At 65.2% G+C, this 111,172-nt stretch carries 108 protein-coding genes, 2 tRNA genes and 2 pseudogenes (2 of these 112 cut by a window edge); 57 read left to right on the top strand and 55 right to left on the bottom strand.

Annotation, left to right across the window (positions count from 1 at the left end):
- From MU521_RS12515 to MU521_RS12505, 4 genes and pseudogenes are all read right to left on the bottom strand, one after another.
- Nucleotides 1-1,435 carry the 5' portion of a PAS domain S-box protein gene (locus tag MU521_RS12515; protein WP_175452871.1) on the bottom strand. Its footprint begins 764 nt before the window's first position, so the window shows 1,435 of its 2,199 coding nt (coding positions 1-1,435); it begins with the start codon at nt 1,433-1,435; the stop codon falls past the left edge of the window.
- 20 nt (nt 1,436-1,455) lie between these two features.
- Nucleotides 1,456-2,973, bottom strand: a complete 1,518-nt coding sequence (locus tag MU521_RS12510; RefSeq protein ID WP_217630159.1) for an ATPase domain-containing protein — start codon at nt 2,971-2,973, stop codon at nt 1,456-1,458.
- Nucleotides 2,974-3,064: 91 nt separating this feature from the next.
- Nucleotides 3,065-3,206 (bottom strand): annotated as a pseudogene (locus MU521_RS21645) (PAS domain-containing sensor histidine kinase); the annotation flags it as partial.
- Nucleotides 3,207-3,322: 116 nt separating this feature from the next.
- On the bottom strand, nt 3,323-5,545 hold the full coding sequence (locus MU521_RS12505) for a HAMP domain-containing methyl-accepting chemotaxis protein (protein ID WP_092692696.1): 2,223 nt from the start codon (nt 5,543-5,545) through the stop codon (nt 3,323-3,325).
- A 212-nt stretch (nt 5,546-5,757) separates the two neighbouring features.
- Here MU521_RS12505 and MU521_RS12500 point away from each other — a divergent pair, with 212 nt between their 5' ends.
- On the top strand, nt 5,758-7,518 hold the full coding sequence (locus MU521_RS12500) for a globin-coupled sensor protein (protein WP_092693163.1): 1,761 nt from the start codon (nt 5,758-5,760) through the stop codon (nt 7,516-7,518).
- Nucleotides 7,519-7,597: 79 nt separating this feature from the next.
- Complete coding sequence (locus tag MU521_RS12495) at nt 7,598-8,374, top strand: DICT sensory domain-containing protein (protein ID WP_245681183.1); 777 nt, start codon at nt 7,598-7,600, stop codon at nt 8,372-8,374.
- 106 nt (nt 8,375-8,480) lie between these two features.
- Here the strand turns inward: MU521_RS12495 and MU521_RS12490 are convergent, their stop codons facing one another.
- Nucleotides 8,481-8,879 (bottom strand): hypothetical protein, encoded by a 399-nt coding sequence (locus MU521_RS12490; RefSeq protein ID WP_175452872.1) that lies wholly within the window; start codon nt 8,877-8,879, stop codon nt 8,481-8,483.
- 57 nt (nt 8,880-8,936) lie between these two features.
- On the opposite strand from MU521_RS12490, the gene MU521_RS12485 reads away from it, so the two are divergent.
- Nucleotides 8,937-10,961, top strand: coding sequence for a PAS domain-containing protein (locus tag MU521_RS12485; protein WP_175452873.1), 2,025 nt, complete (start codon nt 8,937-8,939; stop codon nt 10,959-10,961).
- 310 nt (nt 10,962-11,271) lie between these two features.
- Here the strand turns inward: MU521_RS12485 and MU521_RS12480 are convergent, their stop codons facing one another.
- The 4 genes from MU521_RS12480 to sdhC are packed head-to-tail and all read right to left on the bottom strand — an operon-like array spanning nt 11,272 to nt 14,791.
- Complete coding sequence (locus MU521_RS12480) at nt 11,272-13,101, bottom strand: FAD-binding protein (RefSeq protein WP_092692704.1); 1,830 nt, start codon at nt 13,099-13,101, stop codon at nt 11,272-11,274.
- A 31-nt stretch (nt 13,102-13,132) separates the two neighbouring features.
- The gene (locus MU521_RS12475; RefSeq protein WP_092692707.1) at nt 13,133-14,032 is read right to left on the bottom strand and encodes a succinate dehydrogenase/fumarate reductase iron-sulfur subunit; all 900 of its coding nucleotides are present in this window, start codon (nt 14,030-14,032) and stop codon (nt 13,133-13,135) included.
- The gene (locus MU521_RS12470) at nt 14,029-14,397 is read right to left on the bottom strand and encodes a succinate dehydrogenase hydrophobic membrane anchor subunit (RefSeq protein WP_092692710.1); all 369 of its coding nucleotides are present in this window, start codon (nt 14,395-14,397) and stop codon (nt 14,029-14,031) included. Before MU521_RS12470 ends, MU521_RS12475 begins: the two co-directional genes overlap by 4 nt.
- A gap of 1 nt (nt 14,398) precedes the next feature.
- The gene (sdhC, locus tag MU521_RS12465) at nt 14,399-14,791 is read right to left on the bottom strand and encodes a succinate dehydrogenase, cytochrome b556 subunit (protein WP_092692713.1); all 393 of its coding nucleotides are present in this window, start codon (nt 14,789-14,791) and stop codon (nt 14,399-14,401) included.
- Nucleotides 14,792-15,072: 281 nt separating this feature from the next.
- On the opposite strand from sdhC, the gene MU521_RS12460 reads away from it, so the two are divergent.
- Entirely contained in the window at nt 15,073-15,675 is a 603-nt protein-coding gene (locus MU521_RS12460; protein ID WP_245681184.1) for a DUF6517 family protein, read from the top strand.
- A 24-nt stretch (nt 15,676-15,699) separates the two neighbouring features.
- On the opposite strand, the gene MU521_RS12455 is transcribed toward MU521_RS12460, so the two are convergent.
- The 6 genes from MU521_RS12455 to MU521_RS12430 form a co-directional block, all read right to left on the bottom strand.
- Nucleotides 15,700-16,710 (bottom strand): succinylglutamate desuccinylase/aspartoacylase family protein, encoded by a 1,011-nt coding sequence (locus MU521_RS12455; RefSeq protein ID WP_092692716.1) that lies wholly within the window; start codon nt 16,708-16,710, stop codon nt 15,700-15,702.
- A 369-nt stretch (nt 16,711-17,079) separates the two neighbouring features.
- Nucleotides 17,080-17,688, bottom strand: coding sequence for a DNA-3-methyladenine glycosylase family protein (locus tag MU521_RS12450; RefSeq protein ID WP_092692719.1), 609 nt, complete (start codon nt 17,686-17,688; stop codon nt 17,080-17,082).
- A 37-nt stretch (nt 17,689-17,725) separates the two neighbouring features.
- Nucleotides 17,726-18,340, bottom strand: coding sequence for a serine O-acetyltransferase (gene cysE / locus MU521_RS12445; RefSeq protein WP_092692722.1), 615 nt, complete (start codon nt 18,338-18,340; stop codon nt 17,726-17,728).
- Nucleotides 18,341-18,577: 237 nt separating this feature from the next.
- Nucleotides 18,578-19,732 carry an acyl-CoA dehydrogenase family protein gene (locus tag MU521_RS12440; protein WP_250864800.1) on the bottom strand — a complete coding sequence of 385 codons (1,155 nt, stop codon included), beginning with the start codon at nt 19,730-19,732 and terminating at the stop codon, nt 18,578-18,580.
- Nucleotides 19,733-19,827: 95 nt separating this feature from the next.
- Entirely contained in the window at nt 19,828-20,982 is a 1,155-nt protein-coding gene (locus tag MU521_RS12435; protein WP_250864799.1) for an acyl-CoA dehydrogenase family protein, read from the bottom strand.
- A gap of 153 nt (nt 20,983-21,135) precedes the next feature.
- Nucleotides 21,136-22,290 (bottom strand): acyl-CoA dehydrogenase family protein, encoded by a 1,155-nt coding sequence (locus MU521_RS12430; RefSeq protein WP_250864798.1) that lies wholly within the window; start codon nt 22,288-22,290, stop codon nt 21,136-21,138.
- 189 nt (nt 22,291-22,479) lie between these two features.
- On the opposite strand from MU521_RS12430, the gene MU521_RS12425 reads away from it, so the two are divergent.
- From MU521_RS12425 to MU521_RS12410, 4 genes are all read left to right on the top strand, one after another.
- Nucleotides 22,480-24,483 (top strand): 3-hydroxyacyl-CoA dehydrogenase/enoyl-CoA hydratase family protein, encoded by a 2,004-nt coding sequence (locus MU521_RS12425; RefSeq protein ID WP_092692727.1) that lies wholly within the window; start codon nt 22,480-22,482, stop codon nt 24,481-24,483.
- Between the two features lie 210 nt (nt 24,484-24,693).
- The gene (locus MU521_RS21825) at nt 24,694-25,353 is read left to right on the top strand and encodes an HNH endonuclease (RefSeq protein WP_092692729.1); all 660 of its coding nucleotides are present in this window, start codon (nt 24,694-24,696) and stop codon (nt 25,351-25,353) included.
- A gap of 61 nt (nt 25,354-25,414) precedes the next feature.
- Nucleotides 25,415-25,525 (top strand) — tRNA-Glu (locus MU521_RS12415).
- A gap of 343 nt (nt 25,526-25,868) precedes the next feature.
- Nucleotides 25,869-27,851 (top strand): AMP-dependent synthetase/ligase, encoded by a 1,983-nt coding sequence (locus MU521_RS12410; RefSeq protein WP_092692732.1) that lies wholly within the window; start codon nt 25,869-25,871, stop codon nt 27,849-27,851.
- Between the two features lie 85 nt (nt 27,852-27,936).
- On the opposite strand, the gene MU521_RS12405 is transcribed toward MU521_RS12410, so the two are convergent.
- From MU521_RS12405 to MU521_RS12375, 7 genes are all read right to left on the bottom strand, one after another.
- Nucleotides 27,937-28,590: a helix-turn-helix domain-containing protein gene (locus MU521_RS12405; RefSeq protein WP_092692734.1), complete on the bottom strand. Its 654-nt coding sequence runs from the start codon at nt 28,588-28,590 to the stop codon at nt 27,937-27,939.
- A 365-nt stretch (nt 28,591-28,955) separates the two neighbouring features.
- Nucleotides 28,956-29,363, bottom strand: coding sequence for a secondary thiamine-phosphate synthase enzyme YjbQ (locus MU521_RS12400; RefSeq protein ID WP_092692736.1), 408 nt, complete (start codon nt 29,361-29,363; stop codon nt 28,956-28,958).
- A gap of 38 nt (nt 29,364-29,401) precedes the next feature.
- Nucleotides 29,402-29,938 carry a DUF7344 domain-containing protein gene (locus MU521_RS12395; protein ID WP_092692738.1) on the bottom strand — a complete coding sequence of 179 codons (537 nt, stop codon included), beginning with the start codon at nt 29,936-29,938 and terminating at the stop codon, nt 29,402-29,404.
- 277 nt (nt 29,939-30,215) lie between these two features.
- Nucleotides 30,216-32,216, bottom strand: a complete 2,001-nt coding sequence (locus MU521_RS12390; protein ID WP_092692741.1) for a SpoVR family protein — start codon at nt 32,214-32,216, stop codon at nt 30,216-30,218.
- Nucleotides 32,213-33,529 carry a YeaH/YhbH family protein gene (locus MU521_RS12385; RefSeq protein WP_092692743.1) on the bottom strand — a complete coding sequence of 439 codons (1,317 nt, stop codon included), beginning with the start codon at nt 33,527-33,529 and terminating at the stop codon, nt 32,213-32,215. The genes MU521_RS12390 and MU521_RS12385 overlap by 4 nt, the downstream gene beginning before the upstream one ends.
- On the bottom strand, nt 33,520-35,808 hold the full coding sequence (locus MU521_RS12380; protein WP_092692746.1) for a PrkA family serine protein kinase: 2,289 nt from the start codon (nt 35,806-35,808) through the stop codon (nt 33,520-33,522). Before MU521_RS12380 ends, MU521_RS12385 begins: the two co-directional genes overlap by 10 nt.
- The gene (locus tag MU521_RS12375; RefSeq protein ID WP_092692748.1) at nt 35,808-37,880 is read right to left on the bottom strand and encodes a PrkA family serine protein kinase; all 2,073 of its coding nucleotides are present in this window, start codon (nt 37,878-37,880) and stop codon (nt 35,808-35,810) included. Before MU521_RS12375 ends, MU521_RS12380 begins: the two co-directional genes overlap by 1 nt.
- A gap of 572 nt (nt 37,881-38,452) precedes the next feature.
- On the opposite strand from MU521_RS12375, the gene MU521_RS12370 reads away from it, so the two are divergent.
- Nucleotides 38,453-38,833, top strand: coding sequence for a DUF5820 family protein (locus tag MU521_RS12370; protein WP_092692751.1), 381 nt, complete (start codon nt 38,453-38,455; stop codon nt 38,831-38,833).
- Here the strand turns inward: MU521_RS12370 and MU521_RS12365 are convergent.
- On the bottom strand, nt 38,797-39,231 hold the full coding sequence (locus MU521_RS12365) for a hypothetical protein (RefSeq protein ID WP_092692754.1): 435 nt from the start codon (nt 39,229-39,231) through the stop codon (nt 38,797-38,799). The two genes, MU521_RS12370 and MU521_RS12365, sit on opposite strands and share 37 nt — an antisense overlap.
- A 98-nt stretch (nt 39,232-39,329) precedes the next feature.
- On the opposite strand from MU521_RS12365, the gene MU521_RS12360 reads away from it, so the two are divergent.
- Entirely contained in the window at nt 39,330-39,785 is a 456-nt protein-coding gene (locus MU521_RS12360; protein WP_092692757.1) for a UPF0179 family protein, read from the top strand.
- A 29-nt stretch (nt 39,786-39,814) separates the two neighbouring features.
- On the top strand, nt 39,815-40,387 hold the full coding sequence (locus MU521_RS12355) for a cupin domain-containing protein (protein WP_092692760.1): 573 nt from the start codon (nt 39,815-39,817) through the stop codon (nt 40,385-40,387).
- Here MU521_RS12355 and MU521_RS12350 read toward each other — a convergent pair.
- The 3 genes from MU521_RS12350 to MU521_RS12335 all read right to left on the bottom strand — a co-directional run bounded on the left by MU521_RS12350 (nt 40,384) and on the right by MU521_RS12335 (nt 42,260).
- Entirely contained in the window at nt 40,384-41,175 is a 792-nt protein-coding gene (locus MU521_RS12350; protein WP_092692763.1) for a M14 family metallopeptidase, read from the bottom strand. The two genes, MU521_RS12355 and MU521_RS12350, sit on opposite strands and share 4 nt — an antisense overlap.
- 67 nt (nt 41,176-41,242) lie before the next feature.
- Nucleotides 41,243-41,731: a DUF309 domain-containing protein gene (locus tag MU521_RS12345; protein WP_092692766.1), complete on the bottom strand. Its 489-nt coding sequence runs from the start codon at nt 41,729-41,731 to the stop codon at nt 41,243-41,245.
- Between the two features lie 376 nt (nt 41,732-42,107).
- Nucleotides 42,108-42,260 carry a hypothetical protein gene (locus MU521_RS12335; RefSeq protein ID WP_175452876.1) on the bottom strand — a complete coding sequence of 51 codons (153 nt, stop codon included), beginning with the start codon at nt 42,258-42,260 and terminating at the stop codon, nt 42,108-42,110.
- A 213-nt stretch (nt 42,261-42,473) separates the two neighbouring features.
- Between MU521_RS12335 and MU521_RS12330 the strand changes: the two genes are divergently transcribed.
- The 5 genes and pseudogenes from MU521_RS12330 to MU521_RS12310 all read left to right on the top strand — a co-directional run bounded on the left by MU521_RS12330 (nt 42,474) and on the right by MU521_RS12310 (nt 46,890).
- Nucleotides 42,474-42,557, top strand: a tRNA-Leu gene (locus MU521_RS12330).
- Nucleotides 42,558-42,914: 357 nt separating this feature from the next.
- Nucleotides 42,915-43,606, top strand: a pseudogene (locus tag MU521_RS12325) (IS6 family transposase).
- Nucleotides 43,607-43,818: 212 nt separating this feature from the next.
- The gene (locus MU521_RS12320; protein WP_092692775.1) at nt 43,819-44,835 is read left to right on the top strand and encodes a hypothetical protein; all 1,017 of its coding nucleotides are present in this window, start codon (nt 43,819-43,821) and stop codon (nt 44,833-44,835) included.
- Between the two features lie 26 nt (nt 44,836-44,861).
- Nucleotides 44,862-45,653 carry an inositol monophosphatase family protein gene (locus MU521_RS12315; RefSeq protein WP_092692777.1) on the top strand — a complete coding sequence of 264 codons (792 nt, stop codon included), beginning with the start codon at nt 44,862-44,864 and terminating at the stop codon, nt 45,651-45,653.
- Between the two features lie 91 nt (nt 45,654-45,744).
- Complete coding sequence (locus MU521_RS12310; RefSeq protein ID WP_092692780.1) at nt 45,745-46,890, top strand: DUF63 family protein; 1,146 nt, start codon at nt 45,745-45,747, stop codon at nt 46,888-46,890.
- 237 nt (nt 46,891-47,127) lie between these two features.
- On the opposite strand, the gene MU521_RS12305 is transcribed toward MU521_RS12310, so the two are convergent.
- From MU521_RS12305 to MU521_RS12295, 3 genes are all read right to left on the bottom strand, one after another.
- The gene (locus MU521_RS12305) at nt 47,128-48,846 is read right to left on the bottom strand and encodes a YcaO-like family protein (RefSeq protein WP_092692782.1); all 1,719 of its coding nucleotides are present in this window, start codon (nt 48,844-48,846) and stop codon (nt 47,128-47,130) included.
- Between the two features lie 40 nt (nt 48,847-48,886).
- Complete coding sequence (tbsP, locus tag MU521_RS12300) at nt 48,887-49,705, bottom strand: transcriptional regulator TbsP (RefSeq protein ID WP_092692785.1); 819 nt, start codon at nt 49,703-49,705, stop codon at nt 48,887-48,889.
- Between the two features lie 230 nt (nt 49,706-49,935).
- On the bottom strand, nt 49,936-52,005 hold the full coding sequence (locus MU521_RS12295) for a hypothetical protein (protein WP_092692787.1): 2,070 nt from the start codon (nt 52,003-52,005) through the stop codon (nt 49,936-49,938).
- A 167-nt stretch (nt 52,006-52,172) separates the two neighbouring features.
- On the opposite strand from MU521_RS12295, the gene glyA reads away from it, so the two are divergent.
- The 7 genes from glyA (at nt 52,173) to MU521_RS12260 (ending at nt 58,319) form a co-directional block, all read left to right on the top strand.
- Nucleotides 52,173-53,420 carry a serine hydroxymethyltransferase gene (glyA, locus tag MU521_RS12290; protein WP_092692790.1) on the top strand — a complete coding sequence of 416 codons (1,248 nt, stop codon included), beginning with the start codon at nt 52,173-52,175 and terminating at the stop codon, nt 53,418-53,420.
- Nucleotides 53,421-53,481: 61 nt separating this feature from the next.
- Nucleotides 53,482-54,651: a hypothetical protein gene (locus tag MU521_RS12285; RefSeq protein ID WP_092692793.1), complete on the top strand. Its 1,170-nt coding sequence runs from the start codon at nt 53,482-53,484 to the stop codon at nt 54,649-54,651.
- 78 nt (nt 54,652-54,729) lie between these two features.
- Nucleotides 54,730-55,623, top strand: coding sequence for a bifunctional methylenetetrahydrofolate dehydrogenase/methenyltetrahydrofolate cyclohydrolase (locus tag MU521_RS12280; RefSeq protein ID WP_092692796.1), 894 nt, complete (start codon nt 54,730-54,732; stop codon nt 55,621-55,623).
- Between the two features lie 6 nt (nt 55,624-55,629).
- Nucleotides 55,630-56,136, top strand: a complete 507-nt coding sequence (locus tag MU521_RS12275; RefSeq protein WP_092692798.1) for an NUDIX hydrolase — start codon at nt 55,630-55,632, stop codon at nt 56,134-56,136.
- Nucleotides 56,137-56,250: 114 nt separating this feature from the next.
- Nucleotides 56,251-56,715 (top strand): pyridoxamine 5'-phosphate oxidase family protein, encoded by a 465-nt coding sequence (locus tag MU521_RS12270; RefSeq protein WP_092692801.1) that lies wholly within the window; start codon nt 56,251-56,253, stop codon nt 56,713-56,715.
- On the top strand, nt 56,715-56,984 hold the full coding sequence (locus MU521_RS12265) for a DUF7322 domain-containing protein (RefSeq protein WP_092692803.1): 270 nt from the start codon (nt 56,715-56,717) through the stop codon (nt 56,982-56,984). Before MU521_RS12270 ends, MU521_RS12265 begins: the two co-directional genes overlap by 1 nt.
- 129 nt (nt 56,985-57,113) lie before the next feature.
- Nucleotides 57,114-58,319, top strand: a complete 1,206-nt coding sequence (locus tag MU521_RS12260) for an inorganic phosphate transporter (protein WP_092692806.1) — start codon at nt 57,114-57,116, stop codon at nt 58,317-58,319.
- Here the strand turns inward: MU521_RS12260 and MU521_RS12255 are convergent.
- Nucleotides 58,316-58,744 carry a universal stress protein gene (locus MU521_RS12255; RefSeq protein WP_092692808.1) on the bottom strand — a complete coding sequence of 143 codons (429 nt, stop codon included), beginning with the start codon at nt 58,742-58,744 and terminating at the stop codon, nt 58,316-58,318. The two genes, MU521_RS12260 and MU521_RS12255, sit on opposite strands and share 4 nt — an antisense overlap.
- A 116-nt stretch (nt 58,745-58,860) precedes the next feature.
- Between MU521_RS12255 and MU521_RS12250 the strand changes: the two genes are divergently transcribed.
- A complete protein-coding gene (locus MU521_RS12250; RefSeq protein WP_139171121.1) occupies nt 58,861-59,853 on the top strand; it encodes a J domain-containing protein in 993 nt (330 codons plus the stop codon).
- Here MU521_RS12250 and MU521_RS12245 read toward each other — a convergent pair.
- On the bottom strand, nt 59,850-60,050 hold the full coding sequence (locus MU521_RS12245) for a hypothetical protein (RefSeq protein WP_092692811.1): 201 nt from the start codon (nt 60,048-60,050) through the stop codon (nt 59,850-59,852). The genes MU521_RS12250 and MU521_RS12245 overlap by 4 nt on opposite strands.
- Nucleotides 60,051-60,233: 183 nt before the next feature.
- Between MU521_RS12245 and MU521_RS12240 the strand changes: the two genes are divergently transcribed.
- Nucleotides 60,234-61,067: an alpha/beta hydrolase gene (locus MU521_RS12240; protein ID WP_092692814.1), complete on the top strand. Its 834-nt coding sequence runs from the start codon at nt 60,234-60,236 to the stop codon at nt 61,065-61,067.
- Nucleotides 61,068-61,124: 57 nt separating this feature from the next.
- Entirely contained in the window at nt 61,125-61,466 is a 342-nt protein-coding gene (locus tag MU521_RS12235; protein ID WP_092692817.1) for a hypothetical protein, read from the top strand.
- A gap of 3 nt (nt 61,467-61,469) precedes the next feature.
- On the opposite strand, the gene MU521_RS21640 is transcribed toward MU521_RS12235, so the two are convergent.
- Nucleotides 61,470-64,229, bottom strand: coding sequence for a lamin tail domain-containing protein (locus MU521_RS21640; RefSeq protein WP_092692820.1), 2,760 nt, complete (start codon nt 64,227-64,229; stop codon nt 61,470-61,472).
- 130 nt (nt 64,230-64,359) lie between these two features.
- Between MU521_RS21640 and hisD the strand changes: the two genes are divergently transcribed.
- Entirely contained in the window at nt 64,360-65,631 is a 1,272-nt protein-coding gene (gene hisD, locus MU521_RS12225; RefSeq protein ID WP_092692823.1) for a histidinol dehydrogenase, read from the top strand.
- 6 nt (nt 65,632-65,637) lie between these two features.
- On the opposite strand, the gene MU521_RS12220 is transcribed toward hisD, so the two are convergent.
- Entirely contained in the window at nt 65,638-65,931 is a 294-nt protein-coding gene (locus tag MU521_RS12220) for a hypothetical protein (RefSeq protein ID WP_092692826.1), read from the bottom strand.
- A 132-nt stretch (nt 65,932-66,063) separates the two neighbouring features.
- Between MU521_RS12220 and MU521_RS12215 the strand changes: the two genes are divergently transcribed.
- Nucleotides 66,064-66,423 (top strand): HesB/IscA family protein, encoded by a 360-nt coding sequence (locus MU521_RS12215; protein WP_092692828.1) that lies wholly within the window; start codon nt 66,064-66,066, stop codon nt 66,421-66,423.
- Here the strand turns inward: MU521_RS12215 and MU521_RS12210 are convergent.
- From MU521_RS12210 to MU521_RS12200, 3 genes are all read right to left on the bottom strand, one after another.
- Nucleotides 66,420-66,620 (bottom strand): dodecin, encoded by a 201-nt coding sequence (locus tag MU521_RS12210; protein WP_092692830.1) that lies wholly within the window; start codon nt 66,618-66,620, stop codon nt 66,420-66,422. The genes MU521_RS12215 and MU521_RS12210 overlap by 4 nt on opposite strands.
- Nucleotides 66,621-66,810: 190 nt before the next feature.
- Nucleotides 66,811-68,031: a CaiB/BaiF CoA transferase family protein gene (locus tag MU521_RS12205; protein WP_092692833.1), complete on the bottom strand. Its 1,221-nt coding sequence runs from the start codon at nt 68,029-68,031 to the stop codon at nt 66,811-66,813.
- 69 nt (nt 68,032-68,100) lie between these two features.
- Nucleotides 68,101-68,820, bottom strand: a complete 720-nt coding sequence (locus tag MU521_RS12200) for a DUF7117 family protein (RefSeq protein ID WP_092692836.1) — start codon at nt 68,818-68,820, stop codon at nt 68,101-68,103.
- A gap of 101 nt (nt 68,821-68,921) precedes the next feature.
- Between MU521_RS12200 and MU521_RS12195 the strand changes: the two genes are divergently transcribed.
- Complete coding sequence (locus MU521_RS12195; protein WP_169302358.1) at nt 68,922-69,068, top strand: DUF8555 family protein; 147 nt, start codon at nt 68,922-68,924, stop codon at nt 69,066-69,068.
- Between the two features lie 277 nt (nt 69,069-69,345).
- On the opposite strand, the gene MU521_RS12190 is transcribed toward MU521_RS12195, so the two are convergent.
- Nucleotides 69,346-69,624 (bottom strand): amphi-Trp domain-containing protein, encoded by a 279-nt coding sequence (locus MU521_RS12190; protein ID WP_092692839.1) that lies wholly within the window; start codon nt 69,622-69,624, stop codon nt 69,346-69,348.
- 222 nt (nt 69,625-69,846) lie between these two features.
- Between MU521_RS12190 and MU521_RS12185 the strand changes: the two genes are divergently transcribed.
- A complete protein-coding gene (locus MU521_RS12185) occupies nt 69,847-70,122 on the top strand; it encodes a PadR family transcriptional regulator (protein ID WP_092692841.1) in 276 nt (91 codons plus the stop codon).
- 75 nt (nt 70,123-70,197) lie between these two features.
- Here MU521_RS12185 and MU521_RS12180 read toward each other — a convergent pair whose 3' ends face one another.
- Nucleotides 70,198-71,424: an AI-2E family transporter gene (locus MU521_RS12180; RefSeq protein WP_092692844.1), complete on the bottom strand. Its 1,227-nt coding sequence runs from the start codon at nt 71,422-71,424 to the stop codon at nt 70,198-70,200.
- A gap of 94 nt (nt 71,425-71,518) precedes the next feature.
- Here MU521_RS12180 and MU521_RS12175 point away from each other — a divergent pair, with 94 nt between their 5' ends.
- The 3 genes from MU521_RS12175 (at nt 71,519) to MU521_RS12165 (ending at nt 74,503) form a co-directional block, all read left to right on the top strand.
- Nucleotides 71,519-72,787: an MgtC/SapB family protein gene (locus MU521_RS12175; protein WP_092692848.1), complete on the top strand. Its 1,269-nt coding sequence runs from the start codon at nt 71,519-71,521 to the stop codon at nt 72,785-72,787.
- Nucleotides 72,788-72,871: 84 nt separating this feature from the next.
- Nucleotides 72,872-74,200, top strand: a complete 1,329-nt coding sequence (locus tag MU521_RS12170) for an aminotransferase class III-fold pyridoxal phosphate-dependent enzyme (RefSeq protein WP_092692853.1) — start codon at nt 72,872-72,874, stop codon at nt 74,198-74,200.
- 72 nt (nt 74,201-74,272) lie between these two features.
- Nucleotides 74,273-74,503, top strand: coding sequence for a hypothetical protein (locus MU521_RS12165; RefSeq protein ID WP_092692856.1), 231 nt, complete (start codon nt 74,273-74,275; stop codon nt 74,501-74,503).
- A 26-nt stretch (nt 74,504-74,529) separates the two neighbouring features.
- Here MU521_RS12165 and MU521_RS12160 read toward each other — a convergent pair whose 3' ends face one another.
- Entirely contained in the window at nt 74,530-74,856 is a 327-nt protein-coding gene (locus MU521_RS12160; protein WP_092692858.1) for a ribbon-helix-helix protein, read from the bottom strand.
- Between the two features lie 116 nt (nt 74,857-74,972).
- On the opposite strand from MU521_RS12160, the gene MU521_RS12155 reads away from it, so the two are divergent.
- Both MU521_RS12155 and MU521_RS12150 read left to right on the top strand, forming a co-directional pair.
- Entirely contained in the window at nt 74,973-75,572 is a 600-nt protein-coding gene (locus MU521_RS12155; protein WP_139171123.1) for a hypothetical protein, read from the top strand.
- A 26-nt stretch (nt 75,573-75,598) separates the two neighbouring features.
- Nucleotides 75,599-76,522 (top strand): HhH-GPD family protein, encoded by a 924-nt coding sequence (locus MU521_RS12150; RefSeq protein WP_092692864.1) that lies wholly within the window; start codon nt 75,599-75,601, stop codon nt 76,520-76,522.
- A gap of 9 nt (nt 76,523-76,531) precedes the next feature.
- On the opposite strand, the gene MU521_RS12145 is transcribed toward MU521_RS12150, so the two are convergent.
- A complete protein-coding gene (locus MU521_RS12145; protein WP_092692869.1) occupies nt 76,532-77,254 on the bottom strand; it encodes a class I SAM-dependent methyltransferase in 723 nt (240 codons plus the stop codon).
- 243 nt (nt 77,255-77,497) lie between these two features.
- Between MU521_RS12145 and MU521_RS12140 the strand changes: the two genes are divergently transcribed.
- The 4 genes from MU521_RS12140 to MU521_RS12125 all read left to right on the top strand — a co-directional run bounded on the left by MU521_RS12140 (nt 77,498) and on the right by MU521_RS12125 (nt 81,304).
- Nucleotides 77,498-78,088: an NADPH-dependent FMN reductase gene (locus tag MU521_RS12140; protein ID WP_092692871.1), complete on the top strand. Its 591-nt coding sequence runs from the start codon at nt 77,498-77,500 to the stop codon at nt 78,086-78,088.
- A 64-nt stretch (nt 78,089-78,152) separates the two neighbouring features.
- Nucleotides 78,153-78,764: a YIP1 family protein gene (locus MU521_RS12135; RefSeq protein ID WP_092692874.1), complete on the top strand. Its 612-nt coding sequence runs from the start codon at nt 78,153-78,155 to the stop codon at nt 78,762-78,764.
- A 23-nt stretch (nt 78,765-78,787) separates the two neighbouring features.
- Nucleotides 78,788-79,051, top strand: coding sequence for a hypothetical protein (locus tag MU521_RS12130; protein ID WP_092692876.1), 264 nt, complete (start codon nt 78,788-78,790; stop codon nt 79,049-79,051).
- Nucleotides 79,052-79,168: 117 nt separating this feature from the next.
- Nucleotides 79,169-81,304 carry a DHH family phosphoesterase gene (locus tag MU521_RS12125; RefSeq protein ID WP_092692879.1) on the top strand — a complete coding sequence of 712 codons (2,136 nt, stop codon included), beginning with the start codon at nt 79,169-79,171 and terminating at the stop codon, nt 81,302-81,304.
- Nucleotides 81,305-81,334: 30 nt separating this feature from the next.
- On the opposite strand, the gene MU521_RS12120 is transcribed toward MU521_RS12125, so the two are convergent.
- Nucleotides 81,335-81,679 (bottom strand): hypothetical protein, encoded by a 345-nt coding sequence (locus tag MU521_RS12120; RefSeq protein WP_092692882.1) that lies wholly within the window; start codon nt 81,677-81,679, stop codon nt 81,335-81,337.
- A gap of 150 nt (nt 81,680-81,829) precedes the next feature.
- On the opposite strand from MU521_RS12120, the gene MU521_RS12115 reads away from it, so the two are divergent.
- Nucleotides 81,830-83,491 carry a tRNA uridine(34) 5-carboxymethylaminomethyl modification radical SAM/GNAT enzyme Elp3 gene (locus MU521_RS12115; RefSeq protein ID WP_092692885.1) on the top strand — a complete coding sequence of 554 codons (1,662 nt, stop codon included), beginning with the start codon at nt 81,830-81,832 and terminating at the stop codon, nt 83,489-83,491.
- Nucleotides 83,492-83,507: 16 nt separating this feature from the next.
- Here the strand turns inward: MU521_RS12115 and MU521_RS12110 are convergent, their stop codons facing one another.
- On the bottom strand, nt 83,508-83,909 hold the full coding sequence (locus MU521_RS12110) for a DUF7994 family protein (protein ID WP_092692888.1): 402 nt from the start codon (nt 83,907-83,909) through the stop codon (nt 83,508-83,510).
- A 111-nt stretch (nt 83,910-84,020) separates the two neighbouring features.
- Here MU521_RS12110 and MU521_RS12105 point away from each other — a divergent pair, with 111 nt between their 5' ends.
- The 6 genes from MU521_RS12105 to rqcH all read left to right on the top strand — a co-directional run bounded on the left by MU521_RS12105 (nt 84,021) and on the right by rqcH (nt 90,792).
- Nucleotides 84,021-85,052, top strand: a complete 1,032-nt coding sequence (locus MU521_RS12105) for an NAD(P)/FAD-dependent oxidoreductase (protein WP_092692890.1) — start codon at nt 84,021-84,023, stop codon at nt 85,050-85,052.
- Between the two features lie 193 nt (nt 85,053-85,245).
- Nucleotides 85,246-86,514, top strand: a complete 1,269-nt coding sequence (locus MU521_RS12100; protein ID WP_092692893.1) for an NAD(P) transhydrogenase subunit alpha — start codon at nt 85,246-85,248, stop codon at nt 86,512-86,514.
- Nucleotides 86,504-86,800 carry an NAD(P) transhydrogenase subunit alpha part 2 gene (locus MU521_RS12095; RefSeq protein WP_092692896.1) on the top strand — a complete coding sequence of 99 codons (297 nt, stop codon included), beginning with the start codon at nt 86,504-86,506 and terminating at the stop codon, nt 86,798-86,800. The genes MU521_RS12100 and MU521_RS12095 overlap by 11 nt, the downstream gene beginning before the upstream one ends.
- A complete protein-coding gene (locus tag MU521_RS12090) occupies nt 86,800-88,248 on the top strand; it encodes an NAD(P)(+) transhydrogenase (Re/Si-specific) subunit beta (RefSeq protein ID WP_092692899.1) in 1,449 nt (482 codons plus the stop codon). The genes MU521_RS12095 and MU521_RS12090 overlap by 1 nt, the downstream gene beginning before the upstream one ends.
- Before the next feature lie 98 nt (nt 88,249-88,346).
- Nucleotides 88,347-88,523, top strand: a complete 177-nt coding sequence (locus MU521_RS12085; protein WP_175452877.1) for a hypothetical protein — start codon at nt 88,347-88,349, stop codon at nt 88,521-88,523.
- Between the two features lie 76 nt (nt 88,524-88,599).
- Nucleotides 88,600-90,792 carry a ribosome rescue protein RqcH gene (gene rqcH, locus MU521_RS12080; protein WP_092692902.1) on the top strand — a complete coding sequence of 731 codons (2,193 nt, stop codon included), beginning with the start codon at nt 88,600-88,602 and terminating at the stop codon, nt 90,790-90,792.
- Nucleotides 90,793-90,806: 14 nt separating this feature from the next.
- Here rqcH and MU521_RS12075 read toward each other — a convergent pair whose 3' ends face one another.
- A complete protein-coding gene (locus MU521_RS12075) occupies nt 90,807-91,034 on the bottom strand; it encodes a DUF7385 family protein (protein WP_092692907.1) in 228 nt (75 codons plus the stop codon).
- 141 nt (nt 91,035-91,175) lie between these two features.
- Here MU521_RS12075 and MU521_RS12070 point away from each other — a divergent pair, with 141 nt between their 5' ends.
- The gene (locus MU521_RS12070; protein WP_092692909.1) at nt 91,176-92,117 is read left to right on the top strand and encodes a hypothetical protein; all 942 of its coding nucleotides are present in this window, start codon (nt 91,176-91,178) and stop codon (nt 92,115-92,117) included.
- A gap of 4 nt (nt 92,118-92,121) precedes the next feature.
- Here the strand turns inward: MU521_RS12070 and MU521_RS12065 are convergent, their stop codons facing one another.
- The 4 genes from MU521_RS12065 to MU521_RS12050 are packed head-to-tail and all read right to left on the bottom strand — an operon-like array spanning nt 92,122 to nt 94,155.
- The gene (locus MU521_RS12065) at nt 92,122-92,850 is read right to left on the bottom strand and encodes an RNase P subunit p30 family protein (protein WP_092692912.1); all 729 of its coding nucleotides are present in this window, start codon (nt 92,848-92,850) and stop codon (nt 92,122-92,124) included.
- Entirely contained in the window at nt 92,850-93,287 is a 438-nt protein-coding gene (locus MU521_RS12060) for an RNA-binding protein (protein WP_092692914.1), read from the bottom strand. The genes MU521_RS12065 and MU521_RS12060 overlap by 1 nt, the downstream gene beginning before the upstream one ends.
- A gap of 7 nt (nt 93,288-93,294) precedes the next feature.
- Nucleotides 93,295-93,492 carry a DUF1918 domain-containing protein gene (locus MU521_RS12055; RefSeq protein ID WP_092692917.1) on the bottom strand — a complete coding sequence of 66 codons (198 nt, stop codon included), beginning with the start codon at nt 93,490-93,492 and terminating at the stop codon, nt 93,295-93,297.
- 45 nt (nt 93,493-93,537) lie between these two features.
- The gene (locus MU521_RS12050; RefSeq protein ID WP_092692920.1) at nt 93,538-94,155 is read right to left on the bottom strand and encodes a DUF7504 family protein; all 618 of its coding nucleotides are present in this window, start codon (nt 94,153-94,155) and stop codon (nt 93,538-93,540) included.
- A gap of 403 nt (nt 94,156-94,558) precedes the next feature.
- Between MU521_RS12050 and MU521_RS12045 the strand changes: the two genes are divergently transcribed.
- Complete coding sequence (locus MU521_RS12045; RefSeq protein ID WP_092692922.1) at nt 94,559-95,116, top strand: NUDIX hydrolase; 558 nt, start codon at nt 94,559-94,561, stop codon at nt 95,114-95,116.
- A 91-nt stretch (nt 95,117-95,207) separates the two neighbouring features.
- On the top strand, nt 95,208-95,696 hold the full coding sequence (locus MU521_RS12040) for a hypothetical protein (protein WP_092692925.1): 489 nt from the start codon (nt 95,208-95,210) through the stop codon (nt 95,694-95,696).
- Here MU521_RS12040 and MU521_RS12035 read toward each other — a convergent pair.
- From MU521_RS12035 to pyrB, 3 genes are all read right to left on the bottom strand, one after another.
- Entirely contained in the window at nt 95,693-96,517 is an 825-nt protein-coding gene (locus MU521_RS12035) for a hypothetical protein (protein ID WP_092692927.1), read from the bottom strand. The two genes, MU521_RS12040 and MU521_RS12035, sit on opposite strands and share 4 nt — an antisense overlap.
- A gap of 226 nt (nt 96,518-96,743) precedes the next feature.
- Nucleotides 96,744-97,208, bottom strand: coding sequence for an aspartate carbamoyltransferase regulatory subunit (pyrI, locus tag MU521_RS12030; protein ID WP_092692930.1), 465 nt, complete (start codon nt 97,206-97,208; stop codon nt 96,744-96,746).
- Nucleotides 97,205-98,119 carry an aspartate carbamoyltransferase gene (gene pyrB, locus MU521_RS12025; protein ID WP_092692932.1) on the bottom strand — a complete coding sequence of 305 codons (915 nt, stop codon included), beginning with the start codon at nt 98,117-98,119 and terminating at the stop codon, nt 97,205-97,207. The genes pyrI and pyrB overlap by 4 nt, the downstream gene beginning before the upstream one ends.
- Before the next feature lie 102 nt (nt 98,120-98,221).
- On the opposite strand from pyrB, the gene MU521_RS12020 reads away from it, so the two are divergent.
- Both MU521_RS12020 and MU521_RS12015 read left to right on the top strand, forming a co-directional pair.
- Entirely contained in the window at nt 98,222-98,875 is a 654-nt protein-coding gene (locus MU521_RS12020; RefSeq protein ID WP_092692935.1) for a MinD/ParA family ATP-binding protein, read from the top strand.
- A 29-nt stretch (nt 98,876-98,904) separates the two neighbouring features.
- Nucleotides 98,905-99,534 (top strand): RAD55 family ATPase, encoded by a 630-nt coding sequence (locus MU521_RS12015; RefSeq protein ID WP_092692937.1) that lies wholly within the window; start codon nt 98,905-98,907, stop codon nt 99,532-99,534.
- 3 nt (nt 99,535-99,537) lie between these two features.
- Here MU521_RS12015 and MU521_RS12010 read toward each other — a convergent pair whose 3' ends face one another.
- On the bottom strand, nt 99,538-100,380 hold the full coding sequence (locus MU521_RS12010) for a bacteriorhodopsin (RefSeq protein ID WP_092692940.1): 843 nt from the start codon (nt 100,378-100,380) through the stop codon (nt 99,538-99,540).
- Between the two features lie 159 nt (nt 100,381-100,539).
- On the bottom strand, nt 100,540-101,523 hold the full coding sequence (locus MU521_RS12005; RefSeq protein WP_092692942.1) for an FKBP-type peptidyl-prolyl cis-trans isomerase: 984 nt from the start codon (nt 101,521-101,523) through the stop codon (nt 100,540-100,542).
- Between the two features lie 115 nt (nt 101,524-101,638).
- Here MU521_RS12005 and cyaB point away from each other — a divergent pair, with 115 nt between their 5' ends.
- The 3 genes from cyaB to MU521_RS11990 all read left to right on the top strand — a co-directional run bounded on the left by cyaB (nt 101,639) and on the right by MU521_RS11990 (nt 104,094).
- Nucleotides 101,639-102,187 (top strand): class IV adenylate cyclase, encoded by a 549-nt coding sequence (cyaB, locus tag MU521_RS12000; RefSeq protein ID WP_092692945.1) that lies wholly within the window; start codon nt 101,639-101,641, stop codon nt 102,185-102,187.
- 65 nt (nt 102,188-102,252) lie between these two features.
- Nucleotides 102,253-103,455 (top strand): methionine adenosyltransferase, encoded by a 1,203-nt coding sequence (locus MU521_RS11995; RefSeq protein WP_092692949.1) that lies wholly within the window; start codon nt 102,253-102,255, stop codon nt 103,453-103,455.
- A 60-nt stretch (nt 103,456-103,515) separates the two neighbouring features.
- Entirely contained in the window at nt 103,516-104,094 is a 579-nt protein-coding gene (locus MU521_RS11990) for a DUF5804 family protein (protein WP_092693167.1), read from the top strand.
- Nucleotides 104,095-104,253: 159 nt separating this feature from the next.
- On the opposite strand, the gene MU521_RS11985 is transcribed toward MU521_RS11990, so the two are convergent.
- On the bottom strand, nt 104,254-105,255 hold the full coding sequence (locus MU521_RS11985; RefSeq protein WP_092692952.1) for a PLP-dependent cysteine synthase family protein: 1,002 nt from the start codon (nt 105,253-105,255) through the stop codon (nt 104,254-104,256).
- Nucleotides 105,256-105,371: 116 nt separating this feature from the next.
- Between MU521_RS11985 and MU521_RS11980 the strand changes: the two genes are divergently transcribed.
- The 3 genes from MU521_RS11980 (at nt 105,372) to MU521_RS11970 (ending at nt 106,805) form a co-directional block, all read left to right on the top strand.
- Nucleotides 105,372-105,821, top strand: coding sequence for a DUF488 family protein, N3 subclade (locus tag MU521_RS11980; RefSeq protein ID WP_092692955.1), 450 nt, complete (start codon nt 105,372-105,374; stop codon nt 105,819-105,821).
- A 53-nt stretch (nt 105,822-105,874) separates the two neighbouring features.
- On the top strand, nt 105,875-106,279 hold the full coding sequence (locus MU521_RS11975) for a TlpA family protein disulfide reductase (RefSeq protein ID WP_092692959.1): 405 nt from the start codon (nt 105,875-105,877) through the stop codon (nt 106,277-106,279).
- A gap of 196 nt (nt 106,280-106,475) precedes the next feature.
- Nucleotides 106,476-106,805, top strand: a complete 330-nt coding sequence (locus MU521_RS11970) for a hypothetical protein (protein ID WP_139171124.1) — start codon at nt 106,476-106,478, stop codon at nt 106,803-106,805.
- Between the two features lie 36 nt (nt 106,806-106,841).
- Here MU521_RS11970 and MU521_RS11965 read toward each other — a convergent pair whose 3' ends face one another.
- Nucleotides 106,842-109,076 carry a DUF2298 domain-containing protein gene (locus tag MU521_RS11965; protein ID WP_092692966.1) on the bottom strand — a complete coding sequence of 745 codons (2,235 nt, stop codon included), beginning with the start codon at nt 109,074-109,076 and terminating at the stop codon, nt 106,842-106,844.
- A 53-nt stretch (nt 109,077-109,129) separates the two neighbouring features.
- Nucleotides 109,130-111,172 carry the 3' portion of a thioredoxin domain-containing protein gene (locus tag MU521_RS11960; protein WP_092692973.1) on the bottom strand. The gene runs 99 nt beyond the window's last position, so only the last 2,043 of its 2,142 coding nucleotides appear in the window; the start codon falls outside the window, past its right edge; the stop codon is at nt 109,130-109,132.

The raw sequence follows: 111,172 nt of genomic DNA, 5'->3' as shown, positions 1-111,172 counted from the left end.
CGTCGTTCTCGATGGGCGAGATCGTCTGGTCGACGTGGTACAACTCCCCGCTTTTGCGCTGATTGATGAGATTCGCATTCCACTGCTCGCCCGAGAGAATCGTCTGCCACATCCGATCGTAGAACTCCTCGTCCTGTTTCCCCGACTTGATAATGCGGGGCGTCCGACCGACGGCTTCCGCACGAGTATAGCCGGACCGGGCTTCGAATTTCGGATTCACGTACTCGATGGTTCCGTCCCTGCCAGTGATGAAGACTGCATGCCCTGCATTTTCGACAGCTTTTTTGAACAGTTGGAGGTCCATCTCGCGCTCTTTGCGCTCGGAGACGTCCTCCTGAAATCCGACGTAGTTCACGACGGTGCCAGTGTCGTCTCTCACCGGCGCGATACTGACGCGATTCCAGAACTGGCTGCCGTCCTTCCGGTAATTCCGGAGTTCCACAGACACCGGTTCGTCGTTTTCAACCGCCGTCCGCAGTTCAGCGACTGGTTCACTACGCGTCGCCTCTCCCTGGAGGAACCGACAGTTCCGCCCGAGCGCCTCTGCCTCAGAATACCCCGTCTGCGCCTCGAATCCCTCGTTCACGTAGATCATCGGGTTGTCCTCCCGGTCGGGATCGGTGATGGTGATCCCGACGGGTGCTTTGTCCATCGCCTGAGACTTCAGCTCGAGTTCTCGTTCGTACGCTTTCCGTTCAGTCACGTCGCGTGCAGAGAGGATTACCGGTGACTGTTCGGAATCCCCGAGCGTCGCAGCCGACATCTCCAACTGTCGCTTTTGTCCCCCTTTTGTTTGACACGTGAGGTCGTCGGTCGATCCCTGCCCGGTCTCCTGCACGTCTTCCAGAAAGGACCGAAACCGCTCGCGATTATCGGCGTGAATCGTCTCCGTCGGGGATACGGAGAGCAATTCGTCACGAGAATATCCCACGAGGTCACACGCTGCCGGATTACACTCGGTGATCTCGTCGCCAGAAGGGGCAACCACGAAGATCGCGTCGTTCGTCGAATCGAACAGCCGCTGAAGTCGAGTCTGCGCGTCTTCGTAGCGCTCGGACAACTCCACCGACTGCTCGCGTCTGGCCAGCAAATTCCCGACCCGACGAAACAGGGTCGTCCGGTCGACGGGTGCAGCCACCACTTCGTCGATGAGCGGGGGCCCGTCGCCGGTCTGCTCGGCCGGCAGCGGGACAGTTCCCCTCGACCCCTCCTGTTGGATCAGCAGTACGGGAGTGAACGTCGGATGGACCTCGTTTTTATGCTCCCGTAACGCGTCTCGATACGTCGGTACCATCCGTTCACCAACGAGGTAACAATCGACGGGCTGGAGGGTGTCGTCGGCGATGACGTCGTACCGCTCGTCGAGAAATGCTTCGAGGGCTTGCCGGTCGTTGTCCCCGTGTATGAGGAGCTGGACGGTGTGTTTCTCACTCATTTCGCGACTCGACTGACCGGTCATGATTGGTCGGTCGTCCGGTGGGATTCGTCCGGAACGGGATACGTCGAACTACGCTGCATGATTCCCCGAACGGCGTCGAACGGTCCTTCGATAACCAGTCCCTCGCCGGACTCGATAGCGAACCGGTGGAACCGGCTGTCGAAGTCCCCGAGCCGCTTTTTTATAACCCCGATCGCTCGGTCCAGTTCGCCGTCGACCTCCACGTAAGAGAGGAACACGATATTGTCCGCGATGTAGCTGGTGTTCGTACTCGTAGCTTCCGGGATGCCGGTGAGGCGGTCCGCCTCGTCCGTGACGATGACTGCGATACCGCGATTCTCGAGGATCCGGGTGAGACCGTGCAGCCGCCGAACGAGTCGCTGCTCGTTGCCCTGGAGCGAGATCTTGTAGCCCGAGAGCCCGTCGATGAACACCGCGTCCGGCGCGTGCTCGTCGACCTGGTCGAGGACGTGGTGATCGAACTCCTCGGCGGAACGCACGAGCGGTTCTGTCTCTGTCAGCCACAGTGATTCCTGCGCCCGCATCTCCGAAATCGGGAGTCCGAGGGTTTCCGAGCGATGGACGAACTGGTCGATAGACTCCTCGAACAGGTATCCGAGTGCTGTCCCACCGTCTTCGACGATGCCCGCCAGTATCTGTGCACCGGTGGTTGATTTTCCGATGCCGGTCGGACCGCTGATAAACGAGACGGTCCCGCGTTCGATTCCGCCACCGAGGAGCCCGTCGAGGGTTTCGTCTCCGGTGGATACGAGTTCCGGATCGAACGTTCGGTTGTCGTGTTTCGGGATGCTCTGTGGGTAGACTTCGATCCCGTGCTCGCGGATTTCGAGCCCGTGGGTGCCGTCGATCTGTCCGAGGCCACGGTGTTTCGGGACCGCGATCCGGCGCTCGTGCTCGTCGAGGTACAGGTTGACGACGCCGTCGCTGAGCGATTCGAAGTCGTCGTGGGTGGTCTCGCGAGTCCGCTCCCTGTCGAGTGTTCGCGTTGCGACTGTCGTCACCTGCCGGTTCCGAAGAAACCGGATGAGCGATTGCAATCGCTTGCGGTACTGGTGTTCGTCCCGCTCCACGTACTGGAGTTGTGTGATCGGGTCGATGAGAATTCGGTCCGGATCGACATCCTCGATTACGTGTTTGATGTCCTGTGTGAATTGCTCGGATTCGACTTCGGTCGCCTCGACCAGGTTGTACGACTTGTCCTCGGCGAAAAAGTCCGTCCCGGGCCCGATGTCCAAAAACTCGGCGTCCCGAATGTCGATATCGAGTCGTGCTGCGTTGACGAGAATATCCTGTCTCGACTCTTCACCGTGGATGTAGACCACTGTCTCGTCGGCATCGAGCCCTGCTCGCAGGAAGTGCTGGCCGAGCAGCGACTTCCCGGTTCCCGAGGCGCCCTGGACGAGGTACGTACGGCCCTGGATGTACCCTCCCTTGAGCAGTTCGTCCAGTTCGGGGACACCTGACGCTACCAGTTCGATCTCCTCCGACATCGAGTCGCTGGTGTCGTCAGGCATCGTATATCATGTCTCGTGACTGGGCCCTGAGGAAAATAAGCCGGCGGTCTAGATAACTGGAAAAATATAAGAAATCTAAAAATATTCTCGCTCAGTGTGTAGTTTCGACGCCGGTAATCTCGAAGCGTGCGCCGCCCATCTCGCTGTCGGTCACGCGGATTTTCCAGCCGTGTGCCGCCACAACTGAGACCGACTCCAGTGCCGACGTCAGCGGTTGAGTACCCCGCCTCGAAAGATCGAGGCCAGGTCGTCCCTCGAACGGTTGACGACCTGGGTGATGCATTCGATATCGATACAGTACTGTTCCTCTCCAAGTGTGAACGCGAGGACTTGGTGTGAGGGCATGGAGTCACACCTCTCCATCGCGATCTAGCATCCGTCCCTCAGTCTCGGATGTTTGGTGCCCGCCGTCGGGTGCGGCCGCCGACTCCGGCGTCGCCTCGATGCCAGGCCCGGAGCCTGACTCGGTGTCGAAATCCGACACCTGATCGTGCAGTTCTTCAGCGAGCGCAGACAGTTGCTGGATGTTCTCCGAGGCCTCGGACAGGGACGCGGTCTGCTCTTCGGTCGCAGCAGAGACGTTGCTCGCCTCGGCCGCAGTTTGCTGACTGACGCTGGAGACCTCGTCAACCATCGAGACCACTTCCTCCGAGGAGGCCGCCTGGTCGTCGGTCGCCTCGCTGATCTCCCGGATGCCGCTTTCGGCCTCCTGAACGGCGTTGGCGATCTCGTCGAACATCTCGATGGCGTCCTCGATCGTGTCAGACCCGCGTTGCACCTGCTCGCTCATCTGCTGCATCCCCTCGACGGTATCCGCCGTCGTGGCTTGGACTTCGTCGATGCGCTGCTCGATGTCGGCAGTTGCCTTGCCAGCTTCCTCTGCCAACGATTTGATTTCGTTTGCCACGACGCCAAATCCTTCGCCCGCTTCGCCGGCACGAGCGGCCTCGATCGACGCGTTCAGTGCCAGCATGTTCGTCTGCTCGGCGATCTCGTCGATCAGTTCGACGATTTCACCGATCTGATTCATTTTCTCGTCGAGCGTTTCGACCTGCGTGGCTGCCTCCTCGGCACGAGTTTCGATCGACTGGATCCCCTCGGTCGCCTCAGATGCGTACTGCCGGCCGGTCTCGCCGCGTTCGACGGCCGTGCTGGCAGTTGTAGCCACCTCCTCAGCCGAAGAAGCAATCTCCTCGACGGTCGCGGACATGTCGTTCATTTCGCTAGCCACCTCCTGGAGGCTCTCGCTTTGCGTGTCCGCACCGCGTGAGATCTCTTCGACTGATTCCGCAACCTGTTCGCTGGCCTGTTCGATCTCCTCCGAACTGCTCGTCACTTCTTCGCTCGAGGTTGCGACATCGTCCGCGATGGACTGGACGCGTTCAACGCTCGTGTTCAGTTGGTCGATTCCGTCTTCGAAGTCACTCAGTGTGGATCCAAACGTTCCCGGGTAGTCCGTGTCGATGTCCTGATCGAGGTGTCCGTCCTTCAGCTTCCGGCTCGCAGTTGAAATCTGTGTGAAACTCTCCGACAACTGGGTGGTCCCGGTCGCAAGATCTTCCAGCACGTCGCCGTACTGTCCGGGTCGGTCGGTGTCGATATTCTGATCGATGACACCCTGCTGGAGGTCGTCACTCACACCCCGGATCGCCTCGAAACTCCCGGCGAGTTCGTCGGCACCCGCTTCGAGATCGGCGACGGTTTCCCCGTACTGGCCCGGATAGTCCGCCTCGAACTCCCAGCCGAGATCGCCCTGTCGCAGGCCACGGCTTGCGGTTCCGATCTGGGAGAAAACGCCTCGGAGATTCGACTGCATCTCACTGAACGCCTCGATCATCCGGCCGAGTTCGTCGTCTTCGACGTGGTCCTCGAGATCGTTGTCGAGGTCGCCGTCACTGACGGCCTGTGCAGTCTCCTCCAGCGTGGTGATTGGGGGAATGATTCGTCCGGCCACGAACAGGCCGACGGCGATCGCGAGGACGAACGACACAACAGTCAGTCCGAGAAGTAACCACTGGACCGTCGCTGTGGTGCTGTCTGCCGACGCGACTGCTGCTTCTTTGTCCTCGACAGCGAGCTCTTCGAGCGTGTGTGCGTCCTCGCGCATGTCCGTCAGTATCGGGTCCAGTTCTGCCATTTGCTGTCTGGCACGCTCCGTCTCACCGGCCGCTTGTGCATCGAACACTTCCTGGGCGACGGCCGTGTACTCCTGGTGTCTGGACTGCAAGTCGGCGAAGGCCTGTTGTTCTTCCTCGCTCAGGTCGCTTTCATCCAGCTGCTGTGCCCACTCTTCGAAGTGGGAATTGGCCTCCTCGAAGTCGGCTCTGGCCCCGTCCTCACCGAGCAGCGCCGCTTGAACCGCTATCTGTTGTTCCTCGACGGCGACCAGCATCTCCATGGACGCGTCGATGTCATCAGCGTCCTCGGAGATGACGTGGGCTTCGCCATCGACGGCGCCCACGGCCTGGTACCCGACCAATCCTGTCACACCGACCAGCAACGCTACGAGCACGAACGCCAGGATGAGTTTCGGCCGCAAGTCGAACCGATCGATTTTCACCGTCTCCAGCATGCGACATCCTCTCACGACCAACCCAATAGTTAGTGACTCTAGATAACAGGATGAGTATCACGGCTGAGAACCACGCATCGTCTCGATCGGCAACTTCTCCGTTCGAAGCGTTCCTAGAAGTCCCAGCCGAGAACACCGACTGAGTCGTGCTCCTGGTAGTGTGCCGGTATCTAGAGGCGGGACTTATGCTCGCGTTCGATCCACACACGTCTATGTCCGATTCGCCGCAGTACGGCCGAGACGATTTTGGACGGGGCGGCCTCAACGATCAGCTGGACGCGGACTCGCTTGTTGGCGAGATCGGCCTGGATAGGTCCGAAATCCGGTGGCGGAAGGATTTCGTCGGTTTCACCGACGACGATGTCCGTCGTCTTCGGACGTATCGAGATGACTTCGCGGACAACGCCGACCAGGTGGCCGAGGACTTCTACGACAACCTGACCGACCACGAAGAGACAGTCGAGGTTATCGGGCGGTCGCCAAAAACCGTAGAGCAACTCAAGCGGACGCAATCGGCGTATCTCGTGACGCTTGCCGATGGCGAGTATGGCACGGACTACTTCCGGGACCGGGCCCGTATCGGCAAACTCCACGATATACTGGATATGCCGATGAAACACTACCTCGGCCAGTATGGCGTCTACTACGATCTCATTCTCCCGCTGGTGGGCGACCGCCTCGTCGAATCACTCACCGAGCGCCTGACCGACGCTGTCACAGACGGTGGAACCGAACCTGCCTCTGGCGGGGGAGAGGACGCGCTGAATCCCGGACCTGATCTCTCGCGTCGCGCGATCGAAACAGCGGTCGAAGAAGAGGTCGACGACGCCGTACAGGATATCCTTGCGATTCTCCGAGTCATCAATCTCGACATGCAGGTCGTCACCGACACCTACATCCACTCATACAGCCAGCAACTCGAGGAGGAGATCGAGCGCAACGAACGACTGATGGCCGACGTCGAAGAAGATGTGAAGCAACCGGTGAGTGACCTCCAGACGAGCGCCGAGGATGTCGCCGAGAGCGCCACTGCAATCAGTGACGCAGCGACGCAACAGTCCGAACGGGTGGACGAGATTTCGTCTGAGGTAGCGAACCTCTCGGCGACAATCGAGGAGGTCGCCTCGACAGCCGATCAGGTCGAAAGTGCGAGCGACCGGTCCGAAACCCTCGCGGAAGAGGGCAAGGAATCCGCCGACACTGCTGCTGAGGTAATGGACGATATTGGCGACGCTATAAATGACGTGGCCGACGACGTCACCTCGTTACAGAACCGTGTCCAGCAGATAGACGAGTTCGTCGATGCGATTGACGGCATCGCCGAACAGACGAACATCCTCGCGCTGAACGCGTCGATCGAGGCCGCCCGTGCCGGGAAAGCGGGTGAAGGATTTGCCGTCGTCGCAGACGAAATCAAGTCACTCGCGAAGGAGTCACAGACACACGCCAGTGATATCGAGACGATGGTCGATGAGATTCAGACCGATGCCGAGGACACGGCGGCCAATCTCGCTGACACCACCGAGCAGGTTGATCGGGGCATCGAGCAGGTTCAGGACGCCATGGACAGCCTGACTGAAATCGTCGAAGCTGTCACCGAAACAGCGAACGGAATCAGCGAGGTCGCAGACGCGACCGACGACCAGGCTGCTGCTGCCGAAGAGATCGCGTCGATGGTCGACGAGGTGGTCGATCGGACCGACCGCGTCGCAGAGGAGATCGAGAGTCTGGCTGCGGCGAACGAGGAACAGGCGGCGATGGTCTCCGAAGTGGAGGAGTCAGTAACGCGTCTGTCCGGTGAACGCTCCGCGACGGACGGCGGGCGGGATACCGTCACCACGACTGACTCCGAGCAGGTGTCGATTCCGCAAGACCTCCCCGACGACATGCCGGATTTCGTGATCGAAACGCTCTCCGAGGAGCAACTGCGAGAGGTGGCTATCGGGAACCGTGATCCGACAGACCTGCTGTGATGAGGGGCTTCCAGCCGAGAACGGGTCGTGCCGATAGCGACAACAGACGCCGGAGATAGAAACGAGGGAGGAATACTGAATGGAGTCATATTCTGATGCGTCGATGGGTCTCCGTGATAGTATCGAGTACATCAGACACCGCGAGAAGGAACTCCGTCTGTTCAACGTTGGCTCGACAGAGCGGATAGACGAGGAACTCAGGGCGTATTTCGAGACATTGAACGTGCGAATTACTGTCAGTCGAACGACATCCGGGAAACCGGAAGGCGTCGCAGTCCTCAGCAACGCGACCGAAGTGCTCGCCCTCGTTGACGTCGCGAGCCTCCGGGAGTTACTCGAAGACGCGCCGACAGGAGCCGGCCAGTTCGGTATTACCGACGGGGAGTACGGGGATTTCCTCCGTCATCTCAAGGAGACCTCATTCACGTCGTACGATACGGAACAGTTGCTATACGCGTCCCGGGAAATCGAGGACCGTGCCCGTCGGGTCGGCCAGGGTACGATTCACGCGGGGTTTCAGCAGTGCTCGGTCATGGCGGAACAACGATCAGTTTACACCGATCTCACTCGTCGAGGTGTCGCTGTGCACGCCTACGGCGTCCCCGACGCTACGCCACCGGATCTCGGTTCCGGACACGTTCATGCAGTTTCGACGGCCGAGATCGCCGAAACGTGGTTCGTCGTCTTCGACGGCGGTGGCGACGATACGCAGAAGACTGCTTTAATTGCCCGCGAAAGCGACGACATCGGATTTTACGGAGTCTGGACGTACGATCCGGGATTCGCCAATCTCACCCTCGCTCACCTCGATCAGACATACGGCTCCGCGACCGACGACATGCTGTCTGGCCCGTGACCGTCGCAAGCGAGACTTCGTACCGACATCGGGCAGCATCCGGAAAGTCGGCGAGCACCCGGCAGGACGAGGTGGTTGTTCTACAAATATGAAAACAATAAGATGATTAATATATACGTAACGCAAACCATGGTGTGTCATGGAAGAACCGGATCGGCAGGCGAGAGACCGGAAAGGCGACCAGTCGGATCGCGCTGACTCCGTCGCAGCCGATTCTGTGGCGTGGCGCGACATTTTCGAGGGGGGAGGGCGCACGCCAGAAAGAGCCGATACGGCGGACGATCACACTGAGTTCGGAAAGACGGCTGAGAGAAAACTTCAGGACCGAACGAATGCGCTCAACGCGCTGAAACGGGCGCGTGAACTCTTTACTGGCCTGCCCGACGATATTGACGACAGTATTCGGACGTACGTCTCCGAACTCCCACAGTGGTTCCGGCGTTCGCAAACAACCGAGGCCAGGATCCGGGTGGGAGACGATGTGTTCGAAACTGATGGGTTCCATCAGACTACAGATACCGTGACAGCGAAGGCTTGCACACGAACCGGGACGACTGTCTCGATGACAGTCGTCTGCACGGACCAGCAACCCAGCACGGGCCAGCGGGCGTGGACCGGAACCGAGCGGGAACTGGCCGAGGCGCTCGTCACACTCGTCAAATCAGCAATCGACCGATGGGAGATAGACAGTCTGAAGCGCGTGTCCGATGGCGTTGCCGTACTCGACAGCGACCTCTCCTACGCATACGTGAACCAGCAGGCCGAACAGCTTCTCGGTCGAGACAGCGAGGACCTACGCGGTGAATACGTCTGGGACGTTTTCCCCGAAGCAGCCGACACCGTCGCCGAAGAGAAAATCCAGACGGCTCTCGATACGCAGTCATCGACGTCCTTCGAGCGATACAGTGCCGAAAAAGGCCAGTGGGTCGAAGCAAGAGTCCACCCGAGCGACGACGGCGTCGTCGTCGTCTTCTCCGAAATCACCGACTCGAAAGTAGCCGGACAGGAACTGGATCACGTTCTGGAAACGACTCCCGTTGGAATCATTCTCCTGAACGCCGAGGGGGATATCACTCGCACAAACTCCCGTGCCGAAGAGTTACTTGGCCTGTCCAGACACAGGATAGATGGAAAGGGGTACACCCACCCCGACTGGGATATCTGGGACGAGGCGGGCGATCCGATCACGCGTGAGGACCATCCGATCACGCGTCTCTTTGAAACCGGCGAGACCATCCAGGGGTTCACTCACGGAGTGACACTCCCGGACGGCTCCGAACGGTGGTTGTCGAGTAACGTCGCTCCCGTCAAGCGCGAGGACGGGTCTATCGAGCAGGTCATCGTCGCGCTGGAAGACGTCACCGTTTCCAAACGTCTCGAACAGCTCATCGAGACGTTCCAGCCGGCCGAAGAGATTCTCAACAGCGCAATCGCGGCCGAGGAGACCAGACAGGCCATCTGTGAGTTGCTGACGGACACGCGGGAATACCAGTATGCACGGATCAGTGAGCACACCCCGGGCACGGAACTGATCGAGTCAGATTTCCAGGAAGGGTCGGGTGCTGTCGCTGCCGACGAGTCGGTGCCCCTCCCGATCCAATCGCAGACGGAGGTCGCTCCGGCAGCGGTCGCTGTCGAAACAGGCGAGATACAGGTGGTTACGAGGGCCCAATCCGACTCACGGTTTGCGCGGTGGCGAGCGGACACACTGGACCACGGGTTCCAGGGTGGCGCTATCGTTCCGCTTCAGCACAGAGGTCGTGTCTACGGTCTACTCGTCCTGTATACACACCGTGGAGAGGCGTTCGGGGGCCGCGAGCAAACACTCCTGACGACCTTCGGTGAGCGGGTTGGGCAGGTCCTTCACTCACTCGAGACAGAGCGCATTCTCCACGCCGACAAGATGGCCGAGCTCACCTTCGAGAGTACTGACTCGGCGTCGTTTTTTGTCTCCGCTTCTGAACGATTAGATTGTACGATCGAGATCATGGACACGATTCCGGCCTCGGATGAGATGCTCGTCCACTATGCGTCCGTACAGGGCGCTTCGTTGGATGCCCTCGGTGATCCCCCGGAGGACGCGGACCGGGCCGCACAGTTGCGACAGATCCGTCACACCGAGGAGCCGCCCGGCGGCGAAGTCGAAATCGGGCTTCGCCGGCAGTCCCTTGCACAGACACTAGTCACAGAGGGTGCAGTCGTCACGACGGACACAGTAACTGAGGGTCGGGCCGAAGTCGTCTGCGACGTACCGCTCGGTACCGATATCGGGTCGATTGTGGCACGCGTGCAGGAGTCGTTCCCGGAAACGAGCTTGGTCTCGAAACGTGAATACACTCCGGCTGCGAAGACGGATGCACACGCAGTCGGACGGGTGCTCTGTAATATCTTCGAGGAGGAACTCACGGACCGTCAACAGCAGGTCCTGCGAGCTGCGATGTACGGTGGGTACTTCCGGTCACCGCGACGAAGTACGGCAACCGAGATCGCCGACACGCTCTCACTGACCCAGTCGACGTTCTCCTATCATCTACGAAATGCGCAGCAGACGCTTTTTGAGCGGCTATTCGATCGATTACAGCGATAACCACCGACACTCTGTCGGAATCTATATATCACAAAAAGGAGATCGTAGTAGCCACTTGTTGCTCCTCGAGGTCGCTTTCACTACGGCCCCGTACTTCTGGTAGCGTCCCATTCCTGGTCCGACTCGTATATATCGACCCCCCGTTCCCGGTGTTTTTCGTATTTGCGTAGGGGTATACTTCACAGAGTACTGTAGACGGCCCCGTTCGAATAGCCTGCTGTTTCAGCCTCCCTTTGCGGCACCGAGCGATTTGCCGGAAAGGTGGTTGCCCAGTTATAGGCTGAACAGGCGCAATACCACGGCCTTCAGCCTAGTAGGAGCGTTCCTTCGGCTCGTAGGTCTTGTTCTCGCCTTCTAGGACGACGGGCTTGTAGTAGATTTCGGGGTTGCCGTCGTTCCAGGCGAGCATCGTGTGCTTGATCCACTCGTCGTCTTTGCGTTCCTGGTGCTGCTGACGCCAGTGGGCACCGCGGAACTCCTCGCGGGCGAGAGCGCCGAGCGTGATGGCTTCGGCCACGTCCATGATGTTGCGCGTCTCGATGGTGTGGATCAGGTCGGTGTTGAACGTGCGCGAGGGGTCACGGACGTACACGTCTTGGTAGCGCTCGCGGGCGACGCGGATGTCCTCGAGGGCCTCCTTGAGGTTGCCCTCCTCCCGGAACACGTTGACGTTCTCGGTCATCGTCTCCTGCACGTCGGCCCGGACCTCGGCGTGGTTGACGCCGTCGTCCTTTTCGAGGAGTTCCTCGACGCGCCGTTCCTCGGCGGTCACGTGGTGGTCGATGACTTCCGACGGGTCAACCAGTGCGCCGTCGGCGGCGATGTCTTCGTCGCCGGCGTCGACGGCACCGGGCGAGATCGGGGTGTTCACGTCTTCCTCCTCACTCATGGCGGAGGGGCCGGTATCGATCCGAGCTTCGCCCAGGTCGCGGCCGCCGGCGTGGTAGCCGGCGCGCGCACCGAAGACGAGCAGTTCCGGCAGAGCGTTGCCGCCCAGCCGGTTCGCGCCGTGCATGCTGACACAGGCACACTCGCCGGCCGCGTAGAGGCCGTTGATACAGGTTTCGCCGTTCTCGTCGACTTCGATACCGCCCATCGCGTAGTGCTGGCCGGGCTTGACCGGCATCGGTTCTTCGAGGCCGTCGACGCCCTCGAAGTCCTCGGCCAGGTGGAGGATGTTCTCCAGGCGGTCGAGGATGCGGTCCTCGCCCAGGTGGCGCATGTCGAGGTGGACGTACTCGTCCTCGATGCCGTTGCCCTCGTTGACCTCGGTCAGCTCGGCACGGGAGACCACGTCACGAGACGCGAGCTCGCCCTCGTTGTTCGCGTACCCCTCCTCGAACATGAACCGCTCGCCCTCGTCGTTGTAGAGGATGCCACCCTCGCCACGGACACCCTCGGAGATCAGCACGCCAGTCGAGGGGAGTGTGGTCGGGTGGAACTGGATCATCTCCATGTCCTCGACCGGGACGCCGGCGCGGTAGGCCATCGCCGGGCCGTCGCCGGTGTTGGCCACCGCGTTGGTGGTGTGGTCGAAGGCCTGCCCGAGGCCGCCGGTGGCGAGAATCACGCCGCCGTCGGCCTTGAAGCCGGCAATCTCGCCGGTCTTGATGTCGTAGGCGACACAGCCGTGACAGACCCGATCCTCGGGGTCGTCGTGATCCGTGACCGCCAGGCGGCTCACGTACCACTCGTCGTACACCTCGATGCCTCGCTTGACCACCTGCTCGTACATCGTGTGGAGCATGTGGTGGCCGGTCTCGGCACCGGCGTAGGTCGTCCGGGGGAAAGAGAGGCCACCGAAGGGACGCTGTGAGACGCGGCCGTCCTCCTCGCGGGAGAAGGGCATCCCCCAGTGTTCGAGGTTGATGACCTCGTCGGGGGCGTTCTTCGCGAAGGTCTCGATGGCCGGCGCGTCGCCGAGGAAGTCCGACCCCTTCATCGTGTCGTAGGCGTGGTCTTCCCAGGAGTCGGCGTCCCGTAGCGCGGCGTTGATACCACCCTCCGCCGCGCCCGTATGACTCCGGACGGGGTGGAGCTTCGTCACGATGGCCACGTCGGCACCTTCCTCGTGCGCCGCGATGGCCGCGCGCAATCCGGCTCCGCCGCCGCCGATGACCAGAACGTCGTGTTCGTACATAATTTTTGACTGTGATTGTGTCCGCTAGGGATTACCAGAACTTCAAGTTGTTCTTCACCGCTTCACGCTTCAGTTCCTGGATGTGATCGGTCAGTGGGATGTCTTTCGGGCACACCTCGGTACAGGAGAACTGGGTCTGGCAGCGCCAGACACCGTGTTCCTGTTCGATGATGTTGAGCCGCTGTTGCTTGCGGTCCTCGCCCTCGCGTTCGTCCATCGCGAACCGGTAGGCCTTGTTGATGGCCGCCGGGCCGAGATACTCGTTGTCGCCCGCCGCGATGTTACACGAGGACATACACGCGCCACACCAGATACAGCGCGTGGACATCTTGATCTTCTCGCGGTTCTCCCGGTCCTGACGCTGCTCTTCGAGTTCGCCGTCAGGGAGCTCGTCGGCGTCGAAGAACGGCTCGACGGCCTCCATCTGGTCGTAGAAGTGTTCCATGTCCACGACCAGGTCCTTGACGACCTCCTGGTGGGGGAGCGGTTCGATGCGGATGGTCGAGTCGAGGTGGTCCTCGAGGTCCGCAATCTGGGTCTTACAGCCCAGACACTGTGTCCCGTTGACGAACAGTGCGTCGGAGCCACAGATGGCCTGCCGGCAGGAGTGCCGGAAGGTGAGCGAGGAGTCGTAGTGGTCGCGGGCGTAGATGAGCGCGTCGAGCACCGTCATCCCCTTGAAAAAGGGGACGTGGAAGGTGTCAAAGCGCGGTTCTTCCTTGCCGGCGACCTCGGGATCGAAGCGGAAGACCTTGATCTCGACGGTCTCCTCGGCCTCGTCCACCTCTTCGCGGGCTTCCTCTTCGAGGTCCCGCTGGGCCGCGCGCTGGCGCTTTTGCTCCATCCGGCGGGTCTTGTGGGACGACTCCGCCGGTTCGGTCTCTGCTTCTGTCTCGGTCTCTGTCTCTTTCTCTTTGATTTCAGTGCTCATGCAATGATCCCTGCCATGTAGAGTGCGGTTCGGATGCCCTGGACGATCAACACGCCGCTGGCGACGATCAGGACCCACTTGACGGTGGTCTTGCGCGTGCCGCTGAGGCCCTGGTTGACCAGGGCGTTGTAGACGCCGTTGACGCCGTGGAAGGTCGCGGTCACGAGGAACGCGATCATCGTGCCGAAGTAGCCGACCTGTTGCATCCGTGCCTGGGTCCCCAGGAATGTAACTTCGGCGGCGTGGTTGACGAAGTGCAACAGCATGAAGTGAAAGGCGAGGACGCCGATCAGGAAGACGGCGGTGATCCGCTGGAGGAACCACCGGGTCCCCTTGTACTCGAACGAAGAGTAGTGCTCGGCCATGTTAGAACGCCCCCGCGAGGAAGGTCGGCACGCTCGCGATGACGATGGCCGCCGAGACCACGAGCGATGCGTAGAAACTCTTGTCCTGTGCCTCCAGCCCGACGCCGAGGTCGACGAACAGCAAGCGGACGCCGTTGAGGATGTGGAACACGGCGACCGCGAGCAGGCCGACCTCGAGGACGCGGACGATGGCGAGCGATTCCAACCCACGGATCGTCTGCGTGTACATCGTCCCACTCTGGGTCGCAGTGCTCAACACCGCGATGTGTGTAAACAGGTACCCGATCAGCACCCAGCCGGAGAACTTGTGGAAGATCCAGGCCCACATGCCGGCCGAGAACTCCTTCCACCGGCCGAAGTCCTCGATGGTGCCCCGGTCGTACGACTGACTCATAACGTTCGTGGGGTAGTACTGGGGGTGTATAGTAGTTTCTACCTCGCCTCCGGATCCCACTTTTCAGCCCCCGACGGCCCGCTCATGTTCGGTTCCGACTGTCCGGTTCGACGACGTGTTTGCCCCCGTTCGTCCACCCCGATCCCGGGGCGGCTGTGGCTTTCCCACACACCACACCCGTCTCGCCCGGCCGAAACGCATATTGGTCACCCTCATCTCGATAAACTGACTTGGACACCATGCGCAGACGAATACTGGCAGCAGTTGCAGTTGCAGGACTGATGACCTTGGCAGGGTGTGGCTTCCTCCTGGGAACGGAGGCGCTCTCTTTCACCGCCTCGAAAGCGACCGTCTCCGACGCCTCGCTCGAAGACACCGGCTACGAAGAGACCAACGTGAGCGAGAAGAACGTCACCCGCGAGTTCACCGCCGCGGGCCAGACCCGGGAAGTCGTCGTGACCAACTGGCTCGCACAGTACGAACGACAGGTCGGACTGGAACCGGTCGGCGAACAGCGCGCCGCGGTGTTCGTCGCCTTCTCAAGCCCCCAGATCGAGATCGCGACCAAGAAACTCAACCCGCTCTCGGAGATGTCCGAGAAAGACATCCTCACCAGGTTCAACACCGGCTACGAGGGCATCTCGGTCGGCAACCAGACCGGGAGTCAGAACGTCTCGGCGCTGGGCACCGAGCGCTCGATCAAGCAGTTCGACGGCACGGCGAGGTTCGCCGGCCAGGACGTCGACGTGGTCATCCACGCCAGCAAATTCAAACACGGGAGCGACTACATCGGTGTCGTCGCCATCTATCCCGAACGGATCGACGGCGAGGAGGATCGCGTCGTCACCCTGCTGAACGGTCTCACGCACCGGACTGATAGCTGATCGGGTTCGACGCCGCCACGTCTTTCACTCCGCGTTGGGCTGTTCCCGTTCGACCGCCCGGAGCGTGTCGGCGTCGAGCCGGACGAGGTGACAGAGCGGGTTCCCAGGGTACACGAGTGGGTTCTCGAGGACGCCGACGATGACCCCGTCGAAGGGCGCACAGACCGTGTCGGATTCGGCCTTGAACGGATTCGTGATGGTGCAGATACGGTCGCCCTCGTGGACCAGCGCGCCCTGGATGTGGTGCATCTCGACGACACCGCCGGCGCTGGCCCGCAACCAGGTCTTCTCGTTCTGATCGCCGACGATGGTGCGCCAACCCGGCCAGCGGACGGCGTCGGTCGGGCGGAGGCCGTACTCGGCGAGGACGCTCACCACGCCGTCGAGCGCGCGGTCGATCAGGTCGCGCTGGAAGCGGTGGGCCTCGCCCATCTCGACGGTGATGGTCGGGACGCCGGCGTCGGTGGCCTCCCGGCGGAGCGACCCGGAGGGCCCCTCACTCGAGATGATGACGTGTGAGGCGAAGGCCTTGGCGAGGCGTGCCACCTGCGGGTCGTCGGTGTCGGCCCGGACGTGGAGCATGTTGGTCCGGCCGCGCGTGGAGGTGTGAAAGTCGATTCCCAGGTCGCAGGGTTCGACGAACTCGTCGAAGATGCGGGCCGCCATCCGGCGGGCGCTGGTGCTGTCCTCGGCCCCGGGAAAGGCGCGGTTGAGGTCGCGGTCGTAGATGGGGAGGTAGCGCTGCTGGGCCATGAATCCCGGGACGTTCAGGACGGGTAGACAGACGAGCGTGCCTTCGAGGCCGCCGTGGTCCCACTCCTGGGCCACCTCGCGGACGACCTCGATCCCGTTGAGTTCGTCGCCGTGGACCGCCGCGCTGAGGTAGACGGTCGGCCCCGGTTTCGCCCCGTTGATGATCGTCACCGGGATGCGGATCGGGTCGCCGAGATACGTCTCGCTGACCGGAAACCGGATATCCTCGGTCTCGCCGGGTTCGACCCGACCGCCGCTGTACGTGAAGACCCCCTCGGTCATGGCAACGTGTGGGGCAGGGACGTACAAAAACCGTTCACACGGCTCGAGTCCGGAAACTCACCACAGTAGGCAGCGGTCAGCCCCGTCGGGGCCCACCCACCGATCACCACACATACCGTCGGTCGGATGCATCATCCACCGTGACCGATGCGACGGACCCGACTATCGGCGTCCTCGCCCTCCACGCCGGAAGGAGTCGAAGGCCATCTGTAACGCCGTCTCGGCGCTGGGCTGGGAAGCCGGGTGGGCCCGCGCCGAAACCACGGCCGTCGACGTTCAGGGCGGGGCAGTTCTCGAACCGAACGCCGACGCGCCGACCGCCCCGCGACCGAGATCGACACCGGGGAAGAGGAAGCCAGCGAGGGGTGACTACTCGCCGACCACTTCCGCGACGCTCTCTGCGATATCCTCTTCGATCCGCCACAGGTAGAGCGTCGCGAAGCTCCGGTACGGTCGCCAGCGGTTTGCCTCGTCGACCATCTCCGCTCGCGTGAGGTCGGCGTCGAAGAGGGTCTGCATCCCCTTTCGGACGCCGAGATCGCCGACGGGGAACACGTCCTCGCGACCGAGCGAGAAGAGCAGTTGCATGTTCGCGGTCCACGTCCCGACGCCGGTCACGTCGGTCAGTTCCGCACGCACAGCGTCGTCGTCCATCCCTTCGAAGTAGGTCTTGCTCCAGCCCCGCTGCTCGAAGGCCCAGGCGACGTTGTTGACGTAGCGGGTCTTCTGCCGGGAGAGGCCGGCGTCCCGAAGAACCTCGTCGTCGGCCTGTCGAATCCCTGCGGGTGTCACGTCGACGGCCTCGAACAGGCGCTCCCGTGTGGCCGCCGCCGAGGCCATCGACACCTGCTGGCGGAGGATCGACGTAACGAACCGCTGGAAGAAGCCGTCGGCCGGTTCGATGGTCAGGCGGCCGTGGGTCTCGATCAGCGGCCCGAGGTACGTGTCGGTCGCCAGCTCGTCGTGTGGACCTGTCACGTCCCGGCACAGGGGTCGCGCGGCAAAATAGGTTTCCTCAACAGTCGGCCAGCCAGTGGGGCTCGGACTCGGTGCCGGCTGTCCGTTCCGTCGTGTCGTCCCTACCGTCGCGGTCCTCGGCCCGCTCGGTCACCTCGGCGGGGACGCCCGTGGCCGTCGCACCGGCCGGCACGTCCTCGGTGAGGACGGAGCCGGCACCGACGGTCGCACCCTCGCCGATCGTAATCGCGCCCAGCAGTGTGGCGTTCGCGCCGAGGGTCGCACAGTCTTCGATCGTCGGGTGGCGTTTCGTCCGGCGCATGGAGTCGCCACCGAGGGTCACGCCGTGATACATGAGTACGTCGTCGCCGATCTCGGCGGTCTCCCCGATTACGACGCCCTGGCCGTGGTCGATGAACAGCCGGCGACCGATAGTTGCGGCCGGGTGGATCTCCACGCCGGTGAGAAACCGGGCGAACTCCGAGAGTGCGCGGGCGGCCAGCCGGTGGTCGCCGGTCCAGAGGGTGTGGGCGATGCGGTAGAGCCAGACGGCGTGGAGGCCGGGATACAGCAGGGCGACCTCCAGCGCGCTCTTGGCCGCCGGGTCTTTCGCCAGTGCGGTGCGGACGTCTTCGGTGACGTGTTTCCTGATATCGTCGAGTCGGTCGAACATTGTGATGTGTGATGTGGGGCGGGAGGTAGCCGGTGCGGCCAGCGGGTCGAGAAACGAGTCAGCACCGGCAACAGCCCCGCCGACCGGCGGGGCTGGTCGGAAGCGAGCCGGTCACCTGCGTTCGCTGGACGCGCATGGTATCGTATCTCGTCGCCCCCAACCTATAAAGGCTGTCCGGAACGGGTACGGACCAGGGCCGTGCCGTGTCGCGCTACTCGTCGACGGATCGCTCCGGAGTTACATCCCTTTGCCGAGGAGTTCGCGGGCGATGATGTTCTTCTGGATCTCGGTGGTGCCCTCGTAGATCTGCATGATCTTGGCGTCACGGTAGAACCGCTCGGCGTCGAAGTCGTCGACGTAGCCGGCTCCGCCGTGGATCTGGACGGCCTCGTTGGCCACGTCGACGGCGACCCGGGAGGCGTACTCTTTCGCCATCGAGGCCAGCGTGGTCAACTGTTCGTCGGCGTTGTCGACGCTCCAGGCTGACTTCAGGGTGAGTCCCCGCGCAGCCTCGGTGTCGGTGAACATCTCGGCGAGTTTGTGCTGGATGGCCTGGAACTCGGAGATGGGCTGGCCGAACTGCTCGCGCTCCTGTGCGTAGTCACGGGCACGCTCGGCGGCCCCCTTCGCGACCCCGACGGCTTGGGCCGCGACCTGGGTCCGAGTCTCGTCGAAAAACTGCATCTGTTGTAAAAAGCCCATGCCCTCGGTGCCCACAAGATTCTCCTCGGGCACGCGCACGTCGTCGAGGATCAGTTCCGCGGTGTCGGAGGCGCGGATGCCGAGTTTGCCGGTGATCTTGTCGCTCTCGAAGCCGTCCCGATCCGATTCGACGATGATCTGGGAGAAGCCGTTGTAGCGGCCGTCGGCGTCGGGATCGGTGCGACAGAGGACGACGAAGAAGTCGCCGACCGAGCCGTTGGTAATCCACATCTTGTTGCCGTTGATCACCCACTCGTCGCCGTCTTTCTCCGCCCGGGTCGAGATGGAGGACACGTCAGAGCCCGTGTCGGGTTCCGAGATGGCCGATCCCATGATCGCCTCGCCTTTTGCGAGTGGCGGGAGGTACTCCGCTTTCTGGTCTTCGGTGCCGAACCCGACGATAGCTTCGCTCCCGAAGGCCGTCCCGAGAATCGCACCGGCACAGCCCGGGTCGATCGAATACAGTTCTTCGATGATGATCGCGACCTCCAGCGCGTCGTAGCCGGCACCACCGTACTCGACGGGGATCTGGGCTCCTGTCAGCCCCATCTCCGCTCCCTTCTCGATCAACTCGTGGGGCGTCTTCTCTTTCTCGTCGTACTCGCTGGCGATCGGCTCGATCTCGTTCTCGCCGAAGCGGCGCACTTCCTCCCGAATCTGTTGCAGTTCGTCGGAAAGCTCGAAGTTCATTGGCGTCTCCGCTAGTCCGGTAGCTACCAATAAACAATAAAACCGAGGTGTGTTTAACAGTGTTAACCACCTAACTGGGGTCGGAGTTCCCGCGGTTACGACATACCCTTGCCGAGCAGTTCGCGACCGATGATGTTCTTCTGAATCTCGGTGGTACCCTCGTAGATCTGGAGGATCTTGGCGTCACGGTAGAACCGCTCCACGTCGAAGTCGTCGACGTAGCCGGCCCCACCGTGGACCTGGACGGCCTCGTTGGCCACGTCGACGGCGACCCGGGAGGCGTACTCCTTGGCCATGGACGCGAGCTTCGTGATCTGCTCGTCCTGATCGACCGACCACGCGGCCTTGTAGGTCAGGTTCCGCGCGGCCTCGATATCGGTGAACATCTCGGCGAGTTTGTGCTGGATGGCCTGGAACTCGGAGATGGGCTGGCCGAACTGCTCGCGTTCCTGGGCGTATTCCAGGGCGCGCTCGGCGGCACCGCGGGCGAGACCGACACCCTGTGCGGCGACGCCGGTCCGCGTGTCGTCGAAGAACTGCATCTGCTGGAGGAACCCCATGCCGGGCGTTCCGACGAGGTTCTCCTCGGGCACGCGCACGTCGTCGAGGATCAGTTCCGCGGTGTCGGAGGCGCGGATGCCGAGTTTGCCGGTGATCTTGTCGGCCTCGAAGCCGTCGCGGTCGGACTCGACGATGATCTGGGAGAAGCCGTTGTAGCGGCCCTCGGCGTCGGGGTCGGTCTGACAGAGGACGACGAAGAAGTCGCCGACCGAGCCGTTGGTGATCCACATCTTGTTGCCGTTGATCACCCACTCGTCGCCGTCCTTCTCGGCTTCCGTCGAGATTGAGGACACGTCGGAGCCGGCGTGGGGCTCGGAGATGGCCGCACCCATGACGGCCTCGCCCTTGCCGATGGGTTCGAGGTACTTTTCCTTCTGGTCTTCCGTCCCGAACTCCATGATGGCGTCGGCACCGAACGACGCCGACTGGAGACAGAGCGCGATTCCGGGGTCGATGGCGAACATCTCCTCGGAGATGATCGCCGCTTCCAGCATCGAGTAGCCGGCCCCACCGTACTCGACGGGTATCTGGGCCCCCATCAGCCCCATCTCGGCGGCCTTGTCCATGACCTCCTGGGGATACTTCTCCTCGCGGTCGTACTCGGTCGCGACCGGTTTGATCTCGTTCTCACCGAACCGCTGGATCTCGTCTCTGATCTGGTCGATCTCACTGGGAAGCTCGAAGTCCATACACCCCCAAATGGGGTTACAGTATTAATATTCCTTTGCAACCCCTTACCACGGACTGGTGGTTGTTTCGGAACACTGGCGGAGAAAAATTTAGGCCATAGGCGCCGGGATCAGCACCCGACCACATCCCCTGGGTTGTAAACTCTCGACGGCTTACGACATGCCCTTGCCGAGGAGTTCGCGGGCGATGATGTTCTTCTGGATCTCGGTGGTGCCCTCGTAGATCTGGAGGATCTTGGCGTCACGGTAGAACCGCTCGGCATCGAAGTCGTCGACGTAACCGGCCCCACCGTGGACCTGGACGGCCTCGTTGGCCACGTCGACGGCGACCCGGGAGGCGTACTCCTTGGCCATGGACGCGAGCTTCGTGATCTGCTCGCCTTGGTCGACTGCCCAGGCACCCTTGTAGGTCAGGTTGCGGGCGGCCTCGATGTCCGTGTAGGCCTCTGCTAGCTTGTGCTGGATGGCCTGGAACTCGGAGATGGGCTGGCCGAACTGCTCGCGCTCCTGTGCGTATTCGAGCGCGCGGTCGGCCGCGCCCTTGGCGAGACCGACACCCTGTGCGGCGACGCCGACCCGGGTGGCGTCGAAGAACTGCATCTGCTGGAGGAAACCCATACCCTCGGTCCCGACGACGTTCTCCTCGGGCACGCGCACGTCGTCGAAGATCAGTTCCGCCGTGTCGGAGGCACGGATCCCGAGTTTGCCCTTGATTTTGTCGGCCTCGAAGCCGTCGCGGTCGGACTCGACGATGATCTGGGAGAAGCCGTTGTAGCGGCCCTCGGCGTCGGGGTCGGTCTGACAGAGGACGACGAAGAAGTCGCCGATCGACCCGTTCGAGATCCACATCTTGTTGCCGTTGATGACGTACTCGTCGCCATCCTTCTCGGCACGGGTCGAGATGGAGGACACGTCGGAACCGGCGTGGGGCTCTGAGATGGCCGCACCGGAAATCTTCTCACCACGCGCGACGGGTTCGAGGAACTCTTCTTTCTGGTCTTCGGTCCCGAACTCCTGGATGGCTTCGGTTCCGAAGGAGGACGCCACGATACAGAAGCCGATTCCGGGGTCGATGGCGAACAGTTCCTCACAGATGATGGAGGTCTCGAGGACGGAGTAGCCGGCACCGCCGTACTCGACGGGGATGGAGGCACCGAGCAGCCCCATCTCGTTGGCCTTGTCCATGACCTCGTGGGGGTACTTTTCGTCGCGGTCGTACTCTTTGGCTACCGGTTCGATCTCGTTCTCGCCGAAGCGGCGGATCTCCTTCCGGATCTGGTCGATTCCCTCTGGCAGTTCAAAATCCATACGCCACCGTGAGGACTTATGCAACATAATTGTTTGTGATCAGTAGACAACTCGTCAAGCGTTGTTAGTTGCTGGTGCGAATCGGGTAACGATGTTTCCGCCGAGAGTAAACGATAGACGGACTGTAATCCGTTTCTGCGGCCAAAGAAAAACACTGAAAGGGGCTGGCGGAGAGTGTTCCAATGACTCATGCAACTCGAAGATATCGAAACCATCGCGGTGCTTGGCGCCGGGAACATGGGCCACGGCATCGCCGAGGTCGCCGCACTCGCGGGGTACGACGTGCGGCTGCGCGACATCAAAGAAGAGTTCGTCCAGAGCGGCTACGAGGACATCGAGTGGAGCCTCCAGAAGCTGGCCGAGAAGGACACGATCACCGAGGAGGAGGCCGACGCGGCCATCGACTCGGTCACGCCGCTGGTCGACATGGAGGAGGCCGTCGGCAACGCGGACGTGATCATCGAGGCCGTCCCCGAGAAGATGGAGATCAAGGAGGACGTCTACGAAGAGGTCGAGGAGTCCGCGCCCGACCACGCGATCTTCGCGACCAACACCTCGTCGCTGTCGATCACCGACCTCTCGGAAGTCTCGGACCGTCCCGAGCAGTTCTGCGGGATGCACTTTTTCAACCCGCCGATCCGGATGCAGCTGGTCGAGGTCATCAACGGCGAACACACGTCCGACGAGACCATCGAGGTCATCGAGGACCTGGCCGAGGACTTCGGCAAGACCCCCGTTCGCGTCCGGAAGGACTCGCCCGGCTTCATCGTCAACCGTATCCTCGTGCCCCTGATGAACGAGGCCTGCTGGATGCTCAGCGAGGACGTGGCCACCGTCGAGGAGATCGACTCCACGACCAAGTACCACATGGGCCTGCCGATGGGGAGCTTCGAGCTGGCCGACATGACCGGCATCGACATCTCCTACCACGTCCTGGACTACATGAACGACGTGCTCGGTGACGAGTACGAGCCGGCTCCGATCATGGAGGAGAAAGTCGAGAACGAGGAACTCGGCCAGAAGACCGGCAAGGGCTTCTACGACTACGAGGACGGCGACGGTGCCGACGTGCCGACCGACGAGTACAGCGAAGAGGTCGAGGAACGCCTCAACGCCGCCCTCGCCAAGGAGATCGCCAACCTCGTCGGCGACGGCGTGGCCCCGCCCGAGGACATCGACGAGGCCGTCATGATGGGTGCGGGCTTCCCCGAGGGACCGACCAAATCCATCGACGAGTACGGCGTCGAGAAGTGCCTGCACAAGCTCGAGGAACTGTACGAGGAGACCGGTGCGGCCCGCTACAAGCACCCCGACTACCTCGAGGAGGCCGCCGAACAGGGCGGGTTCAACGACGGTGCCGGTGACGACGAGGACAGCGGTCCCGACTTCGAGGTCATCGCCATCGAGCGCATCGACGTGGACGTGCCGGAGGGCCACGACGAGAAGCAGGTCGGGCACATTTTGATCGACCGGCCTCACCGGATGAACACGATCAGCCTCGACGTGCTGGAGGAACTCGACCAGGCCCGAGAGATCTTCGAGGCGGACGAACAGGTTCGCGCCATCCTCATCACCGGCGAAGGTGACAAGGCGTTCTCGGCCGGGGCCGACGTGCAGTCCATGGCCACCAGCGCCGACCCGCTCTCGGCACAGGAACTCTCCGCACAGGGCCAGGCCACCTTCGGCCGCTTGGAAGAGTGCCCGCTCCCGATCGTCGCCGGCATCGACGGCTTCTGTCTCGGCGGCGGAATGGAGCTCTCGATGTGTACCGACATCCGGATCGCCTCCGAGCGCTCAGAGTTCGGCCAGCCCGAACTCGACCTCGGGCTGCTCCCCGGCTGGGGCGGCACCCAGCGCCTCGCCAACGTCATCGGTGAGGGCCCCGCCAAGGAGATCATCATGACCGCCGAGCGCTACGACGCCGAGGAGATGGCGGACTTCGGCTTCCTGCGCGACGTGGTCTCGAAGGACGACCTGTTCGACGAGGCGCGCGACCTCGCCGAACAGCTCGCCCAGGGCCCGCCGGTCGCCCAGAAGATGACCAAGCGCGCCATGCTGAAGGGCCGCGACGACACCGAGGCCGGACTGGAAGTCGAGTCCCAGGCCTTCGGCCACCTCATCGGCACCGACGACGTCATGGAAGGCATGACCGCCTTCATGGGCGACGGTGAGCCCGATTTTGAGGGTCAGTAACCCGAAAAATCCCGGCGAACGCCGTTAGACCGCAGGTCTAACGGAAGTGCGCCGGACTTCGAAGGGCAGTAACTCTTGGAGACGTGGGCCACTTCCGGGGATCGAACGGTCCGCCGTACGACGATTTCTCTTTACTGTCACTCCGGCGGGCTGACGCTTTTTTGATAGCACGCCGAACCGTATGTCGATGGCGACGCGGTATCGAAACGGGTGGTGGCTGGCGGTGAAGTATCACGACGAAGGACTCACGTAGCGCGAGATCGCCGACGAGTGCGACGTCTCGTCGCGGACGATCCGGAAGTGCATGAACCAGTTCGGGATCGAGACGAGCGAGGCGGCGGGTGGGAACCACGGTCTGTACGGCAGCGATCGCGATGCAGAGGTGAAAGAACGGATCTCCGAGGCCTTGAGAGGGCGAGAGTTCTCGGCGGCGGCCAGGCGACGAACGGCGGCATCACACTCCGGAAAATCACACCCGGAAACCGTTCGCGAGAAGATTTCCGAATCGCTGGAGGGACTCGAACGCCCGCTCGAGACCCGTCGGCGGATGAGCGAATCTCGACGTGGGGAAGACAATCCGGCCTGGTGGGCGGCCACGTCAGGAACTACGGTCCGGGATGGAAAGTCGCGCGAACGACCGCCCGACGCCGTGACGAGGTGTGCCAGAACTGTGGACACGACGGCTCGGAGCGCCAACTCCAAGTCCATCACGTCATCCCGGTTCGGGCCTTTCGGGACGGGCCCGAAACGCGGAAGCAAGACGCGCACGACATCGGTAACCTCGTTCTTCTCTGTCATCGATGTCACTCGGAGGCCGAGCACGGGGAACTGGAGTTCGAATCCGAACCGAGGGACCCGCTTTGTGAGTGACACCCATCCCGGGTCCGAAAAGCAGGGTTTATTACTGGACGGCTTTGACGTTGAGTTGCACGCACCGTTGGTGTAGTCCGGCCAATCATCTTGGCCTTTCGACAAAGTATCGGCAAATCTGACCGGCTTTGGAAGATAGCCGAGGACCAGGGTTCAAATCCCTGACGGTGCATTCCTGCCGCTCGCAAACTCGCGAGCGGCGAATGGACTCACGGTGGTTTGAACCACGCGAACACGAGCGTCAGCGAGTGTTCGCCATCGGGTTCAAATCCCCGACGGTGCATTTTCGGGGTGACCGATCCGGAAAGCCGTAGCAGTCGCGTCGCCGGTGTCCTGTCGTGCTGACGACCGGCTCGGCCCTCTTGTCTCCCGTGTCAGGTACCCTTTATTTCACCGGGTCAGGGCGGTGTCGGTGCAGCCGGATTCGGACCGGAGAGCCGCGCACACGGCCACGCCCGTTTCATCTATCATGAACGACCCGGGCATATTTAACGACTGACGCGATATCACAATGCATGGCCCCACCTGACATCGAAACGATCCGAGAGAACGAGCGCGAGTACACCGACGAGGTGATCGAGGAGAACACGCTCCCCGAGATGTTCGAGGACGCGGCGGAGCGGTACGGCGACATCGACGCCCAGATGTACAAGGGCGGGATCTACGAGCGGACACTCACTCCGGAGATCATCGACGAACCCGAGCCGGGCGAATACACGTCGCTCGAGTACGACGAGATGCGAACCCTCGTCAGACGACTGGCGGCGGGCTTTCGCGAACTCGGCGTCGAGAACGACGACCGTGTCGGGATCATGTCCAACCCTCGGATGGAGTGGGCGCTCTCGGACTTCGGACTGCTGGCTTCAGGTGGGACGGTTACTACCGTGTACACCGAGTCCTCGCCGAAGCAGATCAAGTATCTCCTCAACGACCCCGGTGCGACCGGTGTCGTCGTGGAGAACGAGTATCTGCTCGACCGTATCATCAAGGTACAGGACGAACTCAGCCTGGAGTTCGTGGTCGTCATCGACGAACTGGAGAAGTACGACGACGTCGATCAGATCCACACGCTCTCTGAGGTATACGAACTCGGCGAGGAGCGGTTCGACGAGGACGAGTACTGGTCGTGGATCGAGGAACAGGACATGCACGACCTGGCGAGTCTGATCTACACCTCCGGGACGACGGGCAAACCAAAGGGCGTGAAGTTGACCCACCACAACTTCCGGTCGAACGTCAACCAGGTCCGCAAGCGGGTCGGCCCCAGACCCGACAAGGACGACGACGTGCCGTCACTGGATCCCGGCCGTCGGACCATCTCCTTCCTCCCGCTGGCGCACGTCTTCGAGCGCACGACCGGGCACTTCCTGATGTTCGCGTCCGGCGTGACGGTCGGCTACGCCGAGAGCACCGACACCGTCAGCGAGGACATCCAAAAAATCAAGCCGCGTGGCGGGTCGAGCGTCCCTCGTGTGTACGAGCGCATCTTCGACGAGATGCGCGAGCAGGCCAGCGGGTCCGACACGAAAGAGCGAATCTTCGAGTGGGCCGTCGAGGTCGCACGGACGTACGGCCGGGCGGAAAACCCCGGACTCGGACTGAAGATCAAACGCTCCGTCGCCAACCAACTCGTGTTCAAGCAGGTCAAAGAGGAACTCGGCGGCAACGTCGACTTCTTCGTCAGCGGTGGGGGAAGTCTGAGCAAAGACCTCGCGGATCTGTTCAAAGGGATGGGTATCCCCATCTTCGAGGGGTACGGCCTGACCGAGGCCGCCCCGGTCGTCTCGACGAACCCGCCGGAAATCCTCGAAACCGGAACCCTCGGCCCACCCCTGCCCGACGTCGATATCAAGATCGACGAGTCAAAGGTCGCCGACGATCAGTTCGAGGACGTCGCGGGAGAGGTGGGTGAACTGCTGATCAAAGGACCCAACGTTACGGAGGGCTACTGGGAGATGCCCGAGAAAACCGAGGAGGCGTTCACGACCGACGGCTGGTTCAAGACCGGCGACATCGTCGAACGCATCGAACACGACTACCTCGTCTACCACGACCGGCTAAAGAACCTGATCGTGCTGGACACGGGGAAAAACGTCGCACCCGAACCCATCGAAGACGAGTTCTCGACCTCCTCGCGGGTCGAACAGATCATGATCATGGGCGACGACGAGAAGTTCGTCTCCGCCCTGATCGTCCCGAACTTCGACGCCATCAGGCGGTGGGCGTCGAACCGCAACATCGACCTGCCCAACTCCAAAGAGGAAATCTGCGAGGACGAGCGGGTCAAGGAGTGGGTCAACGAGGACGTCCAGCTCGTCAACCGGAACCTCGAGAAACACGAGACCATCAAACAGTTCGAGCTGGCCCACATCGAGTGGACCCCCGAAAACGACATGCTCACCCCCTCGCTGAAAAAGAAGCGCCGCAACATCAAATCCGAGTTCCAGGACAAGGTCACGAAGGTCTACGAAGGCGAGCCGGCGACGGCGGACGACTAGAGGACACGACCACAGGGAGTGTCCCCGGACGGCCGAGCGGTGATGGCCGGGAGTCGAGACGAGGTTCGCACCGTCGCTCCCGCTCTTACCCCATCAACGCGGACAGTACGCGCGATTCGGCTTTTCTGAGGTGTTCGTCGACGGTCGAGGGCGCACAACCCAGTGCGTTGGCGATGTCCTCGTGGGTCGCTTCCCGCGGAATCTCGTAGTACCCTTCAGAGATGGCCGTCTCGAACACTTCGTGCTGGCGTTCGGTCAGAATCGAGAGGATGTCTTCCCGGTCGGGGGAGTACTGGCCGGCCTGTTCGACGGCGAAGCGGACGCCGTCGGGGGTCTCCTCCAGGGCCTTCCGGAGCATCTCGTGGGTGCCGACGATGGTGGTCCGGAGGCCACCCTGGTCGGTGTACTTCAGGGGTGTGTCGATGATGAGCGCGTACTTCTGTGCGAGTGCCATCAGTCCACCCGCGGGCTGGCCGGGCGGGACGTGGAGGTAGAGGTGGAACACGTCGTCCTGCACGTCCAGTACGTCCCAGGCGAGGACCTGGTTCGACTCGTCGATGACCGCTGTCAGTGACTCGGGATCACCGTAGATCCGGTAGAGGAGCACGCCCGTCCCGTCCCCCAGCGAGTTGATGTGCATCAGCGCGTCCCGCGTCACGTCCTGCTGATCGGCGATCAGCTTGTCTGCGGGATGGATTGCCCCGTCTTCCGGCGAAATTGTGAAGTCGAAATACCTCATGTGAGAGTCTCGTTAGCGAACGAATGTCATCGTCCCTTTCGTACACGGCACATTATGTGTTTCGGCACACACCTCCATCGCGGGACGCGATTCCTGCCGCCGCCCGCCGCCGATCTATCACAGCGGAAGCAGCGCGTAAGCTTTAGTTGACTTTAGTTTGTATACTTATGCACGTCTCACGGACCCAGAAGTGGTCAGTGAGACGGGCAGTCTGTCAGCCTGCCCCGAAGTCGGGGATGCTGAACGGGTCCCTCCGACTCCCGGTCTAGAGGTCGCCTGAGAAAGCCCCTCGTCAGAAAGCGAGGGGCGTGGGACTTTCGATCCGGGAGCGCGAAACTCGGGAGTCCACCGACAAGCCCACCGCTTCAGCGGTGGGTTGCTGACTCACACGCAACTGTCACGGTTCTGGTCCGGGGCCCGTCGCACTCGATCAGGAGGACCGACTGCCAGGTACCGAGGTCGGGTTCGCCGTCGACCACTGGCACCGTCACGTCCCGGCCCAGCAACATCGACCGCAGGTGGGCGTCGGCGTTGCCGTCTAACTGATCGTGGTCCCAGCCCGTCTCGGGGACTATCTCGGCGAGTACGGTCTCGATGTCACCCAGCAGGCGCGGTTCGGCCTCGTTGACGCTGATCCCGGCCGTCGTGTGTTTGACGAAGACGGTACAGGTTCCGCTGGCGTCGGCCGGGAGCCTACTCGTCACTCGGTCGGTGATGTCCACGGTCGTCACTCGTTCGTCGGTCGAGACCTCGAACGTCGCGTGGGTGCCCATGCGGGGACGGACGAGCGACGGTCGCTTGAAACCTCGTGTCAGGCGCGGAGCCCTTCGAAGAGGCCGCGGTCCTGTGAGCGAACGTGGAACGCGGCCGAGCCGGTCAGAATCAGGAGGTAAGCGGCCGCGACCGCAGGTGTTCCGATGGCACCCAGTAACGGCGTGCCGATGCTCGCGGCGAGGACGGTCCCGAACCCGAGGATGCCGAGGACGAGGTAGTACTCCGCCCAGGTGATCCCGTAGCGCGGGACCACTTCCATGTACGTCGTGATTTCGGCCGCCCGGTCACGCAGGCGCACCTCCTTCGAGTCGGTGTCGTAGTTGACGATCCCGAGGTCGTCGAGTTTGGGGAGATGGGTCTGGTGGAGCGAGACGTAGACGCTCCGGCGTTTGTCCCGCGGTGCGGGGGATTCACCGGTCTCACGAGTCGCGACTTCCTCCGAGAGGTCGCGGACGCTCAGTGCCCCATCCTGCTCGCGGAGACACTTGATCGCCAGCCGCCGCCGGTCGTTCCGGAGGATGTCGTGAATCTCGCCCGCGTCGAGGTCGGCCTGTCCTTTCGTCTGTGCTCCCATCGATCACCTCCCGGCTCCGTCCGCGTCGCTCGGGACGCGGTCTGACCCGTCTCTAGCCGATAGCATTCTCGATTCGAAAACCGTTCTCTTCGCTGTTAATGGCTCCTAACAACTCATTACGCTACACGAGGGGCAGATTAATATGGGGGAACCCACGGCCGTTCCCTCCGGGATTACACATCTGATAACTGGTGATAACGGGCATCGGTTCGGGCTTCGATTTCCGAGAACGCCCGAACTCGCCGCGACCGACTCGCCGAGCGGACTGTCGGACCGCTCACGCCAGCCACTCGTCGGGTTTGGTGTCGTAGTCCACGTCGGTCGCGGCGAGGTGTTCGACCTCGTCCCAGTCCAGGTCGCGGGTCGTGATCTCCTCGCCGTCGTACCGGATGAGTTTGCCCTGTTCGTCGGGTTCGGGTTCGCGGTCCCGGCGCTTGGCGACCTCGATGTCGTGTTCGTCGAGCTCTTTGACGATGGTCTTCAGGTTCACCGGCCGACCCCACAGCTCGAACACCCGTTCGAGGGTGTCCTCGGCCTGCCCGAGGTCGAGCATGACGCCGTTGTACTTGTGGCTGAGGAGCAACTCGTTGCGGTTGTTGTAGTTGCCGTCCTCGACGACGATGGTCGGCTTCCCGAAGTTGGTGAACCGCAACATGAGCTTCTTTTTCACGTCCTCGTAGTCCGTCGAGGTGACCCGGTAGTCGCCGGTGGACTGGGTGTACTCGTAGGTGAAGTAGTCGTTCTCGTCGACGAACTCCTGGGTGAGGAACTCGTCCAGGAAGGTCACGTCGTTGTGACTCTCCCGGATCTCCCGCATCCGGTCCCAGCCGCGGGTGTAGTCGATGTCCTCGAGGGCCTCGGCGACGTTCTCGTAGCGGGCGTCGTCGAACATGTACCGCGAGACGCGTTCGAGTTCCTCCTGGCCGACACGGGAGACGAACCCGCGGTTCTGGGGTTCGACCAGCGAGTAGTGGCGTTCGGCCAGCCCCTCGTAGGTCAGCACCTTCCAGGGGTACTTTGCCACGTCGAACTCGCCGTCGCGGGCGTCTTCGAGTGCCTCGGCGTCGACCCGCGGGTCATCGGAGTCGAGGCCGTCGAGGTGGCTGGGAACGTCGGTGAGTTCCGGATCGGGCGCGATCAGGTTCTGGACCTGCTCGAAGTCCACGCGGTCGTGGAGGTTGCGCCATGTGATGTCCTCGACCCGGAGGAGGCGTTCGACGATCTCACGGCGGTTCTCCGTGTTCTCGACGTACTGCCAGAGTTCCAGCCCGAGCTTGTACGGGTTGAACCCCGGCGAGCCAAGCACCTGGGCCATGTGGTCGGCGTACTTGACGAACTCGTCGCTGGCGGCGAAGGCCTCCTTGGACATCATCGTCGACTCCCAGTAGGAGGCCCACCCCTCGTTCATGACCTTCGTCATCTTCTGGGGGGCGAAGTAGTAGGCCTCCCGGCGCAGGATTTCGAGGATCTCGCGTTGCCAGTCGGTCATCGTGACGGCCTTCTCGGCGTCGCGGTCGTAGGCCATCCCGTGCTGGCGGAGGAACCCGATCACGTCTTTCTCGGGTTCGTCCGGGAACGTGACCTCGCCGTCGTCGTCGCGCTGGGCCTCCAGCCAGTCCTCGTCGAAGACCTGCCCGACGACCTCCTCCGAGAGGTCGAGTTCGTCGAGTTTCGCTTCGAGGTCCTCGACGTCCTCGTCGCGGTCCAGTACCTCGTCGCGGGCGTCGGTCTCGACCGGCGCGAACGGGCGGTGCTGGTCGATGTTGTCCTCCAGACAGAGGACGTGGTCGATCCACTTCTCGACCGCGGCCCGTTCGATGTCCGGGTCCTGCATGTACTCCTGGATCGTCTCGGAGTGGCGGGCCAACATCGCTGCGGCGTCGGGGTCGTCGCTGAACATCCCGAACCACTCGTTGTTGGCGAAGAAGTCCGCGTGGGCCTCGACGTGAGTGATGACCGCCTTCTGGTCGGCCATGGAGTTGGACTCCTGCAGGAAGGCATGCGATGGGTCGTCGTTGTTGACGATCTCGAAGGCCTTCCCGCCGAGGAACTGGCTCTGTTTCCGTTGCTGGTCGTACTGCATCCCCCAGCGCCAGTGGGGGTAGCGCTGCTGGAACCCGCCGTAGGCGATCAACTCGTTCATCTCGTCGTAGTCGACGATCCAGTAGTTGACCGGATAGGGCTGTAGCCCCAGTTTCTCCGCGAGGTTCGAGGCCTCGTCGACCGGTTCTTCGAGGTCCTCGGCGATGCGCTTGGCTTCGTAGCGATCCGAATTCATGCTTCTACCTCCTCCGTGCTCAGGATCTCGTAGATGGCGTCGACCACGTCCTCCGGACTGGAGACGTACGCCACGGCGACGTTGTCGCTGCCCTCGAAGTGGCGCTCCACTTCCTCGGCGTGGGTCGCGTTGATGGCGTTCCCGCTGGGCTGGGTCTCCACGTAGGCGTGGAGGTTCGCGGGGATCTCCTCCATCAGCGGGATCACCCGCTCTTCGGTGTCGTTACTGGAGTTCTCGGAGTCGCCGGCCGCGAACACGTAACGGTTCCACTCGTGCCAGGGGTACTCCTCTTCGAGCACCTTCGCAGCCAATTCGTAGGCACTCGAGATGCGGGTCCCGCCACCGCTCCGGATGCCGAAGAACTCGTCGCGGTCGACCTCCCAGGCCTCGGCGTCGTGGGCGATGTAGACGAACTCCGCGTTGTCGTACTTGCCCGTGAGATACCAGTCCAGCGGGGTGAAGGTTCGCTCGACCAGTTCCCGCTTTTTTTCGCGCATCGACCCGGACACGTCCCGGATGTTGACGACGACGACGTTCTTCTCTTTCTCCTCGATTATTTCGGGGTAGCGGTAACGCTCGTCTTCCCGGCGGAAGGGGATCTGATCGACGCCCTCCCGGCGGATGCGCTCGGCGGTGGATTGCCGTTCGACGTTGTCGTCCATCTCCGCCATGGAGCCCCACGTCGTCTTCTCCTCGCTCGTGAGGTCGTCGTACTCCTCTTCGAGCCAGGACTTCGAGACCGGAATGTTCTCGCCGCGGGCCCACTCGAAGACGGAGGCCGGCCCCATGCCGTCGATCTTGAGGACCTCCCGGAGGTAGTCCCGGTCGAAGTCCATCGCCAACTTGCGTCTGAGTCCCTTCTTGAACAGCGACTCGAAATCCAGCGTCGAGGAGGGGCCGGTCCGCGTGATGTCGGTGAAGTCGCCCTCCTTCTCCTCGACGACCTGCTTGCCCTTGGGTTCGAGGTCCAGGCCGAGTTCCTCGTCGAGTTCCTGGGCGAACTCCTCGGGGTCCATCTCGTAGTACTCGTGGTCCCCGCCCTCCTCGCCGGGGTCGCCGTCCTCGTCGCCGTCGCCGGGCTGGGATTCGGGCCGGCCGACGGGCTGCCCCTCCTCGGCGTCCTCGCCCTGACCGACCCCGCCCATGTCGCGCTGGTCGTAGGCGAACTCGGGGAGGTCGACGATCTTGATGGGGATCTTCACTTCGTCGGGCCGGCTCTGCCCGAGATCGCCGTACTGGATGAAATCCGCGAGGTCCTGGCGGCGCTCTTCGCCGACTTCCCGGTACCGGTCGAGGTCGTCTTTCAGTCCCATTTATAACTCACCTGGCTCATGACGTGGCGGCTGGTCAACTCGGCGGAGGCCTCGGTGTAGTCGAACATCTCGGTCATGTTCTCCAGCGTGGCCTCCTTGACGGCGGCCGTCTCGGTGCCGCTGGGCGGGTTGTCCCACTGTCGGGGGTCGAAGTCCTCGTAGGTCCGCCGTACGTCCTCCCAGTCGTGGGTGCCCAGCACCGACTTGATGACGGGAATCTCCTTGGGATTCACGTCGGAGATCTGGAACTCCTCGTCGCGGTTGTGCCAGGCGTGGCGGTTGAGGGCGGTGATGATCTTGTTCGTCCGGAACTCCTCGACGGCGTCGTCCGGATCCTCGCCGCCGTCGTAGTTGTCCTCGGAGAACCGCCCGAGATGCTCGATCTCGAAGACTTTCATTTTCAGCGGGTCGGGGTCTTCGAGTTCGCCCCGCTCGTTCTCGATCTGTTCGTCGGCCTCCCAGGCGTAGACGTGCTCGATGTACTCCTCGACGGTCTCCTCGTCGACCCGCTTGTCATGCATGATCGCCCGGAGGACGTCGTCTTCCTGCTGGCTGAACACGTGATTCTTCACGGCGACCACCTGGTTCTCGAACTCGACGCGCTCGCTGCCCGAGAAGACGGGCGCGTCGACCAGCCCCTCGGCCATCGCGTTGAGGATGTCCCGGGGCATGATGACGTGTTCGACGGGCAGGTCCGCGTGATAGCGGTCCTGTTCGACGTGGAGCAGGTCCGCGATCACGTCCCGCGTGTAGGTCACGGGGATACCGCCCTCGCCGTCGTCGGCGCTGTCGTCCCACTCGAAGTCGTCCATCTCGATGCGCTCGTCGCCTTCCTGCAGGTAGCCCCGGTCGAACAGCATGGCCTTGTCCACGAGGTCGAGGCCGTTGGGCACGTCCTCGTCGTCGAGTCGCGTGACGACGGCGTACAGCCCCGCGGCCTCGATGGCGTGGGGGGCCAGTTCCTTCTCGTTGACCTCGGCGTCTGAGTCCCGGACGTGGATGTGCAGAGGCTCGCGAATCCACGACTCGAGTTCGTCCCAGGACTGGGCGGTCCAGACCTCGGTCTCGTTGGTCAACTCTCGCCGCAGGAGCTGGGCCTCCAGCGAGAGGTTCGTCAGGTACGTGAACTCGTGTTTGTCGAGGCGGCGCTTCAGCGCCTTCAGCGGGTCCTGGCCCTCGCGGTCGGCGTGCTGGTTGAGCCTGGCTTCGAGGTCGGGGTTCGAGATGATGATCATCTGGGTGTCGATGTCCATCCCGATGCCCTTGTCCAGCTTCACCTTCCCCTCGTCGGGGACGTTCAGGAGTTTCTGGAGCAGGTCGGCGTGCTGGGCGGCGTCCTCGACGATGGTCAGCAGGCCGTTGCCCTGCGAGAGGACGCCGTCGTAGCTGAACGCCTGCGGGTTCTTCCGGCCCCGGGAGTCCAGTTCCCGGAGCATGCCGGCCATCCACGACCCCACGAGGCGTTCCTTTGGCGACCCGTCGTCCTCGCTGTGGAGGACGCCGATGCCCCGACCCACGTCGACGACGAAGTTCTTGATCCGGAGGTGTGTGGGGTCGGTCACCGCCGAGAACAGGTCCTCGATCTCCTGACGGCGGTACTGCTCTTCGAGGAACTCGTAGGCCTCCCGGCAGAACGGATCGAGGTCGCCCTCGACCCGGATCTGGACGTGGTCGTCGAGGCGGTCGTTGATCTCCGCGATCAGGTCGGCCCGGACCTCCTCGGGGAACACAGTCAGCGGATGGGATTGGACGGGGCTCTCGTACCAGTCGTCCTCGTCGCTAATCGGCTGGTCGCCGTAGGTCATACCCGAGGAGCCGCTCCCCCCAGCTCCGGCGACGTTCCACTCGACGGTGTAGCGCCGGCCATCGTCGGTCTTGGAGTACTCGCGGAGCCCGTTGATGAGACACCGTTTGAGCTCTGACTTGCCCGTGGCGGTCGGTCCGTCGAGCCAGATTATCTTCTCGTCTTTGCCACGCGACGCCGCGATGGAGCGCAGGTCGTCGACGAACCGGTTGAGCGTGTCCGTGTTCCCGAGGATGGCGTGCTCGCCGTCGTTGTGCGGGTCGTCGAAAAAGCGGTAACGCTCCTTCTCCTCGCCCTCTTCGATCACCGCCCGCGTGCCGGCGGCCTCGATGGCCGACAGCAGGTACTTCGAGGCGTGGGAGGCCAGCTGGGGCTTCTCCAGCACGAGGTCGACGTACTCGCCGAGACTCATCGGCTCCTGGTAGGTCTCCTCGAGGGCGGTGTCCGCGGCGTCGATGTAGTCGTGTCCAGCCATTACTCTTCCATCTCTGCTTTGGCGACCTCGGCGCCGGCGAACTCCAGTACTTCCTTGGCTCCTTCCCGGGTGTAGCCCTGTTCGATCAGCGCGTCGATCCACTGGTTGCGCTCGTCGTCGTCCATCTCGCCGGAGGAGACCAGCGCCGAGAAGTTGATGTTGTGTTTCTTGTCCTCCCAGAGCTTGCGCTCCAGCGCCCGGCGCAGGCGGTCGTTGTCCTGTGGGTTGAACGTGTCTCCCTCGCGGGCCCGGCGTGACACCCAGTTCGACACTTCCTGGCGGAAGTCGTCCTTGCGGTCCTCGGGGACGTTCAGTTTCTCCTCGACGCTGCGCAGGAACGTCTCGTCGGGTTCCTGCTCGCGGCCGGTGATCTCGTCCTCGACGGTGTCGTCGTCGATGTAGGCCATGACGTGGTCCATGTACTTCTCGCCCTGGCGCTGGATCTCGTCGATGTCGTAGGCCAGCGCGTGGCGCACGTCCTCGATGGCCCGGTCCTTGTACTCCTCGCGGACGAGTTCGAGGTAGCGATAGTAGGTGTCGAACCGGTCTTCCGGGATCGAGCCGTGATTCTCCAGGTTCTCCTCGAAGTGGTTGAAGGTGGTCAGCGGTGAGAGGAAGTCCCGGCTCCGGTGCATCGAGTCCATGATGGCCTCGGCGATCTCGTCGCCGATGAACCGTGGCGAGACGCCCTCCATGCCTTCGCCGATATCGGCCATCTCTTCGGCCTCCTCGCGGAGTTTCTTCACGTCCACGTCCTCGGCCTCGTCGACCTCGCCGTTGTAGGCTTTGGCCTTCTGGACGATGTCCACGGTGCCGGAGTCCGGTTCCTCGATCCGGGTGAGGACGCCGAACAGGCCCGCCATCTCCAGGGTGTGTGGCTCGACCTGGATGTCCGGGAGGTCGGCGTTGCGGAGCATCTTCTCGTAGATGCGGGCCTCCTCCTCGTACTGAAGGACGTAGGGGAAGTCGATCCGCTTGGTGCGGTCGTTGAACGCCTCCATCTTCTCGTCGCCCTTCTTGTCCTTGTACTCGGGCATGTTCGTCCGGCCGACGATCACCTGGTCGATGTCGATCCGCGGATTGTTCTTGGGCTTGATCGTCTGTTCCTGCGTGGCGTGCAGGAAGTCGTAGAGGAACTCCCGCTGGAGTTTCAGCAGTTCCTCGCCGGAGAAGATACCCCGGTTGGCGTTACAGAACGCGCCGGAGTAGTCGAACGCCCGGGGATCGGACTCCCCGTAGATGGCGATTTTCGAGTAGTTGACGTCGCCGGTGAGTTCGGTCTCGTCCTGATTCTTCTTGTCTTTGGGCTCGAAGGTCTCGATCGCGCGGCGCTGGTTCTCGTCGGCGACGATCCGGACGATCTCGATGTGGTTGTCCAGCACCGATTCGAGGTCGTCGTCGTAGTAGGCCAGCAGGCGGTCCATGTAGAATTCGCTGGCCGGATCGAGTGCCTGTTCGTTGCGGATGGTGTAGGGGGCGTCCAGTTCCTCGTTGAGGTCCTCGATCACCTGCTCGCGCTGTTCCTGTGGGAGCAAGACGATGGGGTCCTGATTCATCGGGGACCGCACGGTATCGTCGGCGGGATCCTGGTCGTCGATGATGTCACAGAGGTTACTCCACCGGAAGGTGTACATCCGCCCCTCGTCGGTGCGGGTGTAGTGTTCGTAGTAGCGGCGGACCTGGCGGTCGAAGTCGGACTTCCCGGAGCCGACCGGGCCCAGCAGGAGTTTGATCCGCTTTTCCGGACCCAGGCCGCGAGCGCCGGATTTGACCTTGTTCACGAACTCGTGGATGGCCTCGTGGATGACCCGGCCGTAGAACGTGTTCTCGCCGTCGTTCAGCGGGTCCTCGGCCGCGAGGTCGTACTCAACGACGCCGGCGTCTTCGTCGTAGTCGGTCCCGTAGTAGTCGAACATGTCGGCAACGCGCTGGTGGGCGTTGCGGGCGATCCGCGGATGGTCGTACAGCTGGTCCAGGTACCAGTCGAACGTCTGGGTCTCTCTGAGGTCCGCTGGAATCGAATCCTGGTACTCCCGACTCAGCTCTGCGAGGGTTTCTTTTGTATCGGTCATGCTATCACGGACAGATTGTACGCGGGGTCGCCGCGGCGGTCGCGGTTCCCCTGCTGCCACGGGCGCGAGCCCGCAGGTCTCGGTGGCGTCCACCACACCAGCCCACACTCCGCCGGCGACTGGCAGGCCGGCCCCGTCCCGAACTACAGCGCGCGCTCGCGCGACGCGAGCAACCGCGCGCCCGCTTGGTTGCGGGTCCGATCTGTTTGCACGCCATGTATATTCATACCACTCCCACGGCCCAGAACGCCCGAGATCGGAGAGTCCCGAAAAAATACCGGGGTGCCTGGGCGGCGAGAGCAGGGGCAGTGGTGGGGGTCGTGTATGGGTGGGCTTACCACCGATACTATTTATTTAATGAGAATCCCGGAGGGATAAGCATTGTCCCCACAGCGGTTTTTCGGCCCGTTTGTTCCGGCCGTCTCAGTGGGCGAAAGTCGGGCACGGGAACCGGGATGCCCGTTCAGTTCACCGTACCTGCAAACTTGCATTTATATACTGGGTGAACAGATGGGCACGACCGTGGCCGCCGAGACCGCGTCACTCAAGACCGGTCGGCCGGAACGGGACGTATGGACTCCGCGGAGCTACCGGCCGGATGGGAAGTCTGGTCGGCGGGTGAGACCCGGTACGTGCTGGCCTACCGCCCGGACATCTTCGACAGCAGTGAGTTTCCTGCGCCCTGTCTGCCGACCATCTACCTGACGAAGGGTCAGCGGGGCCGCCGTCCCGGTCACCACCAGCCAGCACCCGACGACCCCTGGCACGTGACGCTGTCCCTGGAACCCGAGATCGAGGTCACGTCGGCGCGCTACGACGACCGCGACGAGGCCATCGCCGGCGTCCACGACCTCGCCGCCCGATTCGCCGAGGGAGAGTTCGACCCGCACGAATACTATCAGGTCCCCCGCGAGGACTACCTCGACGAACTGGAATCGCTGGTCGGGCCGTAGGGCGGCTCGTGGCTTCCGACAGTGACGAACTCGCCCGTGTCGGCGCGACGCAGCTGGATCAGCACGTCGTCTCCGAGCGAACTGCCCTTCGAAACTGTGATCGAGTCGCCGGATTCGATGCCGTCGGTCCACTCGTTCTCGTAGGCTCCGCTCTCGGTGAAGGGCGAGCGGTACGACTCATTGACGTACGCGATTCGGTCGCCCACCAGAATCCGGACCGGTTCGATGTCCGGCCCGTTCGGGTGGGTAACCGTGATCCGGAGTGTGGTCGTGCCGTCGTCCGTGACGGTCTCGAATTCGAAGGTGGGTTGTGGATACGGCGGCGGGTCGCCGGTCCGCTCGACACACCCCGCGGTGAGGACACAGAGGAGACAGGTGAGCAGGACGGTTCGTCGCATCCGGCTGGCGAACGGAGTCGATCGTTATCAAGGCCCGGGTCGCCCGGCCCGGACGGGCGAAGACTGGTTTTAACCGACGGCCGTGAGTACGGGGTCGTATGACCACGGTCACGCTCGTCGGGACCCGGCTCGCCGAAGTCGGGACCGAGTTCGTCTATCACGGAGCGGCCGACGCCTGCGAGGGCTGTCCCTACCGGGACCAGTGTCTCAACCTCGCGTCCGGCCAGAAGTACCGCGTGACCGCCGTCCGGGAGAACGCCTCGACGCTGGACTGTGCGGTTCACGATTCCGGGGTGACGGCCGTCGAAGTCGAACCCGCGCCGGTCCTCGCGAACGTCGACGCGCAGGGGGCCTACGCCGGGAGCAAGGCTGCGCTCGAAGGCCCCTGTCCGCACACGGGCTGTCCCTCACACGAGTACTGTGAACCGGCCGGCGCGGCGTTCGACGTCGAGTACCAGATCGACGAGGTCGTGGGCGAGCCACCACACGACTACTGTATGCTCGATCGGGATCTGACGCTGGTGGAGTTCGCGCCGTCGGCCGAGGAAGAGTGAAGTGTCACCGGTTGGAGGAGACGGCAGGGATGGACCCGCTCGACGTACTGACCGACGACGACGTGCTCAGGAGCCCGCCCGCCGGGAAGTACGTCCGCTTTCTGGAGCGGCCCGACGACCGCGAGGTGGACCCGCTCCGGTTCGAGATGTGGCTCGACGCCGACGGGTCACACGGGCCGATGCCCCACGTTCACCCCGAGCAAGACGAGTTCCTGCAGGTGATCGACGGTCGGCTGGGGATCTCCCACGAGGGGGTGACGGAGACGCTTTCCCCCGGTGAACGTGTCGTCGTCTCGGCGGGTGACGTGCATCACTTCTGGAACGCGGGCGACGAGCGGCTCCACCTCCGGGGCGGCGTCGACCCGGGGCTCCGGACGGAGACGTTCATGCGGGTGACCTACGGACTGGCCCGCGACGGCGCACCCGTCACCGGTTCGGGCATGCCGCTGAACGCTCTCCGCCTTGCCGTGTTGCTGGACGAGTTCGACGACATGCTGTTTCTGGCCGCGCTCCCGCAGTGGCTCCAGCTCGCCGGGATCAGAGCGGTGGCTCCGGTCGGTCGGCTCGTCGGATACGACAACGGCTATCCCGAGTATCGCTAGGATTCGAGCGTGCCCACGTGGTCGGCGGCGTAGCCGAACACGTCTTCGTAGCCGTAGGGTGACATCAGCACGGGGTAGAAGTCGCTCTCTGCGATGTACTCCTGGCCGTCGGCCGTAGCGTAGGGCTGGCCAGCCTGGACCTGCCGGAAGTTCGTCGCGAACACGTCGTAGGCCTCCGCCGAGTCTTTGGGGACCGAATGGGTGAGCCGGTAGACCGGCAACTCGTCGCGACGCGGGGCCTCGTCGTCGGGGAGCACACCCACGGCGGCCAGGAACTCGCGGGTCACCTGCACGGCGTTCTCGGCTGCGGTATCCGAGCCCTGAAACCCACACTCGACTTCGATCAGCCGCCGTGTCACCTCGAACAGCCGACCTTCGGTGAACTCACAGGTTTCGACGACGGCGTCGACCGACAGGCGAGGGCAGATCCGCCGTTCGTACTCGCCGACCTCGTCGACCAGCGCGAACAGCCCCTCGTAGGACTGAGTGGAGTGCAGCGCGAGGATCTGACAGTCCGCCACTTCCATCGAGAGTTCGTGGGCGAGACGGGATTCGTGGGTATCACCGTCGGGATCGCCCGGGAACGCTCGGTTGAGATCCTCGTCGACGTAGCGCACGCCACGCTGCTGGGCCTTTTCGTTGGCGATAACGAACTTGACGGGGCGCTGGAACTCGACGTCGGCGGACAGCAACGTCTCGACGGCGTGGACGCCACAGGGCTCGTCGCCGTGGATGCCCCCGATAACGGCGATCTCCGCGGGGCCATCGCCGACGGTCTCGACTCGCATCGGTTCACAGCAACGGTCGACCGGTCTTAGTACCCACGAAACCGTGACGGATCACGATCCGGACAGGTCAGTGCTCCAGTGACTCGGCGTACGCGAAGTCGGCGTCGGTCGCCTCGGGCCGACGCTCGTCCAGTCGCACTTGCCACCCCTCGATAGCCGTGGGATCGGTGAGCGCGTTGGTCAGAACGGTTCGAACGTCGAGCAGGTCGACGCCGTAGTAGTCGTTGGGGACGTTCTGGAAATACTGGAGCGCAGTGCGAAAGAGCGAGCGCATTCCCCCATCGTCCTCGAAATCCTCGTGCTTGTACGCACCGGCGGCGACCTGGACCATCCCGTGCAGGAACTTGCTCTCGGTCGACCCGCTCCCGTAGTTGTACCACTCTGATTCAAAACAGTCATGCGATTCATGGAACGCGCCGGAATTGTATAGCCGGACGCCGTGAATCACCGCCCGCCGAAGGGTAGCGTGTTCCCAATCCCCGGTTTCCGGGTTCCACCCGGTCGGGTTCCCTGAAATCGGTGGGCCTACGGTGGGGTCCCGTGTATGGTCGTTCATAGGCTAGTTGCTGGCCGCTCGAACCCGGTTCCCTGACGGTACGATTTGTTTACACTCGGCCAAACATTCTCGAAGCAGTCGTGTGACTCGTGGTACTCGCCGACGTTGTACAGGCGAACGCCGTGGACCGTCGCACGCCGGAGGGTCCCGTGTTCCCACCGGTCCTCCGTGGGTCGCCATCCCGTCGGTGATCCACGGATCGGCGGCCCCACCGAGTCGTCGCGCGTGTGCTCGTCCATCGGGACTGTCTTGCACCGACGCCGCTGTCAATCCGTCGGATCGACCGCGCTCGTCATGAGTTTTATTCGGACGTGTCGGCAAGGTAAGTGGACCGACGGATGGACAGATCGCTGTTCGCGGACCTCACTGTCGACCGTCAGCTGCGTGCTTCTGTGATCTCCGAATAGCCACAGGCCGGACAGTTGAGGCGCTCGCGGTCGAACGACAGCGAGCAACTGCCACAGCGGTAGCTCGGGTCCGGACGAAACCGTTCGCGGATCGATTCGAGGAGCTGAGGTGATCGGTCCATCGCTTCGACACTCGTCGTTTGTGCATACACCATCATAAAACTTGCCTGTACAGTCACTTTTTGTCCCTAATTGAGTCCGATAAGTCGATAATACGGATCAGAACTGGATCTAAGGTGGGGATACATCGGTGTAGCCTTAGATCTGGAACTTTCGACGTGACTGCCCGGTTTCGTGGAATCTTTATACCGGCGAGGGCCGAGTACAGGACGCGTGCGAGGGTAGCCAAGCCTGGAAACGGCGGCGGACTCAAGATCCGCTCCCGTAGGGGTCCAAGGGTTCAAATCCCTTCCCTCGCATGCCTGAACGTGCCACGACGGCGCGCTCGGCCTGCGAAGAAGGGTTTGAACGCTGTCGGGCCGTGCCCGACTGAAGTTCAAATCCCTTCCCTCGCACTGTTGGCCACTACGGCCCCTCGCAAACAGTGCAGGAAGATCCACTCGGCGAGGCCGCCACCGGGGCGGCCTCGAAGCGAACGGGACACCGCGTGTCCCGTGAGCAGGAGCGATCTTCCCTCGCAAACTCCACTCTCGAACTAGACCCGACAGCCGAGCAGTTGCCGACCGTTCGATTCCGGCTGACGGTAAAAAGAACCGGCTCTAGCGGCGGTGTTCAAATAAGGATGAAAAGTGAGGCGATGTGCTTTCTGAGTGTCCATGCCCGAAAACACACGCCTCGGCGGGAGTATCGACCAGATCGACTTAGAGTTTGTTGAACGCGAAGCGACACCGCGACTGCTGATGAAGCTCGGTATTCAGTTGCATCTCGCTGGACTCTCGCTTTCGCATACCGTTTCGGTTCTTGATATATTCGGTGTCGAGCGAGCGCGATCCACCGTGCATAATTGGGTTCACAAGGCGGATCTACAGCCCAAAACTGGATGCAGTCCGGATCACGTTACGGTCGACGAGACCGTGATCCGACTCAACGACGAGCAATACTGGCTGTACGCTGCGGTCGATCCCGACACGAACGGATTACTCCATGCAAAGCTTGAACCGGTGAGAACGAACGCTCTCGCTCACGCATTCTTTGCCGAACTTCGCGAGAAACACGACGTGGACGACGTCCTCAGAACGCTTCGCGTTCTGATGGGCTGCACGAGAACCCGGTTCTCGTGAACGCCGTGTTTCTCGTCGATGGTGCAGCACCACTGAAAGACGCTTGCCAGCGACACGGCCTCGATTTCAGATACGAACGCCACGGAAATCGGAACAGTGTCGAACGTGTCTTTCGTGAGGTGAAACGCCGCACCTCTTCGTTCTCAAACTATTTCAGCAACGCCGAGCGAGACACAGCTGACGACTGGCTCCAATCGTTCGCCTTCGCATGGAATCAGCTAATCTGAACACTACCGCTCTAACCGGGGCATTTTTAAATAGGTTGAGGCGATTTATTGAGCAGTAGTTCATGAGACGTCGCACGTTCATTGCGACGGCTGGCACGTTACTCACCGCTGGGTGCGGGGCACTGGACAGCAGTGGGCGCGGGGGCGGTCCTGGGGCGCATATCGACGGGTTCATCAACGATTCCAACTCCTCGGATTTTAGCTTCGGCAACATGGGAAGTGAACGGAACTTCTCCATGGGGGACTTCGACGAGGTGGACTTCGAGTTCAACGAGAGTTCCTTCGAGGCGAACTTCGATTCGCGATTCGGCGAGAACGCGGGGCCGACACCGACGCCGGTCGAGACCGATCCGAAAGCGACCGAACTGATGGCAACGTCGATGGACCGGATTCGCGAGACCTACGCGACCTACGTCGGGTACGCGGGTCCGGAGGCGAATCTGCTCGACGTGGACGCGACCACCGAATCGTTCCACGCACCGAAGATACGGACGCTGGCACAGAACGCGCGGGCGCCGCTGGAAAAGGCGACCGAATACGCGCCCGAGGGACAGAAGAACATCATCCTCTCGCTCGTGCAGGTGACGACCTTCCTGGAGGACCTCGCACGGGTCCGGGAGGCGCTGATCGACGCCTACGACGAGTTCCTGTTCGCGGTCGAACGAATTTACGCGGAGAGTACGCTCCGGGCCGAACAGACGACGTACAACATCGACGACTATCGCGACGAGGCCCAGTCACTGTACCGGCCGCTGAAAAACGAGATCGACGCCGAGGCGGTCTCCGTGTTCAATCCCATCGGGAAGGTGTACGAAGAGAAGATCGACCAGGTGCGGGCGGAGTTGCAGGCGTTCCGAGAGGTGCGGGCCGGCGTGAAAAGCGCCGCGAGGGGTATCGATGCGTTCAACCAGGGCGTTCCCCGGTTCTACGAACAGAACTACGAACGGGCGCTCTCGCCGCTCAGTACGGCTCAGTTCAGCTTCGGGTCCGCCCAGTCCAGTTTCGGAATCGTCGACGAGTCGACGGGCATTCAGGAGAAGGCGAACGAAGTCGCCGGAGTCATGGAGGCACTGGAGGCGGCGGCCGGTGCACTGCACCGGGCGTCCGAGGTGAAAGTCGACGACGAGCCCCAGCCCGAGTTCTTCGAGGCGCGGCGCGCGGCCGAGCGGGCCGTCGAATCGAACGACATCGCCTCGGACATGCGGACCGCCGAGCAGATCATCACCTAATTGTCCGCGGGCGGCGAGGGTCCGGTATGGACGATCCGACGACCCTCGCCGCGCGCGCGGCCCGTGCCGGCGGGACGGTCGCAGTCGAGCGGTTCCGAACCGACGTTCGGTTCGAGGCGAAAGCACACAAGAACGATCTGGTGAGCGAGGCGGACGCCGACGCCCAGGATCGGGTCGTCGCGCTGCTGGCGGCGGAGAGCGACGCGCCGGTCGTCGGCGAGGAGTCGGACACGCCGTCGACTGTCCCGACGGGGGGCCCGGCCTGGATCGTCGATCCAATCGACGGGACGGCCAACTACCTCCGGGGGTTGCGCCTGTGGGCGACCAGCGTCACGCGGGTCGAGGACGGCGAACCGGTTGCCGCGGCGACGGTCATGCCCGCGATGGACGACGAGTTCCTGGCCGGCGAGGAGACGCGGCTGAACGGGGAGTCGGTCTCGGTCAGCGATCGGGCCGACCCGGAGACGTTCGCGGTCGCGGTGCTGGGGTGGGGTCCACACGGGGAGCGCGAGGCCTACGCCACCCTCGCGGACGCGGTGGTGCGGGAGTGTGGTGACATGCGTCGGCTGGGGAGTATGCAGTCGGCGCTGGCGTTCGTCGCCAGCGGGGGCCTCGACGCGGCGATCACGACGCGGCGGCCCAACCCATGGGATTCCGTCGGCGGTGCGCACATGGTTCGGGCGGCCGGTGGGACCGTGACGGATCTGTCGGGTGAGCGGTGGCGACACGACAGCCAGGGGCTGGTGGCCTCGAACGGGCAGGCCCACGGGCGGCTGGTGGAACTGGCCCGGGACGTGGTTGCGAGCGTCGACGAGTGAGCGCGCGGGCCGGGGAGGCGTCGCCGCCGGCCGTGTTCGCCAGTCGCACAGGATCGGAACCCTGAAACGGGCGGCTCGCGCGGTGTCGAGCATGCAGGTGACCGAACGGATCGACGCCGGGCGCGCCTGGACGCTGACCGCCCTGGCCGGTGTCGCGGCGCTGATCCTCGGCTCGCTGGTGTTCTACGATACGGTCTACCGCGGGTTCGTCTGGCACTACTTCTGGGGGCCGGTCTACGCCGACGCCCACAACGCGGTGGCGGCAGTGCACCGTGGTGGCTCCGTGGAGTTGTTGTACAACCCGACGGCACGAGAAGCGGCCGTGGCCGCCGGTCAGGTCGTCGCCGAACCCGGCTACACGCTCGTCTCGGAGGTCGGGTACATGGTCGTCTTGCTGTTCGGCCTGATCGGGGTCCTCCAGTTGCTCCGTCGGCTCGACGTGGGCCGTGACCGGGATCTGTTTTTCGCGCTGGTCCCGTTCATGCTCTTCGGCGGTGCCCTCCGTGTCGTCGAGGACGCGAACGATGCCGTCCCCGAAGGCGTGAGCCAGGCCATCACCTACCCCTGGAACTCGCTGATCATCAGCCCGATCATCTACTTCACCGTCTTTTTCGTGACGCTGGCCTCGCTGCTGGTGACGATCAAACTCAGGAGCGGGGGCTACGTCGAGACCTACGCACGGCCGATGGCGGCGGTCGGGAGCGTGGCCTTCGTCGTGACCTTCGGGTACCTCGTGACGCTGTCGTTTTCCGCCGACTACGTCGAGTTCTATCCGCAGGTCCTCCTGAGCGTGGTCCTCATCGCGACGGCGCTGGCGGGCGGGATCTACTTCGCCGTCGACCGGTTCCGGCCCGAGATCAACGCCGGGACGGGCTTGATCGGACTGGTCGTGCTGTGGGGCCACGCCATCGACGGCGTCGCCAACGTCGTCGCTGCAGACTGGCTCGGTGCGCTGGGTCTTCCCGCCGCTATCAGGTACAGCCCGAAACACCCCGCGAACGCGTTCATCATCAGCACGGCGGAGGCGATCCTGCCGGCGTCGCTGTTGACGGCACTGGGATCGTCGTGGCCGTTCCTGCTGGTGAAACTGGTCGTCGCGCTGGCGGTCGTCTGGATCTTCGACCGGGAGATCTTCGAGGAGAGTCCGCGCTACGCCCTGCTCTTGCTGACGGCTATCGTCGCGGTCGGGTTGGGGCCCGGAACGCGCGACATGATCCGCGCCACTTTCGGCATCTAGAGCTTTTGCAGGGCGGATTCCGGGTAGTACCGACTGCCGCAGTTCCGGCACGCTGCCACGGTTACCGTCGCACCCGCGCAGTCGACCTGTCGCCGGACCAGTGCCTGGCCACAGTCTGCACACGGGAGGTCGAATTCGGTCGTCATGGACGTACGGGCCGCTACCGGACGGTGTCGACCTGTCCGCGAGCAACCCCGTGCGTACGTTTCACACACGCCGAAATAAACCTATCTCTCTCTAGGGGTACGGGTGGTGGTCCCGGTCGAGTCGGGCCTCGAAGCCCAGGCTCTCGGGGACGTCTTCGGCGCGCTCGCCGAAGTACGGGTCGTCGAAAAAGAGCGGCTGGGCGCTCGGGACGATCCCTCTGACGGCCTCGAATCCGAGCGTGTCCACGTCTCGGGGGGTGAGCCGCGACCCGTACACGTCCAGATCCGCGTCACGCAGCCGTTCCACGACGGCGTCGAGGTGGTCCCGGCCCTCGGGGGCCTCGTCGGGGCCGACCTGTTCGGCGGGGACGCTACTGCCGACGGCGAGGAAGGTCTGGGCCTCGCCGGGGAAGTCCGCGAAGTGACCGATGGCACCGCTCTCCCCGGCGGCGTCGTCCGGTCCCATCCCGCGGAGTTCGAGCCAGTTCTGGAGGGCTTCGGCCAGCGCCGAGCGTGCGGCCCGCGCCGGATCGAGGTGGGCGGAGAGGCCGACGGCGAAGCGGGGCCACTCCTCGCGGTGGACCGCGGCCGCCACGACGGGTACGTCCACGTCCTGCGTGAGCAGGAGCGGGACCACGTCCAGTCCCTCGGATTTCGCCCGCCGGCGCAGCGTGGCGAAGGTCTCGTCGTCGACCGAGAGCCCGAGCGGGTCGAACGTGGAGTACCACGACAACATCGCTGCGTCGCGCTCGATGATCTCGTACAGGCCCGACAGGAGCGCCTCGGTGGTGCTGTTGCCCAGTCCCAATCCCGTGGTCACGGCCGGGCGGAACCGCTCGGTCGGCGGCGGGAAGTGGACGAACTCGGCGGGGAGCCATACGTCGCCGTCGGTGTCGAGGTTCCGGCCGGGCACCCACTCGACCTCGGTGTGTTCGTCCGCGGTCGTCCAGCCGTCGCCGTCGGCACAGACGAACGTCGAGGGCGGGACCGCGTCGTCGATTTCGGCGGCCGTTCCCGTCTCGAACTCGGCGGTCCGGTAGATCCCGGCGCTGTAACGCTCGTACCCCTCGCCGAGTGCCTTCATGAATGCGGCGTCCCAGTCGGCGGCGACGCCGGCGGCCTGTCGGGCGGCCGTCGCGTCGCTGAATTCGCCCGTATCGGCGACGGTCGCGAGGTAGTATGGGGCCGGGAACGATTCGGCCTCGCCCACCTCGGCGACGACGCCGACTCGCTCGTCGAGGCCCTGTTCAGCGCGGGTCAGCGCTTCGTCCAGGTCGCGGTCTGCGTGGTCGTCGCCCGGCCGTCGGTCGCGCTCGCCGGCACAGACACAGTCGGGGACCGGCAGGAACTGTCGCCGGGCGTGGGGGACCTCGATCACGCCGCCGACGATAGAGGATCGCTTGCCCGCGACGAGTTTCGCGGCTTCCCGACCGGCGATGGCCCCGGCGAACCGGGCCGTCTCGGCGTCCGGTGCGGCCTGTGGTTCCTGATCGGGGTCGGCGTTCGAGCGCACGCGGGACTGGAGACAGCGGTAGCAGGCGGTCCCGGGGCCGAAGCCGGACACGGCAGCCTCGACGACGGGGTAGCCGCCGATGCCGCCGATCTCGACCGCGAGCCACGGAGTGCCGGACTCGCGGGCGCGTTCGTCGACCGTCTCGAAGGCCACGTCGCCCGCCTGGCCGACCACGACCGCGAGGTCGGCACCGCCGACGACCGCCGGATCGAGGTCCGTGACCTGCGCGTCCACGTCCGCGAGTGCGGCGGCGACCGCGTCACGTGCCGGTCCCGAACCGACGAGAGCGACTGTCATTGCCGGTGGAACGCGACCGGGGATCAAAAAAGCGCAGGCCTCAGCCCGACAGCAGGCTCTGGGCCACGTTGGCCAGCTGGTCGGAGTCGGCGTCCTCCAGCCGCTCGTCGCCGAGCATCAGGCGAAGTCGCGGTCTGCCCACGTCGATGGGCACTTTCTCGGTGTCGATCAGGCCCATGTCTTCGAGCTTCGTCTTGGTCCGGGAGAAGGTTGCCTTCGAGGCGAGGCCGATGTCCTCGCCCCACTTGCTGATGTCGTACAGCAACTCGCCGTTTTTCGCGGCAACCAGGAGACTGATGGTCACCTCGTCTAGGCCTTCCCCGTTGCCGCGTGCGGTCTGAAGAGAGGCGAGCACCTCGTCGAAGTCCGTCGCCGTGGCTTCGCTGATGTCCGACGACAGCGTCTCGCGGACCTCCGTCAGCGGCGGGGTCCGGAGGCCGAACTCGTCGGCGCTCTCCCAGACGGCGTCGTAGCGCTCTCGGGCGCTCTCGACGAACGCCTCGTCGTCGGTCGTCAGTCCGGCGACTGTCTCGCCGGCCGCCACGATGGCGACGACCTCGTCGTCGGTGACGAACAGGGCGTTCTCCGGAGGATTCTCGACTGTCCGAATCGACAGCACGTCGTCGGCGATCAGATTCGCCGCCCGACTCGCGATGATGAAGTCGTCCATCACGTCCTTGAGCGGGCGCTCCGCCGCCAGCAGGTTCACACTGGGTGGGGACTCCAGCGTACTCATTACCGATACCAGCTCTTCGATGGTCTCCCGTGAGGGGTTCACGAGAGACGATTCGGTGGGGGCAGCCGACAACTCGGTCCTCAGTAGGTCCGTGATGCCGTCCGCAAGCAGGTTTTGGCTCATCGTCCTATGAATGTATATATTGTATTACGGTATTTAATTTTATCGTTGATAACGAGTTGAATTACGCGACTAACAATTATACATCTGAGCTTCGAGCCGGCTAATTATATGTCTTTGGTCTGAATATCAAAAGTAAATATCGGACTACCAGTTAGACAGTAAAACCGCCGGCAGACCCGCCGGTCGGGGAGCGAACGCGACTCGTGAGAACGTTTCGGTAGTGAAAACGGTCAACGACTGGCCGCGAGTTCCGTCGCGAGGTCGTCCGACCAGTGGAACTCGTTGTCGTAGATGATGGGCAGCGGCGTCTTCGAGAGCACGTCGACCAGTTCGTCCCGGGTGAGGACGGTTTCGGTCGCCGTCCCGTGATAGGACGACGCCTCGCCGAAGGCCGGCTGGAAGCAGTCGCCGATCCGACGGGCGGTCAGCGCTTCACAGGACAGGCGGAAGCGACCGTCGTCGCGTTCGAGCCAGCCCACGACCGGGCTGTCCGGCGTAGGTGCGAGCGTGTAGGTCCCGTCACCCACGACGGCGTAGTCTTTCCCCATCATGATCCGCCGGCGCGACAACTGCATCGCCGGTTCGAGCCCGAAGCCGTGAACGAGCAGGCGCGAGAAGGCGGTGCCGACCTTCGCAGCCTGTCGATCCAGCACCCTCGTCAGCGTGACCGCGCCGCCGACGCTGCCGCGTTCGATCAGCTCCAGTCCCTCGTGGTAGGACCCACAGGCGTTGAGAAAGAAGGTCCGCGTCTCACAGCTGTCCAGCGACGACGCGGTGAACCGACCGTCGGGACACTCCAGTCCGTCGGCGTCGCAGTGGCCGATGTAGTGGACGAAGTCGTTGGGCGAGGCGAACACCTCTGCCAGTTCCGCGCTCGTGAGGTGTTCCTCGATGTCGACCGACAGCGGCAGGTCCGCCGACCGTTCCTGGTAGATGTCCGCCACCGCCGCGTGTTCGTCGTACATCTCCTCGTCGTTGAGGACGACCGTCACCGACAACGGCGTCCCGCGTCGGTCCTGGTACCGCCGTCGGTTCTCGTAGGCCTGTGGCGAAGTCTTGAACGCGTCGATGGGCGCGCCACCCGCGAGCCAGGCGTGGATGCGCCCGGCACGGAGCTCCGGGTCCACCCGGTCGACGGAGGCCACCGAGCGGCGGCTGGCGTGACTCCCGGACCGGTAGAAGTCGTCGAGCGTCCGTTCGAGTAACTCCGTCCCACGAAGTTCCGAGGATTCGGGCAGGTAGATCAGGCTCAACGCGTCGAGCAGGTACGGGAGCGACCGGACGTTGTCCAGTTCGGGCGCGGCGTACGTCGAGAAGTGCCACTCCGGCAGGTACTCGTCGAAGTCCGGCTCCGTGACACAGAAGTACCGTGCCAGTCGCTGGGCGGGCGTCCGGCGCCGCAACGTCGCCGGGTCGAGGTCGAACCGGTCGAGCAAGGCGTCGCGACGGGCCGGCGATTCCCCCTCCAGGTCTCGGACCAGCGTATCGTAGAAAAACACCTGTCTGAGCAGGCGCGCGACGCCGTGCTGGAAGGTCGGGAGTTCCCGGAACCGACACTCAACGTCCGCGCTCGGGGCGACCAGCTTCGGCGTCGCCTCGGGCTCGACAGTCACGGTCGCCCCGAGATAGTACGCCAGCGGCGCACCGACGAACAGATACTCCAGGCTCTCGGGGAGACGGAGTTCGATCCCCGTCTCGGGCGTCGCCGCATCGACGGCGTCGGGAATCGACCGCTCGTCGCCGACCTCGACGACGGGCGGGTGATCCCGCATCGACGGATGGGAGCGGGCCGGTCCGGTCGTCCGCAGCGCCGCCGACAGGCGACTGATCGCGTCCGCGACGCCGGCCGGCGTCGGCGGGACGGTGACCGTCGACGGGTCCTCGCAGTGTTCCCTGAATCCGAGTGTCACCGGCCGCTCCTCCCCGAGGCTGACCACGACCTGCTCGCCCACACGACGGACGAACGCGGGGCCGTCGAACCGGCAGTACAGTTCCATGCTCGGCTCGCGATTGGCCGTCCGTCCACCGCCGACTGCCAGCCGACAGTCGAGCAGGAACTGACCCCTGTCCAGCGCCACTGGCTCGATCAGGTCGTACCGTCGCCCCCCGGACGCGTCGGTCAACGTTGCGTTCTCGACGGGGACGCGCAACTCGGAGAGACTCCCGGTCACGCAGTCCTCGACCGGCTGGACGAGCTCCGGTCCGGACGTGCGATCCTCCCAATCGACGGTCCGAACCGTCGCCTCTCCGGCGCCCCCGATGGCTCTAACCCCCCCATTGGCCGCCACCCAGGCCATCATGCTATACTCACTCGCACGGACTACTCACTCATTATTTTTCGGACGGGGTATGACCGGGTTATTAAATGGCCCACGATTGCCGGTATTTCTTTACAGGGCAACTACCGGTGGTGAAAATCCCGGGCAGGAAGGGTAGATTATTGTCGGGCCAGGACTGAGCCACGGGCATGAACTACGAGCACGTCCGGGAAGTCGACCCGGCGGTCGCGGACGCCCTCGAGGGCGAAGTGCAGCGGCAGAACGACACGCTGGCGATGATCGCCAGCGAGAACCACGTCAGCGAGGCGGTGCTGGAAGCCCAGGGCAGTGCGCTCACGAACAAGTACGCCGAGGGGTACCCGGGCGAACGCTACTACGCGGGCTGTGAGTACGCCGACGAGGTCGAGGAACTCGCTATCGAGCGGGCCAAGGAGCTGTGGGGCGCGGAACACGTCAACGTCCAGCCACACTCGGGCACGCAGGCCAACCAGGGCGTCTACTACGCGATGCTCGAACCCGGGGACAAGATCCTCTCGCTGGACCTCAACCACGGCGGCCACCTCTCGCACGGCCACCCCGCGAACTTCACCGGCCAGCTCTACGAGGTCGAACAGTACGAGGTCGACGCCGAGACGGGCTACATCGACTACGACGACCTCCGGGACCACGCCGAGGCGTTCGAGCCCGACATCATCGTCTCGGGCTACTCCGCGTACCCGCGCGAGGTCGACTTCGAGGCCATCCAGGCCGCGGCCGACGCCGTCGACGCCTACCACCTCGCCGACATCGCGCACATCACCGGCCTCGTCGCCGCTGGCGTCCACGCCAACCCGGTCGGCACCGCCGACTTCGTCACCGGGTCGACGCACAAGACGATCCGCGCGGGCCGTGGCGGTATCATCATGTGCGACGAGGCGTACGCCGACGACATCGACCCCGCCGTCTTCCCCGGCGGCCAGGGCGGTCCCCTGATGCACAACATAGCCGGCAAGGCCGTCGGATTCAAAGAAGCCCTCGAACCCCAGTTCGAGGCGTACGCCGAACAGACCATCGAGAACGCGAAGGCGCTGGGCGACCAGCTCCAGGAACGGGGCTTCTCGCTGGTCTCGGGGGGCACGGACAACCACCTCGTCCTCGTGGACCTGCGCGAATCTCACCCCGACACGACGGGCAAGGACGCCGAGGAGGCCCTCGAAGACGTGGGTGTCGTCCTCAACGCCAACACCGTGCCGGGCGAGACGCGCTCGCCGTTCAACCCCTCGGGCATCCGCGCGGGCACGCCTGCCTTGACCACGCGTGGCTTCGACGAGGGAGCCTGCCGCGAGGTCGCTGATATCATCGCCGACGTGATCGACGATTACGACGACGCGGACGTGAAGGCAGAGGCCGCCGAACGAGTCCAGAACCTGACCGACGCGCACCCGCTGTACGAGTAACACGAGCAGCGGCGGTCGTGGGCCAGTTGGTTTTTTGCCATTTCGGCAGCCACGTGCGGCCATGGTCCGCCAGTCCCTCCAGCGTGCCGCCGTCGACCGCTTTGGCCCCGAAACCACTGACTACGGGTGGTTGCTGGCCGTGTTGCTCGGAATCCGCCTCTCGCGCACGGTCGTCGGCGGCGTGGTCGACAAACTCGACGAACTGCCGCCCCGGGTACTCGACCCGCACCTCCTCGGGACGGTCGTCTACGCCACCGCCGGAACCGTCGTCGTGGTCGCGCTCGCGGCCGTGTTCCTCCGTCTGGCGGATCCGGACGTGGCGATCAGACCGGAGGATACGGTTCGTTTGCCACTGTTGACGTGGGGTGTCCTCGCCGTGAGTGCGTACGTCCTGTTCGGGACGGTCGACATCGAACCGTTCCCGGCGTCGCTGGTCGAGCTGTTCTTCGGGACCGTCGTCCCCATCGGACTGCTCGCCGTCGCGTACGCTCGCCTGCGCGGGACCGAAATCTCCCTCTCGATACCGGGAATGGAGGCTGGACCGATCTTCGGCCCCGCTGTCGTGCTCGCCGCCATCGCCGGACTGGTGCCGCCGTTCGCGGCCTCGTTGCTCTCGGGTGGGTTCCCCGGTCCCGGCGGGTTCTACTTCGGGCCGCCGCCGCTGGCGACGATTCTGGTGACCGCAGTGGTGACGCCGATCCTCGTTGGCGGTGCTTACGGACTGTTGTTCAACGGCGCGATTCAGGCGTCACTTCGCGAGCGGTTCGGCGCGGTCGGTGCCGTCGCGGTGGTGACGGCGCTGGTCGCGACGTACCGCCTCACGGCCGTCCCGTTTCCGTTCGACGGGCCGCTGTTCGTCCTCACGACCTTCACCGCGGGGGCTGTCCTGCCGGTCCTGGCGGCGTTTCTGGCGGTCGAGGGGATCGCATCGGTCGGGCCGGTATCGGTCGAACCCGAGGCCCGGGAGCTGGCGCTGGCACTGGGGCTGACCGCCGCCGTCGTGCTGGTCGTCGTCGGTGTGTTCTGGGCGCTCGTCCTCGGCGCGCTGTTCGGTCTCGACGCTATCTCGGCGTCCCTGGGGATCCTGCTGAGCGCGCCCGCCTACCTGGCGGCGGCCGCCATCGCGAGTGTGAGCTACGAACGCGTCCGCTCGGCCTGGGTTCCTGCCGTCGTGTTCGCCGTCTTCCTCGCCGCCCTCGACGTCGGTCCGTATCTGGCTCGTGCGATCTGAGTCGCCGGTGCCGGGAGCCCGCGCGCTCCGCCGCAGGCTATCGAGACGTTCAAGGGTCGCCCCACCGCCTGTTCAGCCATGACCGAGATCATCGACGGGAACGCCGTCGCACAGGAGGTCCGCGACGGACTGGGCGACGCCATCGACACGCTCGCCGACGCCGGGACCACGCCGACGCTCGCAACCGTGCTGATGAGCGACGACCCCGCCAGCGAGACCTACGTGTCGATGAAGCAAGACGACTGTGAGGAGGTGGGCATCGAGGCCCGGGACGTGGAGATCGACCCCGACGCGCCCGCCGACGAACTGTTCGACACCATCGACGAGCTGAACGCCGACCCCGAGGTCAACGGCATCCTCGTCCAGATGCCCGTGCCCGAGCACGTCGACGACCGCGAGGTCCTGCGGCGGATCGACCCGCTGAAAGACGTGGACGGGTTCCACCCCGAGAACGTCGGCCGCCTCGTCGCCGGCAACGCCCGGTACAAGCCCTGCACGCCACACGGTATCCAGAAACTGCTAGCCGACGCGAGCGTCGAGACCGAGGGGGCCGACGCGGTGGTCGTCGGTCGCTCGGACATCGTCGGCAAGCCCATGGCGAACCTCCTGCTCCAGAAGACCGAGGGCGGCAACGCCACCGTTACCGTCTGTCACTCACGGACCGAGGACCTGGCCGCCCGGACCCGCCGAGCCGACATCGTGATCGCGGCGGCGGGCGTCCCGGAGATGATCGACGGCGACATGCTCGCCGAGGGCGCGACGGTGATCGACGTGGGGATCAACCGCGTCGACGCCGACACCGACAAGGGCTACGAACTGGTCGGCGACGTGGCCTACGAGAGTGCGAAGGAGGTGGCGGGTGCGATCACGCCCGTCCCCGGCGGCGTGGGCCCGATGACCCGCGCGATGCTCCTCTGGAACACGGTCAAGGCCGCGAGTCTCCAGACCGAGACCGACGTTGGACTGCCCTGAGGCTGGATGACCGCGACCGATCCCGCGTTCGCCGACCTGGCGGCCCGTGACGGCGTCGAGTCGCGGCGCAAGGTCGAGACGGTGGACGCCGACCGGTTCGCCGAACTGGAGTCGAAGGTCGGCCCGATGACCTGGGCGGTCGGCGCGGTCGTCACCGACGACGCAGGTCGCGTCCTGCTGGTCCGGGAAGACGGCGAGTGGCTCGCCCCCGGCGGGGAGGTCGAACCCGGCGAGACCCACGAGGAGGCGCTGGTCCGCGAGGTCGAAGAGGAGACCGGCGTGCCCGTCAGCGTCGGCCCGCTCGTGGCCGTCACCGAAGTCGCCTTCGAGTGTGGCGACGACAGACTCGCCTTCTATTTCGCCCACTACACTGCGACGCCGACGGCGACCGAACTCACGGACGATCCGGGCGTCGACGGCGAGGAGATCGAGGCCGTCGAGTGGGTCGATACGGTGCCCGAGGGCACGGTCGACCGCGAGGTCGTTCGACGGGCCCGCGACGGGCCCGATTGACCAGCACTGCGATCCCGTAGCCCAGGCCCAGCACCTGCTAGACCAACTCGACTGGTTGGGTGGTCGAGAATCGGCGAGCGATTGATACCCGTCCGGCCTCTGGTATGTGGTGGGATGACAGTCGACGAACTGGGGACGTACGGACTCGAACAGCTGACCGACGACGAGATCCGTGCTTTCCTCGCGAATCAGCGGATGGGGGTGCTGGGGCTGCCGACCGGAAACGGGCCGTACCTGCTCCCGCTGTCCTTCGGTTTCGACGGCGAGTCGCGACTCTACTTCACCTACGTCGTCGGCGGCCAGAGCCGGAAGGTAGACCTGAGCGAGCGGGCCGAGCGCGCCAGCTTTCTCGTGTATAGCGCCGAATCGCCCTACAACTGGGAGAGCGTCTCGCTGACGGGACGGATCGAGGAAGTCCCGGAGTCGGAGTGGGACGAAATCGACGGCGCGCTGGCCGACGCCTGGCGACCGGGGCTGATCGAGGCGGCCGCGGCCAGCGCCGACGTGGCGGTCTACCGGTTCCTGATCGAGGAGCGAAGCGGCGTCAAACACACCGGCCTGCCGCCGGGGTTCGACTGATGTTCGACCCCTTCTCCGTCGTCGAGACGGAGGCGGTCACAGAGCCGCCGGAGGGTCTGGAGGACTCGATACAGCGTGCCGACGCAGCGACGTTCTGGGGGTTTCTCGCCGCCGCTGGTCTGGCCCAGGCGGGACTGTTCGCGGCGAGTCTCGGACTCATGCTCGCTGGTTTTCGGGGGCAGGGGACGCTCGGCGGGGCCCTCGTCGGCGGTGGGGTCGTTGCGCTGGCGCTCGCCGGTGGGATCGTCCGGTGGCACCGACGACGGTGAGTTCCCCACGAAGGTTTTGACTCCTCCGGACGAACCATCGCCGAATGTACGGGGGTATACGCTGTCCGATCCGCGCCACCGGTCGCGTCAACTCGGTCAGCAACGGCTGCCACGGGGGTCGATGAGTCGGTGGCCGAACTCGTGTTCTGGGGCCTGGTCGCGTTCGCGACGCTCACGGGGTTAGTCACGGCCTGGACGCTCGGGGCCAACAGTAACTCCCCGCCGTTCGCCCCAGCCATCGGTGCCAACGCCATCTCGACGATGCGGGCGGCCTTCCTCATCGGCATCCTCGCCGCGCTGGGGGCGCTCACGCAGGGGGGTAGCATCTCCGAGACCGTCGGCGCGGGACTGATCGACGGCGTGGCCATCACCTCGCTCGCGGCGACCGCGGGGCTGTTGACCGCGACCGCGTTCATGGCCTTCGGGATCTACTCGGGCTATCCGGTGCCGGCCGCGTTCGCGACGACGGGCGCGATGGTCGGCGTCGGGCTCTCGCTGGGCGGCGCGCCCGCGTACGGCACCTACCAGCGGATCGCCGTGTTCTGGGCGCTCGTGCCGCCCGTCTCGGGCGGGCTGGCCTACCTCACCGCGACCATCCTGCGCCGCGACGACATCCCCGAGACGGTGGGCGTCCCGTTGCTGGCGGCGCTTGTCGGCGGTATCGTGGCGAACGTCCAGTTGAGCATCATCCCCTCCCCGACCGGCCAGCCCCAGGGCTCTGTCGCCGGGTACGCCGGCGGGATGGCCGCCCGAACTGGCGTGAGCGGCGCGGAACTCGCCGCGACGGTCCTCGCGACCGTCCTCCTGGCGGCCGTGAGTTTCCAGTACATTCGACGGGCGACCCAGCAATCGGTGGACCGCGGAGTGAAAGTGTTCCTCGTCGTGCTGGGGAGTCTCGTGGCCTTCTCCAGCGGGGGGAGTCAGGTCGGCCTCGCGACTGGCCCGCTGGAGAATCTCTACCGGGCCGAACTCGGACTACCGGGGATCGCCTTGCTCGCCATCGGTGCGGTCGGTATCCTCGGCGGTGCGTGGATGGGCGCGCCGCGACTCCTGCAGGCGACCTCGCGGGAGTACGCCCAACTCGGCGTCCGCCGTTCCATCGCCGCGCTGGTCCCTGGGTTCGCCATCGCACAGGCGGCCATCGCGCTGGGCATCCCCATCTCGTTCAACAACATCATCATCTCGGGCGTGATCGGCGGCGGCCTCGCTGGCGGGTCGGCTGGCGTCTCGCGTCGCAAGATCGGCGTGACGCTGACGTTCTGGATTCTGACACTGGTCACGTCGGTCGGCATCGGGTTCGGGCTCTACCGGGTGCTGGCCGCCGTCCTCGGCTAGCGGACGACGGTGACCGTGACCGGGGCCTCGCCGACGACGACGGTCGCGACGGTCCCCAGCAGGCGACTGGCGAGGTCGCTTTTCGCGCCGCCGTGTCCGCCCATGACGACGTGGTCCACGTCGTGGTCGTCGACGTATTCGAGGATGGTGTCGGCCGGGTCGCCCGTCTCGACGACGGTATCGAGGTCGCGCTCGGCCGCTTCGGCCTGGCGGCGCGCCCGCTCGACCAGGTTCTCGGCGCGGTCCCGGGCCGCCTGCTCGCGTGACTCGTCGGTGTCGAGGATGCCGCCCTCGCTCATCCCCTCGTCCAGCGGGGTCACCACGTTCAGCACAGTAATCGGGCAGTCGCAGGTGGAGAGCGCGTGCGCGAGCGCGTCGTCGGCCAGCGGTGACCCGTCGAGCGGTACCAGCACGTGAGAGGCCATACTGGCAGTAGTCGCCTCGGATACAAGTAGTCCGGCGGTGGATCTGGACTCCGCGGCCTGAATCTGGGTGAAATTTAACCTTCCGGGGAACGAAGCTGTCGTAATCAGGCACCCGCATGGCGGAGACGTTCTACAGCGTCCTCGGCGTCGAGTCCGACGCCGACGCCGAGGCGATACGGGACGCCTACCGGGCCCAGGTCAAGGAGACCCACCCGGACGTGAGTGACGACGCCGACGCTGCTGACAGCTTCAAGCGACTCACCGCCGCCCGCGACGTGCTGGTCGACGAGGCGTCCCGCAGCCGGTACGACCGCGTCGGCCACACCGCCTACGTCCGCGACCATCTCGATAGCTCCGCCTGGTCCGTCGAGGACGCGGGGGCGGGGTCCGCGGGGCGCTCGGCCAGTTCGGAGTCGCCGGGTACGTCGAGCCAGCGCAGTACCGACGAGGACGAGAACGCCGAGAACTACCAGCGTTACCGGTCCAGCCACGCCGAAGCCAGTTCGAGTGGCCGCGACAGGTCTCGCCGAACGGGGCGAACCGGACGACGGGAGCGGACCGACCGGACCGCAGGGACCGAGACAGGAAGCAGGAATTCTGGCGGGACCAGCACCACTGACACCGGGACCGGCGGAACCGACACCAGTGACAGCGACGCCAGCGGGAGCGACGCCAGTAGAACCAATCCCAGCGGAAGCGACACCGACGAGTACGGGACGTGGTCGACCGACGCGGGCCAGGATTGGGCCTTCTCGGAGTCGTCGTCGACATCGACGGCGACCGGTGGGCACAGCGCGGACCCGCGCGACCGGGCGCGAGCCGACGGCTGGCAGGCGGCTCACGCGTCGACGAACGCCTACACCCCCTCGGGGTACGAACCGACGGCGGCGGCGACCAGCGACGTGGGTGTCGGGTCACTGCGGGACGTGCTCCGGCAGGTCGGTCCCTGGCTGGCCTTTCACTTCGTGTTCCTGATCAGCGCGTTCGTCACGATCTGGCTGATCATGTCCTGGATCCCGTCGGTCCCGATGCTGTTCGTCTCGCTGTTGTTGCTCGGAGCGACGGTCTTCTTCTCCATCCTCCACATGGTCTCGCAGGTGTACTCCTAGTCGGCTTCCATTCCGTCGGCGATGCGCTTGGCCTCGACGACGCTGACCTCGCCGCTCTCGGACCAGTCGAGCTGGTTGTAGATCGTGCAGTTACGACACTGGTCGGAGAACACGTCCGTCTCCGTCGTGACGTTGCGGCTCTCACACACCCGACAGTGCCAGACTTTCGTCGCCCCCCAGACGAACTCCGAACTCATACACGCCCTGTGGACCGCTACGGCCAAAACTCCCCATCAGACACGCGTCTGACGCCCCCTTCGTATAAAGACACGGGAGTACGGTGCATAATTTATTTAGCATATCGAGCGATTCGAACGGGTGGCACTATGGGACGTGGGGACGAACCGAGGCGAGTTACGAGACGGACGTATCTGCGTACAGTGGGCACAGGGACGGCAGCAGCGGTCGGGTTGGGGGCGACTGCGACCGGCACTGCGGCGGCGTTCGAAGGGTCCTACGCCGGGCGAGTGACGACCCGCGGACACTTCATCGCGCAGTTGTTCCTCGGCGTGGACTACACGGCGGGACACGACCGAACGGATTACGATACCAGCGCCACGATTCCGGGGCTGACCGACGACGCCTCGCCGTCGGAACTGGTGGTGTTCGTCCACCGGTACGACAAGGGCCTGACGGGCGCACTCGAATCGCTCCGGAGCTTCAACGACGGGCTCCGGTCGGCGGGGTACGACGAGGCGCTGATCGGGTACGACTGGGACGCCGACGAGGGTCGCTGGGGCCAGACCGTCGAGATCGCGGACCTGAACGCCGACAAGCTCGGCACGTTCGTTCGGGACTACCGGGACGCCAGCCCGGACACCGACGTTCGGCTGGTCGCCCACGGCGGCGGAGCCAAGACCGTCGCGGAGTGTCTCGAGTTCTTCATGGACCGGGGCTACGACACCTCCGTCAAATCGGTCGACTTCCTCGGCGGGGCCATCGACAACGACTCGGTGGCCACCGACGGCCAGTACGGGCAGGCCATCGCCGAACACTGTGATACCTGTCGCAACTACTACAAGACGGACGACGACTTCCTCGGCTGGACGTACGCCTGGAAGGAGTGGGACAAGGCCGTCGGCGACACCGGCGCGGAAGGCGAACCGCCGGACAACTACGAGGAGTACGACGTGACCGACGACGTGAGCGATCACGACAGCTTCCCGCTGCCCGACGACGGCTGTGTGCCGACCGTCGTGGACAACTGGTCCTGACCGACCGAACGTTCGGTTCGAGAAACGTTTTTGCGCCGCCGCGGACTACCGTCGAGTATGCTCGGACTGCCCTCCATCGCGGTCGAGTTTGTCGGCGCAGGTGCGCTGTTGCTGGCCCTCGGATATCTCATCCGGTTCCGTGAGTGGACCTTCCTGCTCGCCGGCTACGACGAGACGTCGCCGGTCCCCTCGGACGTGGCCGCGAGCGTCGCCGGTAACACTGTCCTCCGGATCGGGGTCGCGGCGCTGGTCGTCGGCGGTGCCTACGCCGTCGCGGACCCGCCCGCCGCCCTGTCGACGGTCTTCGCCGCCGTCGTCGTCCTCGACGTGGCTCGACTGATCTACCGGCTGAACACGTACAGCCCCGACGAGAAGAACCCGACCCCCGGGACGGAGTAGTCCCTAGTAGGACCGCCGGGCCAACAGGTTCCCGTCGGGGTCGTACACCACCACCGAGTCACCCGTGTTGTCCCAGATCGCACGTTCGGACCCCCAGTACAGTTCCGTCTGGGTGTCGTCGCCCGACCCGGTGTAGAGGGTCACCGAGGCGTCCGGATCCAGCGCGAATCCGTCGGGGAACTCGTAGGTGTGGCCCGCGTCGTCTTCGACCCGACAGCCGGTCAAGTCCGCCGGCTCGTCGCCGGTGTTGGTGAACGTGACGTACTCCTCGTTCAGGTTCTCGTGGTCGTCGCCCGGCGCGTCGAACTGGGCCTCCGTGACCTCGATTCCGGAGTCGCCTCCGACCTCGGTTAGTTCGCCGGACGTCACCGTCCCGGTGGACGCCGTGACGGCGGTCCCGCCGTCGGCCTCGGGTGGCTCGGAGAGGCAGAACGAGACCGAATCGTGCGTGTCGAACCCGACGTGGCCGCTGTTCACGATGGTCCTGTCGTCGACGTCGATGTGGACGGTGTACCCACAGGCCGGGAGGCCCGTGGTATCGAGCTTCCAGCTCCCGTTCCGGGTCCCGGTCTGTACGCTCGGGTACGATTCGGAACTGGGGGACGGACTCGGCGGGTTGCTGACGTTTTCGGGGTTCGTGACGCCGATGCTGAGGTCCTGGAAGTGCTCGTCGGTTCCCGTGTACGTCCCGTGGATCGTCACGCCGGCGGTGAAGTCCCCGCAGGCGTCGGCCTGCTCTCTCGTCCCGTCCGGGTGTTCGATCTCGTCGATCGTGATGTTGGCCTCCGGCTGGGTGTTGTCGAGGTTCACGATGACCGTGTCCCGCGTAGTACCGTCGGGACAGGTGACCGTCGGTGTGGAGACGACCGGGCCGCCCGCCTCCTTGGCCTCCAGTTTGATCTCCCAGCGGCCCTCCTTGTCGTGGGTGGGCCACTCCGCGAGCTTTCCGTTTGGGACCCACCGTTGTGGAAGGTCCTGCTGGTAAGTGTAGAAGCCGTCGGGGTCGGTCGTCTGTTCGACATCCATCTCGGTGAGTCCCTGGTACACTCGCAGGCTGAACGCATTCTGGACCGGTCGCCACGGTTTCGATCCCGAACTGGTGTAGGGCCGGACCAGCACGCGATACTTCGTCTGCGGGAACGACGCGGGGCTCACGATCCGCCCGTGGATCGTGACCGTCCGGCCGAAGGGGCTCTCCCTCGCAGTGAAATCCGGCGATCCCTGTGCCTGTCCCGTGGCCATTCCGCTGGGTTGCTCGATCTGGCACGGCGTCATGCTCCCGATGGTCCCGAACTGTGGGACGCCGTCGTCCAGTTCCGGACCCGGTGGCACGTGGACCAGCGTCTCCATCGATTCGCCCCATCGGGGCGTCCAGTACGGGTCCGACGCTGGCGGTTTCTTCTCCCAGGACAGTGTAGCCCGGACCCGGACCAGACTCGCGCCCTCCTCACAGGGCTGCTGTCGGTGACGCAGGTCCGCCGGGGGGAACGCACCGTACACCAGTCCGTCGCCGGGGAGGTTGCTGATGTCGTGGACGCCGACCGACGTGGTGCCGAGGTGAGTCCACTGACTCGTGTCCGGGTCCCACTCCCAGAAGGCGACGTGTTCGTGGCTCCCGTCCGAACAGAGACCGCCCAAATAGCCCGTGGGCCGCTTCACTGTGAACGTCGCGTTGAGACCGTCCCGCGACAGCCCGACGCAGTTCAGTTCCTCGTAGTACGTGTCTCCCTGCTCTTCGAGCAACCCCTGGATCGCTTCCTCGGTGTCGATGTCCAGTTCTTCGATCTGCTCTACGAGGGTGTCGGTGTCGACCTCGTCGATCGCCGTCCCCTCCGTCGCCAGTCCGCTGAGTTGCGGGAACACGAACCGATGTGCCGGAACACTCGTCTCCCGATACTGGTCGACGAGGTCGGGGAGCGCCGTCGACTGCGGGTCCAGCGAGAGCGTCTGGGACAGGTCCAGCCCCGTGGTCAGTTGCTCGGGCAACTGTACGTCGAACATCTCGGGGAGGTCCTCGACCGGGAACGTCGACAGCGGTTCGATCTGGATCCGCGAGTCGAGGACGTTCCCCCAGACCGGAGTGAAATTCGGCGTGCCTGCCGGTGGTCGCCGGTTCCACGAGAGTATCGCCCTGACGCGTGGCAGGTGTGGCTCGGCGCAGAACTGTTCGTCCGGGTCGACCTCCATCGAGACGCCGTATTCGAGGGCCCCGTCGCTCGGCACATCGTACGCTCTGAAACTGGTCACGCCGATGTCCTGCCAGGAGCCGTCGTTGTTCCAGTCGACATAGAACCGGACGTACTCCGGCGTCCCCGACGAACAGATGCCGCCACCGTAGCCCACGTCCCGCTTGACGTGGACGACACCCTCTATGCGCTCCAGCTCGGGCTGGTACCCGACACAGGTTAGCTCCTCGTAGCTCGTATCGCTCTCCAGTGGTTCGACCGCTTCCAGGTCCGCGTCCGGGAGATTCCCGAAGTAGTTCGGATTCTGGCTGACGAGCTGTTTGAATTGCGTCCGTTCTTCGGGCGGTTCCGGGACCTCTTCGCCGAGGTCGGCCGTATCGACTCCGAGATGTTCGAGCGTCGTCCTGTCGAGTTCACCGTGGGCCTCTAGCTCGTTTTCCAACTGGTAGTCGGCGATCGCCTGCCGCGTCTCTTCGTCCAGCCGCCCGTCGAACTCACCCGTCTCGAACCCCTGCTCGCGTAGCTGTTCTTCCGCGTTCTGGACGATTTCACCGTCCGATCCGAATGGTAATGGCACCCATTTTCACCCTCATTAATGTAAATTGAAGTCTATCTTTTAACTATAAATAATCTTGGATGTGATTTTTATTTGATCTTTGTGGTGGTAATTTCGACAACCGTTTTTCCCTGGCCCGACGAGAAGTGGTATGAACGTCCGGGAGATTTCGGAGTTGCGGCCCGACGAGCGGGCCGCGATCTTCGAGCGTGACGCCGGCGTCGACGAGGTTCGCGACGACGTGCGCGAGATCGTCGACCGCGTCCACGAGGAAGGTGACGTGGCGATCCGCGAGTACAGCGAGGAGTTCGACGACGTGTCGGTGGGCAATCTCGACGTGACCGACGCCGCCGAGCGCGCCGTCGAGGAGATCGACGACGGCGTGCGCGAGGCCATCGAGACCGCCGCCGACAACGTTCGCGCGTTCCACGAGCGACAGGTCCCCGACGACTGGCGCGAGGACTTCGACGGCCGGGAGCTGGGTCGCCGGTTCACCGCCGTCGACCGTGCGGGCGTCTACGTCCCCGGCGGCACCGCTGCGTACCCCTCCAGCGCGCTGATGTGCGTCATCCCCGCCAAAGTAGCGGGCGTGGACCACGTCGCGGTCGCGACGCCACCCGCCGAAGAACTCAACCCCGTCACGCTCGCGGCCGTAGAGATCGCCGGGGCCGACGCGGTCTACCAGGTCGGCGGCGCCCAGGGCATCGCGGCGCTTTCCTACGGCACAGAGACCGTCGACCGGGTCCAGACCGTCGTCGGTCCGGGTAACCGGTGGGTGACGGCCGCGAAAGCGGAAGTGCGGGGCGACGTGGAAATCGACTTCCTGGCCGGCCCCAGCGAAATCGCCGTGCTGGCCGACGAGACGGCCGACCCAGAGCTCGTCGCCGCCGACCTCGTGGCACAGGCCGAACACGACACCCACGCCTCCGTCGTCGCGGTCACGGACGATCCGGACCTGGCCGAGGCGGTCGCCGAGGCCGTCGGGGACCAGGCTCCGGGTCGCGAGCGCGAGGAGACGATCCGGGGGGCGCTCGACAACGACGAGAGCGGCGTGTTCCTCGCGCGCTCGATGAGCGAAGCCGTCCTGTTCGTCGAGGAGTACGCGGCCGAACACCTGGCCATCGTCGCCGACGAGGACGAGGCCCTGCTCGACCGCATCGACAACGCCGGCAGCGTCTTCCTGGGTCCCTACTCCCCGGTCGCGGCGGGCGACTACGCCAGCGGCCCGAACCACGTCCTCCCGACCGGCGGCGGCGCACGCCGCTACGGCGGGCTCTCCGTGGATACGTTCCTGCGCTCGACGACCGTTCAGCGGCTGGACGACGACACACTCGGCGACCTCTCGGAGACGATCACGACACTGGCCGAGGCCGAGGGACTGGAGGCACACGCCGAGAGCGTCCGGAAGCGCTTCGAGGACTGACCGCACTCACCGGTGGAGTGACCGGGTGAGCGAGACCACGAACAGGGCGATGAAGAACCCGCCCACGAACCCCTCGAAGGCGGTGAGGGTGTCGACGACCGTGTTGGCTCCCTGCGGCGGGTCCAGTCCCAGACTGGTGAACGACTGGAGGCTGTAGACCAGCGGGTCCGCGACCTGGCTGTTAGCGATGTCGACGCCGACGACGGCGTAGGAGGTCGTGAACAACGAGATGACGGGCAGGTCGTCTTGGCCCGCTTCGAGCGCCTGCTCCTTGCCTTCCTCGCCGACGGTGCCGAGCATGACTCCCTCGCCGTCGGCGAACAGCAGTCTGCCGAGGCGGTCACGGGTCGGCGGTGGGCTGAGCGGGTTGCGCTGGGGAACGGGTCACTGGCTGGCAACACAGTTAACACGCTTCGTCCAGTAGCACCCTCCATGAGCGGAACGTCTGTGGCTGCCGAGACGGAGATCGAGGTCACCGAGACCGCCGCCGAGGAAGCAGTCCGACTACTGGAGAGTGAAGACATGGACACCGACGTAGCCGGATTGCGCCTGTTCGTCCAGCAGGGCGGCTGTGCCGGCCTCTCCTACGGGATGCGGTTCGACTACGAACCCGAAGCCGAGGATACCATCTTCGAACACCACGGTCTACGCGTGTTCGTGGACGAGGCCAGCATGAACTACATCGAAGGTAGCGTCCTGGACTTCGAGGACGGACTGCAGGGCGAAGGGTTCCACGTCGAGAACCCCAACGTCGTCTCCGAGTGTGGCTGTGGCGAGAGCTTCCGGACCTAGTCGGCCAGCTCGAAGGCCACCTCCACTTCGGCCTGGTACTCGCGGTTCTCCGCCGCCGCGATCTCCACGCCCATCTCCTCTACTTCGACCCAGTAGACGTTGTCGAGCGTGTTCTCCGCGCGGTCGACCGCGTCGTCGACCGCCTTGTCGAAACTCTCCGGACTCGTACCGATCAGCGTGATTTTCTTGAAAACCATGGTAATAGCTCCCCGGACCACGTTGTTCGTCGCTTGCCGTGTTAAAACTTAGCACGGGGCGGACGCTTTTGTAGCGAACCGCGGCCAAGCCGTCCCGTGCGCTGAGTCGACCGGCACGGTCGAGGCGGGAGCGCGATCCGCCGTGTCGGGGTCGTCGAGGATCGCCTGCTCACCAGCGGCGAGCGACGGCTCAGACCACGCCGTCGTCCCGGAGGTCCGCCAGTGTCGCCTCGTCCAGCCCCAGCTCGCCGACGTAGATCTCGGCGTTGTGTTCGCCGTGTCTCGGGCCGAGGTGGTCGACGGAGCCCGGCGTGCGTGAAAACTTCGGGTGAACGTTCGCGGTCCGGGTTGGCCCGATATCCCCGTCGTCGACCTCGACGATAGCGTCGCGAGCCTGGTAGTGGTCGTCCGCGACGATGTCGCTCACGTCGTAGATGGGTGCGACGACGGCATCGCCGGCCCGTAACTCCTCGATAGCCTCTTCGGTGGAGCGTTCGGCGATCCACGGGGCGATGTACTCGTCGAGTTCGTCGGCGTGGTCGACGCGGGCGGCGTTGTCCGCGAACCGCGGATCGTCGACGAGTTCGGGGTGGCCGACGATCTCGGCGAGGTTCTCGAAGATCGATTGGGCCGACGCCGAGAGGGCCACGTAGCCGTCGGTCGTCTCGTAGACGTTCCGCGGCGCGGCGTTGGCGTGGTGGTTGCCCAACCGCTCGGACACCGTTCCCTGCTTGTCGTACTTCTCGACCTCGCCGGGGAACATCCGGAACAGCGATTCCAGCAGGCTCACGTCGATTACCTGCCCCTCGCCGTTCCCGGTCACGTCGCGCTCGAACAGTGCCATCAGGAGTCCCTGCACTGCGGTCTGGCCGGCGACCATGTCGGCGAGACTGATCGGCGGGAGGAGCGGCTCTCGGTCGGGGTAGCCGTTGACGTGGGCGAACCCGGACATGGCTTCGGCGGCGGTGCCGAATCCAGGGTCCTCGGCTTTCGGTCCGGTCTGGCCGTAGCCGGAGATGCGGACGACGATCAGTTCCTCGTTGGCCGACTGGAGGCGTTCGGGGCCGAGGTCCCAGCCTTCGAGCGTTCCGGGGCGAAAGTTCTCGACGACGGCGTCGGCGTCGGCGACCAGTTCCAGCGCCAGGGCCTGCCCTTCGTCGGTACTGAGATCGGCCGTGACACAGCGTTTGTTCCGGCCGAGTGACTTCCACCAGAGGCTCGTCCCGTCTTGCTCGGGCGGCCAGTCCCGTATCGGATCGGGACTGTCCGGGTGTTCGACACAGATCACGTCGGCACCGAAATCGGCCAACAGCATGGTCGCGTAGCCACCGCTGACCATTCCCGAGAAGTCGACGACACGCAGGCCGTCGAGGGGGCCCGACGGTCCGTCGGTCGTATCCCTATCGCTCATACGTGGCCCTGGGAGAACCGGCTGGTTACCGTTTGTGTTCCGTCGTGCCCGCGCCGATGAGACTCCCGGTCAGGGTTCGGGGTCGAGGTTGTCGAGGTGGTGTCGCGCCTGCGCGAGCGCGCCGTCGTCATCCTCGGCGAGGTAGTGGCCGACGGCCTGTGCGGCTCCGATCAGGGCCTCGCTGTCGGCCAGCGACACGTCGCCGTCGAGCGCATCGACGCGCTTGCGGTGTTCGCTCAACGAGCTCAGGAGGTCCCGTGCCAGTTCGTCCGGGTCGTCCTTCAGGTAGGTGCGCAACTCGTCGTGGTAGTCCGCGACGGCGCTGGCGTAGGCCAGGCCCCGCGCCGCGCGCATCGACTCCGGGACGGCCGACGGGCCAGGGCGTTCACCCTGATCGGCACCGCGCAGGAGTTCCAGCACGTAGTACTCCTCGTCGTCCTCGATGCGCATGCTCCGGTCCAGCTCGAGCGCGGCGTGGGCGAGTTCGAGTGCAGCGAGATAGGTGTCGCCCAGCGGGCGGAGGTCGCCGGCGTCGATGAAACCCTGCTTGCGCACGTACGCCCGACACTGTTCGCCGGCGTCGGTGGCCAGTTCGGGTAGTGGGTCGTCGTCGATGCGGTCACGCACGTCGGTCAGGTCGAGTGCCACTCCGCTCGCCGTGTGTTCTTTCCGGTCGTCGACGCCGACGCTCCGGAGGCTCCCACACTGGGGACACTCCACACTGCCGGTGTCGTAGTACGACCAGCGCGTGCCACAGGACTTGCACTCCCGGTCCCCGCGAATCTTCATGATTCCCTCTATCGGTGCCAGCTTCAAAACTGGCGCGCTCTCCACAGTTTCGGCTCGCGCGAGTGTGAAAATACTTGACGCTCCCGTCCTTGCGGATGTATATGCGCGACGAAGAGGAAATCCGCGAGCAGTACGAGTTCTTGAAGGAACAACTCGACGACGAGAACATGAACCATCAGGGTGTCAGACAGATGTTCACGTACTACAAGCGGGCCCTCGGATGGGTGCTCGAAGAGGAGTATATCTGATCGGTCACTCTTTTCGGCCCTGGATCGACGGCTGCGTACGACTCACTCGCAGAAATTGAAAAGTAACAGCAAACTCCCGGACGGCGAATAGCATTGGCGTGGCCGGTACATTTAAGTGATTATGGCTACTGCGTTCAGGTGACGCTTCGCTTGGAGGGCCGAAGCGTCAGCGGGGACCAATTCAGGGCGGCAAGCGACCACGCGGGGTCTTTTCACCTCCGCGTGGTCTGCTTTCCATTCGACGCGAACCAGAAACCGAACAGTCGATAGACCGTAGCTATTTGATGTTGAGCGATCCGTCGGAGCCGCTGGTGTCTTCGTCCCACTCCAGTTCGAACTCGATGCTCAGCTCGCCGGGTGCGTCGGTCGGCCCCTCGCGTTCGGCTTTGACCTCGAATTCGACATTCGCGGGCGGTTCCATCGTGACGGACTGATCGCCCGATTCGAGCGTGATCGGTCCCCCGTCGTCCAGTTTGTCGGCCACCGTCCGCAGGTACGTGGCGACATCTTCGCGGCGTTGTACGCGCTCGGTCTCGAACAGCACTTTTTCCGGCATGCGTCTATGATACGGTGCCACGGAAGATAAACGTGGCAGTCAGCGGGCAGGCGACCGCAACGTGACTATCGGCTGAAAGATTGACCAGCGATAGGTTCGTCACTGTTTTCTCGATGTGATACGACGGATTCCGCACGGAATCGACCCGTTGATGCCCGCGGACGTATCGAAGTTCGATATATTTATGATATTCCGACAGTAACTTAGATGTGGACATTACCGATGTACGACCTGACAGGATTCCAGCGTGACCTGCTGTACGTCATCGCCGGCCGGGATGAGCCACACGGGTTGGCAATCAAGGAGGAACTCGAGGAGTACTACGAGAAGGAGATCCATCACGGTCGCCTCTACCCGAATCTCGACACGCTCGTCGACAAGGGCCTGGTCGAGAAGGGGCAACGCGACAGGCGGACGAACTACTACAGCCTGACCCGGCGCGGCCGCCGGGAGATCGACGCCCGGCGCGAGTGGGAAGAACAGTACGTCGACCTCTGAGACGGCTGGCGTGGTGGCGGGTCACGGATCTGTCGGACCTGAGGCCGATCAGTATCCCTGTTTTCGTAGTTCGAGTTACCTGTCCGCTCGCGTGTCGTCGCTGTCAGCGTCGGTGGAATCGCTCTCTTGCTGGTCGTCCGCGGAGCGTTCGGCGTCGTCGTGGGGGCCGCCGTCGGTGACGCCAGGTTCCGTACCGTCCGGTGGCGCGGTCGTCTCCGTTTGCGTCAGGTACGTCGGATCGACTGCGACGGGGCGGATCGTCGTGCCTGCGAGCAGTTCCGGGAGGACGATTCGCGCGAAGTGAAAGACCAGTACGAGGATGATCGGGCCGAGGAAGATGCCGTGCCAGCCAAAGAGCAGGGGACCGAGGATGTACGCGAACATCACCAGTCCGATGTGCAGGTTCCGGCCGGAGACGTACGGTCGGAGGACGAAATCGGGCAACAGGTCGACGATAACGATGGTCACGCCGGCGACGAGCGCGACGAAGCCGAACCCACCGTCCTGGAGATACGCCGCATAGCCGAGATGCCCCAGCATCGGGACGTAGACGATCTTCATGCCCACGACGGGGATGAGACTCGCGACGCCAGTGAGGACGCCCAACAAAGCGGGGTAGGGGATCTGGAGACTCTGCGGGCCCACCAGGTTGAGCAGGTTGAACGAAATCGCGCCGATCGCGCCGGTGACGATGGCGTTGAGGATGTTGCCGAAGAAGATGCTCGCGAAGTCCTGGTCGACCGCCCTGGCGTACGTTTCCAGGACACCGCGGTCGTCGCCGAACTTGAGGAACCAGCGCGACAGGCGACTGCCGTCTTTGAGCATGTAGTACGCGAGCGCGAACATGACGAACAGGTGGAGCAGGCCGTTCCCGATGAAACCGATGTACTCGAGCGCGGCGAACAACGTACTCTGTGCGGTCTCGACACTCGCCTGATCGACCAGAGTTGCGGGGTTCTCGACGATCTCCGACACGTTGGCATACGGTTCGATTAGCCCCATTACCGGACCGAGTTGCTGCCCGTCGAGGTTGTTGAGTTCCTGGAGGGCGATGGCGATGGTGTACGCGAGCAAGGCGACGGCTGGGAGTGCGAAGACGGCAAGCGAGAGGGCGGCAGCGATACTGCGCCGCCGGATGCGCCGCCCAATGCGCTTGTACGCCGGCCGCGTCGCGTAGTAAATGAAGATGGCGAACACGAATGTCCCGATGAACGTGTGTACGACGTAGGCGACGGTCACACCGAACACGGCCGCGAGACCCCACCAGAACGCTCGCGTCCGGTCGACGTCGAAATCGACCATATCCCCTTTTTTGTAGCGTACCTAATAACAACCCCGGAGGGTAGCGGTGGTATCTGGCGTGGTGTTTAAACCGATCAAGGGCGTACAGTAAGGGGTGAGTCCCGTTTTGCAGACGATTCCCGCGCCGCTGGACGCCGAGGTGACGCGGCTCGTGCTGGCAGCGGCCCTGGGGATGTTCCTCGGGCTGGAGCGGGAGTGGGCACAGAAGACGGCCGGCATCCGGACGTTCGCGCTCATCAGTCTGCTCGGTGCTGTCTTCACCGTGCTCGGGATGGAACTCCTGCTGGTCGCCGGTGCCGTGCTGGTGGTCGTGCAGGGTGTCGTCCTCGCGGTCGAGGGGCTGTTGACGGCGGAACAGGGGCTCTCGCTGACGACCTCGGTCTCGATGCTCGTCGCGTACGGCGTCGGGGCGCTGGTCGCCGAGGGGTACCTCGTCGAGGGCGTCACGGTAGCCGTGGTGTCGTCGCTGTTGCTGGTCCTCAAGCGGGAACTCCACAGCTTCGCGTGGGGACTCTCCCGCCAGGAGTTGCGGTCGGCGACTGAGTTCGCCATCCTCGCGTTCGTGGTGTATCCCCTCTTGCCGGCGGGGTCACGGAGCTTCACGGCCGCCGGCCTCACTGTGTCGCTCGAACCCCGTGTCGTCTGGCTGATGGTGGTGACCGTGGCGGGCATCGGGATCGTCAACTACGCCATCGTCCAGACCTACGGCAGTCGCGGGATCGCCGTGACGGGCTTTTTCGGCGGGCTGGCCTCCTCGACGGCCGTGGTCGGGACGATGCTCGATCACGTCCGCCAGCACGACCGGGCGACCTCCTACGCGGTGGCCGCCGTGTTGCTGGCCGACGCGGCGATGGCCCTCCGGAACCTCGTCATCGCCCTCGTCTTCACGATCCAGTCGGGGATCCTGCTGGGTGCGGTCGTCCCGCTGGGGGCCGTGATCCTCGGGAGCGTCGCGGTCGCTGCCTACACCGCCGACTGGCGCGAGTCCGTCGACGTCGACCTCCAGAGTCCGTTCTCCCTGCGCCGGGCGCTCGGGTTCGGCGTCGTCTTCCTGTTGATCGTGCTGGCCGGGAGCGTCGCACGCCAGCTGTTCGGCACCGCCGGGTTCTACGCGACGGCGGCCATCTCGGGGTTCGTGTCCAGCGCGGGCGCGACGACTTCTGCCGTCATCCTGTATCGCGGTGGCTCGCTCACCGGCCCGGAGGCGGTGTTCGCCATCCTGCTCGCGACGGCTGCGAGCATCCTCGTCAAGGCGGGTCTGACCGTCGCCAGCCCGAACCGGCAGTTCGCGTATCGAGTCGCCGCCTGGAGCCTCGCGCTCATGCTCGGGGCGACGCTCGTGACGGTCGCGACGGCAGCCTGACGACCGCCCGAGGGGACGACGGGGTCTGCAAAGGTTGCCGAAACCGGACGAATTATTTATCGGATCGGCAACCGAACTGGAGTCATGGACCGGGACAGCGTCGAGCCGCAGGTCGAGAAGCTGCCTGGCGAGCGCGCGCGGAAACAGGTGGCCGACCACCACGAGACGGCCGCGCCGAGTACGTACGTCTACGAGTTCGTCTGGGACCATACGGCACCAGCGGCCGGCCCGTTCTGTACGGACGTGGACGGCAACGTCCTGATGGACTTCACCGCCCACGTCGGGGCGGCACCGCTTGGCTACGACAACCCGACCCTCCGGGAGCGCCTCGACGAGTTCGACCTGACCGATCCCACGAAGATCGCCGGCCAGGACTTCTACGCGGCCAGCGGCCCGCCGGGCGACGCGCCGATCCCCGGCCCGGCGGACCTGATGGACCGGCTCGTCGACGTGTCCGACCACTACGGCATGGACACCGTCTTCCTCTCGAACAGCGGCGCGGAGGCGGTCGAGAACGCCATCAAGATCAGCTACGACCACACCGCCGGGAAGTACGCGATCACGTTCGAGGGGGCCTTCCACGGCCGGACGCTCGGCGCGCTCTCGCTCAACCGGTCGAAAGAGGTCTATCGGCGGCGGTTTCCCGAAATCTCGGCCGTCCACGACGTGCCCTTCTGTACCGACCGGACCTGTGATCCGGGGAGTTGCGGGTGTGGGTTCTTCGTCGAGGACGGATCGCGGCTCCGGCGGATGCTCGGGCCCGGCGGGTACGTGAACCCCGAGGAAGTGGCCTACGTCATCGTCGAACCGGTGCAGGGCGAGGGTGGTTATCGGTTCCCCAGCGACGCGTTCGTCGCGGAGCTGGCGGCGGTCGTCGACGACCACGACCTCCTGCTGGTGGCCGACGAGATCCAGTCGGGGATGGGGCGCACGGGGACGTTCTGGGCGTCGGATCACTACCCGTTCGACCCGGACGTGATCGCGGCGGCCAAGGCTCTCCGCGTGGGCGCGACCATCGCCAGCGAGGACGTGTTCCCCGACGCGGAGAGCCGACTCTCCTCCACTTGGGGCGCGGGCGACCTGCTGGCCTGCGCACAGGGGGCGATCACCATCGACGTGATCCGGGAGCAAGGACTCACGGGCAACGCCCGCGAGCGGGGGCGCCAGTTCCGGGAGACGTTCGACGGCGGGTCCGCGGTGACCGACGTGCGCGGCAAGGGGCTCATGCTGGCCGTCGAATTCGATACGAAAACGCGCCGCGACGACGTGATGGACGCGGCCTTCGCTCGCGGCCTGCTCACGCTGGGCTGTGGCCGAAAGACGCTCAGAGTCCTCCCGCCGCTGGACGTGACCGAACGGGAGATCGACCTCGGTGCGAGCCTGCTGGGAGCGGCCGTGGACGCCGCCAGTTGATCCGGCACCTGTTGCCGGTTCGGTCCCGAAGTCTGACGAACATTTACATAGTGTGGTGTGGTACCATTACCCATGTCTTCGGAACCAGCCGGAACGGACGACGGTGCCGGGCCGCGGGTACAGGAGTTCGCGGTCACGCAGAACAACACGTTCGAGTTCATGTCGGGGCCGCTGACGGGAATCTCCTGTCCCTGCTGTTTCAAGGATATGTTGTTGAAAGACGTGATCCGACTCGGTGAGTGTAACAGCTGTGGCGCGGGCCTGGAGCTGTCGCTGACGGCCGAAACCGACGATTCGGGGTAGGAGTCGTCGCCCCGCGAAGCGAGCGATTAGAACTGGTACCGTCGGTCGTCTTTCTGCTGTTGCTGTGGGAACTGACCGCCGGTCATCTCCTCGAAGGTCATCCCGGAGAGGTACTCGTCGTAGGTCACGTCGTAGGCGTTCCGGAGGTGGAAATCGAGGTTCCCGGTCTCGACGGCGGTCTGGAACTGCATGTGGACGGCCCGCCGGACCAGTTCGCCCACGTCGTCGGGCTCCATTGCGGCGACGAGCATCGCGAGTTCGTTTCGCGTCTCCCGGTCCAGGTCCACGTCGAGGGACTCGCCCAGGTCCGTGTAATTGGCTTCCACGTCGTCTTTGAGATCGTCGAGGCTCATGACGGGAACGTGGCGATGCCCGAGGAAACCCCTTTCGGCTGGTCACGACCGCCCGTCTCCGCCGGAACCGTTTCCCGATTCAAAGTGTCAATATACGCTCACTAACCGTTGTAACTATGACAGATAATCGAACGGAGAAATCTCGACGAGGTGGATCGGTCACGCGGCGACGAGTGCTCGCGACCGCGGGAGTTGCGACGACTGGCGCAATCGCGGGTTGTGCTGGCGACTCCAGCGGGACGTCGACCGATGCCGGAGACGACGGGGGCGACGGTGACGGGGACAGTGGAACGCCGACGGACACGGGCCCACGGACGAGCGGGGGTATCGAGGTTTCCGGGGAGAGTACCGTCGGCCCGCTCGTCGTCGACGGACTGGAGCGTCAGGGTGGGAACGAGGACAAGGTGGTCATCGTGACGACCGTCCGAAACGCGGGCGAGCAGACGACGGACGTCTTCGAGTACAACTACGACCTGGCGCTGTACGACGCCGACGGGGCGGAGATTGGGACGAACACCGGGTTCGGGACGACCAGTGAACCGAGGTCGCGCCCGGCGAGTCGGCGGCGATCAACGTCAGCAAGTCGGTCGAAGGCGACGTGTCGGCGGTCGCCCGCGCCGAGGTCACGGTCGGCTGCGAGGGGATGTTCGCGGCGGGCTCGTGCTGTGAATCTTGATCGGACGGCGGCGGGTCCGGTCCCGAACCGCCACGCGTAAGCGGAGATCGGCCCTACGTCGTGTCGATGAGTGAGGACGCCCCTGCGGCGCTGTCCGGGGTGGACGAGACGGCCGTCAGGACGGCGCTGATCGAGTGGTACGAGGGAGACCATCGGGACTACCCCTGGCGGCGGACCGAGGACCCCTACGAAATTCTTGTTTCGGAGGTGATGAGCCAGCAGACCCAGCTCGACCGCGTGGTCGACGCCTGGGAGGCCTTCATCGACCGCTGGCCGACCGTCGCCGACTTGGCCGCGGCCGACCGCGCGGACGTGGTCGGATTCTGGACCAGTCACAGCCTCGGCTACAACAACCGCGCGAAGTACCTCCACGAGGCCGCCGAGCAGGTCCTGACCGAGTACGACGGCGAGTTCCCACGAGACCCCGACGAACTCTCCGAGTTGATGGGCGTCGGTCCCTACACCGCCAACGCGGTGGCCTCGTTCGCGTTCAACAACGGGGATGCAGTCGTCGACACGAACGTCAAGCGCGTCCTCCACCGCGCCTTCGACGTGGACGACGACGACGACGAGTTCGAACGGGCAGCCCGGGAACTCATGCCCGAGGGGCAGTCCCGGGTCTGGAACAACGCCATTATGGAACTGGGGGGGGTCGCCTGCGAGAAGACGCCCTCGTGTGACGCGGCGCGGTGTCCCTGGCGGGGGGTCTGTCACGCCTACGAGACGGGCGACTTCACCGCGCCGGACGTGCCCACTCAGCCCGAGTTCGAGGGGAGCCGCCGGCAGATGCGCGGCCGTGTCGTGAGCGCGCTCAAGGACGACCGGGAACTCGCGCTCGACGACCTGGGGCCGAAAGTCCGCGTCGACTACGTGCCAGATGGGGAGTACGGTCGCGAGTGGCTTCGCGGCCTCCTCGCGGATCTGGCCGACGACGGGTTGGTGTCGGTCGACGAGCGCGACGGCGATACCGTCGCCCGGCTCCGGAAGTAGCCGGCGGACTCACTCCTCGGTGACGCCGACGACCCACCGCCACCGCTGTTCGAGGGTCCCCTCCAACTCGGCCAGCAGTTCGCTGGCTCGCTCGACCCGGGCCTCGGTCGGGAGCCCGGGGTAGAGCCGTGCCGCCATCGCCGGGATGGCGTGAAACTGTCGCACGTCTTCCGCCGTCGTCGCGAACCGCCAGACACCAGTCTCGACGGCGAACGCGTCTTCGAGCGCCGTCCGAACCGCGCCCGCGTCGGCCGGCGACCGGGACTCCCGGTCGAGGTCGGCGAACACGTCGGTCCCGTCGGCTCGCACCCAGCCCAGCGGGGCGACGGCCCCGACCACACCGCCCGGACGGAGGACACGCGCGGCCTCGTGGGCCGCGGCCGCGGGTTCGGGCGTGAGAAAGAGCGAGGCGGTGAAGGCCACGGCGTCGAACGCCCCGTCGGTGAAGGGGAGGCTGTCGAAGTCGGCCTGAGTACGCTCGCCGACCGCGACCCGCCGAACCATCTCGTGGCTGAGATCGAGCGCGACCGGCCGCGCGGCGCGGTCGGCGAACACGCGGGTGCTGATACCCGTTCCGGCTCCGGCGTCGAGGATCGCGTCGAACGCGTCGGTCCGCCGGCGCATCTCCGCCCGGAGGAGCCGCGCGAGCGCGGTGAACCGGCCGGTTCGGCGCTCGTATGCGTCGTACGCCGAGACACTCTCGTCGAAGTTCGTGCGGACGGCCGTTTTCATACGCCTGTCCAGGGGTAGCGCCGCAATAGTGCTTGTCAATCCTCGACCGCTGGGCCGCCACCGACCTGTGCCTCCCGGCTCTCGCTCCAGCCGCCGCCGATCTCGAGCAAGTACCCCGCTCTCGGTCCCCTGGCTCCGTGAGTGGGCCGACCGGTGTTCGATCCCAACGGACCACCCCGAAGACGGTCCCGGACCCGCCCGACCCGGCCGGTGTTTAACTCCACGCGGTGCAACTGGGCCGGTATGTCACGACCATGCGTCGTCGCGATCTGTGGGAGCCTCCGCGAGGAGAGCCACACTCGCAAAGGCCTCGGACACGCCCTCGATCGGGCCGCCGAGACCGGCGGCGAGACGGAACTGCTCGACCTCCGGGAGTGGGATCTTCCCGTCTACGACGCCGACGCGAGCGACGCCGGTGGCGCGGCGGCGTTCACGGCCCGGGTGCGCGAGGCGGACGCCATCCTGCTCGGGACGCCCGTCTATCACGGGTCCTACGCCACGCCGCTGAAGAACGCCCTCGACTACTGCGGGTTCGACGAGTTCGAGAACAAGACCGTCGGCCTGCTCGCGGTGGCGGGCGGGAGTTTTCCGATTACCGCGCTGGAACACCTGCGCTCGGTCTGTCGCGCGCTGAACGCGTGGGTGCTCCCACACCAGGCCGCGATTCCGAAAGCCAGCGACGCCTTCGAGGGCGACGCTTCGGACTGGCGGTTCGTCGACGAGCAGGTGGCCGACCGGGTGGCGGTGCTGGGCGAACGCGCCGTCGAGTACGCGACCATCGAACCCGACCCGCCGTGTCTCGAGAGCAGGGAAAACGTCGGGGCGGACGACTGAGTGCCGGTCACCGAGCGCAATCGGAACCCGCAACCGTCAAGCCCGGACGCTCCCAACTGCAGGTGTGACCCAGTGGGTCGAGAATCCGACGGGCGGGCGGGACCGCGGCCCGCTCGCGCTCGCGCGAGCGTGGGCCGAGGTACTGGTTCGTCCCCGCCGGTTCTTTCGGGCGGGTGTCGCGCCGGGTGACCAGGCCCCGGGGCTGATCTTCGCTGCCGTCGTCGTCCTGATCGAGGAACTGACGCGGCTGGCACTGATCACGAACGTCTATCCGGTCGTCGCCGGTCAGCCGGTCGCTTCCCGCGCCCTGTTTCTCGCCCTCGCCGTCGTCCTCGTGATGCCCGCGACGTTGCACCTGACGGCGGCGCTCCAGACGCTGATCCTGATGGCGACCGCACCGAACCGTGGCGGCGTCAGCGAGACGGTGCAGGTCCTGGCGTACTCGACCGCCCCCTGCGTGTTCGCCGGCCCGGCGATTCCGGGACTACGGGTAGCCTGCACAGCGGTCGGGGCCGTCTTGCTCGTCGTCGGGACGGCCGAGGTCCACGACCTGCCCTACTGGAAGGCAGTGCCGGCCGTCGCGGTGCCGGCGGCCATCGTCTTCGGCTACGGCTTCCGCGGGTTCGGGGCCGCGAGTACGGTGCTGACCGACGCCGGCGTCTCCATACCGTTTTAATTGTCGGCGGGCGAACGCCCGGTATGCTCAGTCTGGAACTCGACGAGTTCATGGTCGAACTCAAAGAGGGGTCGATCAAGAACGTGGGGCCGGCGAACAAGGACGCGACCGCGAAACTGTACGACGTCGACGGGGTGGACGTGCGGGAGTTCGGTGACAAACGGGTGAAACTGGCCTTCGAAGACGGGGCGGGCAACGAGATCGAGATCGCACTGTTTCCCGAGGAGGCCGAGGAGATCGCTCGCGGCATCGAGATGCTGGAAGACGAGAGCGAGGTTTTCGAGTGAGCGGCCAGGGCCCGTGGGACGGTAGTTCCTGACGGGTGTCGGTGCGCGCTCGGAGGGTGACGAGATTCCCGGCGCGATTCGACAACAGTTTTAGGCCGGGTCTGTTTGCTTCCGGTAATGGGAAGCTGTATCATTTGCGGAACGTCTGTCGAAGGGCACATCTGCGAGACACACCAGCAGGACGTGGTCTTCGAGTTCCGCGGTACGAACGCAGACCAGCTGACGCCGGGGCGATTCTACCGAGGGACGGTCGACGGGTACGCCGAATTCGGCGTGTTCGTCGACATTGCGGACCGGGTGACCGGTCTCCTCCACCGGAGTGAACTCGAACAGCGGCTGGAGAGCCTCGAGTGGGAGCCGGGCGACACCGTCTTCGTCCAGGTCAAGAACGTCCGAGACAACGGGAACATCGACCTCGGGTGGTCGATCCGCCAGTCCGAACGCGAGTTCCGCGGCACGCTGATCGACGACCCCGAGGAGGATTCCGCCCTGTTGAAAGAGAATGTCGAAGACGACGAGGGCGGCGATGACGACGGGCCAGTCCGCCATACGGTGGGACAGGTCCCCGACAAGAGCGAGCGCGACGACACGCGGGAGACGGGCCAGACCGGCGCACCCGCAACCGAGGACTCCGAGTCCGAGGAAACCGAGACCGAGGCAGCGACAGAGACCGCCGACGCCGGCGGTTCGGGTGGCGGGGCCGTCGTCGAGACCGAACCACAGACCGACGGCGAGCAGTCCGCCGTCGAACTGACGCAAGTAGCCGTGGCGACCCTCGAGGACCGCGTCGGGAACGACGTGCGTATCGAGGGCGAGATCGTCGACATCCGCCAGACCAGCGGTCCGACCGTCTTCGAGCTTCGCGACGAGACCGGCGTCGTCGACTGTGCCGCGTTCGAGGAGGCCGGCGTGCGCGCCTATCCCGAAGTCGAGGAAGGCGATCTCGTCAGGCTCGACGGTGAAGTCCGCCGTCGCCGCGGCGAACTCCAGATGGAGACCGAGGCGCTGGTCGTGCTCGAAGACGACGAACACGCCGCCGTCTCCGAGCGGATGGCCGACGCGCTGACCGAGCAGGCGCGCCCCGAGGACGTCGAACCGCTGGCCGAGGATCCCGCGGTCGACGCCGTCATCGACGGCGTCCGCGAGGCCGCGACCGCGATCCGTCGGGCCGTCCTCGAAGATCGGCCGGTCGTCGTCCGGCACAACGCCACCGTCGACGGCTACGTCGGCGGCGTCGCGATCGAGCGCGCGACGCTCCCGCTGGTCCGCGACCAGCACGGTGCGGCCGACGCGGAATACCACTACTTCGACCGCCGACCACTCGAAGACGGCGTCTACGACATGCAGGACGCCACGCAGGACGTGACGGGGATGCTCGACAACCGCGAGCGCCACGACGAGAAACTCCCGCTGTTCGTGTTCGTCGCCGCGGGCGCGACCCGCGAGTCGATGGACGGCTTCGACCTGCTGTCGGTGTACGACGCCGACCGCGTGGTCCTCGATTCCGCCGAGGCCGATCCCGAGGTCGGGGACACCGTCGACACGCTGGTCTCGCCGTCGCTGACCGACGCCGAGGACGCGACGACCGCGACCGCGATTGCCGCGACCGTCGCCGCCCACGTCGACGAGGACGTGCGCGCGGAGATCGGTCACCTGCCCGCCGTGAGCTTCTGGGAGGACGCGCCCGAATCCTACGTCGATCTGGCCGCCGAGACGGGGTACGACGAGGACGACACGCGCGAGATCCGCGAGGCCATCGCACTGGAGGCGTACTACCAATCCTACGAGGACAAGCGCGAACTGATCGCCGACCTCCTCTTCCCCGAGACCGACGACGAGCGCGGACTGGCGGGGCACGTCAGCGAGCAGTTCCGGACGAAGATGGACGCGGAGATCGAGACCGCCGAGGCGAATCTCGAACACCGTGACGTGGGTAAACTCGACGTCGCCGTCCTCGACACGGACGCGTTCGCTCACCGCTACGAGTTCCCGCCGACGAACCTCCTGCTGGACGAACTGTTCCGCCGCCACCGCGACGACGTGGACGTGGTCGTCGGCCTCGCGTCCGACGAACTCTACCTGCGCTCCACCTCGGCACTCGACGTACGCGCGGTCGCCGCGACCGCCGCCGAGGACGCGCCCGACGCCGGACTCCACGCCAAGAGCACCCGCGACGGCTGTCTGGAGTTCCTCTCGGGCGAGCGCGACGCCGTCCTCGACGCCGTCCTCGACGCGGTCGCCGACGTGGCGTAGAGCGTCGGTCTGTCAGCCGTCGAAACGACCTCAGATCGACTTTTTCGAGACGTTCCACTCACCACTGGCAGCGTTGAGTTCGAACCGCCGACTGCCCCGTTCCGAACTGATAGTGACCGCCGGTCGAGAAATCTCGTACCGATTGACCATCGCCAGTTCGATCTCCTCCCGAACGGTGTCGAACCGCAGCGTCTGCCGCCCGTTCGCGAAGTAGACGCCGACGCGCATCGCCGACCGCTGTGACGTCGGTTCGAACGCACAGAAGATCGTCGACTCACCGTCGAGTTCGACTTCACCGTTCGTTCGGTTCGCCAGGGCGTGGAAATCACGTCTGAACGGCTCTCGTATCTCTCCGTCGGCCCAGATATCGTCCATGTGCAACGCCTTCCGCACCCCTTCGTGGCCTACCCAAATCAAGATATGGCCGAAATCGAAGCCGACAACCGACACCCGGTGGCTCTTCGTACCGGTAGCCCGAGCCGACACCCTTATTCTCGCGACGCGTCCACTACTGACCACGCGGCAATGAGCACGGAGACGACCGACCCGACCGAGACGGAGGCGTTCGAGCAGGTCTGTGAGGAACTCGTGAACCGGATCCTCGCGGGCGAGTTGGAACGCGACGAGGTCGAGCAAGCCAAACTGGAAGTCTGTTCGGAGTTCTCCTCGCCGAAGGTCCCCAAGAACTCCGAGTTGCTCGACTACGTGCCCTTCGAGCGCCGGGAAGAACTGGAAGAAGTCCTCCAGCGCAAGCCCGTCCGCACGGCGTCGGGCGTCTCTCCCGTGGCCATCATGACTTCGCCCAAGCGGTGTCCCCACGGGAAGTGTCTCTACTGTCCCGGCGGGCCGGACTCGGAGTTCTCCAGCGCCCAGAGCTACACGGGCCACGAACCCGCGGCGGCCCGGGGCAAGCAGAACGACTACGATCCCTACGGGCAGGTCACGCTCCGGCTCGAACAGCTTCGAGAGATCGGACACCCCGTCGACAAGGTCGAACTCATCCTGATGGGCGGGACGATGACCGCCCGCTCCCACGACTACCAGGAGTGGTTCGTCAAGCGGGCCATCGAGGCGATGAACGACTACGACGCCGACACCCAGCCGGAACCCGCCGAGGGCGAGAGCTTCGCCGAGGACCCCGAGAACGTGGAGTTCAGCTACCTCGAAGACGTGATCGCCGAGAACGAGGTCGGCGACGTGCGCAACGTCGCGACTACGTTCGAGACCAAGCCCGACTGGTGTGACCCCGAGCAGATCGACCGGATGCTCGATCTGGGCGGCACGAAGGTCGAGGTGGGCGTCCAGACCACGTTCGAGCGGATCAACCGCGAGATGCATCGCGGGCACGGCGTCCAGGCCTCCATCGACGCCAACCGCCGCCTGCGGGACTCGGGGTTCAAGGTCGGCTTCCACATGATGCCCGGCCAGCCCGGGATGAGCAAGGAGATGTGTCTGGAGGACTTCCGCCGGATCTTCGAGGAGCAGGAGTGGCGGCCCGACTACCTGAAGATCTACCCCACGCTGATCGTCGAGGGAACGGCGACCTACGACATGTACCATCGCGGGGACTTCGAGCCGCTGGGCAACGAGGCGGCCGCCGAACTGGTCGCGGAGATCAAGTCGATGATTCCGGAGTACACGCGCCTCCAGCGCGTCCAGCGGGACATCCCAGCGGACTTCATCGAGGGCGGCGTCTGGAAGTCCAACCTCCGGCAACTGGCCCGCCAGCGGATGGACGAACACGGCTGGACCTGCGACTGCATCCGCTGTCGCGAGGTCGGGATGAACGACGAGGAGCCCGAACAGGTGGAACTGCAGGAACTGACCTACGAGGCCGGCGGCGGCACGGAACACTTCCTCTCATTCGAGGACCCCGAGAAGGACCTCTTGATCGGCTTCTGTCGGGTGCGGTTCCCGAACGACCCCGTCAGGAAAGAGCTCGAAAACGCCGCGCTGGTGCGGGAACTCCACGTCTACGGGAGTCAGGTCGGAGTGGGTCAACAGAGCGGGGCCGACCAGCACCAGCACCGGGGCTACGGCCGGCGACTGCTGGCGCGGGCCGAACAGCTCGCGGTCGAGAACGGCTTCGAGAAGCTGTCGGTGCTGTCGGGGATCGGCGTGCGGCAGTACTACCGGGAGAAACTGGACTACTACCAGGATGGGCCGTACGTGTCCAAGCGGCTCTGAGGCGTTCTGACGCGCGCTACAGCGCGGATTCGCCCTCGCTGCCGAGCGAGACGTAGTGGCTTCCGCGCAGTACGTCGACGCCGATGAACACGAGGACGAGGCCCCCGACGATGCCGGCGATCAAAAAGGTGTACTCCATCGACGTGGCCGTGCCTTCGATCACCGGGTTCAACAGCGTCAGCGGGAACCCGACGCCGAGGAACACGTCCGCGCCGCCGACGAACTGGTGCCAGGAGATGATCCAGTCGCCGACCTCGAGTTCGTCACGTTTGGCCGCGACGACGAACAGCAGGCCGCCGAGCCCGAGCAGCAGGGTGCCGATGGCGTTGTAGGGGTCCTCGACGATGCCCAACAGGAGTGTCGGGAACGAGGTTACCGCCAGGACGACGCCGGCGAACAGGTAGATTCTCCGTCGCATGGCCCTACCTCCCCGCCCCAGGGCAAAGAAGCTCCCGACAGCGGCCGGGAGGACGGTCGTACGGAAACCGAAGGCAGGGGGTACTTTGACCCTCGCACCCGAATCACCGGTATGGCTGACGATATCGCAATCGTCGGGGCCGGCGCAGCGGGCGCGGGTGCCGCCTACGCGCTGGCCGACGCTGACGCGACGATCACCGTCTTCGAGAAGAGCCGGGGGGTCTGTGGCCGCGCGGCGACGCGCCGCCGCGACGACTGCCGGTACGACCACGGCGCGAACTACCTGAAGTCCGACGACGACCGTGTCTCAGGACTGGTAACCGAGGAACTCGACACGGAGGGGCTGGTCGACATCGCGGAACCGGTCTGGGTGTTCGACGCCGACGGCGAGATCTCGGAGGGGCGGGACGCCGACGACCACAAGTGGACCTACGAGTCGGGGATTACTCAGCTGGCAAAGCGGCTCTTCGACCGGACCGACGCGACGGTCGAAAACGGCGTCCGCGTGTCCGAACCCGTCCGCGAGAACGAGGGCTGGCGGCTCTACGACACCGACCACGAGGATCTGGGCCACTTCGATGCCGTCCTGCTCACGCCACCGGCCCCCCAGACCGCGGATCTGCTGGGCTGTGCGAACTGGGAACACAAACTCTGCCGGGAGTTACGCGAAGCGGTCGCCGTGGTGCCATATCGGACCATCGTCACGGCCGTCCTGCACTACCCCTTCGAGATGGACCGACCATACTACGCGCTGGTCAACACCGACGACGAACACGACGTAGGCTGGCTCTCCCGCGAGGAGTGCAAGGACGGGCACGTCCCGGACGGCGAGAGCCTGCTGATCGTCCAGATGAGCCCCGACTGGTCGGTCGACCACTACGACGACGCCGACGAAACGATCACCACCGACGCTGCCGAGCAGGCGGCCGACCTGCTGGACGACCAGCGACTGACCGATCCGGACTGGACGGACACCCAGAACTGGCGCTACGCGCTGGCCGACGACGGTGTCGCCGACGAGGTAGTCGACCGGGCGGCCGACCACGGCCTCTACCTCGCGGGCGACTGGGTGGCCGGCGAAGCCCGCGTCCACGCCGCCCTCCGGAACGGCCTGGAGACCGGCGCGCGGATTGCCGACCGCTGACCCCCATTCCCGAACATCTGCGAAAACGTACCAGATTTCTGGTTTTTGTGATGGGTATTTAAGTCGGAGCCAAAAAACCGTGTACGTCAATGCTACGCGGGAGACGGGACGACGTACCACGGAACGCGCATCGAGACGCAGTGATCGCTTCGACTGATGCCGTCGGTTCGACGACGCGGCGGGGGCGTTCGCCGTGATCGTCGGGGTTCCGACCGAGACGGCCGACGGCGAGAAACGGGTCGCGCTGACGCCGCCTGTCGCCGAAGACCTCGTGGAGGACGGGCACGAGGTCTGTGTCGCCAGCGGTGCGGGCGAGGGGGCGACGTACGCGGACGCCGACTACGAGGCGGTCGGCTGTGAGGTCCTCGACGACCGGGAGGCGGTGTTCGAGCGAGCCGAGGTCCTCTTTCAGGTTCGCGGCCTCGGCGCGACCGATACCGGGACCGACCCCTACCGCGAGGGGCAGGCCGTCGTCGGCCTGCTCGGCCCGTACGAAGTTGCCGAGGACACGCTGGATGACCTGGCCGACCGGGGCGTCAGCGCGTTCTCGCTGGAGTTGATGCCCCGGATCAGTCGCGCCCAGAGTATGGACGCGCTGTCCTCGCAGGCGAGTCTCGGCGGCTACCAGGCCACACTCATGGCCGCCGAGGAACTCCCCAAGATGTTCCCGATGGAGATGACCGCCGCGGGGACGATCCAGCCGGCCGAAGTGTTCGTCATCGGCGCAGGGGTGGCCGGGCTGAAGGCCATCGCGACCGCCGAGCGACTCGGGGCCAGCACGAAGGGCCACGACGTGCGCCTCGAGGTCAAACGCGAGGTCGAGAGTCTCGGCGCGGACTTCGTGGAACTCGAACTCCCGACCGAGGAGTCGGGCGACGAGGAGGGCTATGCCGTCGAGATGGGCGAGGAGTTCTACGCCGAACAGCGCAGACAGATGGAGCGGGTCGTGCCCGAATCCGACGTACTGATTACGACCGCCGCGATTCCCGGCCGACCAGCACCCGAGATCGTCACGACCGAGATGATCGAAGACATGGACCCCGGATCGGTCGTCGTCGACCTCGCGGCGGAGACGGGCGGCAACTGCGAACCGACCGAGGCCGGCGAGACCGTCGAGGTCGACGGCGTCCGGGTCCACGGGCCGACCGATCTGCCCTCGCGGGTCAGCCACACCGCGAGCCAGCAGTACGCGAACAACTGCAAGCACTTCCTCGACAACCTGCTCGACGAGGAGGGCGACCTGGACTTCGACTTCGAGGACGAGATAATCGACTCGACGCTGCTGGTCCACGACGGAACGGTGCGGAACCCACATCTGGACGACGGCGGTGAGGACGAGGGGGAGGAAAGCGAAGACGGTGCGGAGGAGGCAGCGGCGGACGAATCCGACGCGGACGACGCCGCGGCCGACGGTGGCGGTGATTCCGCCGACGGTGACGGAGGTGACGGCGATGGCGACTGAGCTGTCGGCGTTCGTCACTAACCTGACGCTGTTCGTGCTGGCGGCCTTCGTCGGCTACGAGATCATCACGAAGATTCCGACGAATCTGCACACGCCGCTGATGTCCGGGGCGAACGCGATCTCCGGCATCACGCTCCTGGGATCGGTCGTCGTCGCCGGGGCCGGGGAGAACACGCTCGCGACCGCGCTGGGCTTCCTCGCGGTCGTCATGGCCACGATCAACGTGGTCGGTGGGTACCTCGTGAGTCACTTCATGCTCGACCAGTTCCGGGGAGGTGGTAACTGATGGCGGGAGTTCTCGCTCAGTACCTGCCCCCGGCGGCCCTGCAACTGGCCTACCTGATCGCGGGCATCCTGTTCATCCAGGGGCTCCGGGACATGACCCATCCCCGAACTGCGACCCGCGGGAACCAGATCTCCGCGGCGGGGATGTTCCTCGCCGTCGTCGTGACGGCGCTGTGGTTCGACATCCTCTCCCCGCTGATCCTCGGGGCTGGCCTGCTGGTCGGCGGCGGGATCGGCGTCTGGCTGGCCGTCACCGTCGAGACGACGGAGATGCCCCAGCTCGTCGGGCTGTTCAACGGGTTCGGCGGCGGCGCGTCCGCGCTGGTCGCCGGCGCGGAACTGATCGACGTACTCGCCGTCGGCGACTCCCTCACGATCGGCCTGACGGCCACCGCGGCCATCGCCGGCATCATCGGCTCGGTCACCTTCTGGGGCAGTCTCGTCGCGGCGGGCAAGCTCCACGGGCTCGTCGGTGACTCGCCCGTGAGCACGAACGTCGGCCACGCGATCAAGGTCCTCTTTCTCGGGGCCGCGGTCGTGGCCGGTCTCGTCCTCGTGATCCAGCCGGATGCACTGGGCAACGCGCCCATGGCGTCGTGGGTCCCGTCCTACTGGGTGCTGGTCGCCGCCGCGTCGATCCTCGGGATCTTCCTCGTGGTGCCCATCGGCGGTGCTGACATGCCCGTCGTCATCGCCCTGCTGAACTCCTACTCCGGCCTCGCGGCCGCGACGACGGGGTTCGTGCTGGGCAACACCGCGCTGATCATCGCTGGGACGCTCGTCGGCGCGTCGGGGCTGATCCTGACGGTCATCATGTGCGAGTCGATGAACCGTTCGCTCACCAACGTCCTCTTCGGCGGTCTCGGCGGCGACGACGGCGACAGCGAGGAGATGGAGGACATCTACGAGGGCAACATCCAGGAGACTTCGCCCGAGGAGGTCGTCATGCTCCTGGAGACTGCGGATCGGGTCGTCGTCGTTCCCGGCTACGGGATGGCGGTCGCACAGGCCCAGCACGCCGTCGCGGAACTCGTCGAGTTACTTGACGAACACGGCGTGGACGTGGAGTTCGGCATCCATCCCGTCGCCGGACGGATGCCCGGCCACATGAACGCCCTCCTCGCGGAGGCCGACGTGCCCTACGACAAGATGCGCGAACTGGAGGAAGTCAATCCGACCTTCTCCCAGACCGACGTGGCCATCGTCTGCGGGGCCAACGACGTGGTGAACCCCCGGGCCAACGAGGACGACGGCAGCCCCATCTCGGGGATGCCCGTCCTCAACGTCGCGGAGGCAAACACCGTCATCGTCAACAAGCGGAGCCTGAGCCCCGGCTTCTCGGGCATCCCGAACCCGCTCTTTGCCCGGGACAACACGAGCATGCTCTTTGGCGACGCCAAGGAGTCGATGCAGGACCTGGTCAACGACTACAAGGAGGCCACGGACTGACCGCGTCGGACGGCCGACCCACGGACCCCGTGTCAGTCGTTCCCAGAATCTGAAGATTTGGGGTCCCTTTCTTGTGTTCCCGTGGTGTATCGACTCGTATGGTTCAACAAGCACTCCTGGTGACGGCCATCGGTATGGCAGCGTTCTTCCTGCTGATCCCGGCCTCGATCTGGCTGCTCAAGAGCGTCCTCGGCGGTGAGGAGGCCTCGGAGCCGGTCGAGGAGGTCGACACGGGCGAGCGATCCGAACCGCCGCGGCAGGGGTCGAGCGCCTGACTCGTTCGGTAACCGTCGCTGATCCGTTTTCGGGACCGAACGACACCCTCTTTGCACGCCCGGCGGACCGGGGAATATGGACCGCAAGCGGGAGCTGACGAGCGTCGACCTCGCGGCGCTCTGTGGCGAGTTCGGGGACTACGAGGGCGCGAAAGTCGACAAGGTCTACCTCTACGACGACGGCCTCGTCCGGTTCCGGATGCGTGATTTCGACCGGGGCCGCGTCGAGTTGTTGGTCGACATCGGCGAGACCAAACACCTCCGGGTGGCCGACGCCGAGAACGTCCCCGACGCGCCCGGTCGCCCGCCGAACTTCGCGATGATGCTCCGAAATCGCCTCTCTGGGGCCGACCTCGTGGGCGTCGAGCAGTACGGGTTCGACCGGATCGTCACGCTCGAATTCGAGCGCGGCGACGAGGACACGACCGTCGTGGCCGAACTGTTCGGCGACGGAAATATCGCCGTCCTCGACGAGACTGGCGAGGTCGTCGACTGTCTGGACACCGTCCGTCTGAAGTCCCGCACCGTCGCACCCGGCTCACCGTACGAGTTCCCCTCCTCGCGATTCAACCCGCTGGAGGCCGAGTACGAGGCCTTCGCCGCGAAGATGGAGGATTCGGACACCGACGTGGTGCGGACGCTGGCGACCCAGCTCGACTTTGGGGGGTTCTGGGGCGAGGAACTCTGTACCCGCGCCGGGGTCGACAAGACCATGGACATCGCCGACGCCGGCGACGAGGAGTACAGGGCCATCTTTTCCGTGATCGAAGACCTGCGGGATCGCCTCGACTCGGCCGACCTCGACCCCAGAGTGTACTACGAGGGAAGCGAACAGGGCGACGACGAGGAGGGCGGGGATGAGGACGAAACTGCCGAGGGGGAGGACGCCGACCGCGGGCTCCGCGTCGACGCCACGCCGATGCCGATGGCGGAGTACGACGACCTGCCCAGCGACGCCTTCGAGACGTTCACTGCGGCGCTGGACGACTACTTCACCAACTGGGAGGCCGAACCCGACACCGGGCCAGAGGACGGTGGCGGGCGGAACCGTCCGGACTTCGAGAGCGAGATCGAGAAGCAAAAACGGATCATCGAGCAACAGGAGGGGGCCATCGAGGACTTCGAGGCCGACGCCGAGGCCGAACGCGAGAAGGCCGAACTGCTGTACGCCGAGTACGATCTGGTCGACGACATCCTCTCGACGGTCCAGCAGGCCCGCGAGAACGACGTAGCCTGGGACGCCATCGGGGAGAAGTTCGAGGAAGGAGCCGAGCGTGGGATCGAGGCCGCCGAAGCCGTCGTCGGCGTCGACGGCAGCGAGGGCACCGTCACGATCGAACTCGACGATCACCGGATCGACGTGGACGCGAGCATGGGCGTCGAGAAGAACGCCGACCAGCACTACACCGAGGCCAAACGCATCGAGGACAAAAAGGAGGGCGCACAGGCGGCCATCGAGAACACCCGCGAGGAGCTGGCGGACGTCAAACGACGCCGCGAGGAGTGGGACGCCGCTGACGGCGACGAGGCTGGGGGTGGCGACGGCAGCGACGGTGCGGACGAAGCGGCTGAGGACGTGGACTGGCTCTCGCGGGCGTCGATCCCCGTCCGGTCCTCCGAGCAGTGGTACGAGGAGTACCGCTGGTTCCACACCAGCGACGACTTCCTCGTCATCGGCGGGCGCAACGCCGACCAGAACGAGGAACTCGTCAAGAAGTACATGGACAGCGGTGACAAGTTCTTCCACGCCCAGGCCCACGGCGGCCCGGTGACGATCCTGAAGGCGACGGGGCCCAGCGAACCGGCCAGGGACGTGGACTTCCCCGAGTCGACGCTCCAGGAGGCCGCGCAGTTCGCGCTCTCCTATTCCTCGGTCTGGAAGGACGGCAAGTACGCCGACGACGTGTACATGGTCGACCCCGACCAGGTGTCGAAGACGCCCGAGAGCGGCGAGTACCTGGAAAAGGGCGGGTTCGCCGTTCGCGGCGACCGGACGTACTTCGAGGACGTGGCCGCCAGCGCGGCCGTCGGCATCAAGTGCGAACCGGACACCCGCGTGATCGGTGGCCCGCCGGCCGCCATCGACCCGAAGGTCGAGACCAGCATCGAACTCGAACCCGGGCGATACGCGCAGAACGACATGGCCAAGATGTGTTATCGGGAGTTCAAGGACCGGTTCACCGACAAGTCGTTCGTCCGGAACGTCGCCAGCCCGGACCTCATCCAGGAGTTCCTGCCCCCCGGTGGGTCGCGGATGGTCGAGGACTGAGCCAGTCGGTCCCGTCAGTGCTTGTGCGTGAACAGCAACGGATTCCCGTCGTGCATCGCGGTGCAGATGTCCATCGCGAAGTCCAGTTCCAGTGAGTTGTACTCGTCTTTGCAGACGATCAGATTGTCGAACGGTGATTCGCAGGCGGGGCAGGCGATGCCGACCGTGTTCTGGTAGATGCTAACCGAGTCGCTCTCCTGCCGGGGCGTCAACGAGGAGACGAGTTCGTCGTAATCCTCCATACAGAAAGCGGGTCACGCGGCCAGTATAAATCACACGCCCGGACTGCACGGCCCGAACCCGCCGGGGTCGGGTCCACCATCACGCGAGTCACCGACGAAAACGACCCATAGAGCCAACTATCATGACGGCCATGGAGGACTATGCAACGACGGCTCCAGGGGTCGGCCATCGCCGCCGTGGGTCTCCTGTTGGCCGCCGTCCAGGTCGCACACGCGATGGCTCGCACGTCGACGACCGTCGGATTCCTCGTCGATCTCCTCCCGTTCCTGGCGATGGCGGCCGCGATCACCTTCGCCGGCGTCTGGGTCGCCCGGAGTTCCGACTACGTCGAGTACGGCACCGTCGTCGGCGCGTGGGTCGTCGGCGGCGCCGTCGCCTTCGCCGCGATCACCGCGTTGATCCTCTTCTCGCTGAACGTCGCCACCGAGACTTTCGACGTGTTTGGGGCAGCCCCATACGTCGCCATGGACAACGTTACCGCCGGGACGCTTGCCGGCGTCCTCGTGGGCATCTACGACGTGCGCAGCCGGATCGACCGGGAAGAGCTGAAACGCCAGCGCGACCGGATCGAGACGTTCGCCAACCGCGCCGCCGACACGAACCACTACGGCCGGGCGCTGAACGAGTGTGACACGATGGACGAGGTGAGTTCCCTCTGTGTCGAGGCCGCCACGACGCTCGTCCAGTTCCGCGACGTGGCCTTCGTCGAGCGTCGGGGCGGGTTCGCCACGCTCGTCGAGAGCACCATCGCCGGCGTCGACGAGGAGACCATCGCGGAACTGGCCGGGTTGGCCGCCGGCGCGGAACCGGCCACCGTCGTCACCCACGAGGACGATTTGCCGGCGGGACTCCCCGAAGATGTAGAGCGTGTCGTGACGATTCTGGTCACCGAGACCGACAGCGCCACGACGGCGCTGGTCGCGCCGGATCGGGGCGACACCGCCGTCACCGAGGAGACCCGCTCCCTGCTGGAGATGCTCGTCGCCCACGCCGGCACGGCGCTGGAGAACATCTACGAGCGGTCGATTCCCACGCGGGACCCGGACGACCCGGTCACCATCGAGATCGACGAGGGGGAGTGAGGGCCTACTCCGTGTCCGAAGGTCCGTCCCCGTCGTCTTCCGTCTCGTACTCCCCGAGCCGAACACCTGGCTCGACGTACCGGTCGGACTGCCGTTCGCGGTTGCGCTCGGCCAGCCGCCCCCACTCCCGGAGTCCTCGCTCGACCTGCTCACCCGAAAAGCCGATCACCTCGCCGACGGCCCGGAGGTCCCGCGGGGCCCGAAGGTCTAGATGCGAGGTCGGGTCGACGCTCACGACGTAAGGTACGTCGTAGGTCTCGACCATCTCGCGGAGTTTCCGGAGGTCCTGGATCGCCCGGACGCGTGTGCCGCCCTGTTCGCGGAGGGCCCGGACCAGCGAGAACTCGACGCGGACGCCGTTACGCGCGGCTTCCTTGGCGAGGACGTGGTTGAAGTCGCCGCCGTCCATCGGGTGGGCCAGCACGTCGACGGCGGGCTGTTCGACGGCGAAGCGGTTGAGCCGGTCGTCGCCGCCGTGGACGCAGACCACGGTCTTTTCGTCGCGGTAGTTGCCGACGAAACCGCTGGCACGGGAGGGATCGTCGGCCCGGACCTCGACGCCGTCGACCACGTCGATGCCGTAGGTCTCGGCGATTTCGTCGTAATCGGCGTCGCAGGGCTGGTCGCCGTGGTTGCGGACGACGACGCCCGAGTACCCGTACTCGGCGGCGGTGAGCGCCTGTCGCGCCACCGTACTCTCACCGTCCGGTCGCGCGTGGACGCCCTCGTACATTACGACTCCGCGATGAACGTCTCCAGAGCTTCGCGGGCGTTCTCGACCGCTTTCTCCTTCGTCGCGGGGTAGGCCTCGACCTTGGCCCGGACGGTCAGTCCGTCGCCGAGTCGAACGTCACCGCCGAAGGCGGCCTGTTTGTCCAGCCTGAGGAACAGCGAGCAGTTGTCGTCGACCCGTTCGTCGAGTTCGTCGGCCAGTTGCTGGGCGGTCTCGAGGTCGCTCAGACGGTTCAGCACGTGGCGCATCTCGTCGGCCCGTTCGACCCGGGCCGAGAGGACGACGATGCGGTCGCCGTGGTGCCCCTCCGAGGTCGCGCGCTCGATCTCGACCTCCTCGGGGAGGAAGGTCCGGAGTGCGCCCTCGACGCGCTTCTCGTCTTCGGTGGCGTAACAGAACGCGCGGAGGTCGACGTAGTGGAAGGGGACCGACGGCACGGCTACGTTACTCCTCGTCGTCGGCTTCGTCGACGAGTTCGAGCGAGTCCTCGGAGATGCCGGCCTCCTGTCCGTCGTCGAAGCTGATGGTGTAGTTGGCGTCGCCGAACATCGTCTCCATGACCTGCGTAATCACGCCCTCCTCGCCGTCGTGCTCGCTGTGCTCGTCGTGCAGAATGACGGTGTCGTCTTCCTCGAAACTCATACCCGAAATCTACTCACGCCGGCCTAAAAAGGGACTGATTCGCGCTCACCCCTCGACGATGCGGTCGCCGTCGCCGTCGACCCTGACCTGGTCGTCGAACGCCTGGGCCAGTTGCGCGACAGTCTGCTCGTCGTGGGCGGCCGGGTCGATGTGGAAGTGTGCGCTGGCCCCGAGTTCGGTCAACCTGTTGGTCAGCATGTGCAGGAAGCGAAAGAGGCGCTCGGTGTCGGCGTACTGCAGGAGGATCGACAGCGAGTCGAAACAGAGCGTCACGTCCCCGACCGCCGCCCACTCGCCGAGGGCGTCGCTGAGCGCCATCCCGAGCCCAGTCAAATCCGCCGGGTCGGTCAGCCGCTGGACGTGGTAGTGCTCCGCCGGGGGGTCCGGCCCGCGCTCGCCGACGACACCGCCGGCTCCGACCGCGACGACCGCCGACTCCGCCGGGTGAGCGGGGAGTTGCGACTCGATCAAACGATACCGTTCGATGGCTGACTCCATGTAGAGGACGTGAACCACGCGGCTACTGGCGGCGTCGTGGTGCGCGAGCAACTCCGTGCAGGCGTCGCGCTCGGCGTCACCGACGGAGGGTGCCAGCAGGAGGACGGCCCCGTCGTCCGGGAACTGCTCGCGGTTCTGGCCGGCCACGCGCTCCGTGGTCGTCATCGGGGCTCACCACGAATCCACTCACGACCGTCGTCAGTACGTCCACACTCAGACTGGTCCCCGAAGCGATCCGGCCCACGACCCCTGAACCGATCACGTCTGGGAGGGTTGCTCCCGTGTTCCATGACAGTGCAAGCCGGCCGAGCCCACATAACTCCCTGTCAGACGGGCGTCTGCCAGGAGATTCGACCGCAGGGAGAATCTCCGAACGAGCGAGCGGTGCAACCGCGAGCCGGACGCGTCGACCGTCGGGAGACGCTTCGGACGGGCGAGCGGTCGCGACGGCCAGTGTCGAAGACTTATTGCTGGCTCGTCTAAAATAGGTCGACATGGTCGACCGTTCGCACTCTTTCGCCGCCCCTCCGGATCGCGTGCAAACGCCACGCCACGCAGACGCGGCACGATGACGGCCGTCGACAACCTGTGGTATCTCGCCGACGAGGCCGATCAGCGGGCCGAACGGACGTATCACCGGCTCGCCAGCGACCACGAGAACTACGTCGAGTACGAGCGCACACGGAGCGTCTCCCGGTCGCGCTTCCGGACCGTCGCCGACCGCATCCGGGAGAACGGGCTTCCCTACGGTGCGCACACGCTGGTCTACCGCGAGTCGGGCGCCCTCCTGCTCGTCCGTCACGAGGGTGTCGACATGTGGGTCGTCCCCGGCGGTGAGGTCCACGCCGACGAGTCCCTGCGCGAGGGCGCACGCCGCGAACTCCGAGAGGAGGCCGGCATCGACGCCGCCTACGAGGGGTTGGGCGTCCTCGCCCGGGTCAACTTTCGCAGCGACGGTCATCACGCCTGGGGCGTCCTCCCGGTGTTTGCAGCCCGGGCGGAGTCGACCGACCTCGAAGTCCGTGACCCCGACGGGGAGATCTCCGACGCGCGGTGGTTCAGGGACCTGCCCGAGGACACCCGCGACCGGGCGGAACTGCTCACCTGGCGCGAGCGGGCGCTGTGATCGACGGTCACGCCGGCAGTTCGGCCACTGTTTCCACGCGCCGAAATCGGAAGCGGTTTTAAACCTGACAGGTGGGTTGGTGTGGATACGGATGGAACGATCACAGATGGCTGTCGTCGCCGGTGTCGTCGGCGCGGTCGTGATAGCAGGGGTCGGTGCGGCGTTCGTCTTCGGCCTGGTACCGGGCGGTGGGGACGACGATACAACACCGCCGACGACGGGCGACGGAAACGAGAGCGACGTGGCCCTGACCTTCACGCTCGTCGGCGGCTCGGAGTGTGGCCGCACCTGCCGGGTGGTGAACACGACGATCAGAAACACGGGGAACAGGTCGCTGAACGTGACTGCGGATCACGCCCTGTTCACCAGGTACGAGAACGGCAGCGCGAAGAAGGAAGCCTGGAGCGGGGCGGTCGCCCCGGGAGCCATCGCCGCGAACGAGACGGTCAGCAGCACGTTCGAGATCAACGTGGGGATCGGCGACGGGCTCGCACTCAGGGAAAACGACGGGCTCCTGTTCACGACGTTGCAGACCGGCCAGGGCAACAAGACGGTCGAGACCGTCGTCCCGGTCGATTAAGTCCCGAACTCCTCGCCCTCGCGACCGTCGGCGTTCATGCGCCTGAGCGTCGCCCGCGCGTTGCTGGCGTCGTAGCCGAACAGGACGCTCTCGCCGTACTCGCTGGCGACTTCGGCGGCATCGATGAGGTTGTCGATTTCGACGTCGACGGCGTACAACTCGACGCTGAACGGGGTGTCGAGCGCGTCGGCAAAGCCCGACGCGATGATCTCCAGCCAGTAGGTCGTCGTGTAGGCCATGTCGTAGATGGGGACGACGAACTCGTCCACGTATTCTTCGAGGGCGTCGATATCGAGGCCAGCCCGTTCGTAGACGTGGCCGGGGTAGGGGTCGGGGTACAGCGTCAGGTAGAGGTCGCCGGGGACGTGTTCGCGGGCCTCGCGGACGAACTCGGTGATCACGTCGGCGCGCCAGGCGAACCAGTCGTCGAACTCGCTCTCGGCGAAGCGCCGTTCACAGCGGTCGCAGTGGCAGTACTCCGGGCGCGGAAAGCCCACGTCGTCGAGGCGCACGTCCGGGGTCACGTCGGCGGCGTCTTCGACGATTTCCAGCAGGCCCTCCCGGTAGTCGTCGCGGGTGGGGCAGACGTAGGCCCAGTCGAAGTAGCGCCGCTCCCGCGTGGCGGGCTCTCCGTCCTCGGAGACTGGGACGAGTTCGGGGTTGGCGTCGGCGGCGGCGTTGTCGCCAAAACAGGAGACCATGCTGATGCCCTCGGGGACAGGTTCGGCGGCCCGGCCGGTGACGTCTTTGACCTCGTAGAACGACCGGTCGAACTCGGACCAGGCCAACTCTTCCTCGTTGCGGGTGACGACGCCGTACATATCTGTGGGTACGGAGCGGCCGGGAAAAGCCCGTCGGGGCCAGGGCGGTTCGCGCGCGATACGTCAGTGGCGTCGACTCACTTCTTGACCGCCAGACGGTACACGAGTACGATGGCGACCAGGGCGGCAGCGAGCTTGAGCTTCTTGGACATTGCATGATAAAAAACGACGGGTCGAGGTATAATCCTTCCGGGGTCACAGGACCCGAATCCGGGGCGGACCGCCCTCAGTCGACGTGGATGTGGTCGGCGATGGACTCCCGGATGATCGTGTCGCAGTACGCACACCGCACGCCCTCCTCGAGGACGGCGAAGCGCGAGTCGACCGGCTCGTCTTTCGTGGTGATGCAGTTGCGGTTGGGACACTGCAGGACGCCGACGACCTCGCTGGGTCGCTCGACGCGGTGTTTCTCGACCACGTCGTAGTCCCGGACGATGTTGATCGTCGCCGCAGGCGCGATCAGCGAGAGGACGTCCACCTCGTCCTGACTCAACTCGCGGCCCTCGACTTTCACCACGTCCTTCCGACCCAGTCGCTCGGAGGGGACGTTCATTCCGATGGAGACCTCCTCGCCGCCGGAGCCGTCGATGCCCAGGATCGCCAGGACGTTCAGCGCCTGGCCGCCCGTGACGTGATCGATGACAGTTCCCTCGGTGATCTTGCTGACTCTGAGTTGCTGGTCCTCGCTCATAGGTTGCCCTCCAGGATGAGATCGAGTAATGCCATACGCACCGGCACGCCGTTGTGTGCCTGCTCGAAGTAGCGTGCGTGATCCGTCTCGTCCACGTCGGGTGCGATCTCGTCGACGCGGGGCAGCGGGTGCATCACGACCAGATCGTCTTTGGCCGCCGCCAGCGTCTCGGCGTCGATCTGGTACTCCCCGGCGACCTTGCGGTACTCGTCCTCGTCGGGGAACCGCTCGGCCTGGATCCGGGTGACGTACAGCACGTCGAGGCTGTCCAGCACCTCCTCGAGTTCCGTGTGTTCCCGCATCGAGGCCCCCGCCTCGTGGAGGTCGTACCGGACCCCGCGCGGGAGCTTCAGACTCTCGGGGCTGACGAAGTGTTGCTGAGCGTCGAAGGTCGTCAGTGCGTGGGCCAGCGAGTGGACCGTCCGGCCGTACTTCAGGTCGCCCATGATCCCCACGGTCAGGTCCGAAAACCCCGCCGACTCCCGGATGGTATAGAGGTCGAGTAGCGTCTGTGTTGGGTGTTGGCCGGCCCCGTCGCCCGCGTTGATCAGGGGTACGTCGACGAATTCGCTCGCCATCTTGGCCGAGCCTTCGAGCGGGTGGCGCATCACGAGGGCGTCGGCGTAGCCCTCGACGACCCGCACCGTGTCGGCGAGACTCTCGCCTTTCTTGACGCTGGACTGGTCGACCGGGCCCATGTCGACGATGTCGCCGCCGAGTCGTTTCATCGCCGCGGAGAAACTCATCTTCGTGCGCGTGCTCGGTTCGAAAAAGAGCATGCCGAGCAACTGCCCGGCGTGCCGGTCGGCCACGGCCTCGGGATCGGCGGCGATCTCGGCCGCGCGATCCAGTACCGACTCGATGTCGGCACGCGAGAGGTGTTTCGCGCTGATGATGTGGTCCTGGGGCATTGAGAGAACCCGCGACCCGCGGCCTCTTGAATCCCTCGTTAGTCGGGACGAATCGAAACCGACTCCGAACGCTTTTGACCGAAACCGCGACCACCCGCGGCCATGCTCGCGATAGCTGGCGGCAAGGGCGGGTGTGGGAAGACGACCACGACGTACCGCCTCGGCCGCGCACTCGCCGCCGACGGCCGGTCACCGCTGCTGGTCGACGCCGACGTGGAGATGCCCGACCTCCACCGTGTCGCAGGCGTCCCGCGCGAACCCGGTCTCGCCGCCGTGGCCGACGGACGGCGACCCGCGAGTGTCGCCCACACTCCGGCCGACCATCCCGCCCTCGCCGTCCTCCCGGCGACGGGGGCCGACGCGGACGCCCTCGCCGCCGCGGCACCTCGACTGCGCGCGTGGGACGGGCCGGTCCTGCTCGACTGTCCGGCCGGTGCGATGGCCAACGCGGTCGGCCCGTTGCGCGTCGCCGACCGGACGCTCCTCGTCTCGACCCCGCGTCGCCGGTCGCTCCGGGACGCCGTCAAGACCGCCGCGATGGCCCGCGAACTGGACGCGCCGCCACTCCTCGCGGTGCTGGTCGAGACCAGTCCGGCCGACGACGCGGCCACGGTCCCGGCCGGGACCGCGCGCGCCGCGATGAACTGTCCGGTTGCGGCCCGCGTAACCTACGTTTCGAGTGGAGATCGCCCGACGAAAACGGTTCGTACGGTGTATCGACGGGTCGCAAGAAAGGTTCAACAACGGAATATTTAATCTGCTGGGTACGCTTGGCTCGTACTGACATGGAGAATCGGCTCCGGACCGGGATCGACGTTCTCGACCGGAAGCTCAACGGTGGTATCCCGGCCGGTAGTATCGTCGCGCTCTGTGCCGACCCGGCGAGCCAGGCCGAGCTCTTTCTCTACGAACTGACCGCGACCCGGGGCACACTCTACCTCTCGCTCGACCGTTCCGAGGAGGCCGTCTCAGACAGCATTCGCAACTCGCCGACCGAGACCGGCGACCCCACCGTCCGGCACATTCCCGGAGAAGCGCCGCTCGACAACGCCGGCAAACTCGTCTCCGCACTTCCGGAGACCTCGAACCTCATCATCGACCCGGTGAACGTCCTGGAGACCCAGGAACCGCCCTCGCGGTTCCGCAACTTCGTGAACGACCTCCAGAACCACATCTTCAACACCGGATCGTTGGCCGTCCTGCACTGTCTCACCGGCCACCAGATTCCGCGGTTGCGGGACTCCACCGAACACTTCGCCGACGTCATCTTCCAGCTGGAGACGGAGACCAACGGCGACGACGTGGAGAACCGGCTCGCCATCCCGAAATTCCGTGGCGGGCGTGCGCCCTCCGACGTGATCAAACTCGACCTCGTCGAAGAGGTCTCCATCGACACGAGCCGGGATATCGCCTGATCGTCAGTCGTCGGCGGCCGCCGACGCCGTTGCGCTGTCCGGTGCCGTCGCGACCGCGTCTTCGTTGCCTGCGACCCAGCGAAGCAACAGGAACGCGAACACGTACTTCGCGAGGATGTCGAGCCCCGAGTAGCCCCAGGACGTGATCGCCACGTCGAGCAGGGCGAGACCCTCCGTGCCCAGCGCCCAGAGGATCGGGTATCCGAGCCACAGGATCACCGTCAACACCTTCAGCGTCCCGAAGATGTCGGCGGTCCCGGCCCGGGCCGCGTCGTCGGGCCACTCGACCAGCAGGATGTAGAGGACGACGAGGAAAAACGCCGAGCTGATGCCGAAAAACGCCCACCGAAGCAGGTACGACTGGGTGACGAGCGCAGCGGCGAGTCCCGTCACACACATTCCCACGTCCATGGTGATCGCAGTGAAGAGCTTCGCCGTGTCCGTGCCCGCGAGCAGGCCAAGCGCCAGCAGGATCATGGGTGTGGAGAACGTCCACGTCAGGTAGCGACCCCACGGGGAGAACACCGATTCGCCGGCCAGGGCGTGTCCGGCGGGCATCTCCAATGTCCCGATCGTCAGCCCGGAGAGCAGTGCGGAGTAACTGGCGATCGAGACGAGTGGTACCAGAAGTGTCGATACCCATATCAACCGAGCACGTGGTGTGTCTACGTTCCGTCCCATGTAGACGAAAAGCAGAATCGCCAGCCCCGCGAGGGCGACGTTCGCCCACAGCGACGCGCTCAACACCGTGTCGTTCCGGAGGATCTCGACCGCGCTGGTCTCCGTCTGTAGCAGTACATCCGGCTGTGCCAATCTCGTGGCCGCGGCAGTGGCTGTATCGAGCATGTGTGAAGTCGGCTCCGCGGTCGATTTTTGCGGAACCGTTCGTATTACATACCACTATCTGATAAAACAGCACCCCATCCAGTCAGTGGTCCCCGCCGCGTCCGCGACGAGCGATGCGACTGCGTTCGAAAAAAAGACGAGAAGACTGGCCCGAGGGGATTACTCGTTGGCGTCCTCGGCCGCGCCTCCGATCTCCTCCATGATCTCGTCGGCGTCCACGTCGGCGTCTTCGAGGGCTTCCTCGATGTCGCCCTCGCCGCCGCCCATGCCGCCCATCATGCCGCCCATGCCCATGCCCATCCCGGAGCCGTCGATGATCTCCTGGATGATCACGCGGTCGAGACCGAGCAGGTCCGTGACCTGCTGACAGATCTGCTGTTTCTGCATCATCCACTGCTGGTTCATACTGAGCTGGGGGTTGGCCTCGATGTAGAGGGTCTCCTTCTCGACCTCGACGATTTCGGTCTCGGGTTCGGGTTCGTCGTCCTCGTCACCCTCCTCGTCGGGCTGGACGAGTTCCTCTTCCTCGACCTCGTCGGTCTGGATCCACATCTCTAGATCCATGCCGAGGTACATGTCGAAGAGGCTGCGGGCCTGTTCGAGCTGGTCCTCGACCCGGCCGACGACCTCGTACTCGTACTCGATGTCTTCGCCGGCCAGCGGGTGGTTGAAATCGACGCGGGCGCGGCCACCGACGAGGGTCTCGACCCGGCCCTGCTGGCCGTCGATCTGGACCTGCGCGCCGGGGTACTGGTCGTCCTCGGGGATTTTGTTGACCGAGACGGTGCGCACGTCGTCCTCGTCGAACTCGCCGAACGCCTCCGCGGCGGGAATCTCGACGGTGCCGCTGTCACCGACCTCGCCGCCGATGATGTCTTCTTCGACGGCCTCGAAGAGGAACTCTTCACCGAGCACGAGCGTGCGGGGCTCGAACTCGCGGTCTTCCTCGTCCAGGCCCTCTTCTTCGGCGACCTCGGGGTAGGTCGTGTCGACGATGGTGCCCTCCTCGACGGTGCGGGCGGTGTAGTCCAGTTCGACGAAGTCGCCCGCCTGGAGCCCGGACTGTTCGGATTCGGTTGTCTCCTCGCTGTTTGCTACGTCATCGGCCTGTTCGGCCTCGTCGGCCTCGGCTTCGTCACTCATACCGTGAAGGTAATGGGTTACGCCTATAAGCACAACGTTTCGACCCGGGCCGCCGACTGACCGGGCGACCGGCCGGAATCCGGATTCTTTAGTCTTGCCCCGCGAATCGGGAGGTATGTACGAAGTGGAGGTCAAGGTCCGCGCCGACCACGAGGCCGTCCGGGACCGTCTGGCCGAACTGGACGCCGAACCGCTGGGGACCGTCGAACAGGTCGACACCTACTTCGACGCGCCCCACCGGGACTTTGCGGCGACCGACGAGGCACTGCGCCTCCGCGAGGAACGGGACGCCGGTGGCGCGATAACCGAATTGACCTACAAGGGGCCGCTGGTCGAGGCCGAGTCCAAGACCCGCGAGGAGATCGAGTCGGAAGTGGCGGATCGGGAGCGCGTCCAGGCCATCTTCGAGTCCCTGGGCTTCTCGCCGGCCGCAACGGTCGAGAAAGAGCGCACCCGATTCCGAATAGAGGAGTTCACCGTCACCCTCGACTCCGTGGCCGAGGTCGGCGAGTTCGTCGAGGTCGAGACCGAGTGCGAGCGCGAGGCCGACGTGCCGACCGAGCGCGAAGCCGCCGCGAGACTCCTCGAATCGCTCGGTCTGGACCCCGACGACGGGATCCGAACCTCCTATCTCGGCATGCTACTCGCGGATGGGGATGCTTGACAGTAATTCTGTCAGTCTCGACATTTCCGGAAGTTATAGAATCCCCACCTGCCAAGGCACGGGTAATGACCGAGCGGAACATTCGCGTCGAGCCGACTACCCGGCTCGCAGTCGAAGATCAGGAAGTCGAGATCGTCGAGCGCAAGGGGATCGGGCATCCGGACTCGATCTGTGACGGCGTGGCCGAGCGCGTCTCGCAGGCACTCGCCCAGGCATACCTCGAACGCGTCGGCAAGCCTCTCCACTACAACACCGACGAGACTCAGCTGGTCGCGGGCAGCGCCGCACCGGCCTTCGGCGGCGGGGAGATCCAGGAACCGATCTATCTGCTGATCGTCGGCCGCGCGACCAAGGAGTACGAGGGGACGAAGATTCCGGCCGAGACCATCGCCCTCGAAGCCGCCCGCGACTACCTCAACGAGGAGATTCCACAGCTCGACGTGGGCCGAGATGTCGTGATCGACGTGAAACTCGGCGAGGGCAGCGGCGACCTGCAGGAAGTGTTCGGCGAAGACGGCGCGGTGCCGATGGCCAACGACACGAGTTTCGGCGTCGGCCACGCGCCGCTGACCGAGACCGAGCAGATCGTCCACGAGACCGAACGCCGACTCAACGGCGAGTACGCCGACGACAACCCCGAAATCGGCCCGGACGTGAAGGTGATGGGCAAACGCGAGGGCGATCAGGTCGACGTGACCGTCGCCGTGGCGATGATAGACGAGTACGTCGCTGACATGGACGCCTACCGCGACGCCGTCGAAGGCGTCCGGGAGTACGTGGGTGACCTGGCCCGCTCGATCACGGACCGCTCGGTCACCGTCCACGTCAACACCGCCGACGACTACGAGGAGGGCGCGATCTACCTGACCTGCACCGGTACCTCCGCCGAACAGGGCGACGACGGCTCGGTCGGCCGTGGCAACCGCGCGAACGGTCTCATCACCCCCAACCGGCCGATGAGCATGGAGGCCACGAGCGGGAAAAACGCCGTCAACCACATCGGGAAGATCTACAACCTGCTCTCGACGGACATCGCCGACGCCGTCGTCGACGAGGTCGACGGCATCCGGGAACTCCAGATCCGGCTGCTCAGCCAGATCGGTCGCCCCATCGACCAGCCCCACGTGGCCGACGCGCACGTCGTCACGGAAGACGGCGTCTCCGTCGCCGACATCGAGGACGAAGTGACCAGGATCGTCGACGAGCGTCTCGCCGACGTGACCTCGATCACCGAGCGGGCCATCGACGGCGACCTCTCGACGTTCTGATCCGGTTTTGCCGGTCGGGGAGCCGAAACCGCTATGCTTCGCGGCCCTGTTCCGACGAGTGTGACACAGGTCTGTCTCGTCGGCGATCCGGAGGTGAATCTCCGGTACGAGTTGCTCTCGCGGGAGACGGCCCGGAACGCCCTCGCGACCTACGACCTGCGCGAGCCGTTCGAGAACACCGTCGCCGTCGAGACGGTGAGCCTCGGCGCGGCCGTCGCCCTCCTGAACGATCTGAACTGGTATCTCGTCCGGTTCACGCGCGACGCGTTCGTCCGCGAACCCAGCGTCAGCGAGACCGAGTGGCTCTCCCGGGATCTGGCGGTCGCCGTCCGCGACGACGAACTGTCCGCCGACGAGACCGGACGCTTCCTCAGGATCTACGGCGTCGAGTACGAGTCCGACCGTGACGACGGCGGCCCGCCCGACACGGTGTCGAGCGACGGGGACACCGACGCCGGCGAGTCCGAGACGGACGACGAGCCCGACGACACGACCGTCGAGACGGCCCCGGCGCTGGTCGAACCGATGTACGCCGCCCGGACTGGCCCGGAACTCCCCGAGTACGACCTGCAGGACGTTTCTGACACGCTCGTCGTCAGAGTGGCCGAAGCCGAGTTCGGCGGCGAGAAACAGCGATAGGGCGGTCGCGGTGCGGAGGCGCTTGCTGTAGGGGTCGAGCATCCGCGCGAGCGGAGCGAGCGCGGTTCACCGGACGCGAACGAAGTGAGCGTCCGGGTAGTTTTTGTACTAAATTTTTGCGAGTGGGGGTGCGCTTCGCGCACCCCCCGAAGTAAAAATTTAGTGTCCGAACATCCCGGTCGACATGTACCGTTCGCCGGAGTCCCAGAAGACGGTGAGGACGAGCGGACAGTCGGTGAACGTGTCCGACCCGGGATCGGCGGGGCCGTCGCCGTCCATCACGATCCCCGGGCCGGGACCACCCTCGTCGGGGGCGGGCGGGCAGTCGGCGCCGGGGTCGGCCAGTCGCTCGGCGACGCGGCGGGCGACGACGTTGGTGCCGCCGGAGGACTGCCCGACCAGAATCCCTTCTTCGCGGGCGAGACGACGGCACTCCGCCTCCGCGGCGTCGATGCCGACAGTTTCGACCGAGTCCAGCAGGTCGGTGTCGAGGTTGTCGCTGACGAAACCCGGGCCCATCCCCTGGAAGTCGTCCGACCCCGACTCACCCGTCGAGAGGACGGCGTTGTCCTCGGGTTCGACGGCGACGACTTCCATGTCGGGGAACTCTTCGAGCAGGCGGCGTGCCGTTCCCGAGAGCGTTCCACCAGTACCGACGCCGGCGACGAAGGCGTCGGGAGTGCGGTCGCCCAACTGTTCCAGAATCTCGGGGCCGGTCGTCCGGTAGTGGGCTTCGGGGTTGGCGGGGTTCTCGAACTGCCGGAGCTGGACCATGCCCTCCTCGGATTCGAGCCGATTGGCGCGCTCTTTGGCCGCGTCCATCTCGCCCTCGACGAGTTCGAGGGTCGCGCCGTAGGCTTTCATCAGGTTGCGTCGCTCCTCCGACTTGGAGGCTGGCATGACGATGGTGATGTCGTAGCCCTTGGCGGCGGCGACGAGCGAGAGACCGATCCCGGTGTTGCCGCTCGTCGGTTCGACGATGTGGTCGCCGGGTTCGAGGTCGCCGGCGGCCTCGGCGGCTTCGATCATCGCCAGCGCGGGGCGGTCCTTGGCCGACCCGCCCGGGTTCTTCGACTCGATCTTCGCGGCGACGGTCGCCCCCGGCGGGGACTTGACCTGCACCAGCGGCGACCCGATGGTCTCCAGAATCGACGCGTGCATTTGCCCCCGATATGCCACCCCCGCTTAAGTGCTCACTGCCGCCGGCAGGGTGTGCCTCGGTCGCTGACACCCGCCTGGCCGCCGGGTTTTTGCGCACGCCCGTTCGAGACGGTACCATGGCACGACCGTCGGCTGCCGGCGAGGTCACCGAGACCTACGTCGCCGCCCTCCAGCACGATCTGGTCGCCTTCGACGACGCCGCGCTGGTCGGTGTCGTCCGCCAGCCGACGGGCTGGTTCCACGGTACGGTCGACGAGAACCGGCCCGCGCTGGGGCCGCCGACGGACCTGCTGGAAGCGACGAAACAGCGCCAGGAGGACCTGAAGACGCAGGGCCTCTGTGACGAGGGTGCGCACAACGCGGCCTGGGACGAGGTGGGATTCGAGGAGCGATACCGCAAGCACGTCCGCGAGTCCCCCGACGCGCAGGCCGCACTCGCGGACCTGGCCGAGCGGGTGCGCGACGGCGAGACTGTCGTCCTCGTCTGTTTCGAGGCCGAGGACAAGCGGTGTCACCGGCACGTGCTGGTCGAACTGCTGGAGGGACGGCTGGCGAACGGGACCTGACGGTCGGCTGTCGGGAACGCACTGGTTAAGGCCGCTGACCGCGTTGATACGGTATGAGCGACGGACGACTCACGACGATGGAACCGGACCCGGTCTGGGACGAAGACTCCTACGAGGAGACGGTCGAGACGCTGCGCGATCTGGACGAGACCGTGGTGTTCAAAGTCTGGGGCGGCGACTGGTGCAAGGATTGCCGGTCGCAGCTTCCGGCCTTCGGCGCGGCGCTGAAGGCGGCCGACATCTCCGAGTCCCGGATCGAACACTACCCGACCGAGAAGGAAGACGACGGATCGAAGACCGGCCCCGGCGTCGCGGAGTACGGCATCGAGTACATCCCGACGGTCGTCGTCGAGGACTCGGAGACGGGCGAGGAACTCGCCCGATTCGTCGAGGACGCGGAGGTCCCCATCGCGGTGGCCCTCGCCGACGACCTCGCCGACGTCGAAACGACGGCCTGAGTGGCCAGCGACGGCCGAGCCGGCGCCGACCTGCAACCTGGTCGCGACAGCCGTGACCGCCCGGTAGCGAACGACTCCCCCTCACCCGACCCGGGAGGAACGCCGTAACCGCGCCCCGCTGTCTCCGGAGTGGAGAGTACAGACAACTGACCTGTTCTATTCGGAATATAACGAAGGGCGTAGGTGACCGACATCGATGCGATGCGACGGAACACGAACGCGGGACTCGACAGGCGGCAGTTCATCAGACACCTGTACGACGTGTCTCCACGATGGGCTGGAGGGGGACGTGAGTTCGGTGATCGTCCACGAGAAGTGGACGGGTGACAACGACGGGGGCGCGGCGTCGTTCACGGTTCCCGGTCTGGCGAAAGACTGCTCCCGGCTGGTGCAGGACGACGGGCACGACGCGCCGAGCGACTCCGACCAGTGGGTGACCGATGGCATCCTCCAGACCGTCCACTGGACCTGGGCCGGCGGTCGCAACGACGGCGGGGTGTACGGGCCGCTCGACGACGACTGGTGAGACTGCATCGCGGGCTCCGGCTGGTGGGTAGCCAGGTCAGTACCGGAGCGTCGACCGGTTCACGCGGTAGATCGTCACGGCGTCGTTCTCGAAGACGGGTTCCGTGGCGGGGTCGTCGTCGAACCGGTCGGTGCCGTACCGCCTGCGCTCCTCGGGGCCGTAGTAGACGTATCGGACACCGTAGCGGTCGAGGAGGCGATGCCGGTCCGACCGACTCCCTTCGAACATGACGTCAACGTCGTCGACGCGACGCCAGTAGGCGTCGGGGTCACGGAACCCGACTTCGCGTGCCCTTCCGGCGACGGTCGGGACGCCGGTCAGACTCGACGGGGCGTTGACCCAGTAGTAGTCCGGGTCGATCCCCGAGCCGGGCGCGGTCAACAGCGCCGGCGTCCCCGACTGATTGTCGAGCCAGGTGATCGCGGCCATGCGGTCGGGGTATCGCTCCGTCGCGAACGAGAGCGCGTCGAGCGTCGGGTCGTCGACGCTATTGTGCGGTTCGCCGTCCCCGTCGGTCCACTCGACGACGGCGGCGACGCCGTAGACACCGGTCGAGAGGACCAGTATCGCCACGAGGATCGGGCCGAGGTCGACGCCGCCGATCCTGGGGAGCGACGGCCCGTCACCGTCGGACAGCAGGCGGCCGACGACGACGGCGGCGGCGACGGCCAACAGCAACCAGACCGCGGCGTAGGTCTCGAAAAAGGTGTTCACACGCCCGATCCTGGTCGGCTCGTTCAGGTAGACGAGTTCCACCAGGACGATCAAGCCGAAACCGGCGAGCGCGAGGACGCCCTCGTAGCCCACCGGGGCGTCAGCGTCGGATCGGCGGCCGCGCTGGGGGACGAACCAGGCGACCAGCACGAGCATCGCGAACACGACCACGCCGGCAAAGCCCGAGAGGAGGTAGTTCACAATCGCGACTGCGCCCACGACGATACCGGCGCTCGTCCGGACCTCCGTGTCCGGCGTCAACCGCACCAGCAGGTACGGCACGAGGACGGCGAGGAAGGGGCCGTGGACGAGCAGGAGCGATCCGAGTGGACTCCGCGTCGGAAAAAAGGCGATGGAGAGTCCGGTGGTCGCCGAGACCGACCAGAACGGGAGCGACCAGCCGACCGCCAGCAGCGCCACCACGCCGGTCGCGAGCGTCGTCGCCAGTGCCCGCCCGTCACGAACGAACCGGACGACCGGCGCGTCGCCGGACAGCGGGACGGATTCGCGCAGGCGGTCGAAGCCGAGCGACACGGGCGACGCGGGGGCGAAGTACAGTGTCAGCCACACCACGCCGAGGAGGATCGGGAGCGACCAGCCGTTGGTCACGGTCACGAAGCCCGCGATGGCCGGGACGATGCCGAACACGACGCCCTGCCGGTATCGTCGCTTCCCCGCGTCCGTCTCGAAGTACGCGTACAGACAGGCGACGGCCAGAAGCGAGAACGGTGCCGCAAGCATGTGCGCGTGCAGGTCGCCGTTGAGGTAGGCAAAGAGCGGGAACTCGGTGATCATGCCCGGCACGACGCGGCTGGCCGGCCAGTAGTCCAGCCCCGCCAGCGCGGATGTGAGCGACCCGTCGACGAGGGCCGACAGGAGGCGGACGACTGGTGACAGGTTGCTCGCGATGCCGACGAAGAAGACGCCTGCGAGGGCGGCGGCGCGACCGGCGTCCCAGCGCTGGCCGATCGCGCCCGCCAGTCCGTAGGCGGCTGTCACGAGGGTCGCGTAGAAGGTAGCCAGCGAGAGGTTGTAGGCGAGCCGTGCCGGCGTGCCGGTGAGCCGCGCCAGGAGCGAGGCCGTGAACTGCCCGCCGTAGTAGTAGCTGAACGGTTCGCCGGCGAACCACATGTCTTCGGCCGGCAGGGCCGTCGCTCGGATGTGTGCGCGGAGCAACCCGAAATCGAGGAACTTCTCGCCGCTCGCGGGATCGGCGGCGGGGTCGAAAGCACGGAGCGTGAGCAGGCAAACGAACGCGAGGACGAAGAGGCCGTAGGCGGGCAGCCCGGCCCGGAACCGGTCGCGCCAGTCCGTCCGGCGGGCCGTGACGACGGCGGCGACCACCAACACTGCGAGACCGGCCACGAGTCCGGCCGTGATCGAGAGGTGGCCGATCCAGAGCGCGACGCTCCCGACCACGAACAGCGCCGCGGGGAGGCCGAACGCCGGCGCGTAGTGACCGAGGCTTGCGAGCGGTCCGAGTGCGATCAGTCCGCCGGCCAGCCCGAGGACGAGACAGACGACCAGCCAGCCGACGACGGCGTCGATGGGAATCACCCGTTCTCGGGTGGGTGGCTCACGGCGCGGTTACAAAAACACGGCGACACCCATCAATCCGCTGTCTCGAACCACTCCAGCGCCGCCCCGATGTCGTGGCGCGGCGGCGAACAGGTGAACGCGCGACAGGCGTACACCGTCGGTTCGCCGTCGCGCTCGTCCCGGTCGGCCCAGATCGGTGGTGCCTCGTCGAGATTCAGCCGGTCGAGCCAGTCCGCCAGTTCGTCGGCGCTGGGCGGCCGGCGCGTGAGGATGCGACCCGGGAGGTACGCCTCGCCGACGGCCGCCCGCCACCTCTCGGGGAGTGAATCGGCGGCGACGGTGAGTTCGTGACCGCCGTGTTCGTAGCCGTCGGCGGCCAGCACGAGCGACGCGTGCCGGAGCGGGTCGGACTCGATCTCGTTGCCGTGGGTCGCCAGCACGGTCTCGGCCACGTCGGCGAACCCATCGCGGGGCAGGAACTGATCGAGCGCGAGCAACAGATCGGCGGCGACCCCGGCACTGGAGGGCGTCGACTGGTCGGTGAGTTCCTGGGGGCGCGCGACCAGGCCCTCGCCGTCGGCCGGCGTGAAGTACAGTGTTCCCGCGTCGGCGTCCCAGAAGTTCGCCTCGATGGCTCGTGCGAGGTCCAGCGCGAACGCGAGGTGGTCGACCTCGCCGGTGACCTGATAGATGTCGAACGCGCCCCGCGCGAGGAATGCGTAGTCTTCGAGGTAGCCGTCGACGCTCACGTCGCCGTCCTTGTACCGCCGGGCGAGCCGCTTTTCCTCGGCGTTCCAGAGATGTTCCCGGAGGAAATCCAGTGCGTCGACGGCCGGCTCAACGGCCCCGGGACCCGCCACGAGGCCGGCCTCGGCGTAGGCCGACAGCATCAGCCCGTTCCAACTGGCGAGGATCTTCTCGTCGCGGCGGGGTCGGGGCCGGTCCGCGCGGGCCTCGACGACGGCGGCTGTCGCCTCGTCCAAGACCGTCTCGACCGTGTCGCGGTCGAGGTCGTACGCGTCGGCGAGGTCGTCGCTGTCGGCGACGACCGTCAGCACGGTCCGGCCCTCGAAGTTCCCGGGTTCGGTGACGCCGTAGCGGTCACAGAACAGGTCGGCGGCGGTGTCGTCGTCCACGGCGTCGAACTCCGTCCCGGCGACGGCCTCCCGGACTTCTTCGGGCGTCCAGACGTAGAAGGCTCCTTCTTCTTGCTCGCCGTCCTCGCCCTCGCTCTGGGCGTCGAGCGTGCTGAAGAAGCCGCCGTCGGGGTGCTGGAGTTCCCGGGTGACGAACTCCAGGGTCTCCAGCGCGTACTCCCGGTAGCGTTCGTCGCCGGTCGCCTGGTAGCCAGCCAGCAGAGCACGGGGGATCTCGGCGTTGTCGTACAGCATCTTCTCGAAGTGGGGGACCGTCCAGTCTCGGTCGGTGCAGTAGCGGTGGAAGCCACCGCCGACGTGGTCGTAGAGGCCGCCCTCGATCATCGCGTCCAGCGCCTCGGTGGCGACCGCGCGGTACTGGTCGCGACCGGTCCGGCGGTGGGCCCGAAGGAGGACGTGGACGCGGCCGGCCTGGGGGAACTTCTGGCCGCGGCCCCAGCCGCCGTGGTCGCGGTCGGCTCCGCGGACGGCGGCCTGTGCGGCCGCGTCGAGTGTCTCCGAGGGTGCCTCGCCGGCCGATTCTGGCGTCTCCTCGAGTTCGCCCTTGACCGCGTTCGTCCACTTCTCGGCGCGCTGTTCGAGCCCGTCGCGTTCGGTCTCCCAGCTCTCGGTGATGTCGTCGAGCAGCTGGCCGAAGCCCGGCATCCCGCGCTTGGATTCAGGCGGGAAGTACGTCCCGACGAAGAAGGGCTCGCCCTCGGGCGTGAGGAACACGGAGAGGGGCCAGCCGCCGGTGCCCTGTGTCATCTGGCAGATGGACTGGTAGATGGAATCGAGGTCGGGCCGCTCCTCGCGGTCGACCTTGATCGGGACGAAGTTCTCGTTGAGTTTGCGGGCGATGTCGGGGTCCTCGAACGATTCGTCCTCCATCACATGACACCAGTGGCAGGCCGAGTAGCCGACCGAGAGGAAGATGGGCACGTCGCGTTCGCGGGCGGCGTCGAGGGCGGCGTCGTC

This window comes from Halorientalis regularis (genome assembly GCF_023698535.1).
GTDB classification, from domain to species: domain Archaea; phylum Halobacteriota; class Halobacteria; order Halobacteriales; family Haloarculaceae; genus Halorientalis; species Halorientalis regularis.
This window is presented reverse-complemented; position numbering and strand designations above follow the sequence as displayed.

What these genes read in the sequence shown, in the direction of transcription:
- MU521_RS12040 (WP_092692925.1), top strand. Translation starts at nt 95,208, where the DNA reads ATGGAACGATCACAGATGGCTGTCGTCGCCGGTGTCGTCGGCGCGGTC.
- MU521_RS12200 (WP_092692836.1), bottom strand. Translation starts at nt 68,820, where the DNA reads ATGAAGATTCGCGGGGACCGGGAGTGCAAGTCCTGTGGCACGCGCTGG.
- MU521_RS12020 (WP_092692935.1), top strand. Translation starts at nt 98,222, where the DNA reads ATGCTCGCGATAGCTGGCGGCAAGGGCGGGTGTGGGAAGACGACCACG.
- MU521_RS12485 (WP_175452873.1), top strand. Translation starts at nt 8,937, where the DNA reads ATGACAGTCGTCTGCACGGACCAGCAACCCAGCACGGGCCAGCGGGCG.
- hisD (WP_092692823.1), top strand. Translation starts at nt 64,360, where the DNA reads ATGAACGTCCGGGAGATTTCGGAGTTGCGGCCCGACGAGCGGGCCGCG.
- MU521_RS12105 (WP_092692890.1), top strand. Translation starts at nt 84,021, where the DNA reads ATGGCTGACGATATCGCAATCGTCGGGGCCGGCGCAGCGGGCGCGGGT.
- MU521_RS12380 (WP_092692746.1), bottom strand. Translation starts at nt 35,808, where the DNA reads ATGGCTGGACACGACTACATCGACGCCGCGGACACCGCCCTCGAGGAG.
- MU521_RS11975 (WP_092692959.1), top strand. Translation starts at nt 105,875, where the DNA reads ATGAGCGACGGACGACTCACGACGATGGAACCGGACCCGGTCTGGGAC.
- MU521_RS12510 (WP_217630159.1), bottom strand. Translation starts at nt 2,973, where the DNA reads ATGCCTGACGACACCAGCGACTCGATGTCGGAGGAGATCGAACTGGTA.
- MU521_RS12050 (WP_092692920.1), bottom strand. Translation starts at nt 94,155, where the DNA reads ATGACGACCACGGAGCGCGTGGCCGGCCAGAACCGCGAGCAGTTCCCG.
- MU521_RS12460 (WP_245681184.1), top strand. Translation starts at nt 15,073, where the DNA reads ATGACCTTGGCAGGGTGTGGCTTCCTCCTGGGAACGGAGGCGCTCTCT.
- MU521_RS12035 (WP_092692927.1), bottom strand. Translation starts at nt 96,517, where the DNA reads ATGTACGGCGTCGTCACCCGCAACGAGGAAGAGTTGGCCTGGTCCGAG.
- MU521_RS12455 (WP_092692716.1), bottom strand. Translation starts at nt 16,710, where the DNA reads ATGACCGAGGGGGTCTTCACGTACAGCGGCGGTCGGGTCGAACCCGGC.
- MU521_RS12065 (WP_092692912.1), bottom strand. Translation starts at nt 92,850, where the DNA reads ATGTACGAGGGCGTCCACGCGCGACCGGACGGTGAGAGTACGGTGGCG.
- MU521_RS12245 (WP_092692811.1), bottom strand. Translation starts at nt 60,050, where the DNA reads ATGAGTTCGGAGTTCGTCTGGGGGGCGACGAAAGTCTGGCACTGTCGG.
- MU521_RS12280 (WP_092692796.1), top strand. Translation starts at nt 54,730, where the DNA reads ATGACCGAGATCATCGACGGGAACGCCGTCGCACAGGAGGTCCGCGAC.
- MU521_RS12145 (WP_092692869.1), bottom strand. Translation starts at nt 77,254, where the DNA reads ATGAAAACGGCCGTCCGCACGAACTTCGACGAGAGTGTCTCGGCGTAC.
- MU521_RS12235 (WP_092692817.1), top strand. Translation starts at nt 61,125, where the DNA reads ATGCTCGGACTGCCCTCCATCGCGGTCGAGTTTGTCGGCGCAGGTGCG.
- MU521_RS12165 (WP_092692856.1), top strand. Translation starts at nt 74,273, where the DNA reads ATGTCTTCGGAACCAGCCGGAACGGACGACGGTGCCGGGCCGCGGGTA.
- MU521_RS12470 (WP_092692710.1), bottom strand. Translation starts at nt 14,397, where the DNA reads ATGGCCGAGCACTACTCTTCGTTCGAGTACAAGGGGACCCGGTGGTTC.
- MU521_RS12010 (WP_092692940.1), bottom strand. Translation starts at nt 100,380, where the DNA reads ATGCTCGATACAGCCACTGCCGCGGCCACGAGATTGGCACAGCCGGAT.
- MU521_RS12320 (WP_092692775.1), top strand. Translation starts at nt 43,819, where the DNA reads ATGGGAAGTGAACGGAACTTCTCCATGGGGGACTTCGACGAGGTGGAC.
- rqcH (WP_092692902.1), top strand. Translation starts at nt 88,600, where the DNA reads ATGGACCGCAAGCGGGAGCTGACGAGCGTCGACCTCGCGGCGCTCTGT.
- MU521_RS12155 (WP_139171123.1), top strand. Translation starts at nt 74,973, where the DNA reads ATGACAGATAATCGAACGGAGAAATCTCGACGAGGTGGATCGGTCACG.
- MU521_RS12185 (WP_092692841.1), top strand. Translation starts at nt 69,847, where the DNA reads ATGTACGACCTGACAGGATTCCAGCGTGACCTGCTGTACGTCATCGCC.
- cyaB (WP_092692945.1), top strand. Translation starts at nt 101,639, where the DNA reads ATGTACGAAGTGGAGGTCAAGGTCCGCGCCGACCACGAGGCCGTCCGG.
- MU521_RS12045 (WP_092692922.1), top strand. Translation starts at nt 94,559, where the DNA reads ATGACGGCCGTCGACAACCTGTGGTATCTCGCCGACGAGGCCGATCAG.
- MU521_RS11980 (WP_092692955.1), top strand. Translation starts at nt 105,372, where the DNA reads ATGGCACGACCGTCGGCTGCCGGCGAGGTCACCGAGACCTACGTCGCC.
- MU521_RS12395 (WP_092692738.1), bottom strand. Translation starts at nt 29,938, where the DNA reads ATGGGAGCACAGACGAAAGGACAGGCCGACCTCGACGCGGGCGAGATT.
- MU521_RS12295 (WP_092692787.1), bottom strand. Translation starts at nt 52,005, where the DNA reads ATGATGGCCTGGGTGGCGGCCAATGGGGGGGTTAGAGCCATCGGGGGC.
- MU521_RS12405 (WP_092692734.1), bottom strand. Translation starts at nt 28,590, where the DNA reads ATGAGGTATTTCGACTTCACAATTTCGCCGGAAGACGGGGCAATCCAT.
- MU521_RS12115 (WP_092692885.1), top strand. Translation starts at nt 81,830, where the DNA reads ATGAGCACGGAGACGACCGACCCGACCGAGACGGAGGCGTTCGAGCAG.
- MU521_RS12055 (WP_092692917.1), bottom strand. Translation starts at nt 93,492, where the DNA reads ATGAGTTTCGAGGAAGACGACACCGTCATTCTGCACGACGAGCACAGC.
- MU521_RS12075 (WP_092692907.1), bottom strand. Translation starts at nt 91,034, where the DNA reads ATGGAGGATTACGACGAACTCGTCTCCTCGTTGACGCCCCGGCAGGAG.
- MU521_RS11995 (WP_092692949.1), top strand. Translation starts at nt 102,253, where the DNA reads ATGACCGAGCGGAACATTCGCGTCGAGCCGACTACCCGGCTCGCAGTC.
- MU521_RS12505 (WP_092692696.1), bottom strand. Translation starts at nt 5,545, where the DNA reads ATGCTGGAGACGGTGAAAATCGATCGGTTCGACTTGCGGCCGAAACTC.
- MU521_RS12160 (WP_092692858.1), bottom strand. Translation starts at nt 74,856, where the DNA reads ATGAGCCTCGACGATCTCAAAGACGACGTGGAAGCCAATTACACGGAC.
- MU521_RS12315 (WP_092692777.1), top strand. Translation starts at nt 44,862, where the DNA reads ATGGACGATCCGACGACCCTCGCCGCGCGCGCGGCCCGTGCCGGCGGG.
- glyA (WP_092692790.1), top strand. Translation starts at nt 52,173, where the DNA reads ATGAACTACGAGCACGTCCGGGAAGTCGACCCGGCGGTCGCGGACGCC.
- MU521_RS12190 (WP_092692839.1), bottom strand. Translation starts at nt 69,624, where the DNA reads ATGCCGGAAAAAGTGCTGTTCGAGACCGAGCGCGTACAACGCCGCGAA.
- MU521_RS12365 (WP_092692754.1), bottom strand. Translation starts at nt 39,231, where the DNA reads ATGCGACGAACCGTCCTGCTCACCTGTCTCCTCTGTGTCCTCACCGCG.
- MU521_RS12345 (WP_092692766.1), bottom strand. Translation starts at nt 41,731, where the DNA reads ATGAACGACCATACACGGGACCCCACCGTAGGCCCACCGATTTCAGGG.
- MU521_RS12215 (WP_092692828.1), top strand. Translation starts at nt 66,064, where the DNA reads ATGAGCGGAACGTCTGTGGCTGCCGAGACGGAGATCGAGGTCACCGAG.
- MU521_RS12475 (WP_092692707.1), bottom strand. Translation starts at nt 14,032, where the DNA reads ATGAGCACTGAAATCAAAGAGAAAGAGACAGAGACCGAGACAGAAGCA.
- MU521_RS12255 (WP_092692808.1), bottom strand. Translation starts at nt 58,744, where the DNA reads ATGGCCTCTCACGTGCTGGTACCGCTCGACGGGTCACCGCTGGCCGAC.
- MU521_RS12140 (WP_092692871.1), top strand. Translation starts at nt 77,498, where the DNA reads ATGTCACGACCATGCGTCGTCGCGATCTGTGGGAGCCTCCGCGAGGAG.
- MU521_RS12430 (WP_250864798.1), bottom strand. Translation starts at nt 22,290, where the DNA reads ATGGATTTTGAACTGCCAGAGGGAATCGACCAGATCCGGAAGGAGATC.
- MU521_RS12250 (WP_139171121.1), top strand. Translation starts at nt 58,861, where the DNA reads ATGGCGGAGACGTTCTACAGCGTCCTCGGCGTCGAGTCCGACGCCGAC.
- MU521_RS12205 (WP_092692833.1), bottom strand. Translation starts at nt 68,031, where the DNA reads ATGAGCGATAGGGATACGACCGACGGACCGTCGGGCCCCCTCGACGGC.
- MU521_RS12120 (WP_092692882.1), bottom strand. Translation starts at nt 81,679, where the DNA reads ATGGACGATATCTGGGCCGACGGAGAGATACGAGAGCCGTTCAGACGT.
- MU521_RS12350 (WP_092692763.1), bottom strand. Translation starts at nt 41,175, where the DNA reads ATGCGAGTCGAGACCGTCGGCGATGGCCCCGCGGAGATCGCCGTTATC.
- MU521_RS12440 (WP_250864800.1), bottom strand. Translation starts at nt 19,732, where the DNA reads ATGAACTTCGAGCTTTCCGACGAACTGCAACAGATTCGGGAGGAAGTG.
- MU521_RS12170 (WP_092692853.1), top strand. Translation starts at nt 72,872, where the DNA reads ATGGACCGGGACAGCGTCGAGCCGCAGGTCGAGAAGCTGCCTGGCGAG.
- MU521_RS12275 (WP_092692798.1), top strand. Translation starts at nt 55,630, where the DNA reads ATGACCGCGACCGATCCCGCGTTCGCCGACCTGGCGGCCCGTGACGGC.
- MU521_RS12085 (WP_175452877.1), top strand. Translation starts at nt 88,347, where the DNA reads ATGGTTCAACAAGCACTCCTGGTGACGGCCATCGGTATGGCAGCGTTC.
- MU521_RS12410 (WP_092692732.1), top strand. Translation starts at nt 25,869, where the DNA reads ATGGCCCCACCTGACATCGAAACGATCCGAGAGAACGAGCGCGAGTAC.
- MU521_RS12390 (WP_092692741.1), bottom strand. Translation starts at nt 32,216, where the DNA reads ATGAATTCGGATCGCTACGAAGCCAAGCGCATCGCCGAGGACCTCGAA.
- MU521_RS12370 (WP_092692751.1), top strand. Translation starts at nt 38,453, where the DNA reads ATGGACTCCGCGGAGCTACCGGCCGGATGGGAAGTCTGGTCGGCGGGT.
- sdhC (WP_092692713.1), bottom strand. Translation starts at nt 14,791, where the DNA reads ATGAGTCAGTCGTACGACCGGGGCACCATCGAGGACTTCGGCCGGTGG.
- MU521_RS11985 (WP_092692952.1), bottom strand. Translation starts at nt 105,255, where the DNA reads ATGCACGCGTCGATTCTGGAGACCATCGGGTCGCCGCTGGTGCAGGTC.
- MU521_RS12490 (WP_175452872.1), bottom strand. Translation starts at nt 8,879, where the DNA reads ATGGAACCCATCAGTTTCGAACACATCGTCTCCCACCCGGATCCTGGC.
- MU521_RS12375 (WP_092692748.1), bottom strand. Translation starts at nt 37,880, where the DNA reads ATGACCGATACAAAAGAAACCCTCGCAGAGCTGAGTCGGGAGTACCAG.
- MU521_RS12310 (WP_092692780.1), top strand. Translation starts at nt 45,745, where the DNA reads ATGCAGGTGACCGAACGGATCGACGCCGGGCGCGCCTGGACGCTGACC.
- MU521_RS12110 (WP_092692888.1), bottom strand. Translation starts at nt 83,909, where the DNA reads ATGCGACGGAGAATCTACCTGTTCGCCGGCGTCGTCCTGGCGGTAACC.
- tbsP (WP_092692785.1), bottom strand. Translation starts at nt 49,705, where the DNA reads ATGAGCCAAAACCTGCTTGCGGACGGCATCACGGACCTACTGAGGACC.
- MU521_RS12305 (WP_092692782.1), bottom strand. Translation starts at nt 48,846, where the DNA reads ATGACAGTCGCTCTCGTCGGTTCGGGACCGGCACGTGACGCGGTCGCC.
- MU521_RS12265 (WP_092692803.1), top strand. Translation starts at nt 56,715, where the DNA reads ATGTTCGACCCCTTCTCCGTCGTCGAGACGGAGGCGGTCACAGAGCCG.
- MU521_RS12180 (WP_092692844.1), bottom strand. Translation starts at nt 71,424, where the DNA reads ATGGTCGATTTCGACGTCGACCGGACGCGAGCGTTCTGGTGGGGTCTC.
- MU521_RS12125 (WP_092692879.1), top strand. Translation starts at nt 79,169, where the DNA reads ATGGGAAGCTGTATCATTTGCGGAACGTCTGTCGAAGGGCACATCTGC.
- MU521_RS12210 (WP_092692830.1), bottom strand. Translation starts at nt 66,620, where the DNA reads ATGGTTTTCAAGAAAATCACGCTGATCGGTACGAGTCCGGAGAGTTTC.
- MU521_RS12005 (WP_092692942.1), bottom strand. Translation starts at nt 101,523, where the DNA reads ATGAGTGACGAAGCCGAGGCCGACGAGGCCGAACAGGCCGATGACGTA.
- MU521_RS12150 (WP_092692864.1), top strand. Translation starts at nt 75,599, where the DNA reads ATGAGTGAGGACGCCCCTGCGGCGCTGTCCGGGGTGGACGAGACGGCC.
- MU521_RS12195 (WP_169302358.1), top strand. Translation starts at nt 68,922, where the DNA reads ATGCGCGACGAAGAGGAAATCCGCGAGCAGTACGAGTTCTTGAAGGAA.
- cysE (WP_092692722.1), bottom strand. Translation starts at nt 18,340, where the DNA reads ATGTTCGACCGACTCGACGATATCAGGAAACACGTCACCGAAGACGTC.
- MU521_RS12220 (WP_092692826.1), bottom strand. Translation starts at nt 65,931, where the DNA reads ATGCTCGGCACCGTCGGCGAGGAAGGCAAGGAGCAGGCGCTCGAAGCG.
- MU521_RS12480 (WP_092692704.1), bottom strand. Translation starts at nt 13,101, where the DNA reads ATGTACGAACACGACGTTCTGGTCATCGGCGGCGGCGGAGCCGGATTG.
- MU521_RS12400 (WP_092692736.1), bottom strand. Translation starts at nt 29,363, where the DNA reads ATGGGCACCCACGCGACGTTCGAGGTCTCGACCGACGAACGAGTGACG.
- MU521_RS12360 (WP_092692757.1), top strand. Translation starts at nt 39,330, where the DNA reads ATGACCACGGTCACGCTCGTCGGGACCCGGCTCGCCGAAGTCGGGACC.
- MU521_RS12385 (WP_092692743.1), bottom strand. Translation starts at nt 33,529, where the DNA reads ATGGGACTGAAAGACGACCTCGACCGGTACCGGGAAGTCGGCGAAGAG.
- MU521_RS12425 (WP_092692727.1), top strand. Translation starts at nt 22,480, where the DNA reads ATGCAACTCGAAGATATCGAAACCATCGCGGTGCTTGGCGCCGGGAAC.
- MU521_RS12495 (WP_245681183.1), top strand. Translation starts at nt 7,598, where the DNA reads ATGGAGTCATATTCTGATGCGTCGATGGGTCTCCGTGATAGTATCGAG.
- MU521_RS12270 (WP_092692801.1), top strand. Translation starts at nt 56,251, where the DNA reads ATGACAGTCGACGAACTGGGGACGTACGGACTCGAACAGCTGACCGAC.
- MU521_RS12435 (WP_250864799.1), bottom strand. Translation starts at nt 20,982, where the DNA reads ATGGACTTCGAGCTTCCCAGTGAGATCGACCAGATCAGAGACGAGATC.
- MU521_RS12355 (WP_092692760.1), top strand. Translation starts at nt 39,815, where the DNA reads ATGGACCCGCTCGACGTACTGACCGACGACGACGTGCTCAGGAGCCCG.
- MU521_RS12015 (WP_092692937.1), top strand. Translation starts at nt 98,905, where the DNA reads ATGGAGAATCGGCTCCGGACCGGGATCGACGTTCTCGACCGGAAGCTC.
- MU521_RS12285 (WP_092692793.1), top strand. Translation starts at nt 53,482, where the DNA reads ATGGTCCGCCAGTCCCTCCAGCGTGCCGCCGTCGACCGCTTTGGCCCC.
- MU521_RS12500 (WP_092693163.1), top strand. Translation starts at nt 5,758, where the DNA reads ATGTCCGATTCGCCGCAGTACGGCCGAGACGATTTTGGACGGGGCGGC.
- MU521_RS12070 (WP_092692909.1), top strand. Translation starts at nt 91,176, where the DNA reads ATGCAACGACGGCTCCAGGGGTCGGCCATCGCCGCCGTGGGTCTCCTG.
- pyrI (WP_092692930.1), bottom strand. Translation starts at nt 97,208, where the DNA reads ATGAGCGAGGACCAGCAACTCAGAGTCAGCAAGATCACCGAGGGAACT.
- MU521_RS12090 (WP_092692899.1), top strand. Translation starts at nt 86,800, where the DNA reads ATGGCGGGAGTTCTCGCTCAGTACCTGCCCCCGGCGGCCCTGCAACTG.
- pyrB (WP_092692932.1), bottom strand. Translation starts at nt 98,119, where the DNA reads ATGCCCCAGGACCACATCATCAGCGCGAAACACCTCTCGCGTGCCGAC.
- MU521_RS12130 (WP_092692876.1), top strand. Translation starts at nt 78,788, where the DNA reads ATGCTCAGTCTGGAACTCGACGAGTTCATGGTCGAACTCAAAGAGGGG.
- MU521_RS11970 (WP_139171124.1), top strand. Translation starts at nt 106,476, where the DNA reads ATGCGATGCGACGGAACACGAACGCGGGACTCGACAGGCGGCAGTTCA.
- MU521_RS12095 (WP_092692896.1), top strand. Translation starts at nt 86,504, where the DNA reads ATGGCGACTGAGCTGTCGGCGTTCGTCACTAACCTGACGCTGTTCGTG.
- MU521_RS12335 (WP_175452876.1), bottom strand. Translation starts at nt 42,260, where the DNA reads ATGGACCGATCACCTCAGCTCCTCGAATCGATCCGCGAACGGTTTCGT.